Annotated in this window: 113 protein-coding genes and 1 pseudogene (2 of these 114 running past the window's edge); 53 read left to right on the forward strand and 61 right to left on the reverse strand. The window is 61.6% G+C overall.

The genetic code is table 11. The annotated features are described in order from the left end of the window. Positions 1–4, forward strand: partial view of a 6-carboxytetrahydropterin synthase gene (locus tag MPZ60_RS20115; protein ID WP_003065792.1) — the 3' portion only. Its footprint begins 362 nt before the window's first position; only the last 4 of its 366 coding nucleotides appear in the window; the start codon falls outside the window, past its left edge; its stop codon occupies positions 2–4. A 165-nt stretch (positions 5–169) separates the two neighbouring features. Here the strand turns inward: MPZ60_RS20115 and MPZ60_RS20120 are convergent, their stop codons facing one another. Continuing rightward, positions 170–1,198, reverse strand: a complete 1,029-nt coding sequence (locus MPZ60_RS20120) for a porin (RefSeq protein ID WP_034355713.1) — start codon at positions 1,196–1,198, stop codon at positions 170–172. 347 nt (positions 1,199–1,545) lie between these two features. Here MPZ60_RS20120 and panD point away from each other — a divergent pair, with 347 nt between their 5' ends. The 3 genes from panD (at position 1,546) to MPZ60_RS20135 (ending at position 3,135) form a co-directional block, all read left to right on the forward strand. Beyond that, positions 1,546–1,926, forward strand: a complete 381-nt coding sequence (panD, locus tag MPZ60_RS20125) for an aspartate 1-decarboxylase (protein ID WP_003065787.1) — start codon at positions 1,546–1,548, stop codon at positions 1,924–1,926. Positions 1,927–1,964: 38 nt separating this feature from the next. Beyond that, positions 1,965–2,330: a 5-carboxymethyl-2-hydroxymuconate Delta-isomerase gene (locus tag MPZ60_RS20130; protein ID WP_034355716.1), complete on the forward strand. Its 366-nt coding sequence runs from the start codon at positions 1,965–1,967 to the stop codon at positions 2,328–2,330. Between the two features lie 121 nt (positions 2,331–2,451). After that, positions 2,452–3,135, forward strand: coding sequence for a tRNA-uridine aminocarboxypropyltransferase (locus MPZ60_RS20135; RefSeq protein ID WP_034355719.1), 684 nt, complete (start codon positions 2,452–2,454; stop codon positions 3,133–3,135). Between the two features lie 27 nt (positions 3,136–3,162). Here the strand turns inward: MPZ60_RS20135 and yiaA are convergent, their stop codons facing one another. From yiaA to MPZ60_RS20165, 6 genes are all read right to left on the reverse strand, one after another. Next, positions 3,163–3,681: an inner membrane protein YiaA gene (gene yiaA, locus MPZ60_RS20140; RefSeq protein WP_003065781.1), complete on the reverse strand. Its 519-nt coding sequence runs from the start codon at positions 3,679–3,681 to the stop codon at positions 3,163–3,165. Between the two features lie 197 nt (positions 3,682–3,878). Beyond that, complete coding sequence (locus MPZ60_RS20145) at positions 3,879–4,451, reverse strand: DUF4274 domain-containing protein (RefSeq protein ID WP_034355721.1); 573 nt, start codon at positions 4,449–4,451, stop codon at positions 3,879–3,881. A 49-nt stretch (positions 4,452–4,500) separates the two neighbouring features. Next, complete coding sequence (locus tag MPZ60_RS20150) at positions 4,501–5,133, reverse strand: aminotransferase class IV (protein ID WP_034355724.1); 633 nt, start codon at positions 5,131–5,133, stop codon at positions 4,501–4,503. Beyond that, complete coding sequence (gene pabB, locus MPZ60_RS20155) at positions 5,130–6,314, reverse strand: aminodeoxychorismate synthase component I (RefSeq protein ID WP_034355726.1); 1,185 nt, start codon at positions 6,312–6,314, stop codon at positions 5,130–5,132. The genes MPZ60_RS20150 and pabB overlap by 4 nt, the downstream gene beginning before the upstream one ends. A gap of 162 nt (positions 6,315–6,476) precedes the next feature. Further along, the gene (locus MPZ60_RS20160; RefSeq protein ID WP_034355729.1) at positions 6,477–6,776 is read right to left on the reverse strand and encodes a DUF4148 domain-containing protein; all 300 of its coding nucleotides are present in this window, start codon (positions 6,774–6,776) and stop codon (positions 6,477–6,479) included. Between the two features lie 131 nt (positions 6,777–6,907). Further along, positions 6,908–7,642, reverse strand: coding sequence for a Crp/Fnr family transcriptional regulator (locus MPZ60_RS20165; protein WP_034355733.1), 735 nt, complete (start codon positions 7,640–7,642; stop codon positions 6,908–6,910). 204 nt (positions 7,643–7,846) lie between these two features. On the opposite strand from MPZ60_RS20165, the gene panB reads away from it, so the two are divergent. After that, a complete protein-coding gene (gene panB / locus MPZ60_RS20170) occupies positions 7,847–8,716 on the forward strand; it encodes a 3-methyl-2-oxobutanoate hydroxymethyltransferase (protein WP_034355736.1) in 870 nt (289 codons plus the stop codon). Positions 8,717–8,755: 39 nt separating this feature from the next. Further along, positions 8,756–9,595 (forward strand): pantoate--beta-alanine ligase, encoded by an 840-nt coding sequence (panC, locus tag MPZ60_RS20175; RefSeq protein ID WP_034355739.1) that lies wholly within the window; start codon positions 8,756–8,758, stop codon positions 9,593–9,595. Between the two features lie 153 nt (positions 9,596–9,748). On the opposite strand, the gene MPZ60_RS20180 is transcribed toward panC, so the two are convergent. Then, positions 9,749–10,150 (reverse strand): hypothetical protein, encoded by a 402-nt coding sequence (locus MPZ60_RS20180; protein WP_034355742.1) that lies wholly within the window; start codon positions 10,148–10,150, stop codon positions 9,749–9,751. Between the two features lie 98 nt (positions 10,151–10,248). Between MPZ60_RS20180 and MPZ60_RS20185 the strand changes: the two genes are divergently transcribed. Beyond that, on the forward strand, positions 10,249–10,698 hold the full coding sequence (locus tag MPZ60_RS20185; RefSeq protein WP_012839648.1) for a MaoC family dehydratase: 450 nt from the start codon (positions 10,249–10,251) through the stop codon (positions 10,696–10,698). Positions 10,699–10,789: 91 nt separating this feature from the next. Then, entirely contained in the window at positions 10,790–12,271 is a 1,482-nt protein-coding gene (locus MPZ60_RS20190; protein WP_034355745.1) for a SulP family inorganic anion transporter, read from the forward strand. Between the two features lie 20 nt (positions 12,272–12,291). Here the strand turns inward: MPZ60_RS20190 and MPZ60_RS20195 are convergent, their stop codons facing one another. Both MPZ60_RS20195 and MPZ60_RS20200 read right to left on the reverse strand, forming a co-directional pair. Then, positions 12,292–12,663 (reverse strand): polyhydroxyalkanoate granule-associated phasin, encoded by a 372-nt coding sequence (locus MPZ60_RS20195; protein WP_034355748.1) that lies wholly within the window; start codon positions 12,661–12,663, stop codon positions 12,292–12,294. 87 nt (positions 12,664–12,750) lie between these two features. Continuing rightward, the gene (locus MPZ60_RS20200; protein WP_034355753.1) at positions 12,751–13,677 is read right to left on the reverse strand and encodes a LysR family transcriptional regulator; all 927 of its coding nucleotides are present in this window, start codon (positions 13,675–13,677) and stop codon (positions 12,751–12,753) included. Positions 13,678–13,783: 106 nt separating this feature from the next. Between MPZ60_RS20200 and lysA the strand changes: the two genes are divergently transcribed. Beyond that, positions 13,784–15,031 (forward strand): diaminopimelate decarboxylase, encoded by a 1,248-nt coding sequence (gene lysA / locus MPZ60_RS20205; RefSeq protein WP_034355756.1) that lies wholly within the window; start codon positions 13,784–13,786, stop codon positions 15,029–15,031. A 240-nt stretch (positions 15,032–15,271) separates the two neighbouring features. Further along, complete coding sequence (locus MPZ60_RS20210) at positions 15,272–16,162, forward strand: DMT family transporter (RefSeq protein ID WP_034355759.1); 891 nt, start codon at positions 15,272–15,274, stop codon at positions 16,160–16,162. 109 nt (positions 16,163–16,271) lie between these two features. Here MPZ60_RS20210 and MPZ60_RS20215 read toward each other — a convergent pair whose 3' ends face one another. The 4 genes from MPZ60_RS20215 to MPZ60_RS20230 form a co-directional block, all read right to left on the reverse strand. Further along, complete coding sequence (locus MPZ60_RS20215; RefSeq protein WP_034355762.1) at positions 16,272–17,282, reverse strand: NAD(P)H-dependent glycerol-3-phosphate dehydrogenase; 1,011 nt, start codon at positions 17,280–17,282, stop codon at positions 16,272–16,274. Positions 17,283–17,398: 116 nt separating this feature from the next. Further along, the gene (gene secB, locus MPZ60_RS20220; protein WP_003066740.1) at positions 17,399–17,860 is read right to left on the reverse strand and encodes a protein-export chaperone SecB; all 462 of its coding nucleotides are present in this window, start codon (positions 17,858–17,860) and stop codon (positions 17,399–17,401) included. Positions 17,861–18,057: 197 nt separating this feature from the next. Continuing rightward, positions 18,058–18,315, reverse strand: a complete 258-nt coding sequence (grxC, locus tag MPZ60_RS20225; RefSeq protein WP_003066738.1) for a glutaredoxin 3 — start codon at positions 18,313–18,315, stop codon at positions 18,058–18,060. 73 nt (positions 18,316–18,388) lie between these two features. Then, complete coding sequence (locus MPZ60_RS20230; RefSeq protein WP_003066735.1) at positions 18,389–18,796, reverse strand: rhodanese-like domain-containing protein; 408 nt, start codon at positions 18,794–18,796, stop codon at positions 18,389–18,391. A 285-nt stretch (positions 18,797–19,081) separates the two neighbouring features. Here MPZ60_RS20230 and gpmA point away from each other — a divergent pair, with 285 nt between their 5' ends. From gpmA to MPZ60_RS20250, 4 genes are all read left to right on the forward strand, one after another. After that, the gene (gene gpmA / locus MPZ60_RS20235) at positions 19,082–19,825 is read left to right on the forward strand and encodes a 2,3-diphosphoglycerate-dependent phosphoglycerate mutase (protein ID WP_003066733.1); all 744 of its coding nucleotides are present in this window, start codon (positions 19,082–19,084) and stop codon (positions 19,823–19,825) included. A gap of 132 nt (positions 19,826–19,957) precedes the next feature. Next, positions 19,958–21,469 carry a S41 family peptidase gene (locus MPZ60_RS20240; protein WP_034355765.1) on the forward strand — a complete coding sequence of 504 codons (1,512 nt, stop codon included), beginning with the start codon at positions 19,958–19,960 and terminating at the stop codon, positions 21,467–21,469. A 75-nt stretch (positions 21,470–21,544) separates the two neighbouring features. Further along, positions 21,545–22,312 carry a HesA/MoeB/ThiF family protein gene (locus tag MPZ60_RS20245; RefSeq protein ID WP_034355768.1) on the forward strand — a complete coding sequence of 256 codons (768 nt, stop codon included), beginning with the start codon at positions 21,545–21,547 and terminating at the stop codon, positions 22,310–22,312. Between the two features lie 106 nt (positions 22,313–22,418). Then, the gene (locus tag MPZ60_RS20250) at positions 22,419–22,799 is read left to right on the forward strand and encodes a response regulator (RefSeq protein ID WP_034355771.1); all 381 of its coding nucleotides are present in this window, start codon (positions 22,419–22,421) and stop codon (positions 22,797–22,799) included. Positions 22,800–22,857: 58 nt separating this feature from the next. Here MPZ60_RS20250 and MPZ60_RS20255 read toward each other — a convergent pair whose 3' ends face one another. Continuing rightward, the gene (locus MPZ60_RS20255; protein ID WP_003051886.1) at positions 22,858–23,490 is read right to left on the reverse strand and encodes a response regulator transcription factor; all 633 of its coding nucleotides are present in this window, start codon (positions 23,488–23,490) and stop codon (positions 22,858–22,860) included. Positions 23,491–23,623: 133 nt separating this feature from the next. On the opposite strand from MPZ60_RS20255, the gene MPZ60_RS20260 reads away from it, so the two are divergent. The 5 genes from MPZ60_RS20260 (at position 23,624) to MPZ60_RS20280 (ending at position 27,563) form a co-directional block, all read left to right on the forward strand. Next, entirely contained in the window at positions 23,624–24,973 is a 1,350-nt protein-coding gene (locus tag MPZ60_RS20260; protein ID WP_003066721.1) for a CHASE3 domain-containing protein, read from the forward strand. A 158-nt stretch (positions 24,974–25,131) separates the two neighbouring features. Further along, entirely contained in the window at positions 25,132–25,293 is a 162-nt protein-coding gene (locus MPZ60_RS20265; protein WP_003051882.1) for a DUF1328 domain-containing protein, read from the forward strand. A gap of 161 nt (positions 25,294–25,454) precedes the next feature. Then, on the forward strand, positions 25,455–25,997 hold the full coding sequence (locus MPZ60_RS20270; protein WP_080746105.1) for a YtxH domain-containing protein: 543 nt from the start codon (positions 25,455–25,457) through the stop codon (positions 25,995–25,997). A 69-nt stretch (positions 25,998–26,066) separates the two neighbouring features. Then, positions 26,067–26,387: a BON domain-containing protein gene (locus MPZ60_RS20275; protein ID WP_003066716.1), complete on the forward strand. Its 321-nt coding sequence runs from the start codon at positions 26,067–26,069 to the stop codon at positions 26,385–26,387. 120 nt (positions 26,388–26,507) lie between these two features. Then, positions 26,508–27,563 carry a putative zinc-binding metallopeptidase gene (locus MPZ60_RS20280; protein WP_034355773.1) on the forward strand — a complete coding sequence of 352 codons (1,056 nt, stop codon included), beginning with the start codon at positions 26,508–26,510 and terminating at the stop codon, positions 27,561–27,563. 4 nt (positions 27,564–27,567) lie between these two features. On the opposite strand, the gene coaD is transcribed toward MPZ60_RS20280, so the two are convergent. From coaD to MPZ60_RS20300, 4 genes are all read right to left on the reverse strand, one after another. Then, entirely contained in the window at positions 27,568–28,062 is a 495-nt protein-coding gene (gene coaD, locus MPZ60_RS20285) for a pantetheine-phosphate adenylyltransferase (protein ID WP_034355775.1), read from the reverse strand. Positions 28,063–28,222: 160 nt separating this feature from the next. Further along, positions 28,223–28,933: a 16S rRNA (guanine(966)-N(2))-methyltransferase RsmD gene (gene rsmD / locus MPZ60_RS20290; RefSeq protein ID WP_003066710.1), complete on the reverse strand. Its 711-nt coding sequence runs from the start codon at positions 28,931–28,933 to the stop codon at positions 28,223–28,225. Next, positions 28,930–30,282: a pitrilysin family protein gene (locus MPZ60_RS20295; protein ID WP_034355777.1), complete on the reverse strand. Its 1,353-nt coding sequence runs from the start codon at positions 30,280–30,282 to the stop codon at positions 28,930–28,932. The genes rsmD and MPZ60_RS20295 overlap by 4 nt, the downstream gene beginning before the upstream one ends. Positions 30,283–30,299: 17 nt before the next feature. Beyond that, positions 30,300–31,733, reverse strand: a complete 1,434-nt coding sequence (locus MPZ60_RS20300; RefSeq protein WP_034355780.1) for a pitrilysin family protein — start codon at positions 31,731–31,733, stop codon at positions 30,300–30,302. Positions 31,734–31,797: 64 nt separating this feature from the next. On the opposite strand from MPZ60_RS20300, the gene ftsY reads away from it, so the two are divergent. Continuing rightward, positions 31,798–32,955 carry a signal recognition particle-docking protein FtsY gene (gene ftsY, locus MPZ60_RS20305; RefSeq protein WP_034355782.1) on the forward strand — a complete coding sequence of 386 codons (1,158 nt, stop codon included), beginning with the start codon at positions 31,798–31,800 and terminating at the stop codon, positions 32,953–32,955. A gap of 107 nt (positions 32,956–33,062) precedes the next feature. On the opposite strand, the gene cutA is transcribed toward ftsY, so the two are convergent. Next, entirely contained in the window at positions 33,063–33,437 is a 375-nt protein-coding gene (gene cutA, locus MPZ60_RS20310) for a divalent-cation tolerance protein CutA (RefSeq protein WP_034355786.1), read from the reverse strand. A gap of 42 nt (positions 33,438–33,479) precedes the next feature. After that, a pseudogene (locus MPZ60_RS20315) lies at positions 33,480–34,484 on the reverse strand (2-dehydropantoate 2-reductase). A gap of 238 nt (positions 34,485–34,722) precedes the next feature. Here MPZ60_RS20315 and MPZ60_RS20320 point away from each other — a divergent pair. Next, positions 34,723–34,935 (forward strand): hypothetical protein, encoded by a 213-nt coding sequence (locus MPZ60_RS20320; RefSeq protein ID WP_034355789.1) that lies wholly within the window; start codon positions 34,723–34,725, stop codon positions 34,933–34,935. A gap of 82 nt (positions 34,936–35,017) precedes the next feature. On the opposite strand, the gene MPZ60_RS20325 is transcribed toward MPZ60_RS20320, so the two are convergent. The 5 genes from MPZ60_RS20325 to MPZ60_RS20345 form a co-directional block, all read right to left on the reverse strand. Then, on the reverse strand, positions 35,018–36,466 hold the full coding sequence (locus MPZ60_RS20325; RefSeq protein ID WP_149353961.1) for an aldehyde dehydrogenase family protein: 1,449 nt from the start codon (positions 36,464–36,466) through the stop codon (positions 35,018–35,020). Between the two features lie 114 nt (positions 36,467–36,580). After that, complete coding sequence (locus tag MPZ60_RS20330; RefSeq protein WP_034353752.1) at positions 36,581–37,510, reverse strand: dihydrodipicolinate synthase family protein; 930 nt, start codon at positions 37,508–37,510, stop codon at positions 36,581–36,583. Between the two features lie 11 nt (positions 37,511–37,521). Next, on the reverse strand, positions 37,522–38,694 hold the full coding sequence (locus MPZ60_RS20335) for an L-rhamnonate dehydratase (protein ID WP_034353756.1): 1,173 nt from the start codon (positions 38,692–38,694) through the stop codon (positions 37,522–37,524). 60 nt (positions 38,695–38,754) lie between these two features. Beyond that, positions 38,755–39,804 carry a 4-hydroxythreonine-4-phosphate dehydrogenase PdxA gene (locus MPZ60_RS20340; protein WP_034353759.1) on the reverse strand — a complete coding sequence of 350 codons (1,050 nt, stop codon included), beginning with the start codon at positions 39,802–39,804 and terminating at the stop codon, positions 38,755–38,757. Between the two features lie 2 nt (positions 39,805–39,806). Continuing rightward, complete coding sequence (locus MPZ60_RS20345) at positions 39,807–40,784, reverse strand: tripartite tricarboxylate transporter substrate binding protein (protein ID WP_034353761.1); 978 nt, start codon at positions 40,782–40,784, stop codon at positions 39,807–39,809. Between the two features lie 115 nt (positions 40,785–40,899). On the opposite strand from MPZ60_RS20345, the gene MPZ60_RS20350 reads away from it, so the two are divergent. Beyond that, positions 40,900–41,844 (forward strand): LysR family transcriptional regulator, encoded by a 945-nt coding sequence (locus MPZ60_RS20350; RefSeq protein WP_034353764.1) that lies wholly within the window; start codon positions 40,900–40,902, stop codon positions 41,842–41,844. Between the two features lie 159 nt (positions 41,845–42,003). Here the strand turns inward: MPZ60_RS20350 and MPZ60_RS20355 are convergent, their stop codons facing one another. After that, positions 42,004–42,948: a LysR family transcriptional regulator gene (locus MPZ60_RS20355; protein ID WP_080746069.1), complete on the reverse strand. Its 945-nt coding sequence runs from the start codon at positions 42,946–42,948 to the stop codon at positions 42,004–42,006. Between the two features lie 127 nt (positions 42,949–43,075). On the opposite strand from MPZ60_RS20355, the gene MPZ60_RS20360 reads away from it, so the two are divergent. The 3 genes from MPZ60_RS20360 (at position 43,076) to MPZ60_RS20375 (ending at position 47,002) form a co-directional block, all read left to right on the forward strand. Next, on the forward strand, positions 43,076–44,650 hold the full coding sequence (locus tag MPZ60_RS20360; protein ID WP_034353767.1) for an MFS transporter: 1,575 nt from the start codon (positions 43,076–43,078) through the stop codon (positions 44,648–44,650). Positions 44,651–45,268: 618 nt separating this feature from the next. Further along, positions 45,269–46,174, forward strand: a complete 906-nt coding sequence (locus tag MPZ60_RS20370) for a 3-hydroxyacyl-CoA dehydrogenase family protein (RefSeq protein ID WP_242607018.1) — start codon at positions 45,269–45,271, stop codon at positions 46,172–46,174. A gap of 12 nt (positions 46,175–46,186) precedes the next feature. Then, positions 46,187–47,002 (forward strand): 3-keto-5-aminohexanoate cleavage protein, encoded by an 816-nt coding sequence (locus tag MPZ60_RS20375; RefSeq protein WP_080746074.1) that lies wholly within the window; start codon positions 46,187–46,189, stop codon positions 47,000–47,002. Positions 47,003–47,010: 8 nt separating this feature from the next. Here MPZ60_RS20375 and MPZ60_RS20380 read toward each other — a convergent pair whose 3' ends face one another. Beyond that, positions 47,011–47,643, reverse strand: coding sequence for a GntR family transcriptional regulator (locus tag MPZ60_RS20380; protein ID WP_242607015.1), 633 nt, complete (start codon positions 47,641–47,643; stop codon positions 47,011–47,013). Positions 47,644–47,703: 60 nt separating this feature from the next. Then, positions 47,704–49,461: an IlvD/Edd family dehydratase gene (locus tag MPZ60_RS20385; RefSeq protein ID WP_034353783.1), complete on the reverse strand. Its 1,758-nt coding sequence runs from the start codon at positions 49,459–49,461 to the stop codon at positions 47,704–47,706. Positions 49,462–49,572: 111 nt separating this feature from the next. On the opposite strand from MPZ60_RS20385, the gene MPZ60_RS20390 reads away from it, so the two are divergent. The 11 genes from MPZ60_RS20390 to MPZ60_RS20440 all read left to right on the forward strand — a co-directional run bounded on the left by MPZ60_RS20390 (position 49,573) and on the right by MPZ60_RS20440 (position 61,091). After that, entirely contained in the window at positions 49,573–50,586 is a 1,014-nt protein-coding gene (locus MPZ60_RS20390; RefSeq protein WP_034353791.1) for a tripartite tricarboxylate transporter substrate binding protein, read from the forward strand. 50 nt (positions 50,587–50,636) lie between these two features. After that, complete coding sequence (locus tag MPZ60_RS20395) at positions 50,637–51,557, forward strand: LysR family transcriptional regulator (RefSeq protein WP_242882020.1); 921 nt, start codon at positions 50,637–50,639, stop codon at positions 51,555–51,557. A 176-nt stretch (positions 51,558–51,733) separates the two neighbouring features. Then, entirely contained in the window at positions 51,734–52,678 is a 945-nt protein-coding gene (gene rpoH, locus MPZ60_RS20400) for an RNA polymerase sigma factor RpoH (protein WP_003071304.1), read from the forward strand. A gap of 141 nt (positions 52,679–52,819) precedes the next feature. Next, positions 52,820–53,818 carry a tripartite tricarboxylate transporter substrate binding protein gene (locus MPZ60_RS20405; RefSeq protein ID WP_034353799.1) on the forward strand — a complete coding sequence of 333 codons (999 nt, stop codon included), beginning with the start codon at positions 52,820–52,822 and terminating at the stop codon, positions 53,816–53,818. A gap of 248 nt (positions 53,819–54,066) precedes the next feature. Further along, positions 54,067–54,810: a sterol desaturase family protein gene (locus tag MPZ60_RS20410; RefSeq protein ID WP_034353802.1), complete on the forward strand. Its 744-nt coding sequence runs from the start codon at positions 54,067–54,069 to the stop codon at positions 54,808–54,810. Beyond that, positions 54,811–55,743 carry a fatty acid desaturase gene (locus MPZ60_RS20415; RefSeq protein ID WP_034353805.1) on the forward strand — a complete coding sequence of 311 codons (933 nt, stop codon included), beginning with the start codon at positions 54,811–54,813 and terminating at the stop codon, positions 55,741–55,743. A 17-nt stretch (positions 55,744–55,760) separates the two neighbouring features. Further along, positions 55,761–57,695, forward strand: coding sequence for a StlD/DarB family beta-ketosynthase (locus tag MPZ60_RS20420; protein WP_034353809.1), 1,935 nt, complete (start codon positions 55,761–55,763; stop codon positions 57,693–57,695). Between the two features lie 31 nt (positions 57,696–57,726). After that, positions 57,727–58,665 (forward strand): hypothetical protein, encoded by a 939-nt coding sequence (locus MPZ60_RS20425; RefSeq protein WP_034353812.1) that lies wholly within the window; start codon positions 57,727–57,729, stop codon positions 58,663–58,665. A 3-nt stretch (positions 58,666–58,668) separates the two neighbouring features. Next, positions 58,669–59,310, forward strand: coding sequence for a DUF4375 domain-containing protein (locus MPZ60_RS20430; RefSeq protein ID WP_034353815.1), 642 nt, complete (start codon positions 58,669–58,671; stop codon positions 59,308–59,310). Then, positions 59,307–59,897: an immunity 22 family protein gene (locus tag MPZ60_RS20435; protein ID WP_034353818.1), complete on the forward strand. Its 591-nt coding sequence runs from the start codon at positions 59,307–59,309 to the stop codon at positions 59,895–59,897. Before MPZ60_RS20430 ends, MPZ60_RS20435 begins: the two co-directional genes overlap by 4 nt. A 30-nt stretch (positions 59,898–59,927) precedes the next feature. After that, positions 59,928–61,091, forward strand: a complete 1,164-nt coding sequence (locus MPZ60_RS20440) for a hypothetical protein (protein ID WP_034353821.1) — start codon at positions 59,928–59,930, stop codon at positions 61,089–61,091. A 5-nt stretch (positions 61,092–61,096) separates the two neighbouring features. On the opposite strand, the gene MPZ60_RS20445 is transcribed toward MPZ60_RS20440, so the two are convergent. From MPZ60_RS20445 to MPZ60_RS20465, 5 genes are all read right to left on the reverse strand, one after another. Further along, positions 61,097–62,872, reverse strand: a complete 1,776-nt coding sequence (locus tag MPZ60_RS20445) for a bifunctional diguanylate cyclase/phosphodiesterase (protein ID WP_034353979.1) — start codon at positions 62,870–62,872, stop codon at positions 61,097–61,099. Between the two features lie 226 nt (positions 62,873–63,098). Further along, positions 63,099–63,713 carry an SCO family protein gene (locus tag MPZ60_RS20450; protein ID WP_034353824.1) on the reverse strand — a complete coding sequence of 205 codons (615 nt, stop codon included), beginning with the start codon at positions 63,711–63,713 and terminating at the stop codon, positions 63,099–63,101. A gap of 6 nt (positions 63,714–63,719) precedes the next feature. Continuing rightward, positions 63,720–64,643, reverse strand: coding sequence for a heme o synthase (cyoE, locus tag MPZ60_RS20455; protein WP_034353982.1), 924 nt, complete (start codon positions 64,641–64,643; stop codon positions 63,720–63,722). Positions 64,644–64,717: 74 nt separating this feature from the next. After that, a complete protein-coding gene (locus tag MPZ60_RS20460) occupies positions 64,718–65,464 on the reverse strand; it encodes a hypothetical protein (protein WP_080746071.1) in 747 nt (248 codons plus the stop codon). Beyond that, a complete protein-coding gene (locus tag MPZ60_RS20465) occupies positions 65,400–66,212 on the reverse strand; it encodes an SURF1 family protein (RefSeq protein WP_034353827.1) in 813 nt (270 codons plus the stop codon). The genes MPZ60_RS20460 and MPZ60_RS20465 overlap by 65 nt, the downstream gene beginning before the upstream one ends. 14 nt (positions 66,213–66,226) lie before the next feature. Here MPZ60_RS20465 and MPZ60_RS20470 point away from each other — a divergent pair, with 14 nt between their 5' ends. After that, entirely contained in the window at positions 66,227–66,469 is a 243-nt protein-coding gene (locus tag MPZ60_RS20470; protein WP_034353830.1) for a twin transmembrane helix small protein, read from the forward strand. Positions 66,470–66,597: 128 nt separating this feature from the next. On the opposite strand, the gene MPZ60_RS20475 is transcribed toward MPZ60_RS20470, so the two are convergent. The 7 genes from MPZ60_RS20475 to MPZ60_RS20505 all read right to left on the reverse strand — a co-directional run bounded on the left by MPZ60_RS20475 (position 66,598) and on the right by MPZ60_RS20505 (position 73,273). Then, positions 66,598–67,479, reverse strand: a complete 882-nt coding sequence (locus MPZ60_RS20475; protein WP_034353834.1) for a cytochrome c oxidase subunit 3 — start codon at positions 67,477–67,479, stop codon at positions 66,598–66,600. 88 nt (positions 67,480–67,567) lie between these two features. Next, positions 67,568–67,765, reverse strand: a complete 198-nt coding sequence (locus tag MPZ60_RS20480) for a DUF2970 domain-containing protein (protein WP_003071276.1) — start codon at positions 67,763–67,765, stop codon at positions 67,568–67,570. Continuing rightward, positions 67,762–68,376 (reverse strand): cytochrome c oxidase assembly protein, encoded by a 615-nt coding sequence (locus MPZ60_RS20485; protein WP_034353987.1) that lies wholly within the window; start codon positions 68,374–68,376, stop codon positions 67,762–67,764. Before MPZ60_RS20485 ends, MPZ60_RS20480 begins: the two co-directional genes overlap by 4 nt. A gap of 34 nt (positions 68,377–68,410) precedes the next feature. Beyond that, positions 68,411–68,521 (reverse strand): cytochrome oxidase small assembly protein, encoded by a 111-nt coding sequence (locus tag MPZ60_RS20490; RefSeq protein WP_211267687.1) that lies wholly within the window; start codon positions 68,519–68,521, stop codon positions 68,411–68,413. 10 nt (positions 68,522–68,531) lie between these two features. Beyond that, positions 68,532–70,175 carry a cytochrome c oxidase subunit I gene (gene ctaD / locus MPZ60_RS20495; protein WP_034353837.1) on the reverse strand — a complete coding sequence of 548 codons (1,644 nt, stop codon included), beginning with the start codon at positions 70,173–70,175 and terminating at the stop codon, positions 68,532–68,534. Positions 70,176–70,209: 34 nt separating this feature from the next. Then, entirely contained in the window at positions 70,210–71,784 is a 1,575-nt protein-coding gene (gene coxB, locus MPZ60_RS20500; RefSeq protein ID WP_242882019.1) for a cytochrome c oxidase subunit II, read from the reverse strand. A 580-nt stretch (positions 71,785–72,364) separates the two neighbouring features. Further along, positions 72,365–73,273, reverse strand: a complete 909-nt coding sequence (locus tag MPZ60_RS20505) for a class I SAM-dependent methyltransferase (protein WP_034353990.1) — start codon at positions 73,271–73,273, stop codon at positions 72,365–72,367. A gap of 90 nt (positions 73,274–73,363) precedes the next feature. Between MPZ60_RS20505 and MPZ60_RS20510 the strand changes: the two genes are divergently transcribed. The 3 genes from MPZ60_RS20510 (at position 73,364) to MPZ60_RS20520 (ending at position 75,130) form a co-directional block, all read left to right on the forward strand. After that, entirely contained in the window at positions 73,364–74,104 is a 741-nt protein-coding gene (locus tag MPZ60_RS20510) for a ComF family protein (RefSeq protein WP_034353845.1), read from the forward strand. A gap of 70 nt (positions 74,105–74,174) precedes the next feature. Beyond that, positions 74,175–74,669 (forward strand): tRNA (uridine(34)/cytosine(34)/5-carboxymethylaminomethyluridine(34)-2'-O)-methyltransferase TrmL, encoded by a 495-nt coding sequence (gene trmL, locus MPZ60_RS20515; RefSeq protein WP_034353848.1) that lies wholly within the window; start codon positions 74,175–74,177, stop codon positions 74,667–74,669. Positions 74,670–74,821: 152 nt separating this feature from the next. Continuing rightward, complete coding sequence (locus tag MPZ60_RS20520) at positions 74,822–75,130, forward strand: DUF4148 domain-containing protein (RefSeq protein WP_034353851.1); 309 nt, start codon at positions 74,822–74,824, stop codon at positions 75,128–75,130. 103 nt (positions 75,131–75,233) lie between these two features. Here the strand turns inward: MPZ60_RS20520 and MPZ60_RS20525 are convergent, their stop codons facing one another. Together MPZ60_RS20525 and MPZ60_RS20530 are read right to left on the reverse strand one after the other, a co-directional pair. Continuing rightward, positions 75,234–75,698, reverse strand: a complete 465-nt coding sequence (locus MPZ60_RS20525) for a MaoC family dehydratase (protein WP_034353854.1) — start codon at positions 75,696–75,698, stop codon at positions 75,234–75,236. Positions 75,699–75,830: 132 nt separating this feature from the next. After that, the gene (locus tag MPZ60_RS20530) at positions 75,831–76,463 is read right to left on the reverse strand and encodes a LysE family transporter (protein ID WP_034353858.1); all 633 of its coding nucleotides are present in this window, start codon (positions 76,461–76,463) and stop codon (positions 75,831–75,833) included. A gap of 204 nt (positions 76,464–76,667) precedes the next feature. Here MPZ60_RS20530 and kefC point away from each other — a divergent pair, with 204 nt between their 5' ends. Continuing rightward, the gene (gene kefC, locus MPZ60_RS20535; RefSeq protein WP_034396417.1) at positions 76,668–78,560 is read left to right on the forward strand and encodes a glutathione-regulated potassium-efflux system protein KefC; all 1,893 of its coding nucleotides are present in this window, start codon (positions 76,668–76,670) and stop codon (positions 78,558–78,560) included. Positions 78,561–78,576: 16 nt separating this feature from the next. Continuing rightward, positions 78,577–79,029 carry a DUF1841 family protein gene (locus MPZ60_RS20540; RefSeq protein WP_034353992.1) on the forward strand — a complete coding sequence of 151 codons (453 nt, stop codon included), beginning with the start codon at positions 78,577–78,579 and terminating at the stop codon, positions 79,027–79,029. 158 nt (positions 79,030–79,187) lie between these two features. Here MPZ60_RS20540 and MPZ60_RS20545 read toward each other — a convergent pair whose 3' ends face one another. Beyond that, positions 79,188–79,850, reverse strand: coding sequence for a cytochrome c (locus MPZ60_RS20545; RefSeq protein WP_034353863.1), 663 nt, complete (start codon positions 79,848–79,850; stop codon positions 79,188–79,190). Between the two features lie 116 nt (positions 79,851–79,966). Here MPZ60_RS20545 and MPZ60_RS20550 point away from each other — a divergent pair, with 116 nt between their 5' ends. The 7 genes from MPZ60_RS20550 (at position 79,967) to MPZ60_RS20580 (ending at position 89,358) form a co-directional block, all read left to right on the forward strand. Continuing rightward, a complete protein-coding gene (locus tag MPZ60_RS20550) occupies positions 79,967–80,809 on the forward strand; it encodes a MoxR family ATPase (RefSeq protein WP_003071243.1) in 843 nt (280 codons plus the stop codon). Between the two features lie 30 nt (positions 80,810–80,839). Continuing rightward, positions 80,840–81,061 (forward strand): hypothetical protein, encoded by a 222-nt coding sequence (locus MPZ60_RS20555; RefSeq protein WP_003071240.1) that lies wholly within the window; start codon positions 80,840–80,842, stop codon positions 81,059–81,061. 11 nt (positions 81,062–81,072) lie between these two features. Continuing rightward, positions 81,073–81,675: a GNAT family N-acetyltransferase gene (locus tag MPZ60_RS20560; RefSeq protein ID WP_034353868.1), complete on the forward strand. Its 603-nt coding sequence runs from the start codon at positions 81,073–81,075 to the stop codon at positions 81,673–81,675. Between the two features lie 18 nt (positions 81,676–81,693). Further along, positions 81,694–82,881, forward strand: a complete 1,188-nt coding sequence (locus MPZ60_RS20565) for a VWA domain-containing protein (protein ID WP_003071236.1) — start codon at positions 81,694–81,696, stop codon at positions 82,879–82,881. Positions 82,882–83,002: 121 nt separating this feature from the next. Continuing rightward, positions 83,003–84,793 carry an autotransporter assembly complex family protein gene (locus MPZ60_RS20570; RefSeq protein ID WP_080746072.1) on the forward strand — a complete coding sequence of 597 codons (1,791 nt, stop codon included), beginning with the start codon at positions 83,003–83,005 and terminating at the stop codon, positions 84,791–84,793. 2 nt (positions 84,794–84,795) lie between these two features. After that, complete coding sequence (locus MPZ60_RS20575; RefSeq protein ID WP_034353873.1) at positions 84,796–89,025, forward strand: translocation/assembly module TamB domain-containing protein; 4,230 nt, start codon at positions 84,796–84,798, stop codon at positions 89,023–89,025. 57 nt (positions 89,026–89,082) lie between these two features. After that, positions 89,083–89,358 (forward strand): hypothetical protein, encoded by a 276-nt coding sequence (locus MPZ60_RS20580; RefSeq protein WP_034353875.1) that lies wholly within the window; start codon positions 89,083–89,085, stop codon positions 89,356–89,358. A 45-nt stretch (positions 89,359–89,403) separates the two neighbouring features. On the opposite strand, the gene MPZ60_RS20585 is transcribed toward MPZ60_RS20580, so the two are convergent. Further along, a complete protein-coding gene (locus MPZ60_RS20585; RefSeq protein ID WP_034353877.1) occupies positions 89,404–89,679 on the reverse strand; it encodes a metal/formaldehyde-sensitive transcriptional repressor in 276 nt (91 codons plus the stop codon). 71 nt (positions 89,680–89,750) lie between these two features. Between MPZ60_RS20585 and dmeF the strand changes: the two genes are divergently transcribed. Both dmeF and MPZ60_RS20595 read left to right on the forward strand, forming a co-directional pair. Beyond that, a complete protein-coding gene (gene dmeF, locus MPZ60_RS20590) occupies positions 89,751–90,722 on the forward strand; it encodes a CDF family Co(II)/Ni(II) efflux transporter DmeF (protein ID WP_034353879.1) in 972 nt (323 codons plus the stop codon). A 218-nt stretch (positions 90,723–90,940) separates the two neighbouring features. After that, entirely contained in the window at positions 90,941–91,261 is a 321-nt protein-coding gene (locus MPZ60_RS20595) for a hypothetical protein (RefSeq protein ID WP_242899879.1), read from the forward strand. A gap of 284 nt (positions 91,262–91,545) precedes the next feature. Here MPZ60_RS20595 and MPZ60_RS20600 read toward each other — a convergent pair whose 3' ends face one another. Then, positions 91,546–91,725, reverse strand: a complete 180-nt coding sequence (locus MPZ60_RS20600; RefSeq protein WP_242882017.1) for a DNA methyltransferase — start codon at positions 91,723–91,725, stop codon at positions 91,546–91,548. 155 nt (positions 91,726–91,880) lie between these two features. On the opposite strand from MPZ60_RS20600, the gene MPZ60_RS20605 reads away from it, so the two are divergent. Further along, on the forward strand, positions 91,881–92,915 hold the full coding sequence (locus tag MPZ60_RS20605; RefSeq protein WP_242882016.1) for a hypothetical protein: 1,035 nt from the start codon (positions 91,881–91,883) through the stop codon (positions 92,913–92,915). A gap of 42 nt (positions 92,916–92,957) precedes the next feature. Here MPZ60_RS20605 and MPZ60_RS20610 read toward each other — a convergent pair whose 3' ends face one another. From MPZ60_RS20610 to MPZ60_RS20655, 10 genes are all read right to left on the reverse strand, one after another. Then, positions 92,958–93,476: a hypothetical protein gene (locus MPZ60_RS20610; protein ID WP_242882015.1), complete on the reverse strand. Its 519-nt coding sequence runs from the start codon at positions 93,474–93,476 to the stop codon at positions 92,958–92,960. Next, positions 93,476–94,456, reverse strand: coding sequence for a hypothetical protein (locus MPZ60_RS20615; protein ID WP_242899880.1), 981 nt, complete (start codon positions 94,454–94,456; stop codon positions 93,476–93,478). Before MPZ60_RS20615 ends, MPZ60_RS20610 begins: the two co-directional genes overlap by 1 nt. Positions 94,457–94,539: 83 nt before the next feature. Beyond that, a complete protein-coding gene (locus MPZ60_RS20620; RefSeq protein WP_242882012.1) occupies positions 94,540–94,773 on the reverse strand; it encodes a hypothetical protein in 234 nt (77 codons plus the stop codon). Continuing rightward, positions 94,770–96,659, reverse strand: coding sequence for a hypothetical protein (locus tag MPZ60_RS20625; protein WP_242882011.1), 1,890 nt, complete (start codon positions 96,657–96,659; stop codon positions 94,770–94,772). The genes MPZ60_RS20620 and MPZ60_RS20625 overlap by 4 nt, the downstream gene beginning before the upstream one ends. Beyond that, a complete protein-coding gene (locus MPZ60_RS20630) occupies positions 96,659–97,054 on the reverse strand; it encodes a hypothetical protein (RefSeq protein WP_242882010.1) in 396 nt (131 codons plus the stop codon). The genes MPZ60_RS20625 and MPZ60_RS20630 overlap by 1 nt, the downstream gene beginning before the upstream one ends. After that, a complete protein-coding gene (locus tag MPZ60_RS20635) occupies positions 97,051–98,736 on the reverse strand; it encodes a sialidase family protein (RefSeq protein ID WP_242882009.1) in 1,686 nt (561 codons plus the stop codon). The genes MPZ60_RS20630 and MPZ60_RS20635 overlap by 4 nt, the downstream gene beginning before the upstream one ends. Further along, positions 98,733–99,917 (reverse strand): hypothetical protein, encoded by a 1,185-nt coding sequence (locus tag MPZ60_RS20640; RefSeq protein ID WP_242882008.1) that lies wholly within the window; start codon positions 99,915–99,917, stop codon positions 98,733–98,735. Before MPZ60_RS20640 ends, MPZ60_RS20635 begins: the two co-directional genes overlap by 4 nt. A 25-nt stretch (positions 99,918–99,942) precedes the next feature. Beyond that, positions 99,943–103,536, reverse strand: a complete 3,594-nt coding sequence (locus MPZ60_RS20645; protein WP_242882007.1) for a hypothetical protein — start codon at positions 103,534–103,536, stop codon at positions 99,943–99,945. Then, positions 103,533–103,955: a hypothetical protein gene (locus MPZ60_RS20650; RefSeq protein WP_242882006.1), complete on the reverse strand. Its 423-nt coding sequence runs from the start codon at positions 103,953–103,955 to the stop codon at positions 103,533–103,535. Before MPZ60_RS20650 ends, MPZ60_RS20645 begins: the two co-directional genes overlap by 4 nt. Positions 103,956–103,957: 2 nt before the next feature. Next, entirely contained in the window at positions 103,958–107,908 is a 3,951-nt protein-coding gene (locus tag MPZ60_RS20655) for a tape measure protein (protein ID WP_242882005.1), read from the reverse strand. Positions 107,909–107,931: 23 nt separating this feature from the next. Here MPZ60_RS20655 and MPZ60_RS20660 point away from each other — a divergent pair, with 23 nt between their 5' ends. Further along, positions 107,932–108,114 carry a hypothetical protein gene (locus MPZ60_RS20660; protein ID WP_242882004.1) on the forward strand — a complete coding sequence of 61 codons (183 nt, stop codon included), beginning with the start codon at positions 107,932–107,934 and terminating at the stop codon, positions 108,112–108,114. On the opposite strand, the gene MPZ60_RS20665 is transcribed toward MPZ60_RS20660, so the two are convergent. The 5 genes from MPZ60_RS20665 to MPZ60_RS20685 all read right to left on the reverse strand — a co-directional run. Beyond that, positions 108,115–108,906 carry a hypothetical protein gene (locus MPZ60_RS20665; protein WP_242882003.1) on the reverse strand — a complete coding sequence of 264 codons (792 nt, stop codon included), beginning with the start codon at positions 108,904–108,906 and terminating at the stop codon, positions 108,115–108,117. Between the two features lie 71 nt (positions 108,907–108,977). Beyond that, positions 108,978–109,436, reverse strand: coding sequence for a hypothetical protein (locus MPZ60_RS20670; RefSeq protein WP_242882002.1), 459 nt, complete (start codon positions 109,434–109,436; stop codon positions 108,978–108,980). Further along, positions 109,433–109,768, reverse strand: a complete 336-nt coding sequence (locus MPZ60_RS20675; protein ID WP_242882001.1) for a hypothetical protein — start codon at positions 109,766–109,768, stop codon at positions 109,433–109,435. The genes MPZ60_RS20670 and MPZ60_RS20675 overlap by 4 nt, the downstream gene beginning before the upstream one ends. Beyond that, positions 109,768–110,232 (reverse strand): hypothetical protein, encoded by a 465-nt coding sequence (locus tag MPZ60_RS20680; protein ID WP_242882000.1) that lies wholly within the window; start codon positions 110,230–110,232, stop codon positions 109,768–109,770. The genes MPZ60_RS20675 and MPZ60_RS20680 overlap by 1 nt, the downstream gene beginning before the upstream one ends. Positions 110,233–110,234: 2 nt before the next feature. Continuing rightward, positions 110,235–111,057: the 3' portion of a major capsid protein gene (locus tag MPZ60_RS20685; RefSeq protein ID WP_242881999.1), read on the reverse strand. It continues 122 nt past the right edge of the window; only the last 823 of its 945 coding nucleotides appear in the window; its start codon lies beyond the right edge, outside the window; it ends in the stop codon at positions 110,235–110,237.

The following is a 111,057-nucleotide window of genomic DNA, read 5'->3' on the forward strand; positions in this document are numbered from 1 at the left end:
CTGAAGACAGCCGCCGCATAAGCCCCGAAACAAACCCCAAAAAAAGGCCCCGCTATTGCGGGGCCAGCTTGCTGAGAGTCAGACGGCTTCCCCACCAGGAGGCCTAACTCGGCAAGATCATCAGGCAGCAGAGTGCGGCAGCCGCCGCAGCTCTTTGCTGCCCATGCTCTTAGAAATTGTGGCGCAGGCCGATTTCGTAGCCCGTCAGGCTCTTGCCCACAGCGGGTGTAGGGCTCAGCGACGAACCCAGCTTGCGGGAAGCCTTGTCGTCATTGCTCATGCGCGCCACGGCTGCATAGATTTCGGTGCGCTTGGACAGCTTGTAGCCATAGCCCAGAGCAAGACGCTGGGAGTCCGCATCGCTTTGCTTCTTGTCCTTGTACCAGGTGTAGGCAGCACGCAGTTCGCCGGCGCCCAGAGGCATTTTCACGCCCAGGCTGTACAGATCGACACGCTTGCCGTTGCCGCGGTCGGACGCGATCAGCAGCATGGGAGTGACAACGCCGAAGTTGTAGGAAGCGCCCAGATTCATGGTCTTGTAGTCCACGCCAGCGGCAGCCGTGCCGCCGCGGGCGATGCCGTAGGCTGCGGCAACGTTCAGGGGACCGTTGGCATAGCCCAGACGCAGGCCGGTGGAGCTGGCCAGGCTGTGGTCGTCGGCCTGCTCGCCAAAGCTATGGGTCAGCTGGCCGTAGACGCCGCCCAGCTTGGGCAGCAGATAGCTGATGGCGTTGGAGTTGCGCTTGGGGTTGGAGCCTTCGGAGGTGCCTGCAGCCGAGCCGCTGATCAGGTTATGGCCATTGATGGCGCCCATGCCGGTGTCGCCAAAGGCATGGAAGGTTTCCAGGTTCTGGTAGGCGGGGGTCTTGTCGCGACCCAGGCGGACTTCACCGAAGTTGCCCAGCAAACTGACGGTTGAGCGGCGATCGAACTTGAAGCCGGAAGCCGTGCCGTCGTCCACGCTCAGGCTGCCCTCCAGCCAGAAATCGGCCTTCAGGCCGCCGCCCAGATCTTCCACGCCGCGAAAGCCCAGACGGCTGCTGGAGTTGCCGCCGTTGGCCAGGCCGGAAACACTTTTGCCGGTCGTGGAGATGTGGGCTACCGACACGTCGGCCACGCCAAAGACGGTCACGCTGGATTGAGCCAGGGCACCGGCGGAAACGGTCAGGGCGGCAAGGGCGAGAAGAGTTCGTTTCATGCTGTTCACTTGTTTGTAGAAATGAGAAAGCCCATGCAGTACGGAAATGGCCTGCCTTGGACGGGCCCCGTCTGGGACTAAAGTCATTAAACAAAGTGAAAATGAAACATTAGTTACAACCCTTAAATTCTCAACAAAACAACAATCTCAACCACAATCGTCACATCGTCCTACATCAGCGGTTGGCAGAACTATCGACATCGAGAATGCGCAGGCGCCGCATTTCCCTGTCAATGCCCTCAATGAACTACATGGGTTTTACCGATCGCATTTAGACTTGCGTGATTTTTCGCAAGCACAGGCCTGCCCCATTCCAGCAACGCGCAAAGCGCCCCAGAGAGACAACCATGTTCCGCACCCTGCTCAAATCCAAGATCCACCGCGTCAAGACCACGCAATGCGAGCTGCACTACGAAGGCTCCTGCGCCATCGACGAGGATCTGCTGGATGCCGCCAACATTGCTGAAAACGAACAGGTCCATATCTGGAATATCGACAACGGAGAGCGCTTCGTGACCTACGCCATCAAGGGCGAGCGCGGCTCGGGCATGATTTCCGTCAACGGTTCGGCCGCTCGCCGCGCCAGCGTGGGCGATCTGCTCATCATTGCCGCCTTTGCCCAGGTTCATGAAAGCGATGTGGCCGAGCACCAGCCCCAGCTGGTCTTTGTGGACGACAGCAACAAACAGGTCGAGCTGCGCCACAAAGTGCCCACCCAGATGCTGTAAAAACGGCTTTTGCCTCCAACACCGAGCGAGAGAACTCCATGCCTCATCTGCATATTGAATACACCGACAACCTGACCGGCCTGAACGAGCGCGAACTGATGCGCGACATCAACGCTGTGGTCTGCTCCCATCCCACCGTTCTCGATGAAGCCGATGTGAAGGCCCGTATTGCCCGCCTGAACATGGACCATGTCTATATCGGCACCCAGCCCGAAAAGCGCGGCTTTGTCCATGTACACCTGCAGCTGATGGCAGGCCGCAGCACCGAAGCCAAGAAGCAGATGTCGGACGGCATCGCCGAAGTCCTGAGCCGCCTCGTGCCCCAGCCTGCCGATGTGATGGTGCAGCTGAGCGTGGACGTATCCGATATGGACAAGGCCACCTACTTCAAGGGTCGCCTGTAAGTCCTTCACGACTCCCTCAACAGCGCCCGCAGCCCATGCTTGCGGGCGTTGCTGTTTCAGGGACATCGGCCTGAATAAAAATCGCCTTGCCTTCTCCAAAGGCACAAACAGCTCTTGAATCATGAGCAGACCTGACTCTCGCCCCCGCTGCCCCCACTGTCACCGAGCACTGCGTACCTGCATCTGCTCGCTGGCCCAGGCGGTCGCGCATCAGGCCGAAGTGCTGATCCTCATGCATCCCATGGAAGTGCATGAAGCCAAGGGCACGGGGCATTTGCTGCATCTGTGTCTGCCGCATAGTCGGGTCATGGTGGGCGAGGAATTCGATGCCACCGAGCTGGAAGCGGCTCTCCATGGAAGCTGGGCCAGCTGGGCCGATACCGATGGTGCGCCACGCCACAGCCTGCTGCTCTACCCCGATACCGCAGAGCAGGATGCCGCCCTGGGGCTGGCTGCGGCCAGCCCCCTACCCTTGCCCTGGCCGCAGCCGCCAGAGCGCCTTCGGCTGGTGGTCATCGACGGCACCTGGCGCAAAAGCCGCAAGATGCTCTATCTCAATCCTGCACTGCAAGCCCTGCCCCGCCTGCCCCTCCAAAATGTGGAGGACTCCGGCTACGCCATCCGCAAGGCCCATCTGCCAGGGCAGCTCTCCAGCTTCGAGGCAGCGGCCCAGGCCCTGGCACAGCTACACAACTGGACCGCAGATGGGTCAGCCAATGCAACACTGCATGAAGTCTTCAAGCAGTTTGTGGCGCAGCAAATGCAGCTGCGCCAACACAATCAGGCGCCCCAAAGGAGCGCCTGATGTTCAGCCGTCAAACGGCTTTTCGACTCAGCGGTTATTGACCACCTGCTCAGGCACATCGGCAGGCTTGGCGGGATCGGTCACCACCAGAGCGGGGCCGCTGCGCTCGCTCTTGCCGCGCTTGCGCTCTGCTGCTCCATCGTCGGCGCTCAGGCTGTCGCGGGTGTTTTTCTGCACGGCAATCGCACCGAACAGGGCCAGCGCAAAAGCCATGGCATAGAAACCTTTTTCGCTGAGCTGCAACGTGGCGTTGAAGAGACCTGTGCCCAGAAGCAGCACCGCGATGATCAGCGCCACCCAGCTGATGCCGTAGTAAATGCCGGTCACGGCAACGCCTTCAAGCTTGTCGCGCACGGTTTTCTGCAGCGAGATGGCCGAGTACAGGCCCAGCACCAGCACGGCAAAGTAAAAGCCTTTTTCGTTGAGCTGCATGGCTGCATTCCACAGCCCGGCCATGAAGGCTACAACACCCAGCAGCAAGGCGGCCCAGGATGCGCCGACAAAGGCTGTTGAAGGCTTGTGGCTGGTGACGGCTTGAGAGTTCATGAGCTTGTCTCGAAAGTTGTGGTGAACGGATAGTAGAAAATCCATTCTCTCAAGCCAAGAGTTCCTTCACAAGGTATCGCCAGAAGATACCCAAAGAGCTATTTTTACTCACCAGGCGCTGGGCTTGGGTTGCAAGCATGCTTACATATGCCCTGAGCTACAACCATTGCCAGGCCATCGCGCGCAGGCTCTGGGCCTCAGTCCTCATCCTCGACTTCGTCCCCATCCATGGCGGCATTGAGCTCCTCCTGGACATGAGGCGGCATGCCGTCTTCCCAGCCATGCTCGTCGACATAGGCATAGATATCGGGTTGCTCGCCGGGCACGGCCTGCAGCATGATGGCCGGAATCTGCCATTTGGCTTCATCGCCCTTGACGGCTTCGCTGGTCCAGTCATAGCCAGGATGCTTTTCATTGCCCGTGGGCGAGGCCAGATCGTTGGCCGGATCCCAGCCAATGGTGGCCGGAGCAAGATTGCCCTGTTCAAAGCGCTGGCTCAGTGCCTGCACACGGGCCCAGCCTGAGCGGTTGATGCTGGGGACCTTGTCCTGCGAAGCATAGTGCTGGAAGTAGCCCGGCTGCTGATACCAGTACAAGGCCTTGGCAACGGCCGGCTCCAGCTTGGGATACTTGCTGATCCAGTCGGGCAGCGCGCTGCCGTTGTCGTAGTTCATGGTGGTGACCACGGCCAGCCACTGAAGGGGCGTGGCAGTGGCCAGGAATTCCTTCATCAGGTCCAGATACAGGGCATCAAAGTCGTCGTCATCCATGGCTGAGACTCCTCCAGGTTGCTTACATCCGCACGATAACAAACCAGGCCTAGGCGATCAAACGAGCATCCAGCCAGCCACGCAGGCTATTGATAAAGGCCCAGCCGCTGGCATGACGCGCCTGCTCCAGCGTCACCACCTGCTCCGTCAGCCGGCCCTGGGACAGGGCCAGTGCCCGCCCCACGCCCGGCAGCAGCCCGCATTGCAGCGGCGGGGTGACCCAGCGCCCATCCAGCTGCACGGCAATATTGCCGCGCGTGCCTTCGGTGATCTGACCGTCCTCGTTGAAAAGCACGATATCGAAAATGCCGGCGCTCTGGGGCTTGAAAGCGTCGTAATGCTGACGTACCGAGGTTTTGAAACGCACCACATCACTATGCGCCACCGCGTTTGCAATGGGTTGATGCGCCAGCTGCAGCGCCACCGGCTGGACCGAGGGCGGCAATGGCTCGGCCGTGATCTGCACTTCACCGGTGATCGAAAGCGCCAGCCGCACGCGCCAGTCGCCCATGGAATGCGTCTGACTGGCCATGCGCTCCATATCGGACTCCAGCTGCATCTGCATCAAGGGATAGCGAAAATGCTGTGCAGTAATCTGCAAGCGGGCCCAGTGCAAGGCCCAGTTCTGCCAGCGGCCATCCTTGAGCGCCAGGGTTTCGAGAATTTCAAGATTCGTGTTCATGCTCCAACACCTTGCTCAAGCACCTTTAGAAAAGCCTGCTTGTGCTGCCATTCCATCCATTCATCGGCCGCATTGGCGCTGGCCGTGATGCCGCTGCCTATGCCGCAGCTCAGGCGCCCATTCCTGAGCACCACTGTGCGAATGGGAACATTGAAAGTTGCATGAATACTCCCCGGCTTGGCCCCGGGTCGCACCACGCCCAGCGCACCGCAGTAGACACCACGAGGCTCGGGCTCCAGCTCGCGAATCAGGCGCATGGCCTGGCGCTTGGGCGCCCCGGTGATCGAGCCGCAAGGGAACAGCGCCCCGAATACATCCACCAGCCGCACATCCGGGCGCGTGCGTGCCACCACATCCGAGGTCATCTGCCAGACGGCCGGCAGTGCCTGGACCTGAAACAGCTGCGGCACTTTCACGCTGTACGGCACGGCTATGCGTGACAGATCGTTGCGCAGCAAGTCCACGATCATCACGTTCTCGGCCCGCTCCTTGGCCGACTCGCGCATGGTTTGCGCGGCCTTCGCATCGGCTTCGGGGGTCCTGCCGCGCGCCGCCGTGCCCTTCATGGGGCGGGTCAGAATCCGCTCGCCGTCCCAGTCGAAAAACAACTCCGGGGACAGCGACAGCACCTGCATGTCGCCGCTGTCGACCAGCGCCGCATAGCCTCCGGGCTGGGCCTGCTGCAGCCTTGCAAACAGCTCTTGGGCCAGGGCGGAAGTATCGGACTCTTTCTCCCCCGAAAGCTCTGCAGTCAAGGGGGCCGTGTAATTGATCTGATAGCAGTCGCCCGCCGCGATGGCCGCATGAATGCGCGCCACATGGGCATCGAACTGTTCGCGGCTCAGAGCCGTCTGCCAATGTATTGCCGCAGAAGGCACGGGCGGGTTCTGCCCGCAGGCAGCCAGCGGCCCACGATGCACGCCGAACCAGACCAGCGGCTGGCCAGTGGAATTCCTATGCACGGCCTCGGCATAGGCGCGATCAAACCCGCTGGCCGCCTCATAGGCCAGCCAGCCCACGCACCACAGGCCTTGCTCGGCAGCCTGCTGCACGGCTTCCAGCACGGCAGGCACGTCCTCGGGCCGATACGCTTGCAAGACCTTCTCGGGCTCGCCAAAGCCATGCTGCAAACGGGCAACCCCCGTCTGCCAGGGAGCGGTGAAATCAAGAACGGTTTTCAAGTCAGATCACCTGCAAGCACACTATCAATATGCGCCGAATGCTATCAAACTTGCTATATCCATCAGCCTGGCATTGCCGGCATAAAAAAACGCGCTGAAGGAATCCCTCAGCGCGCATCCACCAATGGGCCACCTCTGTCGGATGGCTAAGAGAGAACTCTGTTACTTGCCGCCCAGTTGCGACTGGTACTTGGCCACGGCAGCCGTGTAGGCGGGGCTGGCCAGCAGACGCTGGTATTCGGCATAAGCCTTGCGGTACTCGGTGCTGAACTCTGTTTCGACATAAGCCGCAGGCGTGGGCATATAACCCAGACCTGCACGCTGGTACATCTCAAGGTCGGCCATCACTTCGGCACGACTTTTGCTGGAGGTTACGGAAGTTTGGGGGAGGTCTTGAGCCATGGCAACCGCGGCGCTGGCGGTCAGCACAGCTGCGGTCAACAAACGGGTGAGGGAGCGCATTTTCAATCCTTTCAACGGCGCAGCGGCGGAAAGAAGACCTGCCGCGTGCTGCACGACTGAACTATGCGCCCGGCCCCCACGAGCCGTCTGTGCGTTTTCTCACGCAAAAACTCATTTCACATTGCGAAAAATCAATGCGCTTCTTCGAGCAACAGCCGCAGGCCATCGACGCGGCAAAGACGCAGATTGCGCCCTTCACGTCTGAGCAGGCCCAGGCGCGTGAGCCGCGACATCTCGCGTGCGACCTCTTCGCGGCTGGTGCCCAGCATCAAGGCCAGATCGTTCTGGCGCGGAGCCGGCGACAGCAGGGCCTCGTCGTTCTCGATTCCCGCCATCTCGGCCCGCTCCAGCAACTGGGCATGCAGGCGGCCTCGCACCGTGAGGGTTCCCAGGCTGACCACACGCCGCGCCAGCACCCCGGCCAGCTCGCTGAGCCGCTGGACCACGGCCCGCATGACCAGAACATCGCTCATGATCAATGCTTCGAGCTCGGCACTAGAAAGCGATGCCACCAGGCTTTCATGCGTGGCCTGCACCTGCACGGACACATGCTTGACCAGAGGCTTGGACGCGAAAGCACCAAAAAAGAAACCGGGCTCCAGATAACCCAGAATCATGGCCCGCCCGCTGGTGCTGTAGCTGCCGACACTGAGCTGGCCGTTGATCAGCATGTACATGCGCTCATCGGTATAGGCCCCGTGCAGCACCTGTCCCGACTCCAGCCGGTGCCAAAGGCATTGCCCCGCCAGCACGGACAGCCTCTCGTCGGACAGCGACTCCAGCCAGCTCACGCTGCGCAGCCCCTGCCAGGCCACGGCTGAAACAGGGGAAGAAACCGACGACAGCTGAGGCTCGACCATGGACATGAACAACCTTGTGCAAAAAGAAATGGAAGGCCGCAAAACGCAGGGCCATGCAATGCATGGCCACACAGCATAGTAAGGTGGCCGACAGCAGCCATACCCTTTTTCAACGTGGCGCTGCAGCGCAGCATCGCATAGACTCGCGGGCAAATTTGCCTGCAGGCTTTTCTGCGGGGCCCAGCCATAGACAAGACCAGGAGACATCCCATGACCGCTACCGGCACGCCTTACGGCACCATCCCCCCCTCTTCGCCCCAGCCCCAGCGCCGCCCCGTCAGCCTGCCGCGCCTGGCTCAGATGCGCGCGGCCGGTGAAAAAATCACCATGCTGACGGCCTATGACGCCACGTTTGCCGCAGTGGCCGACGCGGCCGGGGTGGAGTGCATCCTGGTCGGCGACTCGCTGGGCATGGTCTGCCAGGGCCTGCACAGCACCGTGGGCGTGACGCTTCAGGATATGGCCTATCACACGGCCAGCGTCACGCGCGGCCTGCATCGCGCCCAGGCCACAGCCTGGGTGATTGCCGACATGCCCTACGGCAGCTATGCAGAAAGTCCCGAGCAGGCCATGCGCAGCGCCTGCCAGCTGATGCAGGCCGGCGCCCATATGGTCAAGCTCGAAGGCGGTGGCTGGACCGCTCCCACCGTGCGCTTTCTCGTCGATCGCGGCGTGCCCGTCTGCGCCCACCTGGGACTGACACCGCAGACCGTGCATGCACTGGGCGGCTACCGCGTCCAGGGCAAGGACGAGCAGGCAGCGGCCACGCTGCGCCAGCATGCGCTGGAGCTGCAGGACGCCGGGGCCGCCATGCTGGTGCTGGAGATGGTGCCCGCAGCCCTGTCCGCCCAACTGACCGAAGAGCTGCCACTGTGCCACACCATAGGCATTGGCGCGGGCAATGGCACGGCTGGCCAGGTTCTGGTGCTGCACGACATGCTGGGCGTGAACCTGAGCAAGATGGCCAGGTTCGTGCACAACTTCATGGCCGATGCAGGCAGCGTCAAGGGCGCCATGGAAGCCTATGTGCAGGCCGTCAAGAATGGCAGCTTCCCCGACAATGCCCTGCACGCCTGGTAAGTCCGGGCTTTTGTTTTTGTTTTCCCCACTGTTTGAGTCATGCAAATCGTTCACACCATCGCCGACCTGCGCGCTGCCCTGGCCGGTCGCGGCCACCCTGCTTTTGTGCCCACCATGGGTAATCTGCACGAGGGCCATCTCTCCCTGGTGCGCCAGGCCCGCCAGCATGGCGATGTGACCGTGGCCAGCATCTTCGTGAACCGTCTGCAGTTTCTGCCTCACGAAGACTTCGACAGCTACCCGCGCACCTTCGATGCCGACTGCGCCAAGCTGGAAGCCGAGGGCTGCGACATCGTCTTCGCCCCCAGGGAGAAAGACCTCTACCCCGAACCGCAGACCTTCAAGATCCAGCCCGATGCGCAGCTGGCCGACATTCTGGAAGGGCACTTCCGCCCCGGCTTCTTCACCGGCGTCTGCACCGTGGTCATGAAGCTGTTCCAGGCCGTGTTTGCCACCACGGGCGGCGGCACGGCCGTTTTCGGGCAAAAGGACTATCAGCAGCTGATGGTGATCCGCCGCATGGTGCAGCAGTTCGCCCTGCCCATAGAGATCATCGGCTGCGCCACGGCGCGCGCCGACAGCGGCCTGGCACTGAGCTCGCGCAACGGCTACCTCAGCGATGAGCAGCGTGTGCAGGCCATGGCGCTGTCGCAGGCGCTCAAGGCACTGGCCGATGCCGCACGCCAGGGCGGCAATCTGGCCGACCTCGAAACGCAGGCCATGGCCGCGCTGCGTGCCAAGGGCTGGGAACCCGACTATCTGAGCGTGCGCCAGCGCAGCGATCTGCAAGCGCCTGCTGATGCGCGCAGCGGCGATCTGGTGGCCCTGGGCGCTGCACGCCTGGGCAGCACCCGGCTCATAGACAACCTGGAGTTCTAGGCCCTCTTAGGCGCTTTGTGGCGGGGCATGTGGGCAACGGGCGGCACACCCGCTGTGGCGCGGCCAACCCAAGATCAGGCCCTTGCCCCGTGTCTCTGATTCAGGCCGCGCCAGTGTCAGGCATCAAGAACAATGCAGAGGCTAGTAGCGCTCTCAGCACTGGTAGGAGTCCACGGAGCATTGGCTTGCCGGTGCCCTCAACTCCAGGCCCCGGCCCTGCAAGCGGCAGAACAGGCCGCTGCCCATTTCCAGCTCCAGCACAAAATCGGCATCGCTGACAAAAGGCAGGGGCAGGCTGCGCAGACGCTGACCAGCAATATGCAGCTGCGCTTGCCGGACACGGCCCACGGCAGCCAGGATTGGAGTCAAATCAGCCTCTGAAGCTTCTTCAGTAAGCGCAATGTGCTTGCATATCAATAGCAACGGCTGCCACAGGCCCTCGCCAGCGCCTGCTCTGTCGCCGTCATACAGACGGGCGGCGGAAAAGCGGATCTGCAATGCGCCGTTCTTCAGGCTGATTGCGGCGACCTCGGAATCTTCAAACTCGAAATTCATGGGCCCGAGCATAGCGCTCTGGCACCTTGGCAACAGCAGCCAGGGCCGCTGCCGCGCATACTGCCGGCTACTCCACACAAGAAGGAACGAGGAGCCAAATGAGCGAAAAACTGTATCTCGATGATCTGTACGTGGGCCAGAAGTTCGTCAGCGAGGGCTACCCGCTGGATGAAGCGCAAATCATTGCCTATGCCAGGCAGTTCGACCCCCAGGTCTTTCACCTCGACCCCGAAGCCGCCAAGCACACCTTCTTCCAGGGCCTGGCCGCCAGCGGCTGGCATACGGCCTCCATCAGCATGCTGCTGGTGACGCAAAGCATTCCCCTGGCCGACGGCGTGATCGGTGGCGGCATGGAAGAGCTGGCCTGGCCCCAGCCCACACGCCCTGGTGACGTGCTGCAGGTCGAGTCGGAAATCGTGGAGATCATTCCTTCCCAGTCCAAACCCAACCGGGCCCTGGTGCGCGTGCTCTCCCACACCAAAAACCAGCGCGGCGAGGTGTTGCAGCGCTTCAGGCCCAAGATGGTGTGCTTCAAGCGCCCGGCCTGACCCTCGCGCAGCAAAAGTCCTGGGCACTGCTTAATATCGCCCACCGGCGCTGCCTGCTCTGCACAGGCAGCGCATCACTTGCTGCTGCGATATGAATCCCCATTTTTCCATGAGCCGATGGCGCGCCGAATGGGCGCCCAGCGTACCGCGCGAGCTGCTGGCCGGCGCCGTCGCCACGTTTGCGCTGATTCCCGAGGTCATTGCCTTTTCCTTTGTCGCGGGTGTAGACCCGGCCGTGGGGCTGTATGCCTCCTTCATCATCAGCATCGTGATTGCCGTTTTCGGCGCACGTCCGGCCATGGTCTCGGCAGCGGCCGGCTCGGTGGCCCTGGTGGCGGCTCCGCTGGTCGCATCGCATGGTCTGCAATATCTGCTGGCCGCAGGCTTGCTGGCGGGTGCCATGCAGATCGCCTTCGGCCTGTGCAAGATGGGCAGCCTGGTGCGCTTTGTCTCCAGCTCGGTGCGCACGGGTTTTGTCAACGCGCTGGCCATTCTGATCTTTTCAGCCCAGCTGCCGCATCTGCATGGAGCCAACACCGCCACCTGGGCCATGCTGGCCCTGGGCCTGGCCCTGATCTACGGCCTGACCTGGCTGGGACAGAGGCTGCAGCTCAAGGCGCTGGGAGCCATTCCCTCACCACTGATCTGCGTGCTGGTGCTGACGCTGCTCGCCAGCTTCATGGGTCTGCCGCTCAAGACTGTGGCCGATCTGGGTCATCTGCCGGACAGCCTGCCGCTGTTCGCCCTGCCCGAAATCCCTGCGAGTCTGGAGACGCTGCGCATCATCGCCCTGCCAGCCCTGGCCATTGCCATGGTGGGCCTGCTGGAGTCGGTTCTCACGGCAGCCGTGGTGGACGACCTGACGGGCACGCCCAGCAACAAGAGCCGCGAGTGCACGGGCCTGGGCCTGGCCAATGTCTCGGCCAGCCTGTTCGGCGGCATTGCGGGCTGCGGCATGATAGGCCAGGCGGTGGGCAATGTGAAATACGGCGGCCGCGGCCGCCTGTCCACCCTGTTTGCCGGGGTGTTTCTGCTGATTCTCATGGTCGCCCTCAAGCCCTGGGTGTCCCGGGTACCGGTGATTGCTCTGGTGGCCATCATGGTCATGGTGTCGGTCTCGACCTTCGACTGGAAGTCGCTGGGCAATCTGGTGCGCCACCCGCGCCTGTCCAGCTCGGTGATGCTGGTGACGGTGGTCATCACCATCGCCACCCACAATCTGGCCGCCGGCGTGGTGGCGGGCGTGCTGCTCTCGGGCGTGTTCTTCACCTTCAAGGTGGCCAATATGCTGCAGGTCCAGGGCGGCCTGAACGAGGCTGGCGATCTCTATACCTGGACGGTGAGCGGCCAGGTGTTTTTTGCCTCTGCCGATGCTCTGATCGAAGCCTTCGACGTGCGTGCCGCAGCCGGAAAGCAGGCCCGCATCGATGTCGGTGGCGCGCATTTCTGGGACATCACCGCCGTGGGCGCGCTGGACAAGGTGATGGAGCGCCTGCGCCAGCATGGCTGCCACGTGGAGCTGACGGGGCTGGACGAGGCCAGTCAACGACTGATAGAACGCATCAGGGTCTAGGTTTGGCGGCTGGTGGCCGCTTATTTCAGGCTGGTCTGCGACAGGCGCTTGGCATTGGCCACGGCCTTGCGGCGAATCGGCGCCAGGCTTCTGGCCGCCACCTTGTCGGCCGCCACGGGCAGCTTCTGACCCATGGTCCAGGGGTTGCGCATCCAGGCCAGACACAGTTGCTGCTGCACCTTGAACATTTCGGACCCCATGGTCAGCCAGGCCTGACTGAAGGCGACCTGCTTTTCCACCACCATGCGCGTGAACTCCTTCTGGTCGCGCGCAGAGAGCACCGGACCGCTGAGGGCCATGCGCGTGAGCCGGTGGTTGATGACCTGAGGCACGGCCATGCTGATGTCCAGCAGTTCGCTGGCAGTGCGGTGGGGGATGGCGGATTCAGGCATGTGTAACTCCTTGCATTCAGGCGTTTTATTGTGCACTGCAACATAGAAGTTTGCGCAAGCTCACCTGTGAAAGCCCTATCGCCGAATTCAGCGCCTGTGCCCAAGCAGGCTGAGTGCCTCCTGCTCCAGTGCCGCCGTCAGCCAGGGCAGGCCCGCATCGGCAGGCCGGTGCAGCGGCAGCAGCATATGCACCTGAAACGCTATCGAAAACGCCAGCGGCCGCACCACCAGCTGCGGGCCGGCACAAGCCCGCGCAGTCAGCGGGTTGACGATGGCCAGACCCAGGCCGTGCTGGACCATGGCGCAGACGGCAACGGCGCTGGCGGTCTCCAGGCTCAGCCGGCGCTGCACGCCGGCGCGGGCAAACACCGCATCGATCTGCGCCCTGTAGGGGTCGTCGCGCGCCAGGCTGATGAAGGATTCGCCTTCAAAGTCCCGCGCGCTGAGCAGCGCCTTCTGCGCCAGCGGGTGGCTGGCAGGCAACACGGCCACTTCGTCCATGGCAGGCAAGGGCTGGCTGCGTGTGCCCGGTGGCGCATCGGCCAGCTCGGACAGGCCCAGATCGAAGCGCTGGGCCGCCATCCATTCCTGCAGCAGCGGTGCCTCCTGGGTGCTCACGCTCACGGCCACTGCGCCGTGACTGGCCTGCAGACGCGCCAGCGCGCCCGGCAGCAAGGCGTGGCTGAGGGCTGGCAGACACAGCACGCTGATGCTCGCCCCTTGCGGGCGCCCCAGCTCCACGGCGCGGTCGATCACGCGCTCCAGGCCCTGCCAGCTGCGCCGCACCTCGTCCCAGAGCAGCAAGGCACGTGCATTGGCACGCAGCCGGCCCTGCACGCGCTCGAACAGCGCATAGCCCAGCAGTTGCTCCATGCGAGCCAGCTCGCGGCTCACCGTGGGCTGCGAGGTATAGAGCAGTTGCGCCGCACCCGTGACGCTGCCGGCCGTCATGACGGCACGGAACACCTCGATATGGCGATGGGTGATGCGCTGAGAAGCTTCTGAATCGGTCATACCCAAAGCATATCAATATTGAATGATCTTCAAAAATCAAGCTATTGGACTGAATAGATAGTCGCATGCATGATGCGCTGAACTATTCCCTTTCAAGAGACCACCCATGGCAAACCCCTTCTCTCCCGCACAGCTCTGGAACCTGGCCGACCAGTACAGCACGCCGCTGTGGGTGTATGACGCCACCACCATCCGCGAGCGCATTGCCCAGCTCAAGGCTTTCGACACCGTGCGCTTTGCCCAGAAGGCCTGCTCCAACATTCACATCCTCAAGCTCATGCGCGAGCAAGGCGTGAAGGTGGATGCGGTCTCGCGCGGCGAAGTCCTGCGCGCGCTGGCGGCGGGCTTCACGCCCGGCTTCGGCGAGCCTGCCGACATCGTCTTCACGGCCGACGTGATGGACGAGGCCACGCTGGCCACCGTGGTCGAGCATCAGGTGCCTGTGAACGCGGGCTCCATCGACATGCTGCACCAGCTGGCCGCCGTGTCCAAGGGCCACCATGTCTGGCTGCGCATCAACCCCGGCTTCGGCCACGGCCACAGCAACAAGACCAACACCGGCGGCGAGCACAGCAAGCACGGCATCTGGCACAGCGAACTCGAAGCCGCACTGGACGCCATCAAGGCCGGCGGCCTGGTGCTGGCCGGCCTGCATATGCACATCGGCTCGGGCGTGGACTACGGCCATCTGCAGGAAGTCTGCGGCGCCATGGTCAAGCTGGTCGAGCGCACCAAGGCGGCGGGCGTGGACCTGCATGCGATTTCGGCCGGCGGCGGCCTGTCCATCCCCTATCGGGCTGGCGATGCCACCATCGACACCCAGCACTACCACGGCCTATGGGATGCGGCGCGCAAGCAGGCAGAAGGCATCGTGGGCCACAGCCTGGGTCTGGAACTGGAACCCGGCCGCTTCCTGGTGGCCGAGTCCGGCGTGCTGCTGGGCACCGTGCGCGCCACCAAGAATGCGGGCAGCAACCACTTCGTGCTGGTCGACACCGGCTTCAACGAACTGATGCGCCCCAGCATGTACGGCAGCTACCACGGCATGGAAGTGCTGCGCCGCGACGGCCAGAGCCTGCCCGCGCAGGACAGCGTGGTGGCCGGCCCACTGTGCGAATCGGGCGATGTCTTCACCCAGGGCGACGGCGGCGTGGTGCTGCCGCGCTCGCTGGCCGGCGCCAGCGTGGGCGACCTGCTGGTGATTCATGACACGGGCGCCTACGGCAGCTCCATGTCCAGCAACTACAACACCCGCCCGCTGGCCGCCGAAGTGCTGGTCGATGGAGCGCAGAGCCAGCTGATTCGCCGTCGCCAGACGGTGGAGGAACTGCTGGCCCTGGAATTGGGCTTGTAAGCTCCCCCTGAGCCGCTTTGCGGCTTCCCCCTCTCTCTACGCGCTGCGCGCTATGGGAGGGGGACGCAGCCATCGCTGCGGGGCGGCCCTTGCTTGGCTGCTCTTGTTTGGCCCGCGCCCTTTAGCAATTGCATCTTCAAGTTAAATAGCAGCTGGCGCTTATCTTTAAAGGGTTTCAGGCCAGAATCACCTGAATTTCTTTTCTCTATGGCACCGCGCAGTGCCCAATGAGCTCTCTCCATGTCACAGCAACCCGCCACTTCCCCCCATCGCCACACGCTGACGGGTATTGGCTTTACGGTGCTGGCCTGCGCCTGTTTTTCGATACTCGATACGGGCTCCAAATATGCGGGCGCCCTGCTGCCGCTGCTGATGGCGCTATGGCTGCGCTATGCGCTGCAGTCGGTGCTGACCGTGGGCTTTGGTGTGGCTCGCCATGGACTGGACATCTTTCGCACCCGGCGCCCGGGCTTTCAGTTTCTGCGCGCCATTCTGTTTTGCCTGAGCAATGCGCTGGCCATGCTCAGCCTACGCTATCTGCCGCTGGCGGAGTTCACGGCCATCGTGGCGCTGACGCCGCTGGCCCTCACCTTGCTGGCCGCTCTCTGGCTAGGCCAGCAGGTCAGCCCCTTGCGCTGGGTGCTGGTGGCGCTGGGCTTTGCGGGCACGCTGGTCATCCTGCGCCCGGGCGGCAGCCAGTTCAGCGGCTGGGCCCTGGTCTGGCCTGCGCTGCAGCTGCTGGCCAACACGGCCTATCAGATCCTGAGCAGCCGCATGGCGGGCAAGGAGCGCCCGCTGACCACGCAGATCTACACCAGCCTAGTGGCCCTGAGCCTGAGCTGCATGGCCCTGCCCTGGGTCTGGCAGCTGCCGGACAGCGCCGCGCTCTGGCTGGCCGCGATTGCCATGGGCGCAGGCAGCGCCGTCGGACACCTGATGCTGCTCAAGGCCTATGAAAAAGCCGAGCCTGCGACCATCACGCCGTTTCTCTACAGCCAGATTCCCTGCGCGCTGCTGGCAGGCTGGCTGGTCTATGGCCATATCCCCGACCAATGGGCCGTACTGGGCATGGTCGTCATTGCGCTGTGCGGGGCGGCGAGTGCCTGGCTCAGCGTCAGAGAGGGGAAATAGGCATCGCCTCTAAAACATTAGCTTCGAGCGCATGAATTCATTGCATTTCAGACATAAAAGCATCTGAAATCCATGAATATCAGGCGCTAGCAGCTATGGTTTTATTGGCTTATTCGCCGCGCGGATCGCGCACCATCAGGTGCTGCACGGCTTCGGTGACCGGAAGCTGGCCGTCCAGCAAGGCAACCACGGTTTCGGTGATCGGCATTTCCACACCGACCTGGCGTGCCCGGGCGAGCACGGTGCGGGCGCTGTACACGCCCTCGGCCACATGGCCCAGCGAGGTCACGGCCTGCTCCAGGCTCTTGCCTTCGGCCAGCAGCAGACCCACCTTGCGATTGCGCGAGAGATCGCCGGTGGCGGTCAGCACCAGATCGCCGAGGCCGGACAGGCCCATGAAGGTCTCGGCGCGCGCGCCCAGCGCCACGCCCAGGCGCGTCATCTCGGCCAGGCCGCGCGTGACCAGGGCTGCACGCGCGTTCAGCCCCAGCTGCAGGCCGTCGCAAAGACCCGTGGCAATGGCCAGCACATTCTTGACGGCACCACCCACTTCCACGCCCACGATGTCCTGATTGGCATAGACGCGCATGGCTTCGCCGTGAAAGGCCGACACCAGCAGCTCGCTCACGCCCTCATGGGCGCTGGCTGCCACCAGAGCCGTAGGCTGCTGGCGCGCCACCTCGGCCGCGAAGCTGGGGCCGCTGAGCGCACCGCTTTGCAGCTGCGGCGCCACCTGCTGGCAGACTTCATGCGCCATCAGCCCATAGCTGCCGGCAGGTGTGTCGGCGGCCACGGCCTCGAAGCCCTTGCACAGCCAGACCACGGGCCGGCGGCAATCCTTGAGCTGGCCCAGCCACTGGCGCAGCGCCGCCATGGGCGTGCCCAGCACGATCAGATCGGCATCCGCAACATGGGCCATCACATCTCCGCTGACCACCGTGAGCGCATCCGGGAAGCGGATGCCGGGCAGATAGCGGCTGTTGGCGCGCTCGGCCTGCATGAGCTGCGCCTGCGCCGGGTCACGCGCCCAGAGGCTGACGCGGTCCTGCTCCGGATGGGTGGCCGCGCTGATGGCCATGGCCGTACCCCAGGCGCCAGCGCCGATGACAAGAATTTTCATACCTGAATTTTGATAGCAGTTTGTGCACAACGCACAAGAAAAAGAGGCCGCTAGGGCCTCTTTTTTGCCTGGCTGCCGATTCTTGCACATCGCAGGAATCAGCAATTGCCATCAGCTTACTGGGGCAGCTGGCCTTCGGCCTGTGCTGCGGCAGCCGCTTGCTGCTGCTCGTACATGGCCTGGAAGTTGATTTCGGCCAGGTGCACGGGAGGGAAGCCGGCGCGGGTCACCACGTCGGCCACGTTGCCGCGCAGATAGGGGTAGATGATCTGGGGGCAGGCAATGCCGATCACGCCGCCCATCTGATCTTCGGGCACGTTGCGGATTTCGAAGATGCCGGCCTGCTTGGCTTCGACCAGGAACACGGTCTTGTCCTGAATCTTGGTCTGAACCGTGGCGGTCACGGCCACTTCGTAGACGCCTTCAGCCACGGGAGTGGCTTCCACACCCAGCTGGATGTCCACGCTGGGCTGCTCTTGCTCCAGCAGGATGGCGGGAGAGTTGGGCTGCTCCAGGGACAGGTCCTTCAGATACACGCGCTGGATCTGGAACACGGGGCTGTTGTCTTGTTCGGCCATGATGAGCTAGGTCTTTCAGAAAATCTTGAGAGGGAAATGAAAATGCCTGCGCAGAGGACTAGCACGCAGCTATCCTCACAGCAGGCATTTCCATGAAATAGCGCTTTGCATTATGCAGTGACAGCCAGAGGCTGCATCGTAGCAAGCAGCACAAAGCGCAAATTCATGCCGTTTGGCGGCAGTGGCACGGCAAGTAATCAGCTTTGCAGCAGGGGCAGCAGACCGCCCTTGGCATCCAGCGCCATCAGATCGTCGCAACCGCCCACATGGGTATCGCCAATGAAGATCTGGGGTACGGTGCGGCGGCCGGTGACCTGCATCATGTGATCGCGGGCAGCGGTATCGAAATCGATGCGCACTTCCTCGATCTGATCCACGCCCTTGGACTTGAGAATCTGCTTGGCACGAATGCAATAGGGGCAGACGGCGGTGGTGTACATCTTCACGGCTTGCATGAGCAACTTCCTTGTAGTTTTTGCAATGCAGCATGCTGTGCTGCAGTCGTCAGAGTTCTCAGTTGCGGCCGAATCAGGCTTTTTCAACCGGCAGGCCGGCATCGCGCCAGGCCTTCATGCCGCCAGCCAGCGCCTGGGCCTTTTCGTAACCCAGCTTCTTGGCCACGGCCTCGGCACGCACGGCACGGGCGCCCGATGCACACACCAGCACCACGGGCAGCTGCTTGTTCTTGACGGTGGTGGGCAGCTTTTCTTCCAACTGGCTCAGCGGCAGGTTCCTGGCTCCGTTGACATGGCCGGCGGCAAACTCTTCGGGCTCGCAGACGTCCAGCACCACGGCTTTTTCACGGTTGATCAGGTGCACGGCAGCCGCTGCCGACAGCGAACCTCCTGTCGCTCCGCGCAGTGCGGGCAGCAGCAGCATCACACCCGAAGCCACGGCAATCAGGATCAAATACCAGTTATCAATGATGAATTTCACGTCATTCCTTGGGATGGCAAACCGAACGATTTTAGAGGCAGGCTTGCCGGCGGATCGCGCCAGAGGGTCACAGCCCCTCCTCCCGTAATCCCAAACCCTCTGTTCATATGCCCTAGGCCGCAAGTGAGTGCTCTGCACAATCCCCGAAGGGCCCAACAGGAATAGCTTGGCGGCCACCGCTGGACACGACCGGCTTACCTTGCCTCAAGCCCGGACAAAGGCCAGCCCCTAAAATGCACGGTTTTGACTTTGTGTCATTACTGCTTTGCTACTTTGAGAGAATCCATGTACAAGCTCGTTCTGATCCGCCACGGTGAATCCACCTGGAACCTTGAAAACCGCTTCACCGGCTGGACCGATGTGGATCTGACTGCCACCGGCGTCGAACAGGCCAAGAAGGCCGGCCAACTGCTCAAGGCAGAAGGCTATGACTTCGATGTGGCCTATACCAGCGTGCTCAAGCGCGCCATCCGTACCCTGTGGCATGTGCAGGATGAAATGGACCGCACCTGGCTGCCCGTGGTGCATAGCTGGCGTCTCAACGAACGCCACTATGGCGGCCTGCAGGGTCTGAACAAGGCCGATATGGCCAAGCAGTACGGCGACGAGCAAGTGCTGGTCTGGCGCCGCAGCTACGACGTGCCGCCTCCCGCCCTGGAAGCCACCGACCCGCGCAGCGAACGCAGCGATGTGCGCTACGCCAAGCTGCAGCCCGAGCAGATCCCGCTGACCGAGTGCCTCAAGGACACGGTGGCCCGCGTTGTGCCGTTCTGGGACGAGTCCATCGCACCCGCCATCAAGGCCGGCAAACGGGTGGTTGTGGCCGCACACGGCAACTCCATCCGCGCCCTGATCAAGTATCTGGACAACATCGCCGACGACCAGATCGTGGGCGTGAACGTGCCCAACGGCATTCCTCTGGTCTATGAGCTGGACGCCGACCTCAAGCCCATCCGCCACTACTACCTGGGCGACGCCGAAGCCGCAGCCAAGGCTGCAGCGGCAGTTGCAGCCCAGGGCAAGGCCTGAGAGAGACCTCTTCACCGTTCCTGTTCAGGCCGCTTGCGCAGTCTGAACAGGACTGACACGGCAAAAGGCCTGTGGAACCTCATGGGCCTTCCGCCGTCCAAGGTGTATATTGCGAATGGTTTAAGGGGTGCTATGGGTCAAAAAATCAAAATTGCAGGCTGGATCTCTGTGGGCGTGGTCGCCGGTGCGTTGACCACCGTATCCCTGCAGACGCTGGCTCGCGGGGGTGTGACGCCTCTGCCACTTGAAGAAATCCAGCAGTTGTCGGCCGTCTTCGGCCTGATCAAGACCGATTACGTGGAGCAGGTCAGCGACAAGAAGCTGATCACCGACGCCATCTCCGGCATGGTCTCCAGCCTGGACCCTCACTCCCAGTACTTCGACAAGAAAACCTACAAAGAATTCAAGGAAGGCACTTCCGGCAAGTTCGTGGGCGTCGGCATCGAGATCACCATGGAAGACGGGCTGATCAAGATCGTCTCCCCCATCGAAGGCTCGCCCGCTTTCCGTGCGGGTCTCAAGACCGGCGACCTGATCACCAAGATCGACGACACGGCCGTCAAGGGCCTGACGCTCAATGACGCTGTCAAGCGCATGCGTGGCGAACCGAATACCAAGGTGCGCCTGAACATCCTGCGAAAGGATGAAAGCCGCAGCTTCCCCGTCACCATCACCCGTGAAGAAATCAAGACCCAATCGGTCAAGGGCAAGGTGATCGAACCTGGCTACGCCTGGATTCGCCTGAGCCAGTTCCAGGAACGCACCGTCGATGACTTTGTCCGCAAGGTCGAGGAAATCTACAAGCAGGAACCCAATCTCAAGGGCCTGGTGCTGGACCTGCGCAACGACCCCGGCGGTTTGCTGGATGCGGCCGTAGCCATCTCTGCGGCCTTCCTGCCACCCGATGTGCCCGTGGTTTCGACCAACGGCCAGTTGGCCGAAAGCAAGGCCGTCTACAAGGCTTCGCCCGAGTTCTACGCCCAGCGCGGTTTTGGCGACCCCTTGCAACGCCTGCCTGCAGCACTGAAAAAGCTGCCTCTGGTGGTGCTGGTCAATGAAGGCTCGGCCTCGGCCAGCGAAATCGTGGCCGGAGCTCTGCAAGATCACAAACGCGCCACCGTCATGGGCAGCCAGTCCTTTGGCAAGGGCTCGGTGCAAACCGTGCGCCCTCTGGGGCCCGATACGGCTCTCAAGCTGACGACGGCGCGCTACTACACGCCTAGCGGAAAATCCATTCAGGCCAAGGGCATCGTGCCCGATGTGATGGTGGATGAGACTGCAGACGGCGATTTGTTTGCTGCATTGAGCATGCGTGAAGCAGACCTTGAAAAGCATTTGTCCAGCGGACAGGGTGCGGAGGTCAAGAACGATTCGCTTGAAAAGGCCCGCGAGGAAGCTCGCAAACGCCTGGAAGAGGAAGCCAAGAAGCCAGCCGCCGAACGCCGCCTGCCGGAATTCGGGTCTGAAAAGGACTTTCAGCTGCAACAGGCACTGAATAAGCTCAAAGGCCAACCTGTCAAGGTCAGCAAAACCCTGACGGAGCGCAAAATCGAAGAGAAGCCCGGAGACGCGACGGCCGCGGACAAAAAGCCCGCTGACAAGAAAGCGCCCGAAAAAGGCGACTCCGACAAGAGCAAAAAATAAGCACCGGGTTATGGAACCCGCTCAAAATCAGCCGGGCTTGCCCGGCTTTTTTCTTGGAACCATGGAAGCAAACCGATGAATGACGATCAATTGCTACGCTATTCCCGTCACATCATGCTCGACGAGATCGGCATCGAAGGCCAGGAGCGCATTCTGGCGGCGCATGCAGTGATCATTGGAGCTGGCGGCTTGGGCTCGCCTGCCGCACTCTATCTGGGCTCGGCAGGTGTGGGGCGCATCACCATCGTCGACAACGACGTCGTGGACATGACCAATCTGCAGCGCCAGATTGCCCACACGACCGAGCGCATAGGCATGCCCAAGGTGGAATCGATCCGCACTGCCGTACATGCCATCAATCCCGGGATCGAAGTTCGCTGCATCCAGCAGCGTGCAACCGAGACCCTGCTCGATGAACTGCTGCCCGAGGCAAGCATCGTGCTCGACTGCACCGACAACTACAAGACCCGCCAGACCATCAATGCGGCTTGCGTACGCCACGGCGTACCCCTGGTCGAAGGAGCTGCCATCCGTGTCGATGGCCAGTTGATGGTCATTGATCCACGCAACCCCGACAGCCCGTGCTATGCATGCGTCTTTCCGCCAGAGGCTGAATTCGAAGAGGTTCAGTGCTCAACCATGGGCGTCTTTGCTCCGCTGGTTGGGCTGATCGGCACCCAGCAAGCTGCAGAAGCACTGAAGCTGATTGTCGGTTTTGGCCGATCTTCTGTCGGACAACTTCAAATGCTTGATGCACGTTCCATGGAGTGGAGTAGGATGAAAATTGCTAGGGTTAAAACCTGTGATATCTGCGGAACGCCAAACACAAATTACAAAAAATGACAATACAATGATTTTTTCATGGGCCGTAATTGATTTTCCACATTGAGAATTGAAATGACTCTCGCCGCTTGATCCTTGGCGTCCACCTCATCAGCTTGCTACCGTCGTGAAACTGCGTACCTTTCTTGTTGAAGACAATCCCACGATTCGCGACAACCTGATTGCGACGATGGCGGAGCTTGCCGATGTGGAAGCGGTGGGGGTGGCAGAGACCGAAGCCGATGCTGTACGCTGGCTCAGCCACAACCCTGACGCCTGGGATCTGGTCATCGTGGACCTGTTCTTGCGCGAGGGCAGCGGTCTCGGCATCGTCACAAGCCTTCAACATCGACCACCGCAGAAAAAGCTGCTCGTGTTGAGCAATTACGCGACCGCCGATATACGACAGCGCTGCCTTGAACTCAGCGCAGATGCCGTATTTGACAAATCCAACGAAATCGATGCGCTTATAGATTTCTGTATTGATTTAAATACCAGTAAATCTTGAAAATAACGCAAAATAAAAAAGGCTTGAATATTTCAAGCCTTTTTTATTTGAGTCTGCATTAATCGATCAATCGATTTTTCAATGCATAGTATGTCAGATCGCTATTTGAGGAAAGGCCCATTTTTTCCATGAGCCTTGTCCGGTAAGTGCTCACTGTTTTCACGCTCAACGAAAGCGATTTGGCAATGTCTCCAGCCGTCTCGCCGCGCGCAAGCTTCAGGAATACCTGAAACTCACGCTCCGACAATTGCTCGTGTGCCGGAACATCATCCTTGCGGTTGAGTTGCTGGGCCAGGAGATCGGCCACTGCCGGCGTCAGGTAACGCCTTCCCAGAGCCACAGTCCGGATGGCCTCTGCAATATCCTGGGGATCGCACTCCTTGTTGAGATATCCGCTGGCCCCCTGACGAATCAAGTTGATTGCGTAATGCTCCTCAGGGTATCCACTAAGTATCAGGATGCCCATATCAGGTGCTTTGGCTCTGAGCATGGCCAAGGCATCTATGCCGCTTTGCCCTGGCATGGACAAGTCCATCAACAGCACGTCAATTTCATGCTCCCGAACCAAGTCAATGGCCTCCCGCCCATTGCCCGCTTCTCCCACGACCCTCAGATCTACATGTTCCGACAGGAATTGGCGTAATCCCGAGCGAACAATCGCATGGTCATCCACTATGCCTACTTTTATCATGAACACCTCTTTTCATGAAACTGCGCTCATCTCCAGGGCGCATCACATTTTAAGACCCGCACTATGATGTCAGTCGTTGACGCTACGGTTATGCAGAATATCAGGTAATTGCCTTGTAGGTGAGAGGATGTAGATGCGTTGGACCAATATCCGCAAAATTGCAGTCAGCCTGACGATCGCAGTCATTGCGGCAGTCTTAATGGTAAGCATTAATGAAGCTGGCTATAAGCGTTCGTTGCAGGCTCTGGACACGCTCACCAAGACGCAAGCCACTAGAGCCAAGCTCAATTTGCTGATGCAGCAAATGCTGGATGCGGAAACCGGCCTGCGCGGCTACCTGCTGACAGGAGAGGAGCGCTATCTCGAGCCCTATAACTCTGCCTCCGCCGCGATCAGCAGCAGCATGGATGACCTGCGCGGCATCTTCATCATGGACCCCAAGGAGCTGGCAACCTTTACTCCACTGGCCCGCCAGGTCGAGCGCAAGACCAGCGAAATGGAGCTGAGCCTGCGCCTTTATCGCCAGGGCAACGATGAAGCGTGGCGCTTTGTGATGTTTACCGACGTAGGCATGGAAAACATGGATGCCATACGGGGCCACATCAAAACCCTGATGGACAGCATCGATCAGCGCGTCAAGTCCAATCTCGCGGATATCGAACAAACGCTGGGTCTGTCACGCCTGGGAATTGCGACAGTGACCGCTCTGGGGATTCTGGGCTTCTTCATGTACCTGCGACAGGCCAATGCGCTGCAGCACTCACATCAGCGCGAGCAGGAGATTCAGCGCGATGAACGCAATCGTCTGGAGGAAGTCGTTCGCGACCGCACAGCGGCCCTCACCGAGCTGGCAACCCATTTGCAGCAGGTGCGCGAGGATGAGCGAGCGCACTTGGCACGTGAGTTGCACGATGAACTGGGCTCGCTGCTGACCGCCGCGAAACTGGACGTTGCGCGCCTCAAGTCCAAGATCGACACCTCGACACCCGACGTCTCCGAACGCATCACCCATCTGATCGAGACGCTCAACAGCGGAATTGCACTCAAACGCCGCATCATTGAAGACCTCCGACCCTCTTCTCTCTCCAACCTGGGCCTGACCACCGCGCTGGAAATCCTGACCCGGGAATTCGGTGAACGCAGCAACATCGAGGTGGAATGCAGCCTGGAGCAGGTGGACCTGCCTGAATCCACGCAGCTGACGGTCTATCGCGTCGTACAGGAGTCGCTCACCAACATCGGGAAATACGCCAGGGCCAGCCATGTCATCGTCACGGTGCATAACTATCCCACCTATGTGGCCGTGCAGATCCAGGACGATGGCCAAGGCTTCGAGACGGCCAGCATGCGCCCCAACTCCCATGGACTGGCAGGCATGAAACACCGCGTTGAAGCTGTCGGCGGCAGGCTTACCGTGGCATCCCAGCTCGGCAAGGGAACCACGATCTCGGCAGTCATTCCTTTGACAATGGCAAGCACCTGAACTGGACGCACATGTCAACGCAGTCCTACATGACTGTCCATAAATACCCCGACCCTGGTGACAGAAGCTCACCGTCAAGCTTGGGCTGCTCAGTTCTCTACATTCAATACATGGCCGCACGGCAATGCCTGTCGGCCTGCATTCGATAGGAGAAAACCATGTTGCACTACGCCATTGTCTTTCTGGTGATTGCCTTGATCGCTGCAGTGTTCGGCTTCGGCGGCATCGCGGCCAGCGCCGTAGGTATCGCCAAGATTCTGTTTTTCGTGTTTCTGGTCATGGCCGTCATCACCTTCCTGATGGGCCTCGTGAAGAAATAGCATTGGTGCCAAATGTGTAGAACTTTGTTCCGGCACATTGCACAAACCACCAGTATTCGCCATGATCGCTCTCAGCTTCTGCCTCCGAAAGGCCGGGTTACGAAGACTGGCGTTACTTCACGCTGTCACGATAATTTCTAGATTTCAGGGAGTTCCAAACAATGAGCCAAGCCGTAAAAGACGCCAAGGACACGGTTGAAGATCTCAAGGACGCCGCCAAGGAGCTGGCTGCCGATGCCAAGGAATCGGCAAAGCATGCCGCCCAATCCGCCCAGAATGTGGCCCACAAGGTAGCCGATGCCGCTGAAGATGCAACGGACTCCGGCAAGCAGGCCGCCCAGAAAATGGTGAATGAAGCTCAGGACGTGGCAGAGGACGTCGCCGACAAGGTTCATGACGCCGCACGCCGCGCACGGCGCACGGCCTCCGAGGCCATCGACTCCACAGGGCGTCATATACGCAATATCGACGACAGCGAAAACCCGCTGATCGACAACCTTGCCAACCGGGCACAGGATCTGGCCGAGCGCAGTATCAACTTCTGGGCCGACAGCTCGCACCGCGCACGCCGTCAGTTCAACACCGCAGCGGATGCGACCACCAAGTATGTGTCCGAACAACCCGGGCGCTCCGTGCTGATCGCCGCGGCGACCGGGGCGGCTCTGGCGACGGCTTTCTTTCTGGGCCGCTCGCGCAGGAAGTGAGCAGGAATTCACTCTGAGCCGTTTTTCGCAAGCGTTCTTTGCGCCTTTTCAAAACCAAGGGAGAACCATATGAAGAATCTGACTCGCGCTTTGGCTTTCAGTCTGGTCGCCGCAACGACCGTGCTGGCAACCACAGCCTGTTCGGTGGCTCGTGACCAGCAGACTGTGGGCTCCTATGTGGACGACGCCGGCATCACCACTGCGGTGAAGGCCAAGATGGCCGAAGACAAGAATGTCTCTGCAACCGCCATCAGCGTCGAAACCATGAACGGCACCGTGCAGCTGTCGGGCTTTGCCAAATCCGAAGCAGAAAAGGCCCGTGCCGGCGAAATTGCCCGCACGACCAAGCATGTGCGCGAAGTGCGCAACAGCATCGTGGTCAGACCCTGATCTACCCGCATGAGGCAAAGCCCTGTCCGAGGGCTGCACTTCCAGCCCCAAAGCCAGCTTTTGAGCTGGCTTTGTTTTTTCCTACAACCGGGTCGCTGACTTCGCCATTAAAGTGTCCGCATGCAAGTTTTCAATTGCGAGGCCTGCGGCCACCTGATCTATTTTGAAAGCCTGCAATGCGTGCATTGCGGAGCAAGCCAGGCATTCCTGCCCGACCAGTTGCGCGTCGGCATTCTGCCCCCGGCCGGGGGCCCCGACACACGCTACCGCGCCTGCGCCCACCGACACAACATCAGCCTGTGCAATTTTGCGATCGAGGCCTCAGACCCGCAGCCGCTTTGCGTTTCCTGCCGACAGACCGAATGGCTGCCGAACGGCAGCGATCCCGCCAATGAGCTGCGCTGGGCCAAGATCGAGGTCGCCAAGCGCAGGCTGTTCTACACCCTGGCCAGGCTGGGCCTGCTGGACCCTCATGGGCACCGCGTAGCCGAGCCGCGCTTTTCCCTGCTCGCAGACCTGCCCGGCCAGAATCCCGTCATGACCGGCCATGCCAGCGGCATGATCACGCTCAACGTGGTCGAGGCAGACGACGACGAACGTGCCAAACGCCGCCAGGCCTTGCACGAGCCCTATCGCACGCTGATAGGACATCTGCGTCACGAATCGGGACATTTCTACTGGGATCAGCTGATAGCCAACAGCGAGCATCTGGAGCGCTTCAGGGCATTGTTTGGCTATGAGAATCAGGACTATGCCCAGGCCCTGCAGCGCCATTACGGCAAGGACCCGCTGGACAACAGCTGGCGCGGTCAGTTCATCAGCGCCTATGCCACCTCACACCCCTGGGAGGACTGGGCCGAAACCTGGGCTCACTATCTGCACATGGTGGACTTGCTGGAGACCGCAGCCAGCTACGGCACCTGCATTACCGTGCCGGACATACCCAGCACGGGCCAGCAACTCATTCAAAACCCGCTGGGGCCGGTGCCGCCCGATTTTTCGGTGATGCAATCCCAGTGGGTGCCGCTGACCCTGCTGCACAACAGCCTGAATCGCAGCCTCGGCCATGGCGATGCCTATCCGTTTGCCATTTCCGGCCCGGCCTGGGACAAGCTGCGCTTTGTCCACGAAACCATCAGCAGCTATCGCAGCAGGGCGACTAGCCAGGGAGGCTGAAAGCTCAGGCCTTGCGGCCGACCTTGACCATCAGGCGCTCATGCACGCCCTTGGAAACAAACTTGTCCACATCGCCATTGAGCGTGGCAATCTCGCGCACAAAGGTGGAGCTGATGAACTGATAGCGATCGCTGGGCGTGAGGAACACGGTTTCCACTTCGGGCATCAGCGTGCGGTTCATGCCGGCAAGCTGGAACTCATAGTCGAAGTCCGTCACCGCACGCAGGCCGCGCACCATGGCCTTGGCGCCGCGCGCGAGCACAAAATGCGCGAGCAGCCCGTCAAAGCTCTCCACCTCCACCTGAGGATAATTGGCACAGGACTCGCGCACCATGGCAATGCGCTCTTCCAGCGAAAACAGCGTCTTTTTGTGATGGCCTGCCGCCACGGCCACGATGACCTTGCCAAACAGCTGTGCAGCCCGGCGCACCACATCTTCATGCCCCAGGGTGATCGGGTCAAAGGTTCCGGGGTAAACAGCAATCAGGTCCTGGCTCATGGCTTATCTCTCTCCTGCGGGTCTTGATGAGGGTGAGGGCTGCTGCAGTGCAGCGTAAAGAGATTATGCATTCAGGCCTGCACAGCGCTGCCCCATACAAAAAAGAGCTGCTGACGCATCTGATCAAAGCGCCTGCAGCTCCCGGTTCAATAGTAAAGGTCTATTGCTTCTTCAGCAGATGCGCATGGACGGCGCCGGCCTTCAGATAGCGATGCAGCTCCAGTCCCATTTCCAGCAGGCGCTCTTCGGCCCAGGCTTCGGGAGCTTCCAGGTAAATGAAGCCGCCGTCGTTCAAGGCCGCGATGGCCGCCTTGAGCGCGGGCTCGAACAGCTCGGTCTGGCCGAATGGCGGATCCAGCAAAATCAGATCCTGGCCCGCCACGGTCTTCAGGCAGCTCAGCGCATCGCCGCGCTGCACCTTGACCATCCTGGCATCGAGCTTCTGCTGAAGACGCTGCAGCTGCTGCACCAGGGCGGCATCCTGTTCGTTCATGATGACGCTGGTCGCGCCGCGCGATGCGGCTTCGAAACCCAGTGCCCCGGTGCCCGAAAAGGCATCGACGCATTTCCAGTTGCTCAAGTCCTGACCCAGCCAGTTGAACAGGGTCTCGCGCACGCGATCGGGCGTGGGCCGCAGACCGGGCTTTTGCGCCACGACCAGGCGCGTGCGGCGCCATTGCCCGCCGATGATACGGATTTCACCGGCCCCCGTGGCGGCCGGCTTGGCTGCAGCGGGCTGGGCAGCCTTGGCTCCGGGGCGGGCCGGACGGCTGGCCGCCAGCTCCTGCGCCTTGCGCTCGGACTCGTGAATCATCTTGTCCAGCGCCTTGCGGCCTGCGGGGGTGTGTAGCTTGATGGCGCTGCGGCTCATGGCTTGGCTCCGAGAGTGATGGTGACCATGCGCTCGGGCTGGACCATGCGCTGCATCGCCTCCTTCACGTCCTTGGTGGTCAGAGCCTGAACGCGATCGGTCCAGTGCTCCAGATAATCGAGCGGCAGGCCATTCCAGGCAATGTTGGCCACATTGCCCAGCAGCTTGCGATTGCTGTCTATGCGCAAGGCAAAGCCGCCGATCAGGTTGTCCTTGGCCGCCTTGAGTTCCTTGTCGCTAGGACCTTCGGCAATGAATTTGCGCAACACGTCCTGCGAGACCTTGAGCGCCTCGGCCGCCTGATCGGGCCGGGTCTGCAGGCCGATAATGAAGGCGCCGCGATCCAGTCCGGGCGAGAAGTCGCTGGAGACGCCATAGGTCAGGCCCCGCTTTTCACGCACCTCTTCCATCAGTCGCGAAGTGAAGCCGCCGCCGCCCAGGATATGGTTGCCCACCATTACGGCGAGAAAATCGGGGTTGTTGCGCGCAATGCCGGGCTGGCCGATCAGCACCTGGGCCTGGGCCGACTCGAACGGAATGTTCTCGACCTTGGCTTGCTGCAGATCCTGCACCTTGGCCACGGCAGGCAGCGGCGGGCAGTCGTTGCCATTGGTGGCCTGCAGCGGCCCCAGCAACTGCTTGACCATGGCATCGGCCTGCTGGCGATTGACCGCCCCCACCACGCTGACCTTGGCGCGGCAGGCGGCAATCAGCTTGCGGTGAAAGTCCTGCATGGCCGAAACATCGATCCGGCCCAGGCTGTCGACCGTGGTCTGATAGCCATAGGGCGAGCTGCCGAACACGGCCTTGCGGAATGCCTTGGAGGCCACGGTGCCGGGACGGGTGTCGGCTTCCTTGATGGAGGCACTCCAGCGCTCGCGATCACGCTGCCACACGGCATCGGGCCAGCTTGGCGAGGCGATCTGGCGCGCCGCCAGGGCCACGGCCTTTTGCTGCAGATTGGGCTCGGTCAGAGTGCGCAGGCCGTAGCTGAAGCTGTCACGCCCCGCACTGGCGCCAAAACTGGCGCCCAGGTCGGCCCAGGCCTGACCCAGGCCATTTTCATCCAGCGCAGGCGCATCGCCTGCCGCCTTGATGCCCTTGGAGGACATCATGGCCACGGCTGTCGCCAGGCCCACCTTGTCCTCGGGATCACGGCGGCTGCCGGCGTCGAAGTCCACCTGCACATCCACCATGGGAATACCAGGACTTTGCACCAGCCAGACCTGGGCGCCACTGGGCTGGGTCCAATGCTCTATCGGCAGTAAGGCCCAGGCAGATTGGGTTAGAAAACCCATTCCAGCGCTTACCACAAAAGCGCCAGCAGCTATCTTTTTCATAGTTTTCATATGTTTCTCCGCTGCGCTCAGTGCATGGATTTGTCTGCATCCGCCTTGCCCGACATGGGACGCTGGGGCTTGCTACCCGCCGGCAGAGGCTGAGGCACCAGGGTGCCGACAGTGAGCTGGTCGTCGCCAAAATATTTGGCGGCCACGGCCTTCACATCGTCAGAGGTGACTTTGCGCAGTTCGGCCAGCAATTTGTCCTCGGCATCCAGCGGCATGTTCTGAATCCAGTAATTGCCCAGGTTCTGGGCCTGGCCCATGACGGAATCACGCTCATAGACGTTGGAGGCCATCCACTGCGTCTTGACGCGCTCCAGTTCGTCAGCCTGCACGCCCTCATCAGCCACCTTCTTGATCTGGGCACGCAGCGCAGCCTCCACATCGGCCACGGTCTTGCCCTGGGCCGGAACGCCGGTCAGCATGAACAGGCTGGGCCCGCGCCCCATGATGTTGGCCGAGCTGCCGGCGCTATCGGCCACACGGCCGTTGGCCTGGCCTTCGCCCTGTACCAGGGCGCGCTCCAGGCGAGCACCGTCATAACCGTCCAACACGGCGGACAGCACCAGCAGCGCCAGCGCATCCTTGTCCTCGGCCTGCAGCTTGTCCACGCTCTTCAGGGTGGGGGTGCGATAGGCCATGGCGATAAAAGCCTGCTCGGCAGGCTGCTTGACCTCGATGCGGCGCACGCCGATCTGCCTGGGTTCGGTCTGCGGCTTGCGCTGCGGCAGGGCACGCGCGGGAATGCTGCCGTAATACTTCTCGGCCCAGGCACGTACCTGGTTGACGTTCACGTCCCCCACCACGACCACGGCGGCGTTGGCAGGCACATACCAGCGCTTGTGGAAATCGCGCACATCGCCGGGCGTCATTGAGTTCAGATCGCTCATCCAGCCCACCACGGGGCGGCGATAGGGCGAGGCCATGAAGGTGGCCGCCATCAGTTGCTCCATCAGCATGGCGCGCGGCTGGTCGTCGGTGCGCATGCGGCGCTCTTCCTTGATGACCTCGATTTCCTTCTTGAATTCGGAGTCCGGCCACTGATTGTTGGCAAAACGGTCGGACTCCAGCTTCATCACGTCTTCCAGACGGTTGGACGGAATCTGCTGGTAGTACCCCGTGTAGTCACGCCAGGTGAATGCGTTTTCCTGGCCGCCCAGCGCCGCCACACGACGCGAGAAGTCTCCGGGCTTGACGCTTTTGGAGCCCTTGAACATCATGTGCTCCAGCGCATGGGCCACGCCCGTGGTGCCGTCGACCTCGTCCATGGAGCCTACGCGTACCCAGACCATGTGCACGGCCGTGGGCGCGCGCCGGTCGGGCTGCACGATCAGCTGCATGCCGTTCTTCAGCGTGAACTGCTGCACCTGCGGCGCGGCCGCCGTGGCGGCAGCAGGCACAGGTTGCGACGATGCGCCCGGCGCAGCCAAGGCTGCCCCAGCGCTCAAACAGGCCATTAAGCCCAGTACAGGGAGTGCGCGTACATGTTTCATAGAATGATGCGATTCTAAAAACCCGCCAATGTTCAGTTTTTTCAAGAAAAAGCCCAGTTCACCCGATGCAGTGAACACCACGCCCGCTGCCGAGGCAGCCGCGGCGCCCGCTCCTGCCCCGCAAACCGGGCCAGCTACACAGGATACGCCTGCCGAAAACGGCAGCAGCTCCTGGTGGCGCAAGCCCTTTGGTGGCGGCGCGACGGCCAAGGCCGCCGAAGATCAGCCTGCCACTCAGGATTTTGTAGCAGCCCCCGAGCCTACCGCAAAGCCGCAAGCCCCAAATTCCCGTCAAAACTGGATGGAACGGCTGAAAGCCGGTCTGCGCAAGACCGGCTCCAGCATCGCCACCGTCTTTACCGGCACGCAGATCGACGACCGGCTCTATGAAGAGCTGGAAGACGCGCTGCTGATGGCCGACACCGGCGTCAAGGCCACCCAGCACCTGCTGGAAGACCTGAAGCGCCGCGTCAAGGACACCAAGACCACCGAGCCTGCCGCCGTCAAGGCGCTGCTGGCCGATGCGCTGACCGATTTGCTGAGGCCCCTGGAAAAGCCGCTTAGCATCGGCGAGCACACACCGACCGTCATCATGGTTGCCGGCGTCAACGGTGCGGGCAAGACCACGTCCATCGGCAAGCTGACCAAGCATCTGGCCGACGGCGAGCAGTCCGTGCTGCTGGCCGCCGCCGACACCTTCCGCGCCGCCGCGCGCGAGCAGCTGGGCGTCTGGGCCAATCGCAACACCGTGGAGATCATCAGCCAGGACGGTGGCGACCCCGCCGCCGTGAGCTTCGATGCCGTTTCAGCCGGAAAAGCGCGCAAAAAGGATGTGGTGCTGGTCGATACGGCCGGACGCCTGCCCACGCAGCTGCATCTGATGGAAGAGCTCAAGAAGATCAAGCGCGTGGTGAGCAAAGCCGACGGCACGGCGCCCCATGAGGTGCTGCTGGTGATTGACGGCAACACCGGCCAGAACGCCCTGACCCAGGTGCGCGCCTTCGACGATGCACTGCAGCTCACGGGCCTGATCGTCACCAAGCTCGACGGTACGGCCAAGGGCGGCGTGCTGGCCGCGATTGCGCAGGAGCGCCCCGTGCCTGTCTACTTCATCGGCGTGGGCGAGAAGATCGAGGATCTGGAGACCTTCAGCGCACGCGAGTTCGCCCAGGCCCTGCTGTCCTGAAGCACAATAACCATAGCTTCCAGCGCTTTATCTATCGAGTTTTCAGATAGATTCAGTACTGAAACCCAATAAAGGAGCGCGCAAGGCGCTCCTTTTTTATTCAGGCTTCAGAGCTGCACCTGCTGCTTGATCCACTTGGCATAGTCGTTCAGGCAGCGCTCGGTGCGCATGGTGATCTGGGGCACCTCGTAGCTGTGATGGCTGCGCAGCAGCGCGGTCAGCCGCGGCAGGGCTTCGGGCAGGGTCTTGCAGATCAAACGCCATTCGGGAGCGGTCTGCAGCACGCCGTCCCACTCGTAATACGAGGTGATGCGCTCGGTCTGCACGCAGGCCGCAGCCTTGGCCGAGACCAGCGCCCGCGCCATGTCCTCGGCCTCGGCCGAGTGCCCAACGGTCGTCGTCACCACGCACAGCGTGGCCCAATGGCTGTCCTGCGCGGACGCGGACTTGAGAGGTGCGGTCTGGGTAGATGTGGTGCTCATGTCGCCTAGTCTAGGCCCAAGACCGCCCTGCCCGCCACCGCCTTACACCGGATACAGACCCAGCTGCTGCGCGCGCAGCCGCGTCAGTCCCAGCAGCGCATCGGTGAACGGGGTCGCCATGCCGCACATGGCGCCCATCTCGCGCACGGCGCCCACCAGGGCATCCAGCTCCACCGGCTTGCCGGCTTCCACATCCTGGAGCATGGAGGTCTTGAAGCCGCCCAGCTTGAGCGTGACCTGATGGCGGTCCTGCGGGCTGTCGGCAAGCGGCAGGCCGATGCGCGCGCCGATTTCGCGGGCCTCCAGCATCACGGCCGTGATGAAGTTGCGCACCAGCTCGTCGCCCAGAATCCTGTCCGTGGTCGCGCCCGTGATCGCACTGACAGGGTTCATGGTCATATTGCCCCAGAGCTTTTACCAGGCGTCGCGCTGGATGTTGTCGCTGAGCCTGAGCTCGATACCGCCCGCACGCAGCAGCTCGGCCAGCGCCAGCAGGCGCGGCGTGGGCGCATCGCCGGGCAGGGCCGTGGGCTCGCCGACGATGAGGCTGTTGCCGAAATGCCGGCGCACCACGCCGGGAGCGTCAAGGGAGCAGCTGGCATGCACCACCGACCCGAGCACCTGCTCGGTGGGAATGGCGCGCGCAATCTCGCCCTGCGGATCCACTGTCCTGAGCTGCAGGCCGCGCAGGCTGGCATCCACGCCACCGGCCAGAAACCACCAGGGCACGCCGTTCATGGCGGTCAGCACCAGGGTCTGCGGGCCGATCAGCGGTGCGACGGCACGCGCCACATCGGGCATGGACGGCGCCTTGACGGCAATCACCACCACATCCTGCACGCCCAGGGCGGCCGGGTCCTGCTGCGCATTGACGGCCACGGTCTCATGCTCCTCGCCATGCACCAGCGTCAGGCCGTTGTGCTGCAGTGCAGCCAGCGTCTGGCCCCGCGCCACGGCGCTCAGCTCGCAGCCGGCCCTGGCCAGCGCCACGCCAAGCCAGCCGCCAATGGCTCCGGCACCGTAGATACAGACTCTTTTCGGACTCATGCTCTTGTCTCTCCTGTCTTATAGAACTCTCAAAAACAGTAGCTGCCGGTGCTTTACCGTAAAGCATCTGAAGACTATCCACCCTTGAAACCAGACGAGATCTTCGCAGCCGCTGTTCATTGTTGATACGTTAACAGCAGTATCCACCCGCGCGACACTGAAGGCCGTTGACAGCTGGACACCCCGCACTGCGCGCCATGCCAGCTGCCCTGTTCATCGCATTTTCAAGGACCGATTCATGAGCTCCAACACCACCGTCGTCAATCTCACAGCCCAGATCACGGCACTGGCCACTGCCTTGCGCATCGTGCTGGACGCCAGCCCCCAGGCTGCCCAGACACGCGAGCAGCTGGCCGCCGCGCTGGACAAGACCATTCACGACGCGCTGGAAGAAGGGGTCTGGGACAACGCCGACGGTGTCAAGACCATCAGGGCAGCGCTGCTGGACTGATCGCCACCGCGCCATGAAAAAGCCGGGCACTAGGCCCGGCAGAAGAGAAGCAACAATCAACGATCTCGCTCAGGCCAGCGCATCACGCCAACGTATAGGCCGTCTTCACCGTGGTGTAGAACTCCTGGGCATAGCGGCCCTGCTCGCGCGGGCCGTAGCTTGAGCCCTTGCGACCGCCGAACGGCACGTGGTAGTCCACGCCCGCCGTGGGCAGATTGACCATGACCATGCCGGCCTGGCTGTGGCGCTTGAAGTGCGTGGCGTGCTTGAGGCTGGTGGTCGCAATGCCGGCCGACAGGCCAAACGGCGTGTCGTTGGCCATGGCCAGGGCCTCTTCATAGTCCTTGACGCGGATCACGCTGGCCACGGGGCCGAAGACTTCCTCGCGGTTGATGCGCATGCCGGCTTCGGTGTCCACGAACAGCGTGGGCGCCATGTAGTAGCCCTGCTTGCCGCTTCCCGTGTGGCAGGCGACGCGGGCGCCACCGGCCGCCAGACGCGCGCCTTCGGCCTTGGCGATTTCAACGTAGCTCAGGTCCTGCTCCAGCTGGGCCTGGCTGACCACGGGGCCCATATCGGTGCCGGCGGCGCGTGCGTCACCCACCAAGATCCGCGCCATGCGCGCCTGCAGGGCCTCGATGAAGGCGGGGTAGATCTTGTCGGTGACGATGAGGCGGCTCGATGCCGTGCAGCGCTGGCCCGTGGAGTAGAAGCCGCTTTGCGCCGACAGTTCCACGGCCTGGTTCAGGTCGACATCGTCCAGCACGATCTGGGGGTTCTTGCCGCCCATCTCCAGCTGCACCTTCTTGCCCGAAGCCACGCAGGCCGCCGCAATGCCGCGGCCCACGCCCGTCGAACCTGTGAAGCTGATGGCGGCCACATCGGCATGGTTCACCAGGGCTTCGCCGATCACGCGGCCCGGGCCCATGACCAGGTTGAAGACGCCGGCGGGAATGCCCGAGCGGTGGATGATGCCGGCCAGAGCCCAGGCGCTGCCGGGCACCAGATCGGCGGGCTTCAAGACCACGCAGTTGCCGAAGGCCAGGGCCGGGGCGATCTTCCAGGCGGGGATGGCGATGGGGAAGTTCCAGGGCGTGATCAGGCCGACCACGCCGATCGGCTCGCGCGTGATCTCCACACCGATGCCGGGGCGCACCGACGGCACGGTCTCGCCAGTAAGGCGCAGGCATTCACCCGCAAAGAACTTGAAGATCTGGCCGGCGCGGCCGACTTCGCCAATGGCTTCGGGCAGGGTCTTGCCTTCTTCGCGCGCCAGCAGCTCGCCCAGCTCCGCTTTGCGCGCCAGGATCTCCGTGCCTATCTTGTCCAGGGCGTCGGAACGCGCCTGGATGCCCGAGGTGGACCAGGCGGGAAACGCAGCAGCGGCGGCGGCCACGGCGGCCTGCACATCGGACGCGCCGCCCTGGGCGTACTCGCCGATCACATCGGACAGATCGCTGGGGTTGGTGTTGGGGGAGTAGCTGTCAGCAGCCGTCCACTGGCCGTTGATGAGGTTGAGATGTGGGGTCATGGATATGCTCTTGATAGCGGAGCTTGTTGCGCCTGTTATTCATAGATCTCAGCATGAAAAGCATCTGAATTCTTTAATAAACAAGCGCATCAAGCTCCTGTATTCATAGTCGTCTCAACGAGCCCAGCGCAGCACCAGCGGATCCAGCCGGCGGGCAATGTCCAGCAGCTGGCGCCGCACCTCGGGATGCATGGGCGGCCAGGGCGAGCGCGGTGCATCGCAGGCGATCACGCCGCCTTCCTTCATCAGCGCCTTGGCGGCCAGAAAACCGGCCTGACGGTTTTCGTGGTTGATCAGCGGCAGCCAGCGCTGGTATTGCTCGAAGGCCTTGTCCTTGTCGCCTGCGCGGTGGGCTTCGATGATGGGGCGTATGCCGTCGGCAAAGCCGCCGCCGGTCATGGCGCCGGTCGCTCCGGCCTCCAGATCAGCCAGCAGCGTGATGGCTTCCTCGCCGTCCCAGGGGCCTTCGATGGCTTCGCCGCCCAGCGCGATCAGCTCGCGCAGCTTGCCCGCCGCACCCGCGGTTTCCATCTTGAAGTAGCTGACCTGCTCAATCTCCCTGGCCATACGGGCCAGAAAGGCGGGCGACAGTGGCGTGCCCGCGGCCGGCGCATCCTGGACCATGATGGGGATGTCGATGGCGTCGGACACGCCCTGGTAGAAGACCTGCACCTGGGCTTCGCCAAAGCGGAAGGTGGCGCCGTGGTAAGGCGGCATGACCATGACCATGGCGGCGCCCATGTCCTGGGCGCGGCGGCTGCGTTCGGCGCAGATCTTGGTACTGGTGTGCGTGGTGGTCACGATCACGGGCACACGGCCTGCCACATGCTCCAGTGCCGTGCGCGTGAGGGTTTCGCGCTCCTCGTCCGAGACCAGGAACTGCTCGGAGAAATTGGCCAGGATGCACAGGCCGTCGACGCCCGAGTCGATCATGAAGTCCAGGCAGCGCTTCTGGCTGGTCAGATCCAGCGTGCCGTCCTCGTGGAAGGTGGTGGGCACGACGGGGAAGATGCCCCGGTAACGGGGATTGGAGAGTCCGGGCATGCTGCGTCTCCTCAATCGATGATGTGGAACTGGTCGAGGTACTCGGTCTTGAGCGACAGACCCAGACCCGGCACGTCGTCGCGCAGCTGCAGGAAGCCGTTGTCGGCAACCGGTTCGCCGTCGAAGATGTACCAGAACAGCTCGTTGCCGACTTCCACATCGAAGATGGGGAAGTACTCGGCCATGGGCGAGGCCAGCGTGCTCATGGTCAAGTGGTAGTTGTGCATCTGGCCGGCGTGCGGGATCACAGGCACGGAATAGGCTTCGCACAAGGCATTGATCTTGTGCGCCGCCGTGATGCCGCCCACGCGGTTGGTGTCGTACTGCACGACGGAGACGGCCTTCCTGTCCAGCAGCTGCTTGAAGCCGTAGAGCGAAAACTCGTGCTCGCCGCCCGAGATGGGGACGATGTTCATGGCGTTGAGCTCGGCGTAGCCGTCGATGTCGTCGGCGATCACGGGCTCTTCCAGCCAGCGCGGCTCGAACCTGGCGAGCTTGGGCAGCATGCGCTTGGCGTACTCCAGGTTCCAGCCCATGTAGCACTCCAGCATCAGGTCGGTGTCGTAGCCGATGACCTCGCGGATGGCCTCGACGGACTTGAGGTTCTCGCGCACACCGTCCTGCAGATGGGCGGGCCCGTAGCCGAAGCGCATCTTGAAGGCCTTGAAGCCCTGATCCAGGAATTTCTGTGCTTCGTCCTGCATGTCTTTCAGGTCGGTGCGGTAGAGCTTGCTGTAGTAGCAGGGAATCTTTTCCTTGGTGCGCCCGCCCAGCAGCTTGAACACGGGCTTGTTCACGCTCTTGCCCAGGATGTCCCAGATGGCCAGGTCCACAGCCGAGATGGCGGCCATGGTCACACCCTTGCGGCCCCAGGCATGGGTGGCACGGTACATGCGCTGCCACAGGTATTCGTAGTCCCAGGGGTCCTGACCGATGACCAGCGGCGCCAGGTACTCGTCGATGATGGCCTTGGCGATTTTGGGCGCCAGGGCCACATTGCCCAGACCGATGATGCCGTCGTCGGTTTCGATCTCGACCACGGTCCACGAATGAAAGCGGAAGGTGCTCATGGACTCGGTGTTGGAGTACACCAGATCCATGGCGTTGGAGCAGAAGTTGCCCTGGGGCGGAACGGTCTTGCCCTTCCATTCATAGACACGGGCGCGGACGGACTTGATCTTCATACAGACCTCGAAAGAAAAGAGTGAGTAGGACAGGCGGCCCAGGCCGCCCGGGAAACGGGCTCAGACGGCTGGGGCAGCCTGGCGAGTGCGGTGCGCGGCCCCCATGCGTGCGGCAATCTGCAGCGCCTGCCAGGTGGCTTCCACATTGGCCTTGCCCTGGCCCGCGATGTCGTAGGCCGTGCCGTGCGCCGGTGTGGTGATGGGAATCGGCAGACCGCCCTGCACCGTCACCCCACGCGAGAAGCCCAGCAGCTTGATCGCTATCTGGCCCTGGTCGTGGTACATGGTCACGATGGCCTGGTACTCGCCGGCCTGGGCCTTGAGGAAGATGGTGTCGGCCGGGAACGGGCCGTGGAACGGCGCATCGCTGGGCCAGTCGCGCGCCTGCAGGGCCTGGACTGCGGGCCCGATGATGTCGATTTCCTCGCGGCCGCAGGTGCCGCCGTCGCCGTTGTGCGGGTTGAATCCGGCAATCGCCACCTTGGGAGCAGCCAGGCCGCTGGCGCGCAAGGCCTTGTAGATCAGCTCGGCCGCCTGGCTGATGCGCTCCACGCTCAGGTAGCTGGCCACATCCTTGAGGGGTACATGCGAGGAAATACGCGAGGTCCAGAGATCACCCAGCGTGTTGAACTCGCAGAAGTAGCCGGTCACGCCCAGGTACTCGGCAAAGTGGTGCAGCTCGTCCTCGTGGCGCAGACCGCCCAGCTTCATGGCCTGCTTGTTCAAAGGCGCAAAGCAGATGGCATCGATATCACCGGCCAGGGCCGCATCCATGCATTGGTCAAGCACCTGCAGCACCGAGCGGCCGCCCGCCGCCCCCACCTGCCCCGGCACCACATCGGCCTGGGCGACCGTGTCCACGGCCACAAAGGCCGGCAGCCGCGTATCGGCACGCTCGCGCGCAGCGGACAGGCCGGCCAGCGGAACCGTTGCAACCTGCAGTCCGGCGATGCGCTGGCCTTGCTCCCAGAGCCAGGGATCGCCTATCAACACCAGGTTCGCCTGCTCGGTGGCTTGCGGCCTGGCGAGCAAACGCGCAATCAGTTCGGCGCCGATGCCGGAAGGATCGCCCAGGGTCAGGGCGACAACGGGAAGAGAAGCCTTGCTCATGCTCAGTCCAGCTTGATGTTGTTCTTGCGAATGATGTCGCCGAAGCGCTTGTACTCGGCGAGGTGAAAACTGCCAAAGTCGGCCTGAGCCATGGGCCGCAGCTCGGCACCCACGGCTTCGAGACGGGTCTTGGTCTCGGGCATGGCGATGACCTTGTTGACCTCGTCATGCACTTTTTGCTGAACCGCCTTGGGCGTGGAGGCCGGCATGTAGATGCCGTACCAGGCACTGATTTCCACATTGCGCAGACCCGCTTCGGCCATGGTCGGTACCTGGGGCAGCTGAGGGTTGCGCTGGGGCGAAGTGACCGCCAGGGCGCGCAGCTTGCCAGCCTTGATCTGGCCTATGACCGAGGGCATGGTGTCGAAGCTCATCTGCACCTGGCCGCTGACCAGATCGACCAGGGCGGCAGCGCTGCCCTTGTAGGGCACGTGGGTGATCTGAATGCCTGCGGCATCCTTGAACACCTCGGCAGCGATATGCTGGGTGCTGCCCGTGCCGCTGCTGGCGAAATTGATCTGATTGGGATTCTTCCTGGCCATGGCCACCAGCTCCGCCACCGTGTTGGCGGCAACGGAGTTGCCCACCACCAGCACATTGGGCACGGAGCCGACAAAGGCCACGGGAACCATATCCCGGTTGTTGTCGTACCCCAGCTTGAGCAGATGCGGTGCGATGGCATGGGCCGTGACCACACCCATGACCATGGTGTGGCCGTCCGTGGCCTTGGCCGTCATGTCCACGGCCAGTGTGTTGGAGACGCCGGGCCGGTTCTCCACGATCACCGGCTGCTTGAGCAGCGGCCCCAGCCTGTCGGCCACGGCGCGGGCCATGGCATCGGTGCCGCCTCCGGGCGCGGACCCCACCAGCATGCGCACGGGCTTGACGGGCCAGTTCGCAGAGTCCTGGGCCTGGACCTGCCAGGGCAGCGCGGCGGCGCCGCACACAGCGGCTATGGAAAGTAGATGACGTCTTTGCACATTTGTCTCCTTGGCTTTTTTATTTCATCGCAGCCCGATGCTAGGGAAGGCGCTGATATGCGTAAATTGAAAGTTATTGATTAATCGATAACCTGAAGCAATAAGAAGCCATGCAATGGGATCGATAGACAAGCGCGACAACACGCCACAGTTGCTGAACCGGCTGCGCATGCGCCAGGTGGCCTTGATACTGGCCATCGACGAGCGCCAGACCTTGCGCGCGGCAGCGGCCGAGCTCGGCCTGACCCAGCCTGCCGCCACCAAGATGCTGCAGGAGCTCGAAGACGCCCTGGGTCAGCCCCTGTTCGAGCGCGTGGGCCGCCGGCTGCAGCGCAATGCGGCCGGAGAGCGGGTGCTGGAATATTTCCGTTCGCTGCGCGGCAATATCGAGGCCCTGAATCGCGAACTGGGCGAGCTGCGCCAGGGAAGCTCGGGACGGCTGGCCGTGGGCAGCATCATGGCCGCGTCACCCGGGCGGCTCACCCAGGCCTTGCTGGAGCTGAAAAAGCAGCTGCCCCTGCTGGAGCTGGAAGTGGCCGTGGACACCAGCGATCGCTTGCTGGCCCAGTTGCGTGAAGGGGTGCTGGAGGTGGTCGTCGGGCGCATGACCAATGAAGCCGGCAGCGATTGCAGCTTTCGCGCCATCGATGACGAGCAACTGGCCTTCATCGTGTGCGAGGGACATCCGCTGCTGTCGCTGCAGCGGCCCGGTCTGCAGGCTTTGCAGGGACATGGCTGGGTCATGCAGCCGCCCGGCAGCCCCATGCGCAGCTTGATCGAGCAAGAGTTCCGCGAGCACAGTCTGCCGCTGCCGCGCGGTCTGATCGAAACCGGCTCCATACTCACCACCATCAATCTGGTGCGCAGCTCGAACATGGTGGGAGTGATTCCGCGCACGGTGGCGGACCTTCATGCCGCCCACGGCATGCTGCATATCCTGCCGTATCGGACCAAGCACAGTCTGGAGGCCTACGGCAGCCTGGTACGCAAGGACAGGCCCATCAGCCGCTCGGCACAGATGTTCCTGGATCTGCTGCACCATCAACGTACGGTTGCCTGAACAGCGTCTGGCATTCGCTCGAAGTCGATCTTTGCGCACTAGTCAGGTCAGCCCAAATTTAGCCCGGAGTGCTAAAAACCGTCCACCTCCACTTTTCCAAATGCCTTGAGCCTTGAGCCTCAAGCGCAGGCATTGCACGGTGGCGGAAACGCACAAACCTTACCGGGAATGGACCGCATCCTCAGGATTCAGCAAAGCCGGAATCTCGGCCACCAGCGCGTCGATGGCCACCCGCAACTTGCAACGTAATTGCCGTGCCTGTGGCCAGAGTGCATGGATCTCATAGGAGCGTGCCCGATAGTCGGGCAGGATATGTACCAGCTCTCCACGCTTGGCATAGCTGCTCAGCAGCCAGCAAGGGACCCAGGCAATGCCATAGCCCGCCACAGCAGCAGCGGCAATGGCCTGTATATCGTCCATGCTGATCTGGGAGTGCACCTGCAGGCGGTAGTCCGAGCTGCCGCCTCGCCCAGCAACTGGCGAAACATTCCACGGGGCGACGACACCCGAGTGCGAGTAACTGATGACCGCATGACCATCGAGCTCCTCCAGTTTGCCGGGCGTGCCGTGGCGTGCCAGATAGGCCGGGGAAGCTCCGATGCTGATGTGCTGCGTGCCCAGCAGGCGCGCAGACAAGGTGCCGCTGTCTTGCAGCGGGCCTATGCGTATGGCCAGGTCAAATCCCTCCTCGATCAGATCGACTGTACGGTCGCCAAACGACAGATCGATGCTCAGCTGCGGATACAGACGCGTCAGATTCAGCAGTATTGGCGCCACGCACAGCTGCCCAAAGCCTTCTGGCACGCTGACCCGTAGGCGCCCGATGGGCTCCATGCGGCCACTGTCCAGATCCGCCTCGGCTGCATCCAGCTCCTTGAGTGCACGGGTGCAGCGCTCGTAGTAGATCTGTCCTTCCGCAGTCAGGGTCTGGGTACGCGTATTGCGCTGCAGTAGCCTCGAGCCCAGACGTGCCTCCAGCCTGGCAACGGCCTTGCCCACGGCAGAGCGCGTCACGCCAAGCCGCTTGGCAGCAGCAGTGAAGCCGCCCGCTTCCACCACCTGCACAAAGGTGGAGACTCCTTCCAGAGGGTCTTGCACAGTCATGTCGATTGGATCCTTCAACTCCCCAATGATGGGAAATCAACGCGTAAATTTAAGAATTTTATTCCCATAGACTCGCGTTGAACGTTCTGCGCCAGAACGCAGTTTCCCTTTTCTGGAGTGCGCAACCATGTCCTCGAATGATGTTGATCTCTTGAACACCAGCAGCCTGGAGCCGGCACCGACCCGGCGCAATCGCATTGCGCTGCTATCGGTCTGTCTGGCCTCACTGATGTTCAGCCTTGAAATCTCCAGCGTGCCTGTCATCTTGCCCACGCTGGAGTCCGTTCTGCACAGTGACTTCAAAGACATTCAGTGGATCATGAATGCCTACACCATCGCCTGCGTCTCGGTGCTCATGGCCACCGGGACACTGGCAGACCGGTTTGGCCGCAAGCGGGTCTTTCTGATCTCCATAGCCCTCTTTGCGTTTTCATCGCTGCTGTGCGGCCTGGCATGGAACACACCGATGCTGATTGCCAGCCGCGTGTTCCAGGGGGCCAGCGGCGGCGCCATGCTGATCTGCCTGGTAGCCGTCCTCTCGCATCAATTTCCGCAAGGCGCCGAGCGCAGCCGCGCCTTCAGCACCTGGGGAGTCATGCTCGGCATAGGCTTGGGCTTCGGCCCGCTGATTGGCGGCATGATCGTCGCCCTATCGGACTGGCGCTGGGTGTTCTGGGTACACGTGCTGATTGCCACGCTGACTTTCTTTCTGGCCACCATCGCCGTGCAGGAATCGCATGACCCCAAGGCCGGCGCGCTGGATCTTGCGGGCATCGTCACGCTGTCCCTCGCAGTATTTGGCCTGGCCTTCTTTGTGACGCAGGGCTCCGATACCGGTTTTGGCAGCATGTCTGCGCTGGCCGCCATGGCTGTGGGTCTGCTGAGTTTTGCGACCTTTGTGTGGGTGGAACTGCGTGCCCAGCATCCCATGTTCGACTTCTCCGTCTTTCGGGTGCGCAATTTCTCCGGTGCGCTGATGGGCTCCATGGGCATGAACTTCAGCTTCTGGGCATTCATCATCTACCTGCCCATCTATTTTCAGAGTGCGCTAGGTCAGGATGTCACGGCCGCCGGCGTCTCGCTGCTAGCCTACACCCTTCCCACGCTGGTGTTCCCGGTAGTTGGAGAACGCATCGCCATGCGCTATGGCCCGCGTATCGCCATTCCACTGGGGCTATTCGCCATCGGCCTTGGATTCATGCTGATGCTCGCTGGCAGCCAGCTCGCCAACAGCCACTGGCTTTACGTGCTGCCGGGCTGCCTGATTGCCGGCGCAGGGCTGGGCATCACCAACACCCCAGTGACCAATACCACCACGGCAGCGGTCTCCAGCGCACGCGCCGGCATGGCGTCCGGCATCGACATGAGTGCCCGCATGATTACGCTGTCGATCAATATCGCGCTGATGGGTTTCCTGCTGGTGCACGGCGTGCAGCAGCACCTGCAAACCGCATTGCATGAACCCGTAGATGCTGCTGCGCTGCGCGAGATGGCCAACGGCATTGTCTCTGGCAACCTGCAAGCCCTGTACGCCCTGCAGGCAGGCGCTGACGCAGCCACTTCGCCGCAGGCACTGACAGACATTGCCCGCGAGGCGCTGGTACACAGCTTTGGCGGCGTAATGCTCTATGCCGCCATCGCCGTGTGGCTGCTGGCACTGGGCAGCTTTGTGATCTTTTCGGGTCGCAGGCCAGCCCGGTGACTTTTATGGCGCTCCATGCCGATGGGCAAGAATCTGCTCGCTGATCTGCAACTTGGTTGCCTGCATTGCCATGGACATCGATTTCCTGCCGGGGCTGCAAGCGGCAGGCCTCGACAACATCGCAGGATTGGCAGCCGTGCCACCTGCTGTGTGCACCAGGCCAGAATCAGCATCCATGCCGAAGTACCACTGGTTGCCTCTCCCGCTCTGGTGCATCTCTTCACCATGCACCTTGTTTCCATTCTTGGTGAATGTCAGTGCAGCACTCCAGGTAGCGTCCACGTTGGTGCCAGTGAGCGGCATGGCTGCCCAATGCGTTGCCGCGGCAAATTCATGACACGCACCAAGTCGATCAAAGACTGCCGTACTTTTGCACCGCCTGCGATTTGCTCAATCGTGTCGGCGACTCCTCACGGATAGAAGAGGCACATCGCAATTTATTTAAAAATCAGGATATTTATCCCAATAAATTTGTTTAACAAATTTATCGAAACCATCCAGACTTCCTCCAAGACTCATAGAACTTGGAGACATCCGTTGGAGCAAAAGATTTTCAGTGCGCCTGGGCACTTTTTCCGTCCCTCGCGTTCACATGCTGTTGTTATTGGCGGCGGGACGATGGGAGCCGATGTCGCGGTCGTCCTTTGCCGAGGAGCTTGCAAAACGACTGTTGTCGAGTCCAATCCCGACCGTGCTGCCAAAGTCCCTGGACTGGTCCATCACGGCTTGACCCAACTGGATGCGGGGCAGCAGCTTGCCCACCTGTCCGTCGTCTCGTCATTGGACGACCTCGACTGGAGTTCTGTGGATCTTGTGATCGAATGCATCCCGGAGCGCCTGGACATCAAGCAAGCGCTTTTCAAGCAACTCGAGCAGCGCGCCCGCAAGAATGCATTGCTGGCCAGCAACAGCTCTAGCTTCCCCATTACGGCCATTGCAGAAGACCTGGCAACGCAGGAACGCATGCTGGGTCTGCACTTCTTCATGCCTGCACACCTGACGCCTCTTGTCGAAGTGGTGTGCGGCGAGGCATCCCGCATGGAATGTGCAGAGAACCTTCATGCTTTCATGCGCCAGTGCGGCATGGTGCCGGTGCTGGTCAAGAAGGATTTGCCAGGCTTTTTGGCGAATCGTCTTCAGCACGCGCTGGCTCGCGAAGCTTTTGCACTGATTGAAGCTGGCATTGCATCAGCCGAAGACGTGGATGCAGCCGTGCGCTTTGGCTTCGGCTTTCGCTTTCTTGCAGCGGGCCCCGTGCTTCAGCGCGACCATGCAGGTCTGGAAGTCCACTGCGCCGCTGGAGCAACGATGTATCCATCGCTGGCGGCCAACAAGGAGCCAAGCCCATGTCTTTCGCAAAGAGTGGCTGAAGGCAAGTTCGGCATGAAGTCCGGTGAAGGATTTTTCAAGTGGACTCCTGAGAGCATCGCGCAAGAGAAACAGCGCTATCAGAAGACGCTGCTGGCAGGTCTGGAGCTTCTCAAGAGCGAATTGCCTTCCGTGGGCGACGCTGCCGAGCAATAAGAGGAGCGCATGATGAATACACCTCTGATCATCACCGTTGCCCCCAACGGAGCCTACAAGACCAGGGAGCAGCACCCTGAGGTTCCTCTGACTGCGGCCGATCTGGCACAGACCGCCAAGGAATGCCTGGACTCCGGGGCGTCCATGATTCATATGCATGTACGCAAGCCTGACGGCAAGCATTTGCTCGATGCCAGCGCCTACATTGAAGCCACTGCTGCAGTGCGCAAAGCAGTGGGCCAGGAACTGGTGGTTCAGGTCACCACCGAAGCAGCACAGGTCTACCAGCCATACGAGCAGATGCGGGTCGCACGCGAAACGGCTCCGGAAGCGATCTCTGTCGGCTTGCGCGAAATACTCAAACCTGAAGTTCCCGAAGCGGATATCCAATCCTTCTTCACATGGCTCAAGCAGAGCAATGTGATGACCCAGGTCATCCTGTATGACGTGGCGGACGTGCAGGCCTGGCAGCGCCTGCTTGCAAGCGGCGTCATCCCGGCAAACAAATGGTTTCTGCTGTTTGTACTGGGCCGCTACTCTGCCGGTCAGACCTCTTCGCCCATCGATCTGCTGCCATTCCTGAATGCCCATGACGATGCCCATCCATGGGCGATGTGCGCCTTCGGCCCGCAGGAAAACGCATGCGCGATGGCTGCTGCAAGTCTTGGAGGCCATGCGCGCGTCGGCTTCGAGAACAACCTGTTCCTGAAGAGCGGCGAGCCGGCAGCAAGCAATGCAGCCTTGGTCGCCCAGGTTTGCCAGGGGGCCGCAGCGCTGGGCCGCCCTCTGGCCACGGCTCACGATATTCGAGGCATGTTCCTGAACTGATCAGCACTTCAAGGCAGTAGCGCCTCTTGTGCCTTCAAGTAGTGATCTCTTGGAGGCACAAGATGGTCTGCCGTCAGGCGGATCAGGCGCTCCCTCGCCCCCTCCCCCTGCGCCAGAACCGCCAGCAGCTCGTGATGCTCCTTTTGGGATTGCAGCTGACGCTCTCTGGACATCAGCGTTCCAAATCGAATCGCATGCGTTTGGCGCGCGAAGTCTTCGATGGACTGCGACAGAAAAACATTGCCGCATTGAGCAAACAAAAGCCGATGAAACTCCTGGTTGGTCCGAAAAATGCCGCGCGGGTCCTGTTGCTGGATAGCTGCGTCATGCCCGGTCTGAATGCGCCTGAGCTGCTCCAGGGCATCACGGTCCAGAGGCAGCGCAATTCTGCGCATCGCCTCCAGCTCGAGCAGCTCTCTCATTTCGTAGAGATGAATGACTTCATCTCTGCTGAAAGCCTTCACCATGGAGCCAATGTTGCGCCTGCGCTCAAGCAGGCCAGCACTTTCCAGCTGAGCCAAAGCGTCTCGCACCACATGGCGTTTGGCTGCGAACCTTTCCATCAGATCATCTTCGACAAGACGCACTCTGGGAGCCAAGAGGCCCAGAACAATGTCTTCCTCCAATGTCGCGGCAATCACGGATGCACCGTCCTCGGATGGACGGCGCTCCTTGGCAAAAGCGCCCGTCGGCATATGAACTTAACTCCTTGGAATCGAACCCTTGCGCTGCGTCGCGGTCAAGAAATCAAAGTCTGCGCCACGATCAGCCTGCAAAACAGTTTTCTTGAACAGATGCGCGTAACCACGCTCTGCCACAGGAACTTGAACAGGCTTGGCATTCTGACGCATAGCCAGCTCTTCATCGCTGACCAGCCATTCAATACAGCGCTCGCGCACCGACAGGCGAATTCTGTCTCCGGTTTGCACCCAGGCCAAGGGGCCGCCAATCGCTGCCTCTGGCGTCACATGCAGGACGATGGTGCCGAAAGCGGTGCCGCTCATACGGCCATCGGAGACGCGTACCATGTCTTTAACGCCTTGAGCAGCGAGTTTCTTCGGAATGGGCAGGTAACCCGCTTCCGGCATCGCCGCTGCTTTGGGGCCGATATTCTTGAGCACCAGCACATCCTCGGCCCGCACATCAAGCTCGGGCGAGTCGATACGCGCAGCCAGATCCTCCGCATTCTCGAAGACAACGGCACGGCCCTCATGCTCCATCAGCTCGGGGTTGGCTGCGGACTGCTTGATGATGGCGCCTGCCGGGGCAAGATTGCCGTGCAGCACGGCAATGCCTCCCTGCGGATACAAAGGGGCATCCAAAGTCTTGACCACATGCTGCTTGAAGCCTGGGCCGGCCGCCTCCAGCTCCTCGCCCAGGGTGCGCCCCGTCACGGTCAGAGCATCCAGATGCAGCAGGGGCTTGAGCTCTCGAAGCAGGGTATGCATGCCGCCGGCTGCATGAAAGTCCTCCATGTAGTGGTCGCCGGACGGCTTGAGGTCGAGCAACACGGGAGTATTGCGGCTCATGACGTCCAAAGCCTTGAGATCCAGCTCGTAGCCCAGGCGACCCGCGATCGCGGCCAGATGCACGATGGCATTGGTCGAGCCGCCCATGGCCAACAACACCCGCATGGCATTTTCGAAGGCAGCAGGCGTGAGAATCTTGTCAATGCTCAGTCCCGCACGCGCCATGTGCACGGCCACCTCACCGGATCGCTCCGCAATTCGAATGCGGTCGGCAGTAACCGCTGGAGGAGTTGCACTGCCAGGAATGCCAATCCCCAGAGCCTCTGCAATGCAGGCCATCGTGCTGGCAGTGCCCACCACCGAGCAGGTCCCCACGCTGGCGACAAGCTGATTGTTGACGTCGGAAATTTCCTCAGCATCAATTTCTTCGGCACGAAATTTTCCCCAGTAGCGCCGGCAATCGGTGCACGCACCCACTCTTTCGCTTCGATGCGATCCCGTGAGCATGGAGCCGGTGACCAGTTGCACTGCCGGCAGTCCGACCGAAGCAGCTCCCATCAGCTGAGCCGGCACTGTCTTGTCACACCCCCCGATCAGCACGACCGCATCCATGGGTTGCGCTCGCAGCATCTCCTCCGTATCCATGGACATGAGGTTGCGCAGGTACATGCTGGTCGGCTGGGAAAAGCTCTCGTGCAGCGAGATGGTCGGGAAGTCCATGGGCAGGCCGCCTGCCATCAGGATGCCGCGCTTCACCGCCTCAATCAATTGCGGCATGTTTCCGTGACAAGGGTTGTAGGAGCTGCCTGTGTTCGAGATACCAATCACAGGTCTGTCCAGCGCCTTGTCGGTATAGCCCGCCCCCTTGATGAAGGCCTTGCGCAAAAAGAGAGAGAAACCGCGATCACCGTAGTTGGTGAGTCCTTTGGAAATGCCGCTCGAAGCGGCTTCCGGATGAATCGTGGCTTGCTGGTCTGGCTTGTTCGTCATGGGAGGGTTAACCATTGTTGATGCACTGATTATTAATAATATTATTGATTAAAAGAAAAATCGAGCGCTCAAACAAGAAAGCGCATACCTGAAAACCCTAAAGGAGACTTCATGAAACCCACAGAACTCGTTAATCCGGGCATGCGCCGCCGCAATCTCATTAACCTGGTTGCAACCGCCCTCGTCGCATCTGGTGCATCGGGAGCAGCCTGTGCGCAAACTGACTACCCCACCAAACCCGTGAGGCTGGTGGTTCCCTATGCGCCGGGCGGAGCGACAGATGTCATCGGCCGCGTTCTTGCCAAGCAGCTTTCAGACGCACTCGGGCAGCAGTTCGTCGTCGACAATCGCGCCGGAGCTGGCGGTAGCCTTGGTGCAGGTCAAGTCGCCAAATCACCTGCTGATGGCTACACCTTGCTGATGGGTGCATTCACAAGCCACACCATCAATGCAGCGCTAACGCCTGCTGCGACTCCTTTTGACATCCATAAGAGCTTCTCTCATATCTCCGTCGTAGGTACCGTTCCGCTGGTATTTGTGGTCAACCCCAATGTTCAGGCGAAGTCCGTCAAGGAACTGGTAGCGCTTGCCAAGGCCAGCCCCGGCAGCGTCACGTTTGCATCCGCAGGCAATGGCTCGCCTCAGCATCTCTCGATCGAGATGTTCAAGCGTCAGACACAGGTTGAAGTCGTTCATGTGCCCTACAAAGGCAGCGGACCCGCTCTTTCCGATCTGCTCGGCGGTCAGGTCAACGCCATGATTGACACCGTTCCTGCCGCACAAAGCCAGATCAAGGCAGGCAAGCTCCGGGCCCTGGCCACAACGACCAAAGAACGCGTTGCCTCGATTCCAGACATCGCTACTGCCGTGGAAGCTGGATTTCCAGACATGCAGGTCAGCTCCATGTTTGCACTTTCGGCACCTGCAGGAACTCCAGGTGCAGTCATTCAGAAGATCAATTCAGCGCTGAAAGTGATTCTGTCCAAGCAGGATGTCAAGGACTCCATGCTCGCCCAGGGGACTATTGCTACCTACAGCACGCCGGACGAGTCGGCCAAGATCATCAACGCCGAGTACGCCAAGTGGGCCCGATTGATCAAAGACAGCGACATCAAGGCTGAATAAGCGAAGATAGCGGAGCTCCAGGACGCTGCAGCTCCGCTACCTATACTGCTGTGGTGGAAGCCAATCTATCAACCAAAGACCTGAGAGCGGTAGTAGCCCTGAGCCAGACCAAGAGCTTTGGTCAAGCCGCCCTCCTGGTTCACCTCTCCCAATCTGCGCTGTCGGCCCTGATTGCGCGTGTGGAAGCCCAAATCGGAGCAAGACTGTTTGAGCGCACCACTCGCGCTGTCGAGCTGACCGATGCGGGGCATGTTTTTATTGCCCATGCCCAGGAGATCTTGCGAGATACGCAGCGAGCCCTACGGGCCGTGACGGACACCGTCCAGCTCAGAACGGGATCGGTGACGGTTGCAGCACTTCCTTCTTTGGCCGCCTCGCTGCTGCCAAAGGTCTTTGCCGAATTCACGCGGATTCATCCCGGGGTACGCTTGTCCTTGCTTGATACCTTATCGGGCCCTGCGTTTGATCTCGTTCGTGATGGCAAGGTCGACTTTGCACTCACTGCAGCAGATCCCAAGCAAGAAGACCTCGCCTATGAGCAATTGATGGAGGACCAGTTCTTTCTCATCTGTCCCGATGACCATCCTCTATCCAAGCAGGCAGGTCCCGTCCCGATCGAGAACACCCTGGACTATCCGCATGTCTCCATGCCCAGTTCTGCCAGCGTCCGCCAGTACATTGATGCGGATCTGCACTCAAAAGGGCTCTATTTCGCTCCCGTCTTTGAAGTTGACCATATTGCAACCATAGGAGCTCTGGTCAGTGCGGGCCTGGGCATCAGCGCACTACCTGAAACAGCCGTATCGCTGTTGCAAGCTGGCCGCCTTGTGCAGATTCCTTTGTCGCCCCCCGGAATTCAACGTCCTTTGGGCATGGTGATGCGCCGCCACGCACCTCGAAGCTCGGCGGCCAAGGCATTGGAGGCGTTAATCAGAGCGAGCCTGCACAACCTGGCCTCTCATTCAAGCTAGTGCACTACAGCAGATGCCGGGAAAGAGAGAGGTCGAAGGGAATGTAAAAAATTCTCCACGAATCGACACGAGCCGCCTGAACCGTCAAAAACCAACAAAAGCTGTGGGAACTTTGTCTTTAGCACTCTCTCTAACGGAGTGCTAATATGAAGATCATGGAAGAAAGGAAACCTGCAATGAAAACTGCCTCCGGCTCCATTGCTACTGCCTTGGCGCCCGCGAACCCCTGGGCGCTGGTACCTCCGCTGGGCAACCTGGATGCCTATATCTCGGCGGTCAATCGTATGCCAATGCTCACCCTTGAGGAAGAGCAGGACTACGCTCGCAAGCTCAAAGAACACAATGATCTGGACGCCGCCGGGCGTCTGGTGATGTCCCACCTGCGTCTGGTCGTCTCCATCTCGCGCCAGTACCTGGGCTATGGCCTGCCTCACGGCGACCTGATTCAGGAAGGCAATGTGGGCCTGATGAAGGCTGTCAAACGCTTCGACCCCGATCAGGGCGTGCGTCTGGTCAGCTACGCCATGCACTGGATCAAGGCGGAAATCCACGAATACATTCTGAAGAACTGGCGCATGGTCAAGGTCGCCACGACCAAGGCCCAACGCAAGCTGTTCTTCAATCTGCGCTCGATGAAGCATGACCTGAAGTCCGATGCCGCCATGGCGGACGAAGAGCTGGCCCTGCGCGAGACGCTGACCTCGAACGAAATTGACGCGGTTGCTGCAAAGCTCAACGTCAAGCGTGAGGAAGTTATCGAGATGGAAACCCGTCTGGCCGGTGGCGATGTGCTGCTGGATCCTTCTCCCAGCGACGACGGAGAGCAGGCCTTCGGCCCCATCGCCTACCTGGCTGATGCCAGCCACGAGCCTACCGCCATGCTTGAATCGCGTCAGCGCGATCATCTGGCGACCGATGGTCTGGTCATGGCCCTGGAGGGCCTGGATGACCGCAGCCGCCGCATCGTTGAAGAGCGCTGGCTCAAGGTCAATGACGACGGCTCTGGCGGCATGACGCTGCATGAGCTGGCTGCCGAATACGGTGTGAGCGCCGAGCGCATTCGCCAAATTGAGGTAGCCGCCATGAAAAAGATGAAAAAAGCGCTGGCCGAGTTTGCGTAAACGCCAACTTGCGCAGCAAGGCTTAAAAAGGCTGAAATGCTGAACCTCAAACCCGGATAATTTCCGGGTTTTTTATTTGTCGAAAGACATGCTGCACTCATGGGCAGCCATCAACCATCAAGAATTCACAAGAGACCTGCCATGCCTATTCGCACTTCGCGCCTCCTGAAGAACCTGTCCCGCCGCAGCCTGGTTGCAGCAGGAGTCGCCATGGTGGCGACAGCAATGGCTCCGGCCACCATGGCAGCCGACAACTGGCCCGACAAGCCCCTGCATCTGATCGTGGGCTTCCCCGCAGGCTCCTCGCCCGATCTGACGGCCCGCGCATTGGCCGAGCCATTGGAGAAGAAGCTGGGTCAGACCATCATCGTGGAGAACCGCGTGGGGGCCGGCGGCAATATCGCCGGCGAATATGTCGCCAAGGCTGATGGCTACACCTTCAGCGTGATGATCAACGGCAATATGACCATTGCCAAGATGCTCAACCCTGCCGTGCGCTATGACCCCATCAAGGACCTGCAGCCCGTGAGCCTGATCGGCGTGGCTCCGCTGGTGCTGGTAGCCCCCGCGTCGGCCCCACAAGGCAAAGCCTTCATGGAAGCGGCCGCCAAGGCGGGCGACAAATGGAGCTATGGCTCGCCCGGTGTCGGTACCGTGGGCCATCTGGGCATGGAACTGCTCAAGAGCCGCTCGGCCATCAAGGCCGTGCACGTGCCCTATACCGGCTACCCCCAAGTGTTCAACGGCATTCAGGGCGGCGATTTGAAGCTGTCCATGCTCCCTCCGGCACTGGCAATGGCACAGATTCAGGCCGGCAAGCTGCACGGCATTGGAGTGACCTCTGCGGCACGCAGCCCGCTGGCTCCCGGCCTTCCCAGCCTCAAAGAGCTCGGCGTCAACAACTTTGATCTGGAAATCTGGAACGCCGTGGCTGCTCCCAGATCCATGCCCAAGGCCCATGTGGACAAGCTGGCAGCCGCCGTCAGCGAGATCGTGCGTACGCCCGAGATGCGCCAGAAGCTATCCATGCAAGGCTGGCAAGCCGTGGGCAGCTCGCCCGAGGGCCTGAGCAACCGCATCCAGCAGGATGTGAAGGCGCTGGGCACCATCATTCGCGAGCAGGGAATCACGGCGCAGTAAACACGCCCCCTGAGCCGCTTTGCGGCTTCCCCCGAGGGGGACGACGGCCTCGCTGCGCGGCGGCGCTTGCTCGCTGTCACGCAGATGAAGTGCGCCTGTTTCCCTCCATCCCACACGCTGAAGCGACTCCGGGTATCAACGAGAGCTACTGCGGCGTCCTTTATCATGCGCCCGACAGGCATGGGTTTACGCTATGCCGTCGGGCGCATTGTTGTATCTAGGGCAGCGCCACCGCTTTTGGAGCCTTCATGGACGCTGGTACCTGGTTCACGCAGCTCAATGCCTGGCAAGTCATGGCATTGGGCCTGGTTTTTTTCGGGGGTATTTATCTGCTGGGCGGCCTGCTCATGGCAGCACTGACAGCGGCCCTCGCGCGCGCGGGCATAGGCAGGCCGCTCGATACGCGCCCGCTCAAGCCCGATCAGCTAAAGCGTGAATGGCGCCAGTCCTTTCATTCCATACTGATCTTCGGCACAGGCATGATCGTTCCATGGGGCTTTCTGCAACTAGGCTGGGCCCAGCTCTCGCCCACCGCCAGCGCCGGGCGCATCGCTGTGGAGATCTTTGCGCTGCTGATCTGGAACGATGTGCACTTCTGGATCAACCACCGCCTGCTGCACACGCGCCGCCTGGTGCGCTATCACGGCGACCATCACCGCTCCGTGGTGACAACCCCCTGGTCCACCTACAGCTTCCACCCCATCGAGGCACTGATGCTGGGCAACATCATCTTGCTGCCCATGCTGGTGCATGACTTCTATTTCTGGTCGCTGGCCTCGGTGCCGGTGTTGAGCCTGATCCTGAATCTGATCGGCCACTCCAACTACGATTTTTTCCCCTCAGTCCCCGACACCCATCCACTGGCCGCCAGCCGCCGTCACCATCTGCACCACGCGCGCCCGGCAGGCAACTATGGCTTTGCGCTGGCCTTCATGGACCAGCTCATGCGCACGCGGGTCGCAGACAACACCCCCAAAAGCTCCAGTCACTGAATGAGCAGGCACCCAGGCCAGCGCCGATATCCAGTCCTGCGCCACTGGCGGGACTGGCAATCCGTCTTCTACATGCTCCTGCTGCCGCTGCTCGTGTGGTGGCAATGGAGGCATGGCTTCAGCTTCATGCTCTACGGCATCGAGCTGTTTCTGACATTGGGAATAGGCGTTATTCACCACAACCACACCCATGTGCGCATGTGGTGGGGGCGCTGGACCAACCGCTTCACCGATTACTGGCTGACCCTGCTTCAAGGCCACCCCACCTTTGTGTTCTGGCCCGCCCATGTGGCCAATCACCATCGATTTCGCCATGGACCGTGCGATCTGGCACGCACCTACCGGCCAGAATGGGGCGGCGATACCAATCATCTGTGGGGCTATCTGATTCACCCGGTGCAGGCGGCTTTTGTGCTGTATCCGCTGTTCTTTCGCTGGCTGAACAATCTGCACCGTCACTGGCCTGGCGCCTTTCGCTACTGCATGGGGCAATACGCGCTGTGGCTGGGAAGCTGGGGCTTCTTTCTCTGGCTTGACTGGCAAAAGGCGTTGATCTTCATCATCGTTCCCCAGTTGCACGGCCTGCACTGGCTGCTGGCTACCAACTACCTGCAACATGCCCACGCCGATGGAAGGCCGCTGAGCAGAGCACAGCGCAATACTCCAGGTATCGAGCTGAACTACGCGCGCAACTTTGAAGGCCTGGTCAACCCCCTGCTTTTTAATATTGGCCTGCACACCGCGCACCATGAATGCCCGCATGCCCACTGGTCCGAACTGAGCGGACTGCATGAGCGCATTTACCGTCAACGGGTCACACCTGCATTGAACGAAGGTGGCCTGCTGCCTTATATGGGACGCGTGTTTGTATTGGGTCTGGTCTGGCCCGCGGCAAGAACCCAGCCGCAGATGCCGCCCGACGCTGTGAAGTAAAAACCTGTTGAGGATCTATGCCTGTTGCCTATTCCAACGTCTATCTGCAATCTGCCGGCATGTTTCTGCCTGGTGCCCCGGTGGACAATGCTGGCATGGATGCGTTTGTCGCGCCGCTGAACCGCATCTCCGAGCGCATCAAGCGCCGCATCCTGGCCGAAAACGGCATCCAGACCCGTCATTACGCCATAGATGGTGAAGGCCAGACGGTATTCAGCAACGCCCAGATGGCAGCCGGAGCCATCGAGGAGACTCTAGCCCTGGCTGGCAAAAAGCTCGGCGATATCGGCTTTCTGTCCAGCGGCTCCTCGGGGGGGGACGCGCTGATGCCCGGCTTTGCCAGCATGATTCAGGGCGAAATGGCCGCCCCGCCCATGGAAACGCTTTCTGTGCATGGCGTCTGCGCCGCCAGTGTGGGCGCCATGCAGGCCGCAGCCATGGCCGTGGAAAGCGGCGCCCATGCGCTGGCCCTGTCGGTGGCCAGCGAAATGCCCTCGCGCCTTTTCAAGCGTTCGCGCTTTGCAGCCCAGGGCTATGACACCGATTTCGACGCCCACTTTCTGCGCTGGATGCTGTCCGACGGCGCGGGCGCCGTGCTGCTGGGCGGCCCCAAGGCCCTGCCCCAGGCCAACGGACTGCGCCTCAAGCTCAAGTGGACACACCAGCGCAGCTTTGCCGGCGACTACCCCGTGTGCATGCAACTGGGCATGACGACCGATCGCGGCAAAAGCCATCTGGACTTCCCTGCCTGGAGCGATGCCGAGGCAGCAGGCGCTCTGGCACTGCGCCAGGACATTCGCCTGCTTCCGCATCTGTTCGATGTCTGCATTCACGAATATGCAGCCCTGGCCCACCAGGGCTGGGTGCCCGAGCGCGGCATTGACCACTTTCTCTGCCACTACTCGTCGGAGCGCTTCATCCCCGTTGTCGACGAGCTGCTGGGCAAGGCCCAGCTCAGCATTCCGCGCGAGCGCTGGTGGAGCAATCTGGCCTGGCGCGGCAACACGGGTGCAGCGTCCATCTTCATCATGCTGTCGGAGTTTCTGCAAAAGCAGGGCCAGAGCATGAAAGCCGGCGACACCGTGCTCTGCTTCATCCCTGAGTCGGGCCGCTTCACCGCAGGCTATATGCTATGGGAAGTAGAGCTTGACACGCAGACACACAAAGAGATTGAGGCCAATTCCCCTCAAAAATCCGTGCTTACTACGGCGCAAGTGGATGACGCGCTTTCCGATGTTTCGACCATCGCCGCGCCCCATGACCCGGCCGCTGCGCCATCGCAGCTGGCGCCGCTGCTGACAGAGCTCGCCAGCATCTGGCAGGACTACCGCAGCAATGTCTGGCGCACTCCCCTGCTCCAGCGCATGCGCACACGCCAGTTGCAGATCACCGACTATCTGCGCTGGATGAGCCACTGGATTCCCCAGGTGCGCGAAGGCAGTCTGTGGATGCGCGAAGGCGCCGCCTCGCTGACCGGTGACTACGCCACGCTGGCTTCACTGATCGACCTGCATGCAGGCGAGGAGCAGAACGACTTCAAGATTCTGCACAGCGACTATCTGAAGGCTGGCGGCACCGAGACCGACATCAACCGCCTGCGCCGCAACCCCGGCGGCGAAGCGCTCAATGCCTATCTGCACAGCCTGGCTGCCACGCCCAACCCGATCGGCCTGCTGGGCGCAATCTACATCATCGAAGGCACGGGCCAGCGCATCGTTCCCAGCCTGCTGCCCCTGCTGCGCCAGAGCCTGCCGCTGCCGCCCGATGCCTTCCGCTTTCTCGAATACCACGGTGCCAATGACGAGAACCACCTGGAGCGCTGGCTGCTGGCCGTGCAGATGGCGCTGGAGCTGGACAGCGAAGGCACGGCCCAGCAGGCCATACTGCAGACCGCACGCAACACCGCAGCCATGTACCTGATGCAGTTTCAGCATGTGCTGACCGAGCGCTAACCAGAAACAGCAAGAAGCACCGCGAGGAGCCATGAAGAACGAATTCAACGACCATGTCTGGGACGAGCGCGACCCCAGTCCCTGGCTGGCGCTCTACCTCGACCAGAGCACGCCTTTGCCCGATGACGTCAAGGCCGCCTGGCTGCGCGACTGCAGCAGCAGCTCGCGCCAGTTCTTTCTGCCGGCCATGCGGCCGCTGGCGCGGCTGTCCATGATCATCATTCAGGCGCTGAAGATCTTTCTGCCCAAGCGCTGGTCGCACTCCATGCTGCTGCACCGCCTGCTGGCCTTCGGCATGAAGAAGTTTCTCTCGCCAGAGGCCAACTGGCTCATCATGCGCCACTTTCATCTGGGCTCCCAGGTACTGGCCTTCGTCGCCGCCAATGCCCCGACCAAGGTCAGCACCGCGCCATTGATGCCCATGGAAATCGACGATGTAAAGGACGAGCTGTTTCTCAAGCACGACCTCAACCTCTTCAACTTCGTGATTCGCCTGAACAAGGCACTGCGCGAGAACGGGCAGGAACTGGTACCCGTGGCCGAACCCGATTTCTCCATGATCCGCGAGCCCGATCTCAGGCTCGAAGACATGCCGCGCGGACGCTTCAACGTCATCGACCTGCAAAGCGCCATCGAGCTGTACACGCCCATCTACCAGTTGCTGCTGACCGACAACGACTTCTGGCGCGCTAGCAACTCGCTGCAGCTCGACGAAACCGTTGCCATCTACTGCGCCAAGATCCTGGCCTCGCCCGAGCATCTGGTGCTGCTCAACAACAAGCACCCCATGGTGCCGCTGTCCACCCTGTATGCCGCCTACCGTCTGGTGCTGCACGGCCTGTCCACCGAGATGCTGCACTCGCTGCTGACACGCATGGCCAACGGCGAGCACCCTGTCCCCGCGCGCGAGCTGGCCAAGATGCACCGGGCCGCCGAGACGGTGATGGATCAGACCGCCGCACAAAGCTGAACCATGAACCCACAAAGCAACCGCATCACAGGCGTTCGCATCGACGAGCAGACCATCTGGCTTGCACTAGCGGATGGACGTGAACTGGCCGAGCCCATCAAACGGCATATCCGCCTGGAAAGCGCCGCGCCCGATCAAAGGCTGCACTGGGTTCTGACCGACGAGGATCACGGCCTGAACTGGCCGGCGCTGTGGCAGCCATCTCCCGCAGGCATGGTCAGCATCTGGGACCTGGATCAGGACAGTCTCTACAACCAGGCTATGGGCGCGCTGCTCGCCGCCCAATGGGACATCACCCGGATATCTCCGGTCCAGCGTGAACTGGTGGCTCTATGGCGCATGGAAGCCGATATCAACAACGGCGGCTTTCTGCAGTTCCTGGGCAACTGGGGGCTGGCCAACCATCAGCTCACCCTGCAGGCTCTGCAGGCCATAGGCGCGCCCATCACGCGCCAGTGTCTGCAGGACATGTTTGCGGTGCTCAAGCGCTTCGAAGAGGGCCCAGAAAATGTGGACTACTCCGATCTGCCAGCACTGCTGACGGATGCCGAGCATGAGCAGTTGCAGGAGCTCGAAGAAGCCTTCTGGGACTACCCGGAGCCCCTGAACAAGCTGGTGGTCATGCACTACGGACCCGTCCAATGAAATCTGAAAACAAATCCGGCAAGACCTATTCGCTGGCATTTCGCAAGGCTCTGGTGGACGAAGCGCTGAACCGCACACCCGGCGGCGGCTTTCCGGAACTGGAAAAGCGCCACCGCCTCAAGTCCGGAACCCTGTTCGACTGGGTCGAGGAGCTGGGTCCGACACCGCCGCCCGCGCCTTTTTCCGCATTGCATTTCTGGATCGGCAATACGCCGCTGGGCGAGGCGGAGTTTGGCCGCTACTTCGACCATGCAGACAGCTACTGGGAGCTGGAAGTCGAAGATATCGAAAGCAGCAGCGAAGATGTCACGGGCTGCGGCTTCTGCCGGGATCTGGGCAGGAAGTTTCTGTTCGACGAAGACCTGCTGCTGATGATCTGGCTTCCCGAGCCTGTTCCTGTCTCTGCCTTGGTGAGCCACAGCACTCTGGACTCCGACACATCGCTCGCGCTCATCGTGCAGGCCTGCGAGGCCCAGGGCATTCACACGGCCAACGCCATGTTTGTCTATGCCGACCCCACCGAGCAGATCACCGATCTGGAAAAGCTCTACAACGGACTGAGCTACATCGGTCTTTTTGACGACTGACGCAGCTCAGACTCTTTTTTCATCTTCTTCATGCAAGACTTGATTGCCCAGATTTCGCAGCAATGGCTGCAGCTGCCGGATTGCCAGGCCGAACACAAGGACGCTGCCAGAACACGCATTACCAGCAACGTGGCAGCCGGCTTCATGGATGTCGAATTCTTTGTGCACCACGGTGGCAACGGCGCTTTCTCGGCCACCCGCTATGAGGAGGCCATGCAGTTGGACGCGGAGCACAGGCTGCATGCCTGGATCACGCTGCGCGATGCGGCCAGTGAAGTCATACACCATGAAGTCAGCTGCAACCCCGAGCGCTTTGCACAGCTGCTGCATGAATGGCGTGCAGCGCCTGATGCAGCACCGGCACAGGTCACCATCCAGGCCATGGCCCGCAGTCCATATACCGACGAGACCGAAGCCCGTGTACCTGCGATGGATCAGGATCTGAACCTCGGCATGCTGGACACGCTTGCCGATGCCGGGCCGGCGCTCGAACAGCTGCAGGCCGATGTGGCGGCCATCGACCCCGTGCGCCTGCTTCAATCCTGGCCGCGCGATGATCGCGGACGACCTGCAGCGCGCACCACCGCCATACTCGCGGCCTATGGCCCTGCCACTCGCAAACGCCAGCCCTGCCTGATGGTTCGATCGGTCATGCAGTCAAAGATGCCCGGCTGGCAATTGCTTCTGTCGTCCGAGTTTCTCTACAACTGCCGCCATCAATGGAGCGATGCCCGCTGGCTGTGGTCGTCAGCAGAGGCCCCCAAGGACTCGGCTCTGGAGCGCAAGGCACGCAATCTGATGGCACAAGGCAAGGTCAGCGAGGCCTGCGCACTGTATGGCATCGAGCTGCACGAACGCGTGCGAAGACTAGCAGCAGGTCACTCATTCCAGCGCTTCTCGCCCGCGCCAGAGGCCTGGGCGCAAGAGCTGCGAGCCGCTCTTCTGCAACTGGCTCCGTGGCGTCTCGCAGCGGGGCTGCAACGCATACAGGAGCATCTGACTCAGGCCAACCGCAAGCCGCCCAAGCCCGGCAGCTGGGAGCGCAAGCTGTTCTGGTTTTCGGGCCAGCGCCAACAGGCGCGTTGGGGCCCCGGAGTGCGCTTCGACGAAGATGGCAAGCCAGTGCTGGACCTGATCGTCACCGCATCCAACGAGCATTTCCCCGAGCCTGACTGGAAGCAGCAGCCACGCTAATCCCGTCAAACCACTGCCAGCCAGTCCCGCACCTGCTCGGCGGGCATGGCGCGCGAATGCAGCCAGCCCTGGAAAAACTCGCAGCCGATGTCGCGCAGCAGCTGCAGCTGATCGAGTTCTTCGACACCTTCGGCCACGACCTCCAGATCCAGCGCATGGGCCATATGCACAATGCCGCCCATCAGCCGGTCCCGACAAGGCGAGGGAAACAGGAACTCCCGCCCCAGCTTGACGCGCTGCAGCGGCAGATATTGCAGATAGGCCAATGACGAATGGCCGGTGCCGAAATCATCCAGCGCAATCGTCACTCCCAGCCGCGCCAGAGCCTGCAGCACTTCGCTCCCCTGAGCGGGATTGATCATGGCCTGGGATTCGGTTACCTCCAGCTCCAGCCATTGCGGCGGAACCTGATAGCGCTGCAGACAGCTGCTGACCTGCTCGACCAGATTCACCTGCCGCAGTTGATAGGCAGAAAGATTGACCGCTACCCGCAACGGCGTACCCGCCTTGAGCCACAAAGCGATCTGCTTGCAGGCTGCGTCGAGCACATAGTTGCCCAGAGCCACAATCTGGCCCGAGGCCTCGGCCACCGGAATAAAGCGCGCCGGACTGACATTGCCCAGCAAGGGATCATGCCAGCGCAGCAAGGCCTCCACAGCCACCACTGCGGCGCTCTCGACCTTGACCTGAGGCTGGTAGTGCAGTTGCAAGCCACCATAGCTGAGCGCCATGCGCAGGCGCTCGGCCAGTTGCACGCGTTCGGCCATTTCCTTGCCCATGGCTGGTTCGAAAAATACCGCATGGCCGCGCCCCTGGCCCTTGGCGCTGTACATGGCCATATCGGCAAAGCGCATCAGGTCGTCGCCGGTCTGCGCATCGTCGGGATAAAGGGCAATGCCCACGCTGGCACCAAAATCCAGCGCCAGCCCGTCATGCTTGAAGGGGATGGAGAGCGCCGCCAGTATCTGCTCGCTCCAGAAACGGGCCCGGGCCGCATTCTCACCCACCAGCAGCACCATGAATTCGTCGCCACCCAGGCGTGCCAGAACACCCTCGCTGCGCAGCTGGGACTTCAGCCGCCTGGCAACCTCCCGCAGCAGCTGATCGCCTGCGGCATGGCCGTAGCCGTCATTGATGGCCTTGAAGTTGTCGAGATCAAGTTGCAGCAGGGCCAGTGCTTCGCCGTCGGCCTGCGCCAGCTTGAGTTGCTCCTGCAGCTCCTGGCCGAATTGCCAGCGATTGTTGAGGCCGGTCAAGGTGTCCTTGGTGGCCTGGAACTTCAGGCGTTGCTGCATCTGATGCAGCTCCGTCACATCGCGCACAAAGGCTATGGCCAGACCTTTGTCGTCATCGCCAAAATAGCCAAGAGCAATGTCCACCGGCACGGCATTGCCCTGCTTGCGCTGCAGCCACAGCACGCCGCCCAGCCCCATGGGCCGGCGCGATGGCTGGGCGAAGTAGCTGCGCAGGTAATGGCCATGCCCGGCCTGAAACTCGGGCGGCAGCAGCATGTCCATCGCCTGCCCTTCGAGCTCGCCGCGCCCGTAGCCTGAAATGGCCTGCATGGCGGCATTGGCCGTCACGATGTTACCGTTGCGGTCCACCAGCAAAATGCCGTCCGGAGCGGCATCCAGCGCCTGCTGCTCACGCCGGCTCAGCATGACGGAAAGACTCACCCCCTCCTGCCAGGCCGACATGGCCAGTCGCAGCCGGCGCTGGCAATCCGCCAGCGCTGGTTCAGACACCGGTTTGAGCATTGAAGAAAAAGGGCACTCGGCCATACACGGACTCCAGATATCCACTCTGGCGTCCCTGCGTGCAGCCACTTCCCATGCTGCATCAACGGCCTGCATGCCCAACTCTAAAAGAGTCGGATCGAGCCTTGCCAAGTGTTTGAAGTCGCTCACTATGCGCGCGACATCGCATGCTCTCCTTGCGCTATATCAAACACCAACATGTAACAATAAATTTCAAAACCTGAGGCCAATGCCGCCGATGGCGACCGCTTCAGCCCAGCAGTGCCTTCACGTCCTGAGTCAGCAACTGCGGCCCCGCGCCGTAGCGCTCGTACACGCGCAAGCGGCCCTGGGGATCGAAAAGATAGGTCCCGGCCGAATGATCGAGGGTGTAAGTTCCGTCAACCTTGCCTGGCACCTTCTTGAAGAAAATCTTGAAATCCTTGGCCACGGCAGCAATCTCCTCTACCGTACCGCTGAGCCCCACAAAGCTCTCATCGAAGTTGGCCAGATAGGCCTTGAGCACCTCAGGCGTATCACGCTCGGGGTCCAGCGACACAAACACGGCCTGCAGCTTATCGCCATCGGCTCCCAGCGCCTGCTTGACTTCAAGCAACTCCTGCAGCGTGGTGGGGCAGACATCGGGGCACTGGGTGTAGCCGAAGAACACGGCCACCACCTTGCCCGAGAAGTCCTTGAGACTGCGTTTTTTTCCGTGGACATCGGTGAGTGGAATGTCCTTGGCGTAGTCTGCACCCGTCACATCCACGCCCTGAAACTTGGGCTTGCTATCGTCCTTGCAGCCAGTCAATGTCAATGTGGCCGCACCGGCCAGTGTTGCGGCGCCTAAAGCGCCGAGTACGCGCAGCGCACCTCGTTTATCCATGATCGGTCAGGCCAGGTAATGATCCACCAGCAGCGCGGCAAACAGCAGGCTCAGATGGATCAGGGAAAAGCGGAAGGTCTTGCGTGCCAGCGCATCCGAGTAGTTGCGCAGCAGTGCCCAACCATAACCGCAAAAGCCCAACCCCAGAATCACTGCGGCAAAAAGGTAGAGATAGCCGCTCATTCCCACCACAAAAGGCAGCAGACAGCCGGCGAACAGCACCAGGGTATAGAGAAACACCTGCAGCCGCGTGAAGGCATTGCCATGCGTGACCGGCAGCATGGGCAGACCGGCGCGGCGGTAATCCTCCACTCGGTACAGCGCCAGCGCCCAGAAATGCGGCGGCGTCCAAAGAAAGATGATGAGAAAAAGCAGCAGGGCTTCATGCCCTACCTGTCCCGTCATCGCCGCCCAGCCCAGAACGGGCGGCATGGCACCCGATGCCCCGCCGATGACGATGTTCTGCGGCGTCAGGGGCTTGAGCACCAGGGTGTAGATCACGGCGTAGCCGATGAAGGTGGCCAGCGTCAGCCACAGCGTGAGCGCATTCACGGCCAGCAGCAAGATGGCGGAACCTGCGGCGCACAGCAAGGCCGAAAACAGCAGGGCCTGGGAATGCGAGAGTTCGCCGCGCGCCGTGGGCCGCCAGGCCGTGCGCTTCATGCGCGCATCGATGCTGCGCTCGACCAGGCAGTTGAAGGCCGCTGCCGCCGCAGCCACCAGCCAGATGCCTGTGCAGGCCGCCAGCATGCGCCCCCAGTCCTGCCAGCCGGGAACGCCCGGCACTGCCAGCACCATGCCGATGAAGGCGCAGAAGACGATGAGCTGCACCACCTTGGGCTTGGTCAGCGCGTGGTACTGCGCCCAGCGCGAAGCAGCAGTTCCTGCCGCCGAAGCAGCGCCTTTCAACTCCGAGATTTCTGCCTGCATGCGGCCCTCCTCGCTGACCATGATTCAGATCGCTGATAGCGCTTGCGAGAGCCGACTACCGCGGGTTTCAACAGCTATTTCTGCGCCGTTTCGGCCGTGGCTCGCCCGGCCTCATCCCAAGAGGCAGAGGCGCGCAGCAGCCGCTCCAGATCGCGCTTGGCTTTGCCGGCCGTGGCTTTGTCCATGTTTGCAGGAAAGCGCATCATCCAGTGCCCCTGCGGATCGACCACATACAGATGCTCGTCCAGCGCATGTCCCGCCTCGGGCTTGAGCCAGTTGCCGATGACTGTAGCGGGCACACGCAGCGTTGTGGCTTGCTCGGCAGCAGGCAGGATTTTTTCAGGCACGGGCTGCTGGTCGCTGATGAGCCAGACCCAGTCCAGCCGGTCTTTTTCGCGGCCCAGGGTTTCACGCAGCTGACGCTGCAGATAGAGATGGTCCTGACAGCGCTGCCCGCAGGCTCCGGCACTGGTGCTGAGCAGCAGCCACTGGCCCTTGAGGCTGCTCAGATTCACGCTGCGGCCGTCCAGCGTCTGCGCCTGCACTTCGGGCAGGCCGGGCTGCTCGGCAATCAGCTCGCCATAACTGCGCTGCTGCGAGGGACGCAACACGTAATAGGTGAAGTAGGAGGCCAGCACCGGCGCCGCACAGACCAGCAGCACGGCCAGCATCTTCCAGCGACCGCTGCGCGCCTGCATCTGCCGTGCCTGGCTCTGCGCGGGATCGGGCAGGCCGTGGACCGCAAAGCTCAGCGGTTCATCCCTCGGGCTGCGCTGCGCTGCGGCGGGGGTAAAAGCGTCGGACGAGTTGAAACCAGACATAGAGCAACACCACCAAGACACTGAGTCCGAACCACTGAAAGGCATAGCCGTAGTGCTTTTGCACACCGGCATTGATCTGCGGCCAGTCGCGCAGCAAGCCTTCGCTGGCGCTGCCGCTTTGCACCACGCTCAGGGCCAGCAGCGGCAAGCCGCCTTGCTGTGCCCACAGGGCAATGTCTGCATTCTGTCGGATGCGCGACTTTTGCTCATCAGGGTCTGCCCCGCCATGCGCCGTTTCCAGCTCCATCAGTCTGGACGGCGGCGCCTCCAGCCGGCCCTCTATGCTGACCAGGCCTGAAGGCGTCTGCACCTCGGGCAGGAGCGCGCGGTCCATGAAGTTGCGTGGTGCCCAGCCACGCTGCACGACGACGACCCTGTGCCCGTGAGGCGCACTCAGTCTGAAAGGCGTGAGCACATAGAAGCCGGCTCTGCCCTGCATCTGTCGGTTGTCGAGAAAGATGGTTTGCTCGGCCAGCCACTGGCCCTGCAGTTGTACGGGTCGATGCAGCAGCGTCGCCTGCTGCGCTTGGCCGATGGATTCGGATGCCAGCGGCACTTCTGCTGCCAGCTGTGCGTTATGCCAGGGCTCCAGCGCCTGCTGGCGCTCGATGGCATCGAAAACAGCCTGCTTCTGCGCTGCCCGGCCCAGTTGCCAAAAGCCCAGCGATGCTGTGACGGCCACGCAGGCCAAGGCCGCCAGGGAGATCAGGAGAAACCGCCAGAGGTCTGGAAATCGGGAAATGCGCACCAGATAATCCGTTCATGAAATTCGTGATCATTCTCGCTTTTCTCGCCATCTTGGCGAGCCTTGGCAGTGCGCTGTTCTTCATGATGCGCAGGGGCGATGGCAGCGAAAGCTCGGCGGCCGACGACGCAGAGCGAAGCCGCAAGATGTTTCGCGCCCTGGCCCTTCGCGTGGCTTTGTCGATTGCGCTGTTTCTCTGCGTTCTGCTGGCGGCCAAGATGGGGTGGATACAGCCCACGGGCTGGCAGCCCGGGCAATAGCCGGTTTGCCTGAGCGCTTCGCGCTCTCAAAACAAAAGCACCTTGCGCTTTCCATTAATTGATTTCAGCACCATTTGATGCTGAAATCAATTCAGGATTTACGCAAGGCGCTTCTGTTTTTGATAGTCTTACATCCAGTACACGAGGATGTAGAGAAAGACCCAGACCACGTCCACAAAGTGCCAGTACCAGGCCGCACCTTCGAAGCCGAAGTGGTGCTTGTCGGTAAAGTCGCCCTTCATCAGGCGGATGGTGATGAAGAACAGCATCAGCATGCCCACCAGCACGTGGAAGCCGTGAAAGCCCGTCAGCATGTAGAAGGTCGAACCGAAAACACCGGAGTTGAGCTTGAGGTTGTAGTCGTTGTAGAGATGGTGATACTCGTAGCCCTGCACGCAGAGGAAGACAAAGCCCAGAATCACCGTCATCCACATGAAGCTGATGCAGCGCGCGCGGTTGTTGATCTGCAGCGCATGGTGGGCGATGGTCAGCGTCACGCCCGAGCTCAGCAGCAGCGCCGTGTTGATGGTAGGCAGCCAGAACGGGCCCACGGTCTTGAAGGGCTCGACAATATTCGCGGGCGACGCCGTGGCACCGGGAGCAACGCTGGGCCACACGGCCTGAAAGTTGGGCCACAGCAGCTCGTTGGCCAGGCTGCCCAGTGCCGGCACCGAGTGCGCGCGAGCCCACCACAGCGCAGTGAAGAAGGCGCCGAAAAACATCACCTCAGAGAAGATGAACCAGCTCATGCTCCAGCGGTAGGACAGGTCGATCTTGCGGCTGTTGAGCCCGGCCTCGCTTTCGCGCGCTGCATCGCGGAACCAGACGAACAGCACGGCCAGCCACCAGACCAGACCGACGAACAGGGAATACATTCCCCATTCGTGACCATTGATCCAGGTGCCTGCGCCCAGAATCACAAAGAACAGACCGATGGCCGCCATCACGGGATGGCTGGATTCGGCTGGCACATAGTAGTAAGGGGTTGCGCCCTGCGGGGTTGCACTCATCACTCGGCTCCTGACTCTGTTGATCGTTGTTTTGACCGACGCTCCACTATCACTTGCACTGCATTCGCCACACCTGTTTCAGCCAAGGCTAAACGACCAGGTTGACGATCCATATCAACGCTAATACCAAGGCAAAAATCGCCACCAGCCCCACGGCAATCACATGCAGCGGCGTGATGCTGGCGAAATCCTTCTCGTACTCCTTGCCCTTGCGCACGCCCAGCATGGCCCAGGCGACGGCAACAATGCTGCGCCAGAATCCGGTCTTCTTGACGTCCTGAGTCATGAACTGCCTCCGGGCGTGACGACCGCAGCCGTGCTGGCATCGGGCGCTGCCGGGGTCTTGCCGCCGACCTCGAAGAATGTGTAGGACAGCGTGATGGTCTTCACATCCTTGGAGATGCGCGGATCGATGACGAAGGCCACCGGCCATTCACGCTTCTCGCCGGGCTCCAGCGTGTACTGCGAAAAGCAGAAGCACTCCAGCTTGTTGAAGAAGGCCGTGGCCTGGCGCGGTGCATAGCTGGGGATGGCCTGGGCGGCCATGCGCCGGTTTTGCACGTTCTGGAACTCATACATCACCGTGGCCAGCTCGCCGGGGTGAACCTGCACCGAACGCATGGCCGGCTTGAAGTCCCAGGGACCACGAGCATTGGCATCGAACTCCACGGTGATGGTGCGGCTGGTGTCGATCTGGCTGTTGGGCGGAAGCTTCACGTCGCGGCCCGCCACGCCGGCGCCGGGCACCTGCTTTTCGGACAGCGACAGGATGTTGATGCCCGTCAGCTCGCAGATATGCTTGTAGATGGGTATCAGCACATAGCCAAACGCAAACATGCCCAGGGCAACGATCGCCAGCTTGCCCACCATCTTCGCGTTTTCCTTGGCTATGCTCACCTCAAGCTCCTTCACTCGTTGCCATCGGGCTGCCTCAATGCAGCCAGGCCATCTTCACCACAAAGCCGATAAAGAACACGGCAGCCGTGGAGGCCAGGATCAGCCCCAGCCTCAGGTTGTTCTTGCGTTGCTCCTGGGTCGTCATACGCGCCTCCTCAGGCTATCACCCTGGTCGCGGTTTCATCGAGCTTGGGTGGCGTCTCGAAGGTGTGGAACGGAGCCGGAGAAGGCACTTCCCATTCCAGGCCCTCGGCCGCTTCCCAGGGTTTTTGCGGTGCCTTCTCGCCATGACCGCGCATGGCGGGCCAGACGACGAACAGGAAGAAGTACACCTGCATCAGACCGAAGCCAAAGCCGCCGATGGAGGCAATCATGTTGAAGTCGGCGAACTGCATGGGGTAGTCGGCATAGCGACGCGGCATGCCGGCCAGACCCAGGAAGTGCATGGGGAAGAAGGTGATGTTGAAGAAGATCAGCGAGCCCCAGAAGTGGATGCGGCCGCGCGTCTCGGAATACATCACGCCCGTCCACTTGGGCGACCAGTAGTAATAGCCGGCAAACATGGAGAACAGCGAACCGGCCACCAGCACATAGTGGAAGTGGGCCACCACGTAATAGGTGTCCTGCAGCTGGATGTCGATGGGCGCCATGGACAGGATCAGTCCCGTGAAGCCCCCCATGGTGAACACGAAGATGAAGCCCACGGCGAACAGCATCGGGGTTTCAAAGCTCATGGAGCCGCGCCACATGGTGGCCGTCCAGTTGAACACCTTCACGGCCGTGGGCACGGAGATCAGCATGGTCGCGTACATGAAGAACAGCTGACCCGTGACCGGCATGCCAGTGGTGAACATATGGTGGGCCCAGACGATGAAGGACAGGATGGCAATCGCCGCCACGGCATAGACCATGGAGGTGTAGCCAAACAGCTTCTTACGGCTGAAGGCAGGCACGATCTGGCTGACGATGCCGAAGGCCGGCAAGATCATGATGTAGACCTCGGGGTGGCCGAAGAACCAGAAGATGTGCTGGTACATCACCGGATCGCCGCCGCCCGCAGGATTGAAGAAGCTGGTGCCGAAGTGGCGATCGGTCAGCGTCATGGTGATGGCGCCAGCCAGCACCGGCATCACGGCGATCAGCAGGTAGGCGGTAATCAGCCAGGTCCAGGCAAACAGCGGCATCTTCATCAGCGTCATGCCGGGCGCGCGCATGTTCAGGATGGTGACGATGATGTTGATCGCGCCCATGATGGAGCTGGCACCCATGATGTGCATGGCAAAGATGCTGGTGTCCATGGAAGGGCCCATCTGCAGCGTCAGCGGCGCATACAGCGTCCAGCCGGCCGCAGGCGCACCGCCGGGCATGAAGAACGAGCCCACCAGCATGATGCCGGCAGGAATCAGCAGCCAGAAGCTGAAGTTGTTCATGCGCGCAAACGCCATGTCGGACGCACCGATCTGCAGCGGCAGCATCCAGTTCGCGAAGCCCACGAAGGCCGGCATGATGGCGCCGAACACCATGATCAGACCGTGCATGGTGGTGAGCTGGTTGAACAGCTCGGGGTTGACGATCTGCAAACCGGGCTCGAACAGCTCGGCACGGATCAGCATGGCCAGAATGCCTCCCACCATCAGCATGGTGAAAGAGAACAGCAGGTACATCGTGCCGATGTCCTTGTGATTGGTGGCAAACAGCCAGCGGCGCCAGCCAGAGGGCATGGCGTGGTGATGGTCGTCGTGCCCATGGTCGTGACCATGGCCCTCATGGGTGTGGATGGGAGGAACTACGGCGCTCATATTCTTTTCTCCAATCGGTCTCTATACCCGGGGCTTACTTCGCGGCCGTGATGTCAACACGGCGTGCCTGCTGGTCCGATCCTGCCGCAGCCGTGATGGTCTCGGGCTTGCGCAGCTCGATGCGGTCTCCCGCAATGCCGCTGTCCTCCAGCAGCTTGGCCACGGCCTTGGCTCGCTCCTTGGCCAGCTCCGCGTTCTTGTCGGCGTTGCCGGTGGAGTCCACAAAGCCCGACAGAGCAATCTTGCCGTCCTTGTGGGCACTCCAGTACTCGGCCGCCTTCTTCACCGCAGCCTGAGCCTTGTCGTCCAGAACGCTCTTGCCGGTCTCGAAAAAGACTTGATAAGGGCCGGCGTCGCTGGCGGCAGCGGCTGCACCTTGCGCAGGGGCTGCAGAGTCAGCCGCAGGAGCTGCGGGTGCAGCACTGCCTCCGCCTTCAGGGAATTTGCCGCCACGCGCTGCCACGAACTGGGCGGGCTGCACCAGCTGACCGGTCTGGTTGCTCCAGTGGTTCTTGGCAAAGGTCACCACTGCGGCCAGTTCGGTGTCGCTTAGCTGCTTCCAGGCCGGCATGGCACCGTTGGCGCGACCTTCGAGCACGGCGTGCATCATGTCGGCCGTGGGACCCAGGACCACGGGACTGCCGTCCAGCGGCTTGATGGGACCGGCTCCCTTGCCATTGGCCTGGTGGCAGGCGGCGCAGTTGGCGGCATAGACTTTTTCGCCACGTGCCACCAGATCGGCCAGCACCCAGACCTTGTTCGGGTCATCGGCCTTGGCGGCCAGCTTCTTCTTCTCTCCGGCAACCCAGGCGGTATAGGCTTCGGCAGACAGCACCTTCACATGGATGGGCATGTAGGCATGCTCCTTGCCGCACAGCTCGGCACACTGGCCGTAGTAATCGCCGGTCTTCTCGGCCTTGAACCAGGTATCGCGCACAAAGCCGGGAATCGCGTCCTGCTTGATGCCAAAGGCCGGCACCATGAAGGAGTGGATCACATCGTTGGCCGTGGTGATGATGCGCACCTTCTTGCCCACGGGCACGACCAGCGGGTTGTCGACCCTGAGCAAGTAGTCGTTGGGCGCATTGCTCACATCGCCGCTGTTGGACATCTGGCGCTGGGCGTTATCCAGCGTGGAAACAAAGCCCAGGCCTTCGCCCTCGCCGCTCAGATAGTCATAACCCCATTTCCACTGATAGCCGGTGGCCTTGATGGTGAGGTCGGCATTGGTCGTGTCCTTCTGTGCCACCAGCACCTTGGTGGCGGGCAGCGCCATCAGAATCACGATGATGAAGGGAGCCACCGTCCAGGCCACTTCCACCTTGACCGATTCATGGAAGTTCGCGGCCTTGGCCCCCTGGGATTTGCGGTGCTTCCAGATGGAGTAGAACATCACCCCGAACACCGCGATAAAGATCACCGTGCAGATGATGAGCATCATCCAGTGCAACCAGTGCTGCTCCACGGCAATGCGTGTCACTGGCGGATGCAGATTGAGCTGGTTGACGGCAGGGCCTCCCGGCAGATCCTGCGCCGCATAGGCCATGGAACTACCCCACGCCGCCAAGGCCAAACTCCAGGGAACCAGCTTGGTGGAAATGTTTTTCATCGTTTTCACTTACCTCTAAGCCTCAGTTGTCCACTCGCTCACACCGCTTCGTGCCGCTGCCGGCCAGAAGGCTGTGACACTCACACTAACTCGCGAACTTCAACGCAGCATGCCCCAGAATTTGATAGCACTGTCTGCGCGCATTCACTAATGCATGTACCGGAAACCCATGCCAATCGACCTTGCGTAGGCAGGCCTGACCGGACTTGAAACTCGTACTGGCAAGCGCATCTCACGGCAAGTGCCGGACATGGCTGAAACTGGCCTGGCAGCCAAGACAGAAGGGAAGAAGATGGAACGCCCCTGCACCGCGACAACCGCCGGGCACAGGGATGCGTCAGCGCAGCAAAAGGCTGGCTTGTGGTGATGATGAAATGCGAAAACCGGCCGCTGTCGAACCCGCTGGCCAGTCCCCTTGGCAAAGCGAAACACCCGATATCTCCCCTGGCGGCTTGGGCCGCACTGTCTGGTTTCCTTCAGGCAGGAGAGAAGCCCGAAGGATTGCTGCTATCCATGAAATAACTTGGGGAAATTGTAGGCAGCTTTGTGTCGAATCAATGACCGGAAAACGACAGATGTGCTATCGCAAACCCGTGTTGCGGGGCTGCTTGAGCATGGCCTTCATGTCTTCCAGCGACACGGCGCTGTTGGCTTCCAGACGCAGCTTGGGCTGCGGTTTGTAGGCATGGCCATAAACGATCTCGAAGGTCAGCGAGAGCTGTCCATCGGGCTGCTTGTCGGCCCAGCGCTCCGCCATTTTCTGCAGCAGCTCGGCCTTCCAGCCACGGCCGCGCAGACCGGCAAAACGCCCTGGGTGCAGATTTCGGCCCAGTTCGCGCAGTTCCTGCAACAGACGCTGCGGCGTGGCAAAGGTCAGGGTGATGCGCTCCATGTCCATCACCGGCTCGGCAAAGCCGGAATGCACCAGCATGTCACCCCAGTCATGCATATCGGTAAACGTATGACCTGCCGGCCCCCAGCCCAATTCGGCGTAGAGCCGATGCAGCTGCTGCACGGTATCCGGCCCGAGGCAGGAGAACATGACATAGCCATCGACCTTGAGTGCCTTGTGCCAGCCCTCGATCAGAGTCTGCGGATCGGCTGCCGTATGCAGCAGCATATTGGCCCAGAGCATGTCCATGCTGGCATCTGCGGGCGCTCCCATCTGCACGGCAGCCCCCTTCCAGCGCGAGAGCTGCCACCAGCGGCTGCCGAGCTTGTCCTGGGCCACGGCCTCGCGGCGGGCTACGGGTTCATAGATCGTGCATTCGGCCTGCGGATAGCGCTCGCGCAGCAGATGGTGAGCCTGCATGCCGCCGCGAACTGGCTCCCAGTGGCACCATTGCTCAGGCGGCTTCACTATCCAGTCCAGTCGCTGCTGCATGCGACTGGCCACCTCTTCGTGCAACCACGGGGATTCGGCCGGAGCGGCCATTTGCCAATGGTTTGCAGCTGCAGAATCAATTGTTGGAGGCAGGACGTGGGACATGGGCAGACAAAAGCAGGCAGAGAGTCGAGCGAGCGAGCCGCTCACCAACTGCCGGAGTGAAGATCAATGCGGCGCGAGTATATTGATTCCATGCCCGACCTTCATGCGACATGGCTTTCACACCTGCGCCGCCAGCAGCAGCGATGGCTGGATGCCTTGCCCAGCCAGTGCGCAGTCTGTGGACGCTGGCCGGGGCCGCGTATCTGCCGCGACTGCCATGCACGCTGGGCCCAGCACAAGCACCGCTGCCACAGCTGTGCCCTGCCGCTGCCGGCTCTGGTCAGCCTCTGCGGCAACTGCCTCAAGCAACCACCCCGACTCAAGCGCTGCACCGCCGCGCTGGACTATGCCTACCCCTGGCAAAACCTCATCACACGCTACAAATTTCAGGCCGATCTGGGGTTGGCGCGCAGCCTGGGCAGGCTGATGGCCAGTCACCCTGAAGTCAGGGAGCAGTTGCGGGCCTGCGATGCCTTGCTGCCCATGCCGGCCTCCGCACAGCGCGTGCGCGAGCGCGGCTTTGACCACAGCCTGTTGCTGGCTCGCTCCCTCTCGGAGCAATACGACAGGCCTTTGCCCTTGCTGAGCGAGACTGTGCAGCGCCAACATCTGGAGTTGCCCCAACATGCCTCCAGCCGGGAACAAAGACTGCGCCAGCTGCGCGGCATTTTCAGCCTCACCCCGGCTCGACAGGCTCTGGTGAAAGGACGGGAGATTTTGCTGCTCGACGACGTGATGACCACCGGCGCCACGCTGGATGCACTGGCAGGCTGCCTGCTATCGGCCGGCGCGGCATCGGTCAGCGCCGTCGTGCTGGCACGCACGCCTTGACCCATATCCGCCAGTCTGGAACTGCGGAGGCGGCAGCGTGGGTAAAAGCCGGGCTGCACAATAGCGCCCCATGTTTCATATCGTTCTTGTGGCGCCCGAAATCCCTCCCAACACGGGCAATGTCATCCGTCTGGCCGCCAATACGGGTTGCAGCCTGCATCTGATCGAGCCGCTGGGCTTTTCCATGGAAGACCGGCATATGCGCCGCGCCGGACTGGACTATCACGAGTACGCCAATGTGGCCCGCCACGCCAATTGGGACGCCTTCCTCGAAACCTGTCAGCCGCAGCGCGAGCGCATGTTCGCCATGACCACGCATAGCAGCAGCCCGGCCCATGCCATGGAATTCAAAGCTGGCGACTGGCTGGTCTTTGGCTCTGAAAGCAAGGGCCTGCCACCCGAGGTGCGCGCCCAGTTCCCCAACGAGCAGCGACTGCGCCTGCCCATGCTGGCATCTCAGCGCAGCCTGAACCTATCCAATGCCGTGGCCGTGACAGTGTTCGAAGCCTGGCGCCAGCAGGGCTTCGTGGGAGCTGCCCTTGCAGAGCCCAAGACAGCTCTTTAAGTTCCCGCTTATTGTCTCTATTTTCGGAACAATAAGTTGCGCAGCAAGGGGTTTTTCTCGCAATTAGATCGTCCTAAAGTACGACTCATGGACTTGCAGCCGACCGACGATATCCGCCAGGACTGCAGGCCCGACGTACCAAAGGACGAATCATGAAATACGCCAACCGCTTTGCCATCGTTGCCGCCCTGGCCATGTCCGCCGCCGCTGCACAGGCTGCAAGCTTTGACTTCACCGGCGATCACTACCCTCCCGAAGTTGCAAGTCAATCCACCCTGACCCGTGCCCAGGTCAATGCCCAGGTGCAGGACGCCATGGCCAAGGGCCAGCTGCAACTCGTTGGCGATGCCTATCTGCCCCTGTCCCAGCAACAGCAATCCAGCAACCTCAGCCGTGAGCAAGTGCGCCAGGAAACCATTGCCGCAGGCAAGGCCGGTTTGCTGGACAACTATGGCGAATGACGGACTCTGCGCAGCACCCTGCTTTGCGAGGTGCGGCTCAATAACAAAGCCCCAAGGCGCAAGCCAAGGGGCTTTTTTCATGGCTTGAAAATTACACCGCGAATCAGGCCGCCGCACCAAAGCTGCGCGCCAGCGACTCAGCCACGCACACAGGCTTGTCGCTGCCCTCGCGCTCCACCGTCACCAGCCAGGTCATCTGGACGCCGGCCGGCTCGATGCGCTCCGCCGCCTGCAATGTCATGCGGGCCCGCAAGCGGCTGTTGACAGGCACCGGGGCCATGAAGCGCACACGGTTGAGCCCGTAGTTCACTCCCATCTTGGCGCCTTCGATCTTGAAAGTGCCTTCGAAGAACTGAGGCAGCAGGGACAGCGTGAGAAAGCCATGGGCAATCGGCGCGCCGAACGGCCCCTGAGCCGCACGCTCGGGGTCGGTATGGATCCACTGCTGATCGCCCGTGGCATCGGCAAACATTTGAATCTGGGCCTGTGTGATGGTGATCCAGTCGCTGACGGCGACTTCCTGCCCAATCGAGGCCAGCACTTCGGAGTAGGAGCGAAAGGTTTTCATACCCCCAATGTAGAAGCCCCCTGCCCTGTGCCATGTCTGACGCGGGACAAGGGGCTTACCCTAGATTATTCGATCAAATATGCCGCTGGCTCAATCTATTCATACGCTTGCAGCTACGCTTTTTAAAGCGGATCAGGCTTCGCTGGAGCGCTGAACAAAAAACAGGCCTGTGCCTACGGCCATCAGCAGGCCGCCGAACACGCGGTTCTGGTTGCGCATGGCGCGTGCGCTGCGCATCAGGCCGCGCAAGGCGCTGGCGCCTGCGGCATAGCCGTGCATCACCGTGGTGTCCACCGCCAGCATGGTCACGGCCAAAATCGCCAGTTGCGGAGCCAGAGGACGGCTGGTGGTCATGAACTGGGGCAGCACGGCCACCATGAAGATGATGCCCTTGGGATTGGTGGCATTGGTCAGAAAGCCCATCAGTACGCGCTTTTTGAGACTGGCCTCGGGCACGGCCTCTTGCGCTGCCAGCGGCGAGCCGCCGGAGCGCCACTGGCTGATGCCCAGATAGATGAGATAGCCGGCACCCACGATCTTGACGGCATTGAAGGCCAACTCGGACGCCATGAGCAGCGAGCCCACACCGGCACCTGCTATCAACAAGATAAGCAGCAGCCCGAGCTGCAGACCCATGATGGTGGCGCTGGTCTTGCGCACGCCGTAGGACAGGCCATGACTCATGGACAGCACAGCCCCCGACCCTGGCGAAACCGCGATGATCCAGGAGGCCACAAAAAAAGCAAACCAGGTGTGCAGATCCATACTCACTCCAAACGCCGATCTAAAGCGCCAGTCACAAAGCGCCTATCTTAAAAGTTGCGCTGTCAACTTGCAGACGCATGGTTGACCTGACGCTATAAGCACCAGGTAAACATTCGTGCCATTTTTCTTTCTGTCAAAAATCTGACGCTTGGCTGCGGGTGCCAAAATGGAATCCCTCTAGGGTTAACACCACATAGCATTCCCATGGAACACGGCTCTCCCATCTGGCTGACTTACGGCTTCATCTATCTTACGGCTGCGGTTCTGGCCGTCCCCATCGCCAGAGCCCTGGGCCTGGGAGCCATCATCGGCTACCTGGGCGCAGGCATTGCCATGGGTCCCTGGGGTTTTGCCCTCGTGCGCAATGTGGACGACATCCTGCACTTTGCCGAGTTCGGCGTGGTGCTGATGCTGTTCGTGATCGGACTTGAGCTGCAGCCCAAGCGCCTCTGGGAGCTGCGGCGACCGATCTTCGGCTGGGGCATGGCGCAAATGGCGGTCTGCACCGGCATTCTGTTTCTGGCCGCATGGGCCTTTGGTCTGTCGTGGCGCGTCAGCCTGATTGCGGGCATGGGCCTGGCCTTGTCGTCCACCGCTGTCTGCCTGCAGATCATGGCCGAGCGCAATCTGATGCGTACTCCCAGCGGACAGGCCGCCTTCTCCATCCTGCTGTTCCAGGACGTGGCGGCCATCCCCATCCTGGCGCTGATTCCGATTCTGGGTGCTTACAAGGCTGCCCATGGCAGCCACGGCGACAGCCATGTCTGGCTGGCCATTCTCAAGACCGTGGGCACGATTGGCGCCGTCATCATCGGTGGCCGATTGCTGCTGCAACCGCTGCTGCGCTGGATTGCGCGCAGCAAGACTCCCGAGATCTTCACCGCCACTTCCTTGTTGTTGGTCGTGGGCATCGCCATGCTGATGACACAGGTGGGCCTGTCCATGGCGCTGGGCGCCTTCCTGGCCGGCGTGCTGCTGGCCGACAGCGAATACCGCAGCGAGCTGGAAACCAATATCGAGCCGTTCAAAGGGCTGCTGCTGGGCCTGTTCTTCATGGCCGTGGGCATGAGCATCGACTTTGGCGTCATCCTCCAGTCTCCCTGGGCCATGGCCGCCATGGTGACGGGCTTTATTGCACTGAAGGCAGTGATGATCTTCGGCTTGGCCAAATTCATGCAGATTCCCTGGCGCGAACGCCCGGTGTTCACGCTGATGCTGGCGCAAGGCGGCGAATTCGCCTTTGTGGTGTTCCAGACAGCCGCGCAGTACAAGGTGTTTCGCCACAGCGTCTCGTCCATGCTGGTCGCGGCCGTGGCTCTGTCGATGCTGCTGGGCCCGCTGCTGCTGGTGCTTCTGGACAAACTGCTGCTGCGCCGCTTTTCCACCATCAGTGACGAGGAATGCGGCATGGAGAAGGCCCAGGAAATCTCCGAGCCTCAGGACTCGCCCATCATCATTGCCGGCTTCGGCCGCTACGGCCAGATCGTGGCTCGCGTGTTGCTGGCCCAGGGCATACGCCCCACCATCCTGGACCACAGCGTGGAAATGCTGGAGGCCGCGCAGATCTATGGCCACCGGGTGTTTTACGGCGATGCCACTCGCATGGACCTGCTGCGCATTGCGGGCGCAGCCAAGGCTCATGTACTGGTGATTGCCGTCGACACTCCCGAGCAGTCCCTCAAGATAGCCAGCCAGGTACGCAAGCATTTCCCCAATCTGGAGATCGTGGCCCGCACCCGGGATCTCAATCACTGGTTCCAACTGCGCGACCTGGGTGTGGAGCATGCCCAGCGTGAAGTGTTCGAGTCCAGCCTGATCTCGGCCCAGTCGGTGCTGGAACTGTTAGGTCAGAGTCCGGCCGAGGCCAAACGCATCACGGCACGCTTCAGGGAGCACAATCTGGCTCTGGCCGAGCGCATGTACCCGCATTACAAGGACAAGAACCAGCTGATTGCGGTGGCCAAGCAGGGCCGCCAGCAACTGGTGGAGCAAATGGCCAAGGAACGTGCCGATCTCCTGGCTGACAACGCAGAAACACCAGATACCGCCCTGGCCAGCGAGCAAGACCACAGTCCGGCTGATGCCCGGCAGCCGTGATACGCTGCGCGCCATCATGTTCAACCCCAGTCAAGCCGACGTACGGCGATTTTTTTGCGGTGTGCGCGCCAAGATGATCAGCGGCGCGCCCATGGAGGCCATCGAGACGCTGGCCAGCCTGTGGATAGACGAGCACCCCGAGTATTTCGATGAGCTCTCCGACATGGATGCCGCCGTGGCGCGCAACTATGACTCAGAGCCCGAGCGCACCAACCCGTTTCTGCACCTGTCCATGCATCTGTCCATCAGCGAGCAGTGCAGCGTGGACTCGCCACGAGGCATCCGCCAGGCGGTTGAGTTGCTGGCCAAGAAGCGTGATCTGCATGACGCCCATCACGCCGCCATGGAATGCCTGGGCCAGATGCTCTGGGAAAGCCAGCGCTCGGGACGCCCGCCTGATGGCGAAGCCTATGTCGCCGGAGTGCAGCGTCTGGCCACCACCGACGGCAGTTTCAAAAGTACCCCCTGATGCGCTGCACAGCCTCCGGCGGGGAGATGACACAATCGCTGCAGGAGGGCTCCAGCTCTGCATCCTCCAAGCCCCGGGTACCGGGCCCCTGAGCTGCATCCCGTTGAGAAAAAGCAAAAGCCCGTCTTCACGGGCTTTTGCTTTTTCTGAAACAAGGTCTATTTCTGGCCCAGGCGGAAGTGCGGCTGCGCCACTACCTGCATCTCGCTGTCCAGGCTACCGATGTACTTGGCAAGTTGCTGCAGCTCGTCGCTCTTGAACTGCTTGGCAATGCCGGCCATCACGCCATTGCTGCGTCCGATGAGCGGATTGCCATCGGTTTTATATGACTGCAAGGCGCGAAAAACATAGTCCGAATACTGCCCTGCCACCTTGGGATAGGACGGGTCAATCGGCTTTGAAAAGCCTTCACCGTGACAGGAGAAGCAGGCGCCTTTTTGCAGCAGCGCCGTGACAGCAGGGTTCGCCTCCTTGGCCTTGCCGTCCTTGGCCTTGCCATGACCTGCATAGAAGGCCGCCACATCGGCCATGTCCTGCTCGCTCAGTGAGTCGGCAATGCCACGCATGGTGGGGTGTTTTCGTTCGCCTTTTTTATAGGCATTCAGAGCCGAAACGATATAGGCCTCGTTCTGCCCGCCGATCATCGGCACCTTGTAAACCTCAGGGAAGCTGGCCTGATAACCGGTGATGCCATGACAGCCTATGCACATGGCGATCTTGCCTTCGCCAGCCTTTGCATCGCCCTTGACAGCCTGGGCGTTTGCCGCGCCGGTCACTGATGCGACAACTACTGCCAATACCGTGGTCCAAGTTTTTATCATTTTGCGCGCACAATCCTTCAAGAGTTCAGACGGGTGCTCAAATGCCTTGCTGCAGTGCAAACGATTATGGCAGTGAGAATTTCGCACGCTTATCAATACTTACGCTGATACCGCCCATGAAGTTTCAAGGTTCCGACAAATACGTGGCCACGCAAGATCTGATGCTGGCCGTCAACGCTGCCGCTACCCTGCAGCGCCCTCTGCTCATCAAAGGCGAGCCCGGCACGGGCAAGACCATGCTGGCCGAGGAAGTGGCCCAGGCGCTGGACATGCCGCTGTTGCAGTGGCATATCAAGTCCACCACCAAGGCACAGCAAGGCCTGTATGAGTACGACGCCGTGAGCCGCCTGCGCGATTCGCAGTTGGGAGATGAACGCGTCAAGGACATTCACAACTACATCGTCAAGGGCGTGCTCTGGCAGGCTTTCACGGCGGAGCGCCCCGTTGCCCTGCTGATCGACGAGATCGACAAGGCCGACATCGAGTTCCCCAACGACTTGCTGCGCGAAATCGATCGCATGGAGTTCTATTGCTACGAGACGCACGAGATGATCCGCGCCAAGCACCGCCCCCTGGTGTTCATCACCTCGAACAACGAAAAAGAGCTTCCTGACGCATTTTTGCGCCGCTGCTTTTTCCACTACATCAAGTTCCCGGATGCCGACACCATGCGCCAGATCGTGAACGTGCATTTCCCAAAGCTGCAGGGTGAGTTGCTGAATGCCGCCATGAAGGTCTTCTACGATGTGCGCAATCTGCCCGGCCTCAAGAAAAAGCCTTCGACCAGCGAGCTGATCGACTGGCTCAAGCTGCTGGTCGCCGAGGAAATTCCTGCATCGGCTCTGCAATCCGAGGAGGGCAAGGTCAGCGTACCGCCCCTGGTTGGCGCGCTGCTCAAGAACGAACAGGATATGAGCCTGTTTGAAAAGCTGGTCTTCATGAACCAGCGCAACCGCTAACCTTCCTTAAGAACCGAGGAGACACAGCCCATGAGCACCGCACAACAACTGCTGCTGGAAGGCGGCTCCGACGCCATCGGCTTTGTGGGCGGAGCCCTGCTGGGCTGGGGCCTGTCCCATGTGCTGGGCCTTGACCTGTTTGCCCAGGGCTATGGTGCGGGCAGCATTGCCGCCATTGCCATGGTGGGGCTGGGCGGAGGCCTGGGGCTCAAGCTGGCCCGACTCTGGCGCAGCAAGCGCAATCCACTTTGAGTGAGCAAGCCATGACTTTTGTAGAACCTGTGACCTTGCGCGACCGCGGCGTGCGACTGGAGCCGCTGGATCTGAGCCATGAGCCTGGACTGGCAGCGGCCGCTGCCGATGGAGAGCTGTGGAAGATTCGAGTGACTTCCGTGCCCGAACCTGGCGAGGTGCGCAGCTATATCGAAACCGCGCTGCTGGGCCGCGACCAGGGCCACCGCTTTGCGTTCGCCGTGCTCGACGATGCCAGCGGCAAGGTGCTGGGAACGACCAGTTATCACGACATCGTGCCAGCCATTCGCCGTGTGGAGATTGGCTACACCTGGTATGCCAAAAGCGTGCAGCGCACCCATGTCAACACTTCGGCCAAGCTGCTGCTGCTGGCCCATGCCTTCGGTACGCTGGGCTGCCATGTGGTGGGCTGGCGCACGGACAACTTCAACTTCGCCAGCCAGCGCGCCATTGAGCGCCTGGGTGCCAAGAAAGATGGCGTGATTCGCGGCCATGCGCTGCGCCGCGACGGCACGATTCGCGATACCGTGATGTACAGCATGCGCAGTGGCGAATGGCCTGAAGCCCGTGCACAACTGCTCTATCTTCTGGAGCAGCATGCACCCGCCGCATAAGCGCTGGAGACATTTTTCATGCTGATCGACTTCTTCTACACCCTGCGTGCCGCCAAACTGCCTGTGTCGGTCAAGGAGTTTCTGGCTCTTCTGGAGGCACTGGACGCGGGCATCATCGGCCCCAAGAGCGAGGATCGCTGGAGCCTGGACGACTTCTATCACCTGGGCCGAACCATTCTGGTCAAGGACGAGAAGCACTACGACAAGTACGACCGCGCTTTTTCCGCCTATTTCAAGGGTGTGGAGATGCTGGCCGACTTGACCAAGGAAATTCCGCAGGACTGGTTGCAAAAGCTTCTGGAGCGCGAGCTCAGCCCCGAGGACAAGGCCAAGATCGAAGCCATGGGCTGGGACGAGCTGATGGAGACGCTCAAGAAGCGCCTGGAGGAGCAAAAGGAGCGCCACGAGGGCGGCAACAAATGGATCGGGACGGGCGGCACCAGCCCCTTCGGCCACGGCGGCTACAACCCGGCGGGCATACGCATTGGCGGGCCGGGCCGCAACAAGAGCGCCGTCAAGGTCTGGGAGCAGCGAGCCTACCGCGACTATGACGACACCCAGGAACTAGGCACGCGCAACATCAAGGTCGCGCTGCGCCGCCTGCGCAAGTTTGCGCGCCAGGGCAGCGAACTGGAACTGGATCTGCCGGACACCATCCGCTCCACGGCAGCCAATGCGGGTTATCTCGACATCAAGATGATTCCCGAGCGGCATAACAATGTGAAAGTGCTGCTGCTCATGGACGTGGGCGGTACCATGGACGAGCATATCCAGCGCGTGGAGGAGCTGTTCTCGGCCGTGAAGAGCGAGCTCAAGCATCTGGAGTTCTATTACTTCCACAACTGTGTCTACGACTTCATGTGGAAGAACAACCGCCGCCGCTTTGCCGAGAAATTCCCGACCTGGGACATCATTCGCAAGTACAACAAGGATTACAAGCTGATCTTTGTTGGCGACGCGACCATGAGCCCCTATGAAATCCTGCAGCCCGGCGGCTCGGTCGAGTACATGAACGAGGAACCCGGTGCCGAGTGGCTGCAGCGCCTGACGAACGCCTTCCCGCACTTTGCCTGGATCAATCCGGAGCCACAGGGCGTATGGCAGTACCGCCAGAGCATCAGCATCATCCAGCAGTTGATGGGAGACCGCATGTACCCTTTGTCGCTCAAAGGCTTGGAAGACGCCATGCGCATGCTGTCAAAATAGGGGCATGCCCCAGACCTTGCCCTTGAAAAAGCCGGCCTTGAGGCCGGCTTTGCTTTTGGGAGCCGCCTTGCTCCTCAGCGGCTGCAGCCTGCTTTCCCCCAAAGACAAAGAAGCCGAAGCCATGGGCATCGACACCAGTGGTCCCCCCGCCTTCACGCTGGAAGTCGATGCCCCAAAACAAGTCCGTGCGCTGCTGGAGCAGCATCTTGAACTCAAGCGTTTTCGCCACCAGCCCGATCTGCAGCGCCGCGAGCTGACGCGCCTGCTGGGCGCGACCGATGCCAACGTACGCGAGCTGATAGGCACCTTGGGCTATTTCAGCCCCACGGTGACCGTGGAGCTGACCGATACCCCCGAGGAAGAAGCACCGCGCAAAGTAGTGGTCAAGGTCGATCCGGGCCCGCCCACCATCATTGAAAAATCCGAGGTGCGGTTTACCGGCGTCAATGCCAGCGACGAGCTGGGGACTTCTCAGCGCCTGCAGATCGAGGAAACCTGGCCGCTGCAGAGCGGCGAGCAATTCTCGCAATCGGCCTGGAGCAGCGCCAAGAGCGGTGGTCTCAAGGAACTGCAAAAGCGCCGTTATCCGCTGGCCCGCATAGATACCAGTCTGGCCGATGTGGATGCCGACACCAACAAGGCCCAGGTCAGCGTGAGTTACGACCCCGGCCCGGCCTATACATTCGGTCCGCTGCAGATTGATGGTGCCGAGCGCTACGACCCGGTGCGCACGGCCCGTATTGCGCGCCTTCCGGAAGGTCAGGAATATGACTTGCAAAGCATGCTCGATGCGCAGCAGCGCCTGGTCAGCAGCGGCTATTACGACTCGGTATTTCTTTCGCTGGCCGATTCGCCGCAACAGGCCGCTACCGAAGCTGAGCGCGACGAGCAGCGCAAGAATCAGGGTGCTGCCATCACCTCGCCCGTGATTGCCAAGGTGCGCGAGGCCAAGCTGCAGAAATGGGTGTTCGGTGCAGGCCTGAGCACGGACACCGGACCTCGTCTGTCCATCGATCACACTTACAACAAGGTTCCCGGTCTGAACTGGCGCGCCGTCAGCAAGCTGCAGCTGGACAGTAAGAACCCGCTGATCTCCACTCAGTTGGTCGGCCTGCCCGGTGAAGACCTCTGGCGCTGGTTTGCCAGTGGCAAGCTAGAGCGTGCGCCAGCAGGCGACTTCAACACCAATAGTGCGCAGATGCGCTTTGGTCGCTCCAAGGCAGAAGACCGCATAGAGCGCAATTTGTACCTGCAGTACGACTACGCCAAGACCCAGGGAGCAGGTGCTCCGCCCGGCGCCTCCTCGCTGCTGGCCAACTATGGCTGGACGGCCCGCTATTTCGACAACAACCTGCTGCCTACCTCGGGCTTCGGTCTGGCCCTGGAAGCCGGCGCCGGCACCACGCTGACGCCGCAACGCTCGCCGTTCGGGCGCCTCACGGGCCGCTGGCTCAGCCTGATCCCGCTGGGTGAGCGCGATGAGGAAACCAGACGCCACAGCCGCCTGCAGCTCAAGGCAGGAATCGGTGCCGTCATGGCCAAGAAAGATGTGGATCTGCCCACCACCATCATGTTTCTGACAGGCGGTGACAACACGGTGCGCGGCTATGGCTATCAGTCGATTGGCGCACGCACCGACAACGGCCGCGTGATTGCCGGCCGCTATCTGGCCATGGGCAGCGTGGAATGGCAGCGGCCCATCACCATCAAGGGCAACACCCAGGACTTCGAGCACGCCGTCTTCATCGATGCCGGCACCGTTGGCGACGACATCAACCGCCTCTACACCCGCGTCGGTTTTGGCACCGGCATTCGCTGGAAAAGCCCGGTTGGTCCAATTCAAGCAGATCTCGCCTGGGGCGCACAGGAGCAACAGTTGCGCCTGCACCTGCGTCTGGGCTTCACGTTTTAAGCATGGCAGAACAAGACACACACCCTATCGCCAAGACCTTACTCCCCAAGCGCCGCCGCTGGCTACGCGCACTGGGCTGGACTATTGCAGCGACCCTGCTCGCCCTGGTGCTGGCGCTTTGCAGCCTGCTATGGTGGATTGGCAAGGATGACTCCCTCCACCAGACACTGCAGCGCGTGGCCAGCTGGCTGCCCGCAGACCAGTCCCTGGTCGCCAAAGAGGTCACGGGCAGTGTCAAGAACGGTGGCCACATCGGCTGGCTGCAATGGCAAAGCCCGACCATGAAGGTCGAGGTCAGGGAAGCTCAGATCGGCTGGCAGTTCAGGCCTTTGCTGCTGTCGCGCACACTCAAGCTGGGTGAGGTTCATATTACCGAGTTGCGCATTGCCAGCACCCCGGACCCCGAAAAACCCGCCAGCGAACCGCTGCAGTCGCTGACCCTTCCAGTGAAGATAGAGCTGCCCTTCAAGGTCGATCAGATCATCTGGCAAGGCCCGCCTGAAGCCGTGGTGCAGGACCTTCGCGGTCGCTATGAATACACGGGCACACATCACGAACTCAAAGTCAGCAGTCTGCGCTTTGCCCAGGGCGCCTACCAGGCACAGCTGAAATTGCAGGGCGCCGCCCCCATGTCCTTGCAGGCCGAGGCAACAGGCGATGTGCAAGTGCCCAACCCGCTGGACAAAAGCGCTGACGCCCTCAACACCATAGCCGTGCAGGCCAGGGTGACGGCCGAAGGCACGTTGGCCACCGAAGCGGCCAGGCTGGCAATCAAGGCCAATGCCAGCGCTGAAGCATCGACCCCTGGCCCGGGAACTCAAGACCCGCAGGCAACCGAGCCGAAGCGGGAGAAGAGCGAGAGGCCGTCCGAAGCAGCAACGGCAGAGGTGGGCACCATGCAGGCCGATGTGGAGGCCAGCATCATGCCCTGGCGCAGCCAGCCGCTGCTGGCAGCCAAGGCCAGACTCCGCAATCTCGATGTCTCGGCCTTCTGGCCTCAAGGACCTCGCACCCTTTTGACCGGCCAATTGCAGGCTGGCCCCGACGAAACGGTAGCTCCAGCTACGAACCTGGAGGCTCAGCCCTGGAACCTGAACACCCGTTTCAGCAACGCGCTGCCCGGCCCCTGGGACCGGCAGCGCCTGCCCGTGGCCGAGCTGATGGGCCAAGTCCGTTTCGACGGCCAGCAATGGCAGGTCGACGACTCTCGTATCCAGATCGGCAAGGGCAATATCGCTCTCGGCGGTCAGTTCACTCCGAGCACCCAGTTGTTTGAAGGCCTGGCTGTTGTGGAAAAGCTCAACCCGGCCGATCTCTACAGCACTCTGGAAGCAGCTCCTCTGGAAGGCGAGATCAGCGCCAAGGCTGTGCAAGCCGAACCTGGCAGCGGCGATGCCGCTGCCAGCAAGATAGTGTTTGCCGCCAATCTGCAGGCAGCGGGCGGCAAGCGCGACAGCAAGGCGCTGCGCATTCAGACACTGGCTGCCAAAGGCCAGTGGCAGGCCCCGCTGCTGCAGCTGGAAAAGCTGCAGATGGAAGCCCTGCAGGCCAGTGTCGATGCCCGGTCCGTGGAGTTCAATACCGAAACCCAGCAGGCCAAGGCTCGACTCAAGGCTACGGCGCCCGGTGCGCAGCTGAACTTTGACGGGCAGATGAGTCCTGCCAGCGGCACTGTCCAGAGCCAGCTGCAGCTCAGCTCCATGGGCACGCTCACGCAATGGTTGCGCAAGCTGCCGGGCGTCAAGGATCCGCTGGGCGGTGCTCAACTTGATGGCAGCGCAGATTTGCAACTGGCTCTAAAGGGCGGTTGGGAAAATCTGCTCAAGCGCTTGAGCGCCCCCCATGGCGCGGCCATTCCCGCAAGCGGCTTGCAGATTCAGGCCAAGCTGCGCGCCGAGAAGATTCGTTATCTACCTGCCGGCACCGCAGTCGATCAGGGTGCCGTCTTGCCTGCGCTTGCACTGAACATTGACGGCAGCCCCGAAAATGCCAGGATCGGTCTGACCGTACAAGCCCAGCAAGCTGGCAAGAGCATACAGATAGACACCGCTTTGCAGGCCGGCCTGACAGGCGGCAAGGCCATGGCACCGCTGGACTGGCAGGCCAGTCTGGAAAAGCTGCAGGCCCAGCTCACACCCGACAAGCACAAGCCCGGCCCCTGGGTGGTGCAGTTGCAAGCCGCTGCGCCCGTGCAGATCAGGCAGCGAACCAGCGGCAGCACGGTGCTGAGCACCGTCTATCAGTTCAGCGCCGGCAAGCTGCAGATCACGCCCCCGAAGTTGGGCATCAGACGTACCAGCAGCGAGCCACTGGCGCCTGTCCAGCTGGCATGGGATGAGGGCTCCGTCACCCGTACCGGCAGCGGCCAATGGGGGCTGCGCAGCGCAGGACAGGCCCTTGGAATTCCGCTGGCCTGGGTCGATGCATTCAGCCTGGGCGACGACGAGCCACCGCTGGAAGCAGCCGGCATTTCCGGCGACCTGAGCTTCAACGCGCGCTGGAACCTGGACACATTGGGCAAGGATCTCAAGGCCGATCTCACGGTCGAGCGCGCCGCAGGCGATCTGCGGCTGGCAGTGGACGATGGCTCCAGCACTACCGTCATCCAGACTACCGGCCCCACCGCCAAACGCGCCGGCGGGACACGTACGCGCCAGATCGGCGGCGCAGGCATGCGCTCGCGCATCAAGGACGTACGCCTCAACGTACAGGCACAGGGTAGTCAGGTCAACGCCAAGCTACTCTGGGAGAGCGAGCGTGCAGGCCAGCTCAACGCCGACCTGCGCACCCAGCTCAGCTATCAGCAAGACGGCTGGACGCTGCCCGCCACGGCGCCTCTGTCCGGTCAGTTGCACGCCAATATGCCAGATATGGGACTGTGGGCCCTTTTTGCGCCACCGGGCTGGCGCATTCAGGGCACGCTGGCGGCGGACGCCAGCATTAGCGGCACCTTGCAGGACCCCAAGTGGCAGGGCGATATCAAGGCCGATGGGCTCAATATCGTGTCTCTGCTCGATGGCGTGGACCTGCGTGACGGCATTCTGCGCGCCAAGCTGCAAGGCACCAGGCTGGACATCACCGAACTGCGCCTCAAGGGCGGAAAGGGTAGTCAAGCGCGCATTCTGGGATATAGCGGCAATCTGACCCGTGCACCCGAAGACGGCGGCCAGCTCACCGGCACGGGATATGCCCAGTTCACACCGCCGGGTACAGGGAGCGAATCAGGCCTGAGCATGAATCTGCAGGCCAAGGCCAGCAAGCTGCAGGTGCTTGTGCGCGCCGACCGTCAGGTCAGCGTCTCCGGCGATCTGCAAGCCAGGCTGGAGCAAGGCCAGTTCACGCTGCGCGGCGACCTGACGGTCGACAGAGCCTCCATCATCCTGCCCGAGGAGTCCGCACCGTCGCTGGACAAGGATGTGGTGGTGCGCTCGGCGGCATCGCGCAAGGCCGAAGAGGAAGAGCGCCAGCGCGCCGAGCAACAGGCCCGCAAGGATCAGGCCCGTGCCACGCCGCGCAAGGTGCCCGACATTCTCGTCAAGCTCGACATGGGCCGTGACTTTGCGCTGCAAGGCTTTGGCATCACCACGCGACTGCTGGGCCAGCTTGAAGTGCGAGGAGCCAGCTACATCGGCGGCCCGCCCAGCGTGACCGGAGAAATCCGTACCGAGCAAGGCCGCTACCGCGCCTGGGGACAGTCGCTGAATGTGGAAACCGGGCTGATCCGCTTCAATGGCCCCTACAACAACCCCTCGCTGGACATACTGGCGCTGCGCCCGAATATTGCCGTCAAGGCCGGTGTGCAGGTGCTGGGCACGGCCAGTGCGCCACGCGTGCTGCTGTACTCTGACCCGGCCCTGCCCGACGCGGAAAAGCTCTCCTGGGTAGTCATGGGCCGCGATCCCGCCTCCGGCGGGGCCAGCAGCGCCCTGCTTCAACAGGCCGCCATGGCCTTGCTGGCTGGTGGCAACAGCTCCAGCGGCAAGATTGCTGGCAGCCTGGGGCTCGATGAAGTCGGCTTCAAGGGCGGCGGGAACGGCACGGATGCAGCGGGCGCTGCGCTGACCATGGGCAAGCGTATCTCGGACAAGCTCTATCTGACCTACGAGCAGAGCCTGTCGGGAGCCATGGGCATCATCTACATCTTCTACGACCTGTCGCGCAGCGTCACCTTGCGCGCTCAAACCGGCATGACCAGCGCCATGGACATCGTCTATACCGTTCGCAAGGATTAAGCATGAAATATGCCTCTAGCCCTTTACTGGTAAGCGATAGCAGCTATCAGTTCTGAAATGCCACGCAGCCGCACTGCGCTGGAGCAAGCCGCTGGCAAGCTCATACTTCGCATCCAGCAGGAATGGATGCAGGAGCTGGGCGATCCTGCGGCCGCAGACAGCGAGCAAGTTATGAACCGCGCTCATGACCTGCTGCAGGCCGCATCGGCCCGCCGGCCCGGCCTCGGGCTACAGCAGCAGTCGATCGAAGAATTTCTGGGCAGGCAATGGCTGCACGGCCATCCTGACGTGCAGCCATTCGTCAATGATCTCGCGGCGCTGGTGCAGCCCTGATCCACCGCTTCATCCATGCAGGCCGCCCACGCCTGCGGCCCAGCCCTATTTGACGTAGGAACGCAGCACCTTCACGACCAGCTCCAAGTCCTGTTCACGCTGCTCGGGCTTCGCGGCCTCGGCACCCAGATGCTCGCGCACATGGCCTTCGAGCAACTCCAGCATCAAGCCGTTGACGGCCCCGCGCACGGCCGCCAGCTGCTGCAGCACCACGGCACAGTCCTGCCCCTCTTCCAGAGCCCGCTCCAGAGCCTGCGTCTGCCCCTTGATGCGGCGGATGCGCGCAAGCAACGGTTTTTGATTCGAAACGGTATGCGACATATGCAGGAATTGTAGTCCTCCTGCCGGCATGGAAAATATACTGGGGTAGAGTATATGAAACCAAGCCAATCATGACCTCATACACCGACTCCCCCCTGTCCCGACAACACTCCCACAGCTTTGACCAGGGCAATCCGCTGGGTGAAAAAAACGCCAAGCTGGCCATGTTGCTGACGCTGGCCATGATGGTGCTGGAAATCACTGCAGGCTACTACTTCAACTCCATGGCCCTGCTGGCCGATGGCTGGCATATGAGTTCACACGCGCTGGCGCTGGGCCTGTCCGTCAGCGCCTATGCCGCTGCGCGCAAGCTGGCCAATGACAGACGTTTCAGCTTCGGTACCTGGAAGATAGAAATCCTGGCGGGCTACACCAGCGCCATCTGCCTGCTGCTGGTTGCCGGCCTGATGGCCTTTGAATCCGTACAACGCCTGCTCTCGCCTGCCGCCATTCACTATCAGCAAGCCATAGGCGTGGCAACTCTTGGCTTGCTGGTCAACCTGGCCTGCGCCTGGCTGCTCAAGGACGGGCACCACCATCACCACGGCCATGAGCACCACCACGACCATCACCATAGACACGACCATCACCATAGACACGACCATGCACATGGCGACCTGAACCTGCGCTCCGCCTATCTGCACGTAATTGCAGACGCAGCCACATCAGTCATGGCCATCGCAGCGTTGCTGGGCGGCATGCTCCTGGGCTTTGCCTGGCTGGATTCGGTCATGGGCCTGGTCGGCTCCGTGATGGTGGCAATGTGGGCCTTAGGCTTGCTGCGCGATAGCAGCCGCGTGCTGCTTGATGCCGAAATGGATGCTCCCGTCGTGGAAGAAGTACGTGAAGCCATTGCACAAGGTCCGCAACCCGTCAACATCACCGACCTGCATGTCTGGCGCGTGGGCAAGAACCACTATGCCTGCATCATCGCAGTCGAGGGCGCAGCCACGGTCACACCCGACTACATTCGCCAGTTGCTGTCGGTACATGAAGAACTCACCCACGTCTCTGTCGAAGTCAACAGTACAGAGCTGACATAAATAAGTCGGTTGGAATCCGCAGGCTGGCAACACGGGTAGAATCCAGCGTCCCTCCCCGTAGTTCAAGGGGAGTACTACAGAGACAAAATAGGAGCCTCGTATCAATTTCATATCAATTGATGGAGAGAAACGGCTCCTGTATCAAACCCGTATCACCCAGAGACCTGTACGCACATAGATGCATACAGGTCTTTTTTCATACTGTATAAATGCACAGTATGTGGTGCACTGTTTATCAACTGTATGAAGACGGCCAGCGGCTTCCGCCTGAGATCGCTCAGGCAAGCGCCGCTTACGGATGGCTGTACATGTATTCAAAGCTGCCCGGCACCGGCATGCCCAAGAACCAGGCGCACCTACTTCCCGAACCCGGCGCTTCTCCAGGCATTAAGGACGTCATCGAGGCACTGAATTGCTGCAATCTTGTGGCGATCGACAAGGGCAGTATGAGGCTGAATGGCTGCCGCACATACACGCAGAGCTTTATCAGGCAAGCATGGCTATGCATTCCGGGGGAGAGGGTCGATGCTTCGCGCTGACGCTAGAGAAGCCATCTTGTGCCACTGGATCAGCTGGTCGCACATGATCGACGAAGAAGGCGCTTTTCCAAGAGCAGGAACGGCCATGCATCTTTTCTATGAGTACTTGAAAGCCAAGCACCCCGAAGTCTTGGATTTCTCAAGCTACTCGCCATATCTCGAAATGAGGCTATGGCTCGCGGAGGATTCCGAGCCATAAGTCCAGGTACAGCAACGCGAAAAGGCCTCCCCGGCGCTCAAACACCAGGGAGGCCTTCTAGGCCTTCACTCCAGCCAGACCGCGCCTAAAACAAGCCCGCAGGTTCGGCACTCACATCCCAGCTGCTGTAGACCAGCTCCAAACGCGCCGCTGCCTTCCCTCCTCCGGCAACCGTGTAGTTGATTGGCACCTCCTCAACGTGGAAGTCTTTGAAGCATTCGCGGAATGCAGGATGGTCGTTGATGGACTGAACTGACAAAAGCATATGTTGTTGTTTTAATTAAATACATAAATTTTGTGGCGCACTTTGGTTTCACAAACGAAGTGCATTTGGGCACAAAGAATCACCAGAAGGCTTCTTGTCTTGATCAGATAGCCTGCATGTGACAAAGTCGTTCGCCTCTACATCTGTGCAAGTACATGAAGCCCACACCACCTCCGTTTAGAAAAAGCAAGATCGGGTCAACTACAGAACTGTCCGGGACAGGTTCGTTAGGTGCTATAGCTCTTGATAGCATGAGACAGAAAATTAGAAAAATTGGACCGTTTGAGCTCAAAAAGGTGACAGATGAATACCCACTCATCTCTGAAGTATTAAACCGAATTTTTCAGCAATCTATTAAAGATTTACCTGACTTTTCTGACGACACCAAAATCGCAGTCATGTCCGACTATGGTGGCGAGCATGATGGCGCGCATTTCAATACATATTCATTCCTTTTTCTCGCCTACAACAAGGTAGGGCCGTTCGAGGAAAAATCTGCAGAGCTTCGAAAAAAATACGGATACAGCGAATTTAAATACAAGGATCTCAAATCCGGACCTAAAGCACGCGCTCTCGAAGAGTACCTGAGACTTGTCGATAACTTCATCCATGGTGCAATAATTACGATTGCTATAGACAAGCGGATAGCAAGCATGTTCGGTGCATCAAAAACAAAAACCCAGGCAGCCATGGTGAAGCAACTACAGAATGCCGGACTTGGAATATGGAAAGGCGAAGTAGCAGAGAAATTGCTTCGTGTAACTAATATCATTGCTGCATTTGCATCGTTACTGACACATGAAGGACACGATTTACTCTGGTACAGCGATAGAGACACTATTAATGAAAACGGTAAAAAACGAGATTTCAATCATACTCAGCTAATATTATCCAGAGTGCTTCACATGTATCTGCCACACAAACTAAAAACTATCGGCATCAGTAGATCATTTGATAAAAAGAGCCACCTCGATGATTTATTAAGTGTGCCGGATTTCGCCGCAGGCGTAATACAAGATTTATTACAACAACAATCAACACGAGAAGATATACCGGGTGGAGAAGAAAAGAAAAAAGTCATGCTATGGATCGCAACGCCGACAAGATACCTATCAAAAATCACTATTCAAATATTCCAAAATTCTGACGGCAGCATTGGATTTAGGAGCGTCGACATAATCAAAGTTTAAATATTGCAGCCAACGCCCCTGAGAAACAACAAATGCCGTTTCTCAATGGGCGCTCAAAGAGCGCTCGATCTGCACTTGCTGGCTGAGCAGCTTTACTTCGTCGTCTCGCCTTGTAAGATCACCTCGGAGTCTTGCAACCACTTCGACGCCCTCGACAATGTGTCGGTCGTAGGCTTCAAGTCGATCTGCAAGATCGACGCCGGCAGCGGCGTTGGCTTGGGCTTGCGCGCGGTAGGTTGCGGCCCGTCGTTCGGCATCGAGCCGCAGGCGCTCAGCGCGATCGAGATCAGCACGAAGCTGAGCATCGCGGCCAGGTTGTTTTTGCGTGAATTCATCGCTTGCTTTCTGGGTGTCGACGGCGTGCTGCCGCTCGCGGTTTCCGGTTTCTCGCTCGGATTTGAGGCCGGTCTCAGCCTGGTCTTTGGCCGCATTGGCGACGGCCAGCTGCAGCACCTGGTGCGCGCGCTGCTCGGAATGCAGGCGCAGGGTCTGCCAGATGAGCAGACCCGCCAGCAGGTAGCACAGCCAGCGCAGGCCGTTGGCCTTGAGGTAGTTACGCATCACACCCCCAGCATCTCGACGTATTTGGCTCGCCGCGACTGCAACGGGACCGTGTTGCGCACATGGCCCCGGTTCACGTCATAAGCGCTCTGGCCGTAGCCTTGCCATTTCTCGCGGCTCTTGACGCTGTGCATCTCCACATGCCCAAACCATTTATTGGGGTTGCAGCCTGGCGTCATGCCGCAGAGCTTGCGGTCTTGCTGCAGATGCGCCCAGCCGCCGTTGTAGGCAGAGCCACACATCGCCACGCGGGTGAGGTCATCGAGGCCGGGGGTCAGCCTGGTCAGGTTTGCATCACAGTTGCGCAGCTTGACGATCGCGGCACGCACATTGAGATCCGCGCGCTGGTACAGCGTCTCCCAGTTCAGCTCCTCCAGCGCCTTGGGAGCCATGGCCTTGACCTCGGCCAGCGCATCAAAGCGCTGCGCGCCGGCAGCCGTCCAGGCCCGCGTGAACTGGGTCAGACCACCGCCCTCCTCGCGCGAGGTCTTGAGCTGGGCCGTGGTGCTCCAGCACATGCGGTGCGACAGGCTCGGGCAGCTCTCCTGCTCGATCAGCGCTCCCAGATAGCTGCGCCGGGGCATATCGGCCCAGTGCTGCTCGATCTCGCTGACCACCATCGGGGCCAGGGCACGGGCGCGCTGTATGCCGGCAGGCTCCGCCGCATTGGCAAACTGCGTCATGCTGGCCCACACGATCGCAATCACCATGGCCGAGCGCAGCAGGCACAGCGCCAGGAAGGAAAGCCCAGCACCGATAGGATGCTCCAGCGACTTCTGCCAGGCCTCGCGCCCATGGGCATAGTCCGCCATGGCCTTGCTGGCCGAGAGCGCGATCGACACCGCGACCGCCGTCCAGGACAGCCACAGCAGCCGCACCACAGGCTCACGCCAGCCATTCGGCCCCATGGCATTGAGCACAATCACCACCACGGGCAGCACCAGGACTGCCCACCAACGCCAACGCTTGATCGGGTTCATAACCCCTCCTCTCTTCTACGGACACAAAAAAGCCTGCCGGTGTTGCCACGGGCAGGCACATAAAAAACTCGAAAACGATGCGGCTAGATCTCAGCCCTCACGTAAGTGAGAGTCGGAGCGCGCTCCACGATCTCCGCATCGCGCACAAACACTGCCTGGTCGACCGGGGCGGCAATGGGGTTGCTGACCATGACGCGCACACCACCGGGGTACTCGATCTGGGCCTGGTTGCCGACCAAGGCCTTGACCGTGGCAAACAGCTTGGGGGACTGCCGCTGCAGGGCCTGCAGGCGCAGATACAGGTTGATGGGAATCATTGAAAGCGGTCCACGGTCAGGGTTTGGGTGAATTCGGGCATGTTTTCATCCAGGGATAGGTGGCGCACCAGGCCGCGCCATGTCTCGCCAGGCTCTTGCACTTCAATCAGGTAGCCAGGCAGGATCAAGCCCGGAGCTGTGCCGCCCGTGATCAGGGGCACGCTGACTTCCTGCCGCCAGCGCAATGCGGAGTCGGCCAGCGGCACGACGCCGCGCTGGCGCACTGCGATCACGTCGGTCATCAGCGGATCTGTGATCTGGGCAGCCAGCAGATCACCAGCGGTGCCGGCGCGCACGATCTGGCCCACCACGCCGCCCGCAGCGGAGCCAGACACATAGACGGCATTGCGCAGCTCCTGCTCCAGATCCGTCAGCGTGTCCTGCACGATGATCTGCCCTGGCATAACCACATCCGGCACCGCCGAGGCCCAATTCCAGGGCAGCGCTTTGTACTCAGGCTGCAGCTGCAGCACTGGCTCGGTGCGGTGGCTGCGGACTACGGCCCCAGCTGCCTCGGCAATGCGCTTGATGACCGACAGTGGCGTGCCCGTATGCGACCAGGCCGCAGCCGGCACTTGCCAATCCTCAGCACCCCAATCCAGCGTAATGCCTGTGTTCTGCAGTGCCTCGCTGGCAATCTGCTGCACAGACATCTGACTGCTGATGCTCCAGGCCTTGGCGCGCCAGTAGCGCTCCCCGATCAAGGACGTCACGCTCTGGCCCGATACAGACGCCTCCCAGCCATCAAAGCTGCGCGAGCGCACCGGCTGCTTGACCGCGAACACCCAATCGATCCCGTTGATGGTGAGCCGGATCTGCTGGGGCACCCCTCCCTGCGGAGCCAGAAGCCCCACCAGGTCGACCGGGCCAGAGGCAGACAGCGTCCAGCCGAAACCATCATCACCGCTCTCGATACGCACACCCGTCAGCGGCACCGGCGTGCCAGAGGGCAGCAGCACTGCATTGGATTGATAGACAAGCATGTAGACCTTAAACAAGGGAATGACAAACTGCGAACCCGGCTCCGGCGTGGACTGGCAGCAGTAAAAAACAAGGTCTGCCGAAGCAGACCAGGACTTGCAGAACACCAGCTTGATCGGGCCACCGACCAGCTGCTCATAGCAACCAGGCTTTTCTGGCTCTGGCGGCTTGGCCTGGGACTTGCCCGCTGGCGGCTTCATGGCCTGCTGGTAGCGCCCCTCAAATCCCCTGTACAGCGGCACCGATGGGCCTGCGCCCGTGGTGAAGAGGTATTGCAGGCCCATCGCATCCTGGGCCATGGCCTCGACCATGCGGCGACGGTCGCGCAGGCTTTCCTGAAACCGCATGGCCCAGCCGGCCCGAACGGGCTCAGCATCCTGACCTGTGGCCTGCAGGCCCTTGCGCACGCCCTGGGCTTCCTGCCAGCGGGCTTGGGTTGCTGCACCAGGCAGCGCCCGCGCCTGCTGAAACCGCCCCTGCAGGGCCAGCCCTTGCCGCTGGCCGTCCTGCCAGGCGACACCGAACTGCTCTTGCAAGGGCATGGCATCCTGCGCGGTCGACACCCAGCCCGCAGGCAGTGCATCCGTGTTTTGCCATCCGGAGACCCAGCCCTGCGCTACAGGCTGCGCCTCCTGAGCATCAGAGACGACCTCGGCCACCACGGGCCGGGGCGTATCGGTGTTGTAGCGCACGACCGCGCTGCAGCGAAGACCGGGCATGCGGCCCGCAGCAACCAGATCCTTGCGCACATGCACCAGGGATCTGACCCGCAGACCCGGCATGCGCGCAGCAACGACCAGCGTTGCGTCGGGCACTTGCCCTCCACCGCCCTCGTCGCCAAACACCAGCTCGACCGGGTTGCCGGTCTTGAAGGCGCGGTTAAAGATCAGGTCGACGCCGGCCATTAGTCGATCCTTGTCTCGCCCAGGATGGCCTTGCCTCCTGCATAGAGCTGGGTGCCGGTGCTGCCCAGCAGCTTGAAGTGCCCAGCGCCCTCCTCATCCGTGACCAGGCCGCGCCCGATCAGCTTGCCGTCGCTGGTAGCCCAGACGCCGATAGCAGCCTGACCGCTGGTCAGAATCATGTCGCCGCTGCCGCTGGCCTGAGTCAACACCAGATAGCCCGCCTCGGTGATCTGGCCGCAGGGTTTGGTCAGCGTCAGTGTCACCAGCAACTGCTCGGCAGCGTCATAGAGGGCAATAGTCGAGGCAGCAGGGCCGGAATCCGCAAAGCTGGCCGTAGCCTGCAAGCGAGCCAGGGCGTGGGCTGCGGAGATCTCGAAGGCAGGTGAATCACTCATGCGACCTCCGCCAGTTGGTTATTGGCGACGGTCGAGTACTCCTGCAGCTCGTGGTCCCAGGCGATGACATCCCACTCGTAACGCGTGGAGATCTCGCGGAACTCATAGGAGCCATCAGTCTTGCTCCAGGTCTCGCGAGCCAGGTAGCCATCCACGCTGCGATGCAGGCGCACGCGTCGGCGCAGCGGCATATTGGCAGGGGTCTCTTTGCGCGAGACCGTGCCGTAAATGCGCCCCTGGCCGCCACACTCCACATCGATCAGCTTGGACGGGCGATAGCGCACCATGCTCTGCATGCCCTGCTGCAGCGGCACTGCTTCGCTGGGCGACGTAGAGAGCTTGTGAGACCTGATCCGGGACACAAGCGGCGCATGGGTGGCAGCAGGAGCCCAGATGCGCACCCGCGCCAGGAACCCGGATTCCGCCGAGGCCGTCCAGGCAACACCATAGGCGTCCACAGCCGCTGCCTCCATGGCCAGGGCCACAAAGGTAAAGCTCTTGACGGAGCCATTTTTGTTCCTGGCATAGAGCACGCGCGCATTGTTGCCGGTGCCTGCGATGTAGAACTGTCCGTCGCCCGACAGCGCGATATTGCGCCACTCCGACGATGCTGCCTGCGTGTCGCGGCTCCAAGAGAGGCCGCCGTCCCAGCTGGCATAGATCCATCCTGCACGCGCGCAGACCGCCAATGCAGTGCCGTTTCTGGAAACAGCGCAGCGCGTCAGAGGTGCCGACGGAACCCCCGCAACATCGGCCCAAGTTGCGCCCCCGTCGAAGCTGATCGATGGCGAGCTGTTTGCAGCGGTCGCAAGCACGATATCGCCCAAGGCCGAAACGCTGACCCCCAGCCAGGCTTTTGCACCGGCCCCTGCGCATAGGGCCCAGGTCGCGCCCCCATCGGTCGAGCGCCACAGGCCACCGCCAGCGGTGCCATCTGCAGCCAGCAACGTGCTGCCATCCCCGGACACAGCGCAGGATTCCCAGCCACGCGAGCCCGCACCGTCCACAGCAGCAAAGGAGGCTCCGGCATTGGTGCTCAGGTAGAGCGGCCCGCCATAGTTCGAGAAAAGGATGACGCCGCCGTCATCGGACACTGCCGCACGCGAATACTGTAAACCCGGTGCGCCAGAAGGCCGCGACCATGTGACGCCGAAGTCCTTGGACAGGTACGGCGACTGGGCATGCGGAGCGCATGCAACGACCCCGCCATAGGCAGAAACGCCGGCCCCATAGATGCCGCCCGACGGCCCCGCAGTGAGGCTGGTCAAATCGCCGCTGATTTTCTCCACGTCGGGGGGCGTGATTCCCCCTGCGCTCAGCGCCCCGGCCACCCAGATCGGGCCGCCCCGGTAAACCGAGTCTGCGCCTGCAGCCGTCAACATATAGGCACGCGGCCAGCGGGTCGCATCCGGCCCCCGGAACCGAAAGTCAAACAACTCTACAGCGCTCGCAAAGCCCAGCTCAATATAAAAACCGGGCTGGCGCACCGCCGCGCCCGAAAACACGACCTCGGCAGTTGCCCCCGAGATCAGCTCATTGAGCGAGCCCGAGACAGGGGCCACGCTGGCCTGTATCGACGTGGGCACGACATCGCCCGCCGCCGCCCAGCCGACGAGCTGCTGCAGGGCCAGATCCACCCCCAGCGTGTCCAGGCCGCACAGACGCCAGACCAGGCTTTTCATGGCTGCCTCCAGGGGCCGGTGACATCCAGAAAGGCCAAGCCCTGACTGCCGCTACTCGGAATGCCGATTTGAACTGAGAGCAGTTGCTTGCCGGCAAACATGCCCTGCCCCCTCGTGATCGACACATCCGACCCCAACCCGGCCAACACTCCAGACTGGGGGCAGTGGTAGGCACCAGGCATGCTGCCGCGAGGCCCTGAGGATGCTGTTGGGCCGTCGTTTAGCAAGATGGCCGAGAGGTGCAGCCCATTGTCAACAGACGAAGGAAACGCTCCCAGCGTGCCGTCATTGCCGGAGGTGCTGGACGCTCCGCCAAAAACCCGGCGAGATGTCTGCACAGCACTGCCAAGACCGTGAGCCATGCGTTTGAGCGTCAACCCAGAGGCAGAACCTGTGCAGAAAACACACCCGATCGTGTTGCTATAGGCGGTGTCGGTAATGCCTGTCAGGGCGGCCCCCCAGGCATCTCCGCTGCGAAAGCTGTTGATATCACCCATGAATTGGGACACCAACGCCGTGTTGCCGCTGCTGGAAGGCGACGAAGCGCTACTGACGCCGATCAGGAAGTAGAAGGCGCGGGAATCGCCTGCAAGCACCCAGTAGGAATTCGCGGTACCGCTTTGCCTCTTGTGCCAGTAGTACCCACCCGAGACGGTCAGCGGCGCTGGGCCGATGCCGTTGTCCACGTCCGTCATGGACTCGTACATCTGCACCCGCGCGTAGAGTGCATTGGTGTCGTCCACGCGGTAATAGGTACGGGTCGAGGCTGGGTCGGTCGGGCGGTACACGGCCACATTGGTCTTGCTGAAAACCCTCTCCCATCCCAGCGGTGCCATCTTGAAGCTGATGGAGCCCGTGACGGCACCGTCTGCCAGGTCGGTCTTGAACTCCACCCAGCCATTGGCGACAGCCGTCACCTTCTGCTCGCCGTTCAAGGCCGAGGGCGTTGCACCGGTCACCGCAATGACGGCATGGGCCTCTGCCGCACTCTTGCCGCTGGCAAAGTTGAGGCGACAGACGCCATTGCTGATGACTGCCGAATCCACGGCCTTTGCGCCCCAACCATTGACCAGGAACGCATCGAGCGCGCCGATCAGGGAGCCGACCGTGCCGCCGATGGCCGGTGCACCGGTCATGGAGCTGTATGCGTGCTTGACGCTGGTATCTACAGGGGATGCCATATCTCTCTCCGCTCTCTCAGGTTCTTCAGTTGGATTGCGGGCGGTTCACATCGCCGCGCGCCAGGATGGAAAAGCTGTGCTCGATGCCGGTCTCGGGCCCGGGCTGGATGGTTCGCACGACCCAGAAGGGGTAGATAGCGCCCACGGTGTTGATGCGCAGGATGTTTCCCACGGCCCAGCCGCTGCCCCAGCCCAGCGGCTTGATCGTGAAATAAGGCTTACCCGTGGCCGGGTTGAGCGGCGAGCAGACAGTGTTGATGTCGCCGGTAGCGATCACGCCCACATGCTCGCCAATCACACGGAACTGCGTGGTGCTGGTGAACTGCAGCACCCAGCGCTCGGTGCTGCCGCCGGCGTTGGTGATTTCGATAGGAGACACGCTCTGGTCATACTTGGCGGCAATGGCAGGCCCCGTGGGCGCGTCGGCCCAGGCGTTGTCGTTCCAGCTTTGCTGCACAAAATCCAGACTGACGCGGGCGCGGCGGTCACTGGCCTGCAGGGCGCTGGACACATAGGTACCATCCTTGGGATAGTCATGGGTCAGCGCCCGGTTGAAGGTGATCTCGCCCGAGATCTGCACATCCGTGGCAACGGCCATGTCTTCAATCCGGTCCTCGATCGTCACCGGCATGGTCATCGCGGACACATCGGTAAAGGTAACCAGGCCAGCCTCCAGATCCACCGAATAGCCGGTATTCAGGGTCTTGCCGTTCGCATCACGCACCACCACCCGCGACAGGCGCACGCGGGCCAGGTTGACGGTCATGTTGTTGCTGACGTTGAGCTGGGCGCTGGTCTTGGTGTGGCCCACCACGCACAGCGAGCCTGGCCGGAAGATGGGCACCTTGCCGTCGCTGGGCAGGCGCACGGGATCGATGCCGATGATGTCGGCATTCATGGGCAGATAGGCATAGGCCACAGCCGTGTAGCGCAAGGCACTCGCCACCACGGGCTGGGGCTTGAAGATCTTGCCGTCGGGCTGCACGTTGGCCGCGTCATACCAGGGCTCAGCCTCATTGCCTGCGGCCACGACCAGGCTGCCAAAGCCCAGGCGCACCAGGCCGGTTTCATAGTCCACCGTACCGACCACGCCGGGGGCCGTGATCGTGCCGTCAATGCCTGCACTGACGTTCTGCGAGCCACCCGAAGCCCTTGGCACCTGCACTGTGAGGGAGCCAGGACGCAGCGGCGCTGCAGCCGTGCGGAACACATAGGCGCTGCTGATCGCATCACCCAGCGTGGTGATGCAGCCTGCACGGCGCAGTGTGTTCGCATTGCCAGGCGTCCATGAGGTCAGGCCCACGCGTCCCGTGGCGTAGTTGATGCTGCCGCGCGTCACAAAGCCGCCTGAGGTCAGCACCCGCAGCACACCCCTGCCGTCATCGCTCCAGGGCTGACCGCTGGAAGGCATCAGCACAACTGAGCCAGGCACTACCGGGGCCTGCACGCCCGTGACCAGGTCAAACTCGGGTGCAAACGTGACCTGCAGCGTGCGACGCGTGGCGCTGCCCGTGGTGCGAAACCGGATCTTGACGTAGCCGCTCTCGTCATTGGGGTAGATCGAGGGGGCATTCAGATACTCGATGCCCTCATAGTTGAGGCGGTACCGGGCGACCTCGCCATTGAAACCGCCGCCGCTGACCTGGCTGGACGAGTAGACCGGTTTCGGGATCTTGATAACGACATCGGGGTTGAAGTCCACCGAGCCGGTGCTGTAGTTGACCGTGCCGACCTGCACGCCATTCATCATCAGCTTGCCAGCGCCGTCATCACGGGCGATCTGGGTCGGGTCGACCAGCGTCACGCCCATTTCTCTGAGCTGGTCGCGGGTGTAGAAGCCGAGCACGCTCTGGTCAGTCAGCGTGTTCCACTCGACTTCGACCGTGAACGGCACCAGCGCGCCCTGGCCGGCAGAGACCGCCAGACGGCCCTGGCCGTTGCGGGATGGATGCTGCAGGTTCACCTCGACTGCCGGGGCCGTGTCTACCGTGACATCGAGCACCGTGCCCACGGCGGGCAGCAGCTTGGGCGCAAACAGCACCTCGGAGCGACCGACCCGCACCTCGCCCGTGGCATCCCCTTGGAGCTGCCAGGCGCTTGTCGCGGTAGCCGTGCGCTGGGTCGTGCCATCCATCCAGGTCATGGAGAAAGCACCCGGATAAAGCGCCTGCCCTGCAGGCAGAGCCAGAGCGATGGTCTGGCTGATCAGCAGATCAACGGCAGGCTGCACGGTTTCCTGGGTCGGCACGCCCCAGTGCTGGACGATGGAGCTGCCAACATCGGGCAAGGCCCCCAGCGTGACGACAAAGCTGCCAGTCTCGGCGCTATAGGTGCCTGCGCCGTAGCTGGAGTCGGTACCGCGCAGGGTGCCATCACCAGAATCAGATAGCACATACCAGCGGCCCTGCGCCCGGTAGCTGAAGGACAGCGTGCCGCGCGCCGGCAGTGGCGTGATAAATCCGGTGTAGCTCTGGCTGCGGTTCTCTGCCGTGATGCGGATCTCGCTGGACTGCGGCACGCGCTGCATGTACGCGGCAGGCCGGTAGCTTATGGTCTTGGTGCCGTCATAGCTTCCCGAGCTGGACGTAACAATGCCGTTGGCATAGTCCACCAACCCGATCTGCTGGGTGCCCGACATCAGAATGCCACCCTTGTCGGTCAAGGTCACTCCTCCCACCACGATGGAAAGAGAGCCAGGCAGGCAGCCACCCGGCAGGGCCAGGCTGGTGGTGGTGTTCCAGGTCTGCGATGTGCTGAAGCTCACGGCCTCGGCCGCAGAGACCGGAAAGCCTGCCGCCGCGTAGGGAATGGTCGCGGGGATCGGCGTCTCGCTCTGGGCCGAGGGCACGATCTGGGTCATGATCGTCTTGGCGATGATGGTGAAATCACCCAGCGCCGCAGCCTTTTGCAAAGGCGTCACGCCCACATAGCTGCCGGCATCGGCCACCACGGTATCGCGCAGGCGGGCGCTATTGGCCTGGCGCATGAACTGGCGGCTGGCTGGGGAGCCGGTGAAGCCGTACCGCAGCGCGTCCGAGATCTCGACAGTGACAATCACCGCCTTGTAGTCTTTGTCTACGTCGTAGGTGAAAGTCAGCTCTTTGCTGGTCACGCGAATGGCGCGGACGTACTGCATCTGCTCGTTGACCTGCCCCTCATTGCCCACCAGCACCAAGGTCTTGCCCACGGCGGGCAGCTCGGTACCAGGGCGCTGGAAGATCTGGATGACCCGCTGACCCTGGATATGGTCTTCATAGAGGTAGCCCGCCCACTCGGCCCCCTTGTTGAGGTAGGCCTCCAGCCTGGCCTGCGCCTGGGCGCGGGTGTCATAGACGCCGCCCGTGGCAAACAAGGTGATGGAGATATTGGGATCTTCGGGGGGCTTTGCCACGATGACGTTGCTACCCTGGTAGGTGTCGCGGTCTTCGGTGTCCACGCCCACAAACACCTGACGCATGTTGTCGCGGCCAATGGCGCGGTCCATCTCGGAGACGTCGGGCATGATGGCGTTCTCTTCGCCGGACTCGATCACGACGTTTGACGGGCCACCACCGCCCTCAGGTACATCGTCCATGACGCGGCTGGCTCGCAGCTGGATGTCGCCTTGTTTGATACTCATTGTTCGCCTGCTTCCAGAAAGCGCAGCACCAGGCTGCCGTAATAGTCGTCGTCCTGCTTGTCGCAAAAATCAATGACGGACTGCATGCCGAGCGCTCGGGTCTCGTCGGCATCGCCGTGGTCAAAGACCACGCTGAAGGTCTCGCCACGGATATCCAGCTCCAGGCGCAAGCCAGGAACACCGCCCCACTGCTTGATCTGCTTGAGGGCGCGGCGCTCGATCCAGGCACTACCGCCCTCGCCCTGCAAGGTGATGCGCTGGCCGCCCTGCAGCTGCATGGCGCTGATGATCAGCGTGCCGAATGCGCTGCGCTTGCTGCGCTGCACCACATTGGAGGCCGTCAGTTCGTCCACCCAAATCAAATCGGGCGGCAGGTCCAAAGCCACGCCGCCCGAGGTCAAAATGATTCGATCGCTCATAGTCAGTTGCCGGTCTGGCTCCGTTGTTGCTCCATGATTCGCACCCACTCGCGGCCCATGGCCTCCAGAGAGTTCTGGCCGGTCTGATTGGTCGGCACCGGATTGGCCGGCGCGCTGTTGAAGTACAGATTGACGATGCGATCGATCTGCTGGCCGCCACCACCTGTGCCGCCTGTACCCCCGCTAGAGCCACCACTAGACCCTGTACCGCCACCTGCGCCACCGTTCCCGCCACCAGATCCGCTGCCGCCATTGCCGCCGCTGGGCTGGCTGGCCTCGGCTTTCTTGCGCGCCTTCTCCATGGCCTCACGCTGTTCGACTTGCCGCACCTCGGCATCAAACTCGAACTTGGTCATGTCATACATGTAATTGCCGAGCGCCCCGCCGCTCTTGACCGAGAAGGGGTTGTCTTTGGCGTACTGCTGCTGCCAGGTAGCCCACCAAGCCTCGGCCTCGGCACGGCTGCTGAATGAGGGCACGGCGTCGACGGGATTGGTCTTACCCCGGTTCATGTACTTGGAGCTTTCCAGCTCCGCATTCCAGTTGTCCTGCCGCTGCTGGAACGCGCCGGCCAGCATCTGGCCGTCCTGCACCAGCTTCTGCACTTTTTCCGAGACGTTCTCGGCCTCGATGCCCATGGACCGCAGTGCTGCGACGGCCTGCTCTTTCATGCCCGCAAAGCCGCGCCCGACGTTGTTGGTGCTGCCGTTCAAGTCATCCAGGGCACGCTTGGAGTCATTCACGCTCACCAGCGTGGCCTTGCCAGCCTGGTCGACCTCCACACGCCAGCCGCGTACGGCGGCTTGCGACTTCACCCACTCGGGTGCCACCCCCTTGTTGGCGGCGATCGCATCGTCTGCCGCCTTCTTGAAGGCATCGCCCAGCTCGCGGGCGCTGGCGGTGCCGCTGCTGGCGACGATGTCAAAGGCTTCCTTGGACTTGGCGGCGACGTCCTTGAAGGATTGATCGGTCTTCACACCCAGCTGGTCCAGGGCCTCCTTGAGGCTGTTGATGCCCGGCTTGGCCTTGTCTGCCGCGTCCTTGAGCGCATCGATCTTGGTTTTGGCCTGTTCCAGTAGGCCATTCGCCACGCGCTCGCCCAGCTTGCCGCGCAGCTCCTCGATCCGGCGTGTGACCTCCTCCACGGCCTGCTGACTGTCGGATGTGTCCAGCGCCTTGACAAAGCTGGCCTCCAGGACGCGCCCCGTGTCGACGCCCTGCTCCTTGAGCCTGCCCAGGCCGTTGATGACGACATCGAGGTCGTTGATGACCGAGCGCGACGCCGTGGTCATGCGCCCCTGCAGATCCGTGAAATCCTGCCCCGTGCGACGTACAGCCTCGCGCAGGGTCTGGTCCATCATCTGGGCGACGCGCTCTGTCTCGCGGCCAGCGGCGGCCATAGCGCCCGCCAGCCGGTCCTGCATGGCCTTGATGACTTCGGGCGATGCACCCTTGCTGATGGCCTCATCGATCTGCACGCGCAGCTTGTCGGCTTCCTGGCCGGCACTGGCGAAGGCCTGGCGCGCCAGGATCTCGAACTTTGCGAGATCCTTGCCGTCCAGAGCCTGCGCCCATGCAGCCTCTACCTCACTGGCCGAGAGCTTGCCGTCAGCCGCCAGCTTGTCGAGCACTGCCGTGGCCGAACGGATGCCGGCTGCATTGGACAGGTCAAAATCCTTGCCGATCTTGGCAATGGCGTCTGCAGCGCTGTCGCCGCTTTGCCGCAGTTGGTCAAACTTGGAGACCAGGCCCCGGGATTCCTTGCCCAGGTCAAACTGGCGGCTGCGCGCCTCCTCCATCAAAGCATTGTTTCTGCGCAGGCTTTCGGCGTGGATCTTGGCAGCCTCGTCGGCCACACGCATCTGGCGCTCGGCCTCCTCGATCGCCTTGCCGTAGCCCATCCACTTAGCAGCCTGCTCACCCAAGGCTCGGCCCAAACCGAGGATCTCGGGCGTGAGCGCGGCGACCGCAATGCCCCAAGGCCCCATCAGGGCGGAAGCTCCACGCCAGACAATGCCGGCCTTGGCGGCCTGCGCTGCGTTGGCCGCGACCGCAGCCGTGTTGGCCGCAGTGGCGGCGGTGGCGACGCCCTGGGCAGCACCGGCAGCGCGCGTGAACGCGCCGATATCGCCCCAGGCCTTGGCATTGGCGGCACGCGCTGCAGTGTTGGCCGTGGTCGCTGCGGTGTTGCTCGCCTGGGCCACCGTGTTCTGGGCGCTGGCTGCCGTATTGGCCTGCTGAGCCACGGTATTGCGGGCAGCTGCAGCCGTATTGACCTCCAGCTCCTTGGTCGCCGCCATGGTGCTAGTTGCCCAGCGCGCGAAGTCGGCCACCAGGCCGGAGATCTTGATCGCCGCCCAGGCCTTGCCTGCTGCCGTCAGCGTGCCGACCACCAGATCCAGATTCTGGGCCAGGGCGTTGATCACCTTGGCAGCGTTTTCCGTGCTGAGCAGCCCCTTGTTGGACTCGCCTACATAGATCGTCCACTGGGTGGTCAGGTTCTGCAGCGCACGGCCTACCGTGGGGCGCAGGCTCTCAAACTCGCGCGCCACGACCTGGGACTGGTTTTCCAGGGCGCGCATGACGGTTTCAGCGGTGAGGAAGCCCTCGCCGGCCAGCTTGCGCAGCTCGCCCGTGGTGACGCCCAGGCCGTTGGCCAGGGCCTGCGCCAGACGCGGAGCCTGCTCCATGACGGAGTTGAACTCCTCGCCCCGCAGCACGCCGGATTGCAGGCCCTGAATCAGCTGCGTGAGCGCCGCCTGCGACGATGCTGCCGAAGCGCCCGACAACTGCGTGGCCTGGTTGATGGTGGTAGCCAGTCCGAGGGCACGCTCTTGCGCCTGGGCTGCGGCCATGCCGCCCTCTTCCGAGGCCTTCTTCAGACGGGCAAACAGATTGCCTGTTTCCTCCAACCCTGTATTGGTCTTGAGGGCAACGGACTGGACGCCGGCCAAGCCCTTTTCAAACTGCGCGCCTGCACCTGTAGCCAGGCGGACGCGATCCTCCAGATTCGTATAGGCGTCGGCAGTGTTCGCCAGGCCCTTGATCATTCCCCCGAAGTAGCTGCCGGCGAGCGCCGCTGTGGCGATGTTCTGGACGCGCTGCAGTTGGACGCTGATCGAGGTCATGCCCTCGCGCAGCGTGCGCTGGTTCTGCGCCTGGACCTGGGTGGACGCGGTCGAAGCATTGGCTGCCTGCTGATACGCGGGCACCAGGGCCACGATCTCGGCTCGGGCCTGGGCGACAGCCGCCTGCAGCGCCTTCTCTTGCTGAGCCACGCCACTGGTGCTCATGCCCATGCCTTCGAGCGCACCCCGGGTCTGCTGCAGCGCCGTATTCTTGCGGCCCAGCTCGGCAGACAGCCTGGCCGATGCGCCGATGGCCGTTTCGTATTCCTTGCGCAGCGCGGCCTCGGCATTCACACCCTGGCGGGCAGCTCGGGCGGCGCTGTCCAGGGCGCCCTGCTGGGTCTTCAGCTCCTTGGATGCCGCAGCGATGCCCGTTTTGAGGCCGTCCACAGAGGCGCGATATTCATCGGTGCGCCTGCCCGTGGCACTGGTTTCGTCGCGCAGGCTGCGCAGCGCGTTCTTTTTGGAGACCAGGGCCTGCTGAGCCGCAAGCACCGACTGGCTGGCCGTCGCTTCTGCCTGGCCCAGCGCCTTGGCCTTGGTCGAAGAGTCTTCCAGCTCGCGGCCCAGGCGATCCACGACCGTGACCGATGAGTCGAGCTGGCGTGTCAGGCTCTGCGTTTCGACCCGCAGCTCGGCAAATCCACGTAGCGCCCGCTGCTTGGAGCCCAGCGCATCGAGCGCGGCAGCGGCGTCAGCAGCCCCTTGCTTGAGGTCGCCTTCGAGCACGTCCCCGACATTGCGCATGGCCTTTGCAAGATCATCGGCGTCAGCAGCCCCCTTGACTGCAGCCTCAATGTCATATTTGATCTTGGGGTCAGCCATCTAGTGCCTCAGGAGTTGGAGAAATGAACGGTTTGCTCTGGTGTTTAGTCTTGGTATGCGTCGGCTTGCCGCTGGCCCTGCTGGGCCTGGTGCTGGAGTCCGAGCGCATGATGGCCCTGGGGGCCGGGGCCATCGCCACCGTGGTGGTGGGATGGCCCGTGCTGCTACTCATGGGCCTGGTACAGACGCCTGTACGCAAGCGCTGATCAGGCAGATACGCCGGGGAAGCGGATCTCGTAGCCCTCGGTCATGCCCTTGGGCGTGACGATCTTGCCGGTCAAGGTAATGGCGCTGAAGTCACTGCCCAGGAAGTCGAAGCCGTTATTCGAGCCCAGCACGCACTCGTGCACGTCGGCTTCCACGTCCTCGCCGTTGACCATGTTCTTGCCGTCAAATCGGGCCTGGCAGCGCACCTGGGTCACTCGACCGCCGAGGATCTTCTTGCCGTCGACCGCGCCCCACTTGGCTTCGATCTTGACCTTGGCATCCTTTGCGACACCACCATCGACGGCGAGGAATCGGAACTCACCGCGCTGGTAGTTCACCTCGAAGTGCGTGCCCAGCACCAGGGTCTCGGTGCCCGCCTCATTCTTCACGACCAGGTCGGAATCGCCATACAAATTGCGCTTGCCATAGGGCAGCCAGATCCCGAGTTCGGTCACCGTAAAGTCAGTGCCGCCGCCTGCGGTTTGCCCACCAGACTGCGTCAGCTTCTCCACGATGCCCTGAAACTGCATAGCCAGGGCCTTGGTGTCGCCTGCCGACAGCTCGATCGTGATTTCGGTGGGCTTGGGCAGAATGACCGAGGCACGAGCCTGACCGTAGTCCTTATGCGAGCGCGACTCGGAGGTCTTCTCTTCAAAGTTGGGCTTGATCTCGAACTTGTCAGCATCGAGGTCATCGCCAAAGCCGTCATATTTCTGGGTGACGGTATTCCAGAGATTCAGGTTCACCAGGCCAGCGCCCAGAATCGCGCGTGCGGTAGAGGTTTGAGACATTTGCGTGTCCTTTCAACAAAAAGCCCGCCGGTGCATGCACGGGCGGGCGGATAGCCAACAGAAAACCGAGATCAACTCGGGTCGCGGTAATCGATCGAAAACGCACCCAGCACCAGGGAGCCACCGACATCGATGTTCTCCAGCCGGTACCGGACTTCGCCCTCCAGCAATCCCTTGCCGTCAAGACGAATGCCTGCATCCGTGATCTGCTTCATGCAGTCATTGCGCAAGATGCGCTTGACCAGGCGGTAATCGCCATGCGCTTGCAAGCGGGCACTCTCAGAGCGGGCAATCACGCCCACGCTGAAGTGGTAGACGCGCTTTTGCACCTGGCCGGGATCGTCCAGAGGCACGTCCCGCTGCTCCTCAAGGAACACCAGACGCGTACCGTCCATCAGGACGCTCGCGCGCTCGGGGTTGTCTAGGACCGTGATACCCGCCAGGCCGGGATCGGCACGCAGCGTCTCGATCAAGATCCGGCCCAGCTCAAACGGCACGCCGCTGGGGAACTTGTCAGCAGCTTTGCTCATGACCGAGTACTCCCAAGCAGCACCACCAGCTCAGCGCCGTCGTTAACGCGCTCCGGCACGTCGAGCACGCGGAATCTGCTCCCTTCAGCCAGGCCGAGCTGGGGAACAGCCTCCAGCAGCTGCACGACATCGTCGGCACGCAGATCCACTAGGCCAGGGCACTGGAGGGTGCGCGATGTCGCCATCGCATGCCCATCCAGAGCCTCCCTGTCTGTCATGCCCACAATGCCCCGGAAGGTGAGATCTTCCACACCAGGACGAACACGCTTGAGCTGCAGCGCGAAGTCCGGGCCGTAGAAGACGGCCTCCATGTCGTGGTCGAGGTCCAGCATCAGGCCAGTGGGAGTGTCTTGCCTTTGCCGCCTTTGCCATCGGCAGCAGAAGCAGAATCAGCCAGGGCCTTTTCAGCGGCGGTAGCACGGGTCGAGGCATCGGCCAGCGCCTTCTCCGCAGCATCGGCCCGAGCCTCTGCCTCTGCGCGCGACTTGGCCTCGGCTTCGGCGCGTGCCGCGGCTTCCTCACGGGCACGAACTTCTGCTTCGAGCCGGGTCCGCAGCTCAAGCAACTCGGATTTAGCTGCTTCGACGCGCGCTTCCGCCCGTTCGCGATCGATGACCGCGATCTTGAGCTTTTCCTCGATCAGCGTGCTGGCCTGATGCTCGCCACTGGAAGTCGGCTGCAGCACCACTGCGTCGCCCAGATCCTCGGCATCCTTATCAGACAGCTCCAAGGTGGAGCCGATCGGCAGGCGCTTGCCGCCGTGTCGCACCTGGTGGCGGGTAGTGTACTTGCGCATGATCAGGCTCCCTTACCTGCGTTTTTGAACAGGAAGCCCGCCGTTGCGCCCACCAGCACAGGCTGGCGCGCATCGTTGACGGGGTAGTACCAGGTCTTGGAGTTGCGATCGTAGTAGGCCTCCTCCACATTCGGGCGACCTTCGAGCTGGTAGGTGTAGCCGTAGCTGGGAGAGCCGCGATTCTGCATCGAGGCCGGCGTGGTGAATGCCAGAACAGCCTCAGCACCCCACATATCTTGAAAGGCCATCCCATCGTGATAGGTGGCTTCGCCTTCGACAATGCGCTCGATCTCGAACAGGCGCTGCAGCTGCTCGATAGTGGCGGGAACACGGTCGACAGTGACGCTGATGCGGTCCATGACCTTAGGGTGATTGCGCAAAGCGAGAAGCGCAGCAGGAGACAGCACCATCACGCCCGGTTTCTTGCCCGTGCTCTTGCGAATGGCCTCGCGGCCCTCGTTGACCTGCTCAAAGGGATTGCTGGCCGAGTTGGTCCAGAAATCCGTGCTGGACAGCACGATCTTGTGCTCGGCGTCGTAGTTGTCGACGTTGAGCGCCAGGTCAGAGGCCTGCTTCTCGCGTTCGTTGGCCATGACGTCCTGCACCGTGTTGACGGCGTTGCTGCCCAGGTCGATGCCGGGGACGGTTTGAGCCTCCTCCTCGGTCTCGATCGGCACTGCACCCTCGAGACTGTGGTCAACCAGCGAGAAAGTGCCCTTACCGTAACCCAGGCTGATGCGCTTGGTGTTCGCGCCAGGCGCACGGGCCGAGTTGACCAGCTTGAACGAATCGGGAGGGAACACCAGAATGGTGCCAGAGCGGCTG

Origin of the sequence: Comamonas sp. 7D-2 (assembly GCF_022749555.1) — a bacterium.
Classification (GTDB): Bacteria; Pseudomonadota; Gammaproteobacteria; order Burkholderiales; family Burkholderiaceae_C; genus Comamonas; species Comamonas thiooxydans.

Excerpts from the sequence above, each read along its gene's own strand:
- MPZ60_RS20215 (WP_034355762.1), bottom strand. The coding sequence starts at position 17,282 with ATGAAAATTCTTGTCATCGGCGCTGGCGCCTGGGGTACGGCCATGGCC.
- MPZ60_RS20145 (WP_034355721.1), bottom strand. The coding sequence starts at position 4,451 with ATGGATGACGACGACTTTGATGCCCTGTATCTGGACCTGATGAAGGAA.
- MPZ60_RS20430 (WP_034353815.1), top strand. The coding sequence starts at position 58,669 with ATGAACCCACAAAGCAACCGCATCACAGGCGTTCGCATCGACGAGCAG.
- MPZ60_RS20195 (WP_034355748.1), bottom strand. The coding sequence starts at position 12,663 with ATGCCTGAATCCGCCATCCCCCACCGCACTGCCAGCGAACTGCTGGAC.
- MPZ60_RS20340 (WP_034353759.1), bottom strand. The coding sequence starts at position 39,804 with ATGAGCAAGGCTTCTCTTCCCGTTGTCGCCCTGACCCTGGGCGATCCT.
- MPZ60_RS20255 (WP_003051886.1), bottom strand. The coding sequence starts at position 23,490 with ATGATAAAAGTAGGCATAGTGGATGACCATGCGATTGTTCGCTCGGGA.
- MPZ60_RS20325 (WP_149353961.1), bottom strand. The coding sequence starts at position 36,466 with ATGACCCCACATCTCAACCTCATCAACGGCCAGTGGACGGCTGCTGAC.
- MPZ60_RS20630 (WP_242882010.1), bottom strand. The coding sequence starts at position 97,054 with ATGAGTGATTCACCTGCCTTCGAGATCTCCGCAGCCCACGCCCTGGCT.
- MPZ60_RS20565 (WP_003071236.1), top strand. The coding sequence starts at position 81,694 with ATGCTGATCGACTTCTTCTACACCCTGCGTGCCGCCAAACTGCCTGTG.
- ctaD (WP_034353837.1), bottom strand. The coding sequence starts at position 70,175 with ATGAGCGCCGTAGTTCCTCCCATCCACACCCATGAGGGCCATGGTCAC.
- cyoE (WP_034353982.1), bottom strand. The coding sequence starts at position 64,643 with ATGCAGGCAGAAATCTCGGAGTTGAAAGGCGCTGCTTCGGCGGCAGGA.
- MPZ60_RS20210 (WP_034355759.1), top strand. The coding sequence starts at position 15,272 with ATGTCACAGCAACCCGCCACTTCCCCCCATCGCCACACGCTGACGGGT.
- MPZ60_RS20490 (WP_211267687.1), bottom strand. The coding sequence starts at position 68,521 with ATGACGACCCAGGAGCAACGCAAGAACAACCTGAGGCTGGGGCTGATC.
- MPZ60_RS20180 (WP_034355742.1), bottom strand. The coding sequence starts at position 10,150 with ATGAATTTCGAGTTTGAAGATTCCGAGGTCGCCGCAATCAGCCTGAAG.
- MPZ60_RS20280 (WP_034355773.1), top strand. The coding sequence starts at position 26,508 with ATGCAAGTTTTCAATTGCGAGGCCTGCGGCCACCTGATCTATTTTGAA.
- MPZ60_RS20660 (WP_242882004.1), top strand. The coding sequence starts at position 107,932 with ATGAACGGTTTGCTCTGGTGTTTAGTCTTGGTATGCGTCGGCTTGCCG.
- MPZ60_RS20200 (WP_034355753.1), bottom strand. The coding sequence starts at position 13,677 with ATGACCGATTCAGAAGCTTCTCAGCGCATCACCCATCGCCATATCGAG.
- MPZ60_RS20350 (WP_034353764.1), top strand. The coding sequence starts at position 40,900 with ATGGGATCGATAGACAAGCGCGACAACACGCCACAGTTGCTGAACCGG.
- MPZ60_RS20680 (WP_242882000.1), bottom strand. The coding sequence starts at position 110,232 with ATGCGCAAGTACACTACCCGCCACCAGGTGCGACACGGCGGCAAGCGC.
- MPZ60_RS20575 (WP_034353873.1), top strand. The coding sequence starts at position 84,796 with ATGGCAGAACAAGACACACACCCTATCGCCAAGACCTTACTCCCCAAG.
- yiaA (WP_003065781.1), bottom strand. The coding sequence starts at position 3,681 with ATGAACTCTCAAGCCGTCACCAGCCACAAGCCTTCAACAGCCTTTGTC.
- lysA (WP_034355756.1), top strand. The coding sequence starts at position 13,784 with ATGGCAAACCCCTTCTCTCCCGCACAGCTCTGGAACCTGGCCGACCAG.
- MPZ60_RS20425 (WP_034353812.1), top strand. The coding sequence starts at position 57,727 with ATGAAGAACGAATTCAACGACCATGTCTGGGACGAGCGCGACCCCAGT.
- MPZ60_RS20165 (WP_034355733.1), bottom strand. The coding sequence starts at position 7,642 with ATGTCCATGGTCGAGCCTCAGCTGTCGTCGGTTTCTTCCCCTGTTTCA.
- MPZ60_RS20265 (WP_003051882.1), top strand. The coding sequence starts at position 25,132 with ATGTTGCACTACGCCATTGTCTTTCTGGTGATTGCCTTGATCGCTGCA.
- secB (WP_003066740.1), bottom strand. The coding sequence starts at position 17,860 with ATGGCCGAACAAGACAACAGCCCCGTGTTCCAGATCCAGCGCGTGTAT.
- MPZ60_RS20510 (WP_034353845.1), top strand. The coding sequence starts at position 73,364 with ATGCCCGACCTTCATGCGACATGGCTTTCACACCTGCGCCGCCAGCAG.
- MPZ60_RS20505 (WP_034353990.1), bottom strand. The coding sequence starts at position 73,273 with ATGTCCCACGTCCTGCCTCCAACAATTGATTCTGCAGCTGCAAACCAT.
- MPZ60_RS20615 (WP_242899880.1), bottom strand. The coding sequence starts at position 94,456 with ATGAACCCGATCAAGCGTTGGCGTTGGTGGGCAGTCCTGGTGCTGCCC.
- MPZ60_RS20675 (WP_242882001.1), bottom strand. The coding sequence starts at position 109,768 with ATGCTGGACCTCGACCACGACATGGAGGCCGTCTTCTACGGCCCGGAC.
- MPZ60_RS20470 (WP_034353830.1), top strand. The coding sequence starts at position 66,227 with ATGAAATTCGTGATCATTCTCGCTTTTCTCGCCATCTTGGCGAGCCTT.
- MPZ60_RS20555 (WP_003071240.1), top strand. The coding sequence starts at position 80,840 with ATGAGCACCGCACAACAACTGCTGCTGGAAGGCGGCTCCGACGCCATC.
- panB (WP_034355736.1), top strand. The coding sequence starts at position 7,847 with ATGACCGCTACCGGCACGCCTTACGGCACCATCCCCCCCTCTTCGCCC.
- grxC (WP_003066738.1), bottom strand. The coding sequence starts at position 18,315 with ATGCAAGCCGTGAAGATGTACACCACCGCCGTCTGCCCCTATTGCATT.
- MPZ60_RS20665 (WP_242882003.1), bottom strand. The coding sequence starts at position 108,906 with ATGTCTCAAACCTCTACCGCACGCGCGATTCTGGGCGCTGGCCTGGTG.
- MPZ60_RS20655 (WP_242882005.1), bottom strand. The coding sequence starts at position 107,908 with ATGGCTGACCCCAAGATCAAATATGACATTGAGGCTGCAGTCAAGGGG.
- MPZ60_RS20595 (WP_242899879.1), top strand. The coding sequence starts at position 90,941 with ATGTGGTGCACTGTTTATCAACTGTATGAAGACGGCCAGCGGCTTCCG.
- MPZ60_RS20650 (WP_242882006.1), bottom strand. The coding sequence starts at position 103,955 with ATGAGCGATCGAATCATTTTGACCTCGGGCGGCGTGGCTTTGGACCTG.
- MPZ60_RS20375 (WP_080746074.1), top strand. The coding sequence starts at position 46,187 with ATGAATACACCTCTGATCATCACCGTTGCCCCCAACGGAGCCTACAAG.
- MPZ60_RS20570 (WP_080746072.1), top strand. The coding sequence starts at position 83,003 with ATGGGCATCGACACCAGTGGTCCCCCCGCCTTCACGCTGGAAGTCGAT.
- MPZ60_RS20415 (WP_034353805.1), top strand. The coding sequence starts at position 54,811 with ATGAGCAGGCACCCAGGCCAGCGCCGATATCCAGTCCTGCGCCACTGG.
- MPZ60_RS20385 (WP_034353783.1), bottom strand. The coding sequence starts at position 49,461 with ATGACGAACAAGCCAGACCAGCAAGCCACGATTCATCCGGAAGCCGCT.
- MPZ60_RS20300 (WP_034355780.1), bottom strand. The coding sequence starts at position 31,733 with ATGGCCTGTTTGAGCGCTGGGGCAGCCTTGGCTGCGCCGGGCGCATCG.
- MPZ60_RS20330 (WP_034353752.1), bottom strand. The coding sequence starts at position 37,510 with ATGCCCGGACTCTCCAATCCCCGTTACCGGGGCATCTTCCCCGTCGTG.
- coaD (WP_034355775.1), bottom strand. The coding sequence starts at position 28,062 with ATGAGCCAGGACCTGATTGCTGTTTACCCCGGAACCTTTGACCCGATC.
- MPZ60_RS20635 (WP_242882009.1), bottom strand. The coding sequence starts at position 98,736 with ATGAAAAGCCTGGTCTGGCGTCTGTGCGGCCTGGACACGCTGGGGGTG.
- MPZ60_RS20120 (WP_034355713.1), bottom strand. The coding sequence starts at position 1,198 with ATGAAACGAACTCTTCTCGCCCTTGCCGCCCTGACCGTTTCCGCCGGT.
- coxB (WP_242882019.1), bottom strand. The coding sequence starts at position 71,784 with ATGAAAAACATTTCCACCAAGCTGGTTCCCTGGAGTTTGGCCTTGGCG.
- MPZ60_RS20475 (WP_034353834.1), bottom strand. The coding sequence starts at position 67,479 with ATGAGTGCAACCCCGCAGGGCGCAACCCCTTACTACTATGTGCCAGCC.
- MPZ60_RS20460 (WP_080746071.1), bottom strand. The coding sequence starts at position 65,464 with ATGTCTGGTTTCAACTCGTCCGACGCTTTTACCCCCGCCGCAGCGCAG.
- MPZ60_RS20160 (WP_034355729.1), bottom strand. The coding sequence starts at position 6,776 with ATGCGCTCCCTCACCCGTTTGTTGACCGCAGCTGTGCTGACCGCCAGC.
- MPZ60_RS20190 (WP_034355745.1), top strand. The coding sequence starts at position 10,790 with ATGAATCCCCATTTTTCCATGAGCCGATGGCGCGCCGAATGGGCGCCC.
- MPZ60_RS20390 (WP_034353791.1), top strand. The coding sequence starts at position 49,573 with ATGAAACCCACAGAACTCGTTAATCCGGGCATGCGCCGCCGCAATCTC.
- ftsY (WP_034355782.1), top strand. The coding sequence starts at position 31,798 with ATGTTCAGTTTTTTCAAGAAAAAGCCCAGTTCACCCGATGCAGTGAAC.
- MPZ60_RS20540 (WP_034353992.1), top strand. The coding sequence starts at position 78,577 with ATGTTCAACCCCAGTCAAGCCGACGTACGGCGATTTTTTTGCGGTGTG.
- MPZ60_RS20550 (WP_003071243.1), top strand. The coding sequence starts at position 79,967 with ATGAAGTTTCAAGGTTCCGACAAATACGTGGCCACGCAAGATCTGATG.
- trmL (WP_034353848.1), top strand. The coding sequence starts at position 74,175 with ATGTTTCATATCGTTCTTGTGGCGCCCGAAATCCCTCCCAACACGGGC.
- MPZ60_RS20640 (WP_242882008.1), bottom strand. The coding sequence starts at position 99,917 with ATGGCATCCCCTGTAGATACCAGCGTCAAGCACGCATACAGCTCCATG.
- cutA (WP_034355786.1), bottom strand. The coding sequence starts at position 33,437 with ATGAGCACCACATCTACCCAGACCGCACCTCTCAAGTCCGCGTCCGCG.
- MPZ60_RS20620 (WP_242882012.1), bottom strand. The coding sequence starts at position 94,773 with ATGATTCCCATCAACCTGTATCTGCGCCTGCAGGCCCTGCAGCGGCAG.
- MPZ60_RS20545 (WP_034353863.1), bottom strand. The coding sequence starts at position 79,850 with ATGATAAAAACTTGGACCACGGTATTGGCAGTAGTTGTCGCATCAGTG.
- MPZ60_RS20320 (WP_034355789.1), top strand. The coding sequence starts at position 34,723 with ATGAGCTCCAACACCACCGTCGTCAATCTCACAGCCCAGATCACGGCA.
- MPZ60_RS20135 (WP_034355719.1), top strand. The coding sequence starts at position 2,452 with ATGAGCAGACCTGACTCTCGCCCCCGCTGCCCCCACTGTCACCGAGCA.
- rpoH (WP_003071304.1), top strand. The coding sequence starts at position 51,734 with ATGAAAACTGCCTCCGGCTCCATTGCTACTGCCTTGGCGCCCGCGAAC.
- MPZ60_RS20450 (WP_034353824.1), bottom strand. The coding sequence starts at position 63,713 with ATGGATAAACGAGGTGCGCTGCGCGTACTCGGCGCTTTAGGCGCCGCA.
- MPZ60_RS20260 (WP_003066721.1), top strand. The coding sequence starts at position 23,624 with ATGCGTTGGACCAATATCCGCAAAATTGCAGTCAGCCTGACGATCGCA.
- MPZ60_RS20645 (WP_242882007.1), bottom strand. The coding sequence starts at position 103,536 with ATGAGTATCAAACAAGGCGACATCCAGCTGCGAGCCAGCCGCGTCATG.
- MPZ60_RS20295 (WP_034355777.1), bottom strand. The coding sequence starts at position 30,282 with ATGAAAACTATGAAAAAGATAGCTGCTGGCGCTTTTGTGGTAAGCGCT.
- MPZ60_RS20150 (WP_034355724.1), bottom strand. The coding sequence starts at position 5,133 with ATGAACACGAATCTTGAAATTCTCGAAACCCTGGCGCTCAAGGATGGC.
- MPZ60_RS20130 (WP_034355716.1), top strand. The coding sequence starts at position 1,965 with ATGCCTCATCTGCATATTGAATACACCGACAACCTGACCGGCCTGAAC.
- MPZ60_RS20445 (WP_034353979.1), bottom strand. The coding sequence starts at position 62,872 with ATGGCCGAGTGCCCTTTTTCTTCAATGCTCAAACCGGTGTCTGAACCA.
- MPZ60_RS20355 (WP_080746069.1), bottom strand. The coding sequence starts at position 42,948 with ATGACTGTGCAAGACCCTCTGGAAGGAGTCTCCACCTTTGTGCAGGTG.
- MPZ60_RS20275 (WP_003066716.1), top strand. The coding sequence starts at position 26,067 with ATGAAGAATCTGACTCGCGCTTTGGCTTTCAGTCTGGTCGCCGCAACG.
- MPZ60_RS20410 (WP_034353802.1), top strand. The coding sequence starts at position 54,067 with ATGGACGCTGGTACCTGGTTCACGCAGCTCAATGCCTGGCAAGTCATG.
- MPZ60_RS20185 (WP_012839648.1), top strand. The coding sequence starts at position 10,249 with ATGAGCGAAAAACTGTATCTCGATGATCTGTACGTGGGCCAGAAGTTC.
- MPZ60_RS20270 (WP_080746105.1), top strand. The coding sequence starts at position 25,455 with ATGAGCCAAGCCGTAAAAGACGCCAAGGACACGGTTGAAGATCTCAAG.
- MPZ60_RS20480 (WP_003071276.1), bottom strand. The coding sequence starts at position 67,765 with ATGACTCAGGACGTCAAGAAGACCGGATTCTGGCGCAGCATTGTTGCC.
- panD (WP_003065787.1), top strand. The coding sequence starts at position 1,546 with ATGTTCCGCACCCTGCTCAAATCCAAGATCCACCGCGTCAAGACCACG.
- MPZ60_RS20245 (WP_034355768.1), top strand. The coding sequence starts at position 21,545 with ATGAATGACGATCAATTGCTACGCTATTCCCGTCACATCATGCTCGAC.
- MPZ60_RS20585 (WP_034353877.1), bottom strand. The coding sequence starts at position 89,679 with ATGTCGCATACCGTTTCGAATCAAAAACCGTTGCTTGCGCGCATCCGC.
- rsmD (WP_003066710.1), bottom strand. The coding sequence starts at position 28,933 with ATGAGCCGCAGCGCCATCAAGCTACACACCCCCGCAGGCCGCAAGGCG.
- MPZ60_RS20610 (WP_242882015.1), bottom strand. The coding sequence starts at position 93,476 with ATGCGTAACTACCTCAAGGCCAACGGCCTGCGCTGGCTGTGCTACCTG.
- MPZ60_RS20370 (WP_242607018.1), top strand. The coding sequence starts at position 45,269 with ATGGGAGCCGATGTCGCGGTCGTCCTTTGCCGAGGAGCTTGCAAAACG.
- MPZ60_RS20670 (WP_242882002.1), bottom strand. The coding sequence starts at position 109,436 with ATGAGCAAAGCTGCTGACAAGTTCCCCAGCGGCGTGCCGTTTGAGCTG.
- MPZ60_RS20605 (WP_242882016.1), top strand. The coding sequence starts at position 91,881 with ATGAAGCCCACACCACCTCCGTTTAGAAAAAGCAAGATCGGGTCAACT.
- MPZ60_RS20335 (WP_034353756.1), bottom strand. The coding sequence starts at position 38,694 with ATGAAGATCAAGTCCGTCCGCGCCCGTGTCTATGAATGGAAGGGCAAG.
- MPZ60_RS20435 (WP_034353818.1), top strand. The coding sequence starts at position 59,307 with ATGAAATCTGAAAACAAATCCGGCAAGACCTATTCGCTGGCATTTCGC.
- gpmA (WP_003066733.1), top strand. The coding sequence starts at position 19,082 with ATGTACAAGCTCGTTCTGATCCGCCACGGTGAATCCACCTGGAACCTT.
- panC (WP_034355739.1), top strand. The coding sequence starts at position 8,756 with ATGCAAATCGTTCACACCATCGCCGACCTGCGCGCTGCCCTGGCCGGT.
- MPZ60_RS20580 (WP_034353875.1), top strand. The coding sequence starts at position 89,083 with ATGCCACGCAGCCGCACTGCGCTGGAGCAAGCCGCTGGCAAGCTCATA.
- MPZ60_RS20530 (WP_034353858.1), bottom strand. The coding sequence starts at position 76,463 with ATGGATCTGCACACCTGGTTTGCTTTTTTTGTGGCCTCCTGGATCATC.
- MPZ60_RS20525 (WP_034353854.1), bottom strand. The coding sequence starts at position 75,698 with ATGAAAACCTTTCGCTCCTACTCCGAAGTGCTGGCCTCGATTGGGCAG.
- MPZ60_RS20420 (WP_034353809.1), top strand. The coding sequence starts at position 55,761 with ATGCCTGTTGCCTATTCCAACGTCTATCTGCAATCTGCCGGCATGTTT.
- MPZ60_RS20440 (WP_034353821.1), top strand. The coding sequence starts at position 59,928 with ATGCAAGACTTGATTGCCCAGATTTCGCAGCAATGGCTGCAGCTGCCG.
- MPZ60_RS20405 (WP_034353799.1), top strand. The coding sequence starts at position 52,820 with ATGCCTATTCGCACTTCGCGCCTCCTGAAGAACCTGTCCCGCCGCAGC.
- MPZ60_RS20520 (WP_034353851.1), top strand. The coding sequence starts at position 74,822 with ATGAAATACGCCAACCGCTTTGCCATCGTTGCCGCCCTGGCCATGTCC.
- MPZ60_RS20560 (WP_034353868.1), top strand. The coding sequence starts at position 81,073 with ATGACTTTTGTAGAACCTGTGACCTTGCGCGACCGCGGCGTGCGACTG.
- MPZ60_RS20625 (WP_242882011.1), bottom strand. The coding sequence starts at position 96,659 with ATGGCCGGCGTCGACCTGATCTTTAACCGCGCCTTCAAGACCGGCAAC.
- MPZ60_RS20360 (WP_034353767.1), top strand. The coding sequence starts at position 43,076 with ATGTCCTCGAATGATGTTGATCTCTTGAACACCAGCAGCCTGGAGCCG.
- MPZ60_RS20240 (WP_034355765.1), top strand. The coding sequence starts at position 19,958 with ATGGGTCAAAAAATCAAAATTGCAGGCTGGATCTCTGTGGGCGTGGTC.
- dmeF (WP_034353879.1), top strand. The coding sequence starts at position 89,751 with ATGACCTCATACACCGACTCCCCCCTGTCCCGACAACACTCCCACAGC.
- MPZ60_RS20600 (WP_242882017.1), bottom strand. The coding sequence starts at position 91,725 with ATGCTTTTGTCAGTTCAGTCCATCAACGACCATCCTGCATTCCGCGAA.
- kefC (WP_034396417.1), top strand. The coding sequence starts at position 76,668 with ATGGAACACGGCTCTCCCATCTGGCTGACTTACGGCTTCATCTATCTT.